This is a genomic window from Azospirillum ramasamyi, assembly GCF_003233655.1.
GTDB classification, from domain to species: Bacteria; Pseudomonadota; Alphaproteobacteria; order Azospirillales; family Azospirillaceae; genus Azospirillum; species Azospirillum ramasamyi.
The window spans coordinates 2,187,783-2,297,030 of the sequence record NZ_CP029829.1 but is presented as its reverse complement, the minus strand read 5'-3'; the positions used below and the strand labels follow the sequence as shown (position 1 = coordinate 2,297,030).

Sequence of the window (109,248 nt, the reverse complement as noted above, 5' to 3'; positions counted from 1 at the left end):
GCAGAAGATGGCGCTGATCATCGGCGTCAAGTTCCTGTCCTTCGCCCTGGCGGCCGCCTGCGTGCTGGCCGTCGTGAAGATCTTCATCGGAGCCTGACGACCATGGCGACCGCCTACAACATCATCGACCACACCTATGACGTCGTCGTCGTCGGCGCCGGCGGCGCCGGTCTGCGCGCCACCTTCGGCATGGCCGAAAAGGGCCTGAAGACCGCCTGCATCACCAAGGTGTTCCCGACCCGCTCCCACACCGTGGCGGCGCAGGGCGGCATCTCGGCCGCGCTCGGCAACATGGGCGAGGACGACTGGCGCTACCACATGTACGACACCGTGAAGGGGTCGGACTGGCTGGGCGACCAGGACGCCATCGAGTACATGTGCCGCGAGGCCATCCCGGCGATCATCGAGCTGGAGCACTACGGCGTTCCGTTCTCGCGCACGCCGGAAGGCAAGATCTACCAGCGCGCCTTCGGCGGCATGACCGCGCAGTACGGCAAGACCCAGGCCTACCGGACCTGCGCCGCCGCCGACCGCACCGGCCACGCCATCCTGCACACCCTCTACCAGCAGTCGCTGAAGCACGAGGCGGAGTTCTTCGTCGAATACTTCGCGCTCGACCTCATCATGGAGGACGGCGTCTGCAAGGGCGTGCTGGCCTGGAACCTGGACGACGGCACGCTGCACCGCTTCCGCGGCCAGCTGGTGGTGCTGGCGACCGGCGGCTACGGCCGCGCCTATTTCTCGGCGACCTCGGCCCACACCTGCACCGGCGACGGCGGCGGCATGATCCTGCGCGCCGGCCTGCCGCTGCAGGACATGGAGTTCGTGCAGTTCCACCCGACCGGCATCTACGGCTCCGGCTGCCTCATCACCGAGGGCGTGCGCGGCGAGGGCGGCTACCTGACCAACTCCAACGGCGAGCGCTTCATGGAGCGCTATGCCCCGTCGGCCAAGGATCTGGCGTCGCGCGACGTCGTGTCCCGCTCGATGACCATCGAGATCCGCGAAGGCCGCGGCGTGGGTGAGCACAAGGACCACATCCACCTGCACCTGGAGCACCTGCCGCCGGAGATCATCCACCAGCGCCTGCCCGGCATCGCCGAGACGGCCAAGATCTTCGCCGGCGTGGACGTGACGAAGGAGCCGATCCCGGTTCTGCCGACCGTCCACTACAACATGGGCGGCATCCCGACCAACGTTCACTGCGAGGTGCTGTCGCCGACGCCGGAGAACCCGGACCAGGTGGTGCCGGGCCTGATGGCGATCGGCGAGGCGGCCTGCGTGTCGGTCCACGGCGCCAACCGCCTGGGCTCCAACTCGCTGCTCGATCTGGTGGTGTTCGGCCGTGCGGCCGCCATCCGCGCCGCCGAGATCGTCGAGCCGGGCAAGGCCCCGTCGGTCAAGCCCGACAGCTGCGACAAGGCGCTGGAGCGGTTCGACCGCATCCGCAACGCCAAGGGCTCGATCAAGTCGGCCGACCTGCGGCTGGAGATGCAGCGGACGATGCAGAACAACTGCGCCGTCTTCCGCACCGGCGAGGTCCTGGACGAGGGCGTGAAGAAGATCGACGCGGTCTATGCCAAGAAGGGCGAGATCGCCATCTCCGACCGCTCGCTGGTCTGGAATTCCGATCTGGTCGAGGCGCTGGAGCTGGACAACCTGCTGGGCCAGGCGGTCGCCACCCTGCACTCCGCCCAGAACCGCCCGGAAAGCCGCGGCGCCCATGCCCGCGAAGACTACCCGAACCGCGACGACGAAGGCTGGATGAAGCACACCGTCATCTGGGTCGCGGACAACGGCGAGACGAAGATCGATTACCGCCCGGTCCACATGTACACCCTGACCGATGAGGTCGAGGTCTTCCCGCCCAAGGCCCGCGTGTACTAAGGCCCGCCGGATAAAGGAAATCAGCCATGGTTGAATTCAACCTGCCAGCCAACTCCAAGGTCGGCGTCGGCAAGACCATCAACGTCGCGAACGGCGCCAAGCGGGCCAAGACCTTCAAGATCTACCGCTGGAACCCGGACGACGGCCAGAACCCGCGCGTCGACTCCTATGTGGTCGACCTCGACAAGTTCGGCCCGATGATCCTCGACGCGATCATCTACATCAAGAACCAGGTCGACAGCACCCTGACCTTCCGCCGGTCCTGCCGCGAGGGCATCTGCGGGTCGTGCGCGATGAACATCGACGGCACGAACACGCTGGCCTGCCTGAAGGCGATCGACGAGGTTCCGGGCGACGTCAAGATCTACCCGCTGCCGCACATGCCGGTGGTGAAGGATCTGGTCCCCGACCTGAAGCACATCTATGCCCAGCTCGCCTCGATCAAGCCGTGGCTGCAGTCGCAGTCGCCGGCCCCGAGCCGCGAGCGGCTGCAGTCGCCGGAGGACCGCGCCAAGCTGGACGGCCTCTACGAGTGCATCCTGTGCTTCTGCTGCTCGACCTCCTGCCCCAGCTACTGGTGGAACGGCGACCGTTACCTCGGCCCGTCGATCCTGCTCCAGGCCTATCGCTGGATCGTCGACAGCCGCGACGAGATGACGGGCGAGCGCCTCGACAACCTCGAGGATCCGTTCCGTCTGTATCGCTGCCACACCATCATGAACTGCACCAAGGCGTGCCCGAAGGGTCTGAACCCCGCCAAGGCCATCGCCGAGATCAAGAAGCTGCTGGTCGTGCGCCGCTGATCGCGGACACGAGGCTTGCGACACCGGAAAAGGCGCCCCTTCGGGGGCGCCTTTTTCGTTCTGCGGGCTCATCTCATCGAACGCAAAGTCTGATGTGTCAGGCTTTGCGTTCGCCCTCAAACGGCGGGCGCGGCCGTCCGGCCGCTTGCCTTCGCAGGCACGGGCCTGCGGGGCCGCAGTCGCGGCCCTTATCGTCGAGCGTAAGCCAGAACTTGCGCCCGGCGGTATCATATCATCGAGCGTAAAGTCTGACACATCAGACTTTACGCTCGCCCTCAGACGGCGGGCGCGGCCGTCCGGCCGCTTGCCTTCGCAGGCATGGGCCTGCGGGGCCGCAGTCGCGGCCTTTACCTCCGAGCATAAGTCAGGACTTACGCTCGGCGGTATCAGACGAAATCCGGGTCGGTCGGGCGCGACGGCGGCAGGTCATTGTTGGGGGCCGGGCTGTCGGTGGTGCCGGGGCCGCCGGGGTTGGGCAGGTCGGGGTTGTGGGTGCCCGGCAGGTCGACGATGGGCACATCCTCGTGCGGGCCGGGGAAGGGGTTTGGCGGGGCGGCGGTGAGGCCGGGATCGGTGATCGGCATTGGGATGCTCCCCTCTGTTGGTCGGTCGCGGTTGCGCGCTTCCCTCTATCAACAATCGAATCCGCAATCCGCTCCGCCGTGCGTGACAATTGCGTGCGGACCGGTTGACCGGCGGCGGCGAGGGGGTATGCTCTTCGGGAGATCACCAACGACGACGACCACCAATGGGCGGCGCGAACAGGCGCCGCCCAGCGGGCGAACACATTTCTATCTTTGGGAAGGACCAATCATGGGCGGCATGGCAGGCCAGGCGTGGAGCTGGATCCAGGGCGAATGGGTGGAGGGCAATCCGCCGATCGTCGGACCCCTGTCCCACACGCTTTGGCTCTCTTCGACGGTCTTCGATGGCGCGCGCGCTTTCCAGGGCGTGGCCCCCGATCTGGATCTCCATTGCGCCCGCGCCATCCGCTCGGCCCAGGTTCTGGGTCTGGAGCCGATGGTCACCGCCGGCGAGATCGAGGAGCTGTGCTGGGACGGCATCCGCCGCTTCCCCAAAAACGCGGAGCTGTACATCCGCCCGATGTTCTACGCCGATGACGGCTTCGTCGCCCCCGCGCCGGAAAGCACGCGCTTCGTCCTGTCGATCTACGAGGACCCGCTGCCGCCGCCGACCGGATTTGCGGCCTGCATCTCCACCCGCCGCCGCCCGACCCCGACCATGGCCCCGACCGAGGCCAAGGCGGCCTGCCTCTATCCCAACGCCGGTCTGGCGCTGACCGAGGCGCGCAAGCGCGGCTTCCAGAACGCGATCATGCTGGACGCCATCGGCAATGTGGCGGAGTTCGCGACGTCCAACATCTTCATCGCCAAGGACGGCGTGGTGCGTACCCCGGTGCCGAACGGCTGCTTCCTGAACGGCATCACCCGCCAGCGCGTCATCGCCCTGCTGCGCAACGACGGTGTGACGGTGGAGGAATGCACCCTGACCCCGCGCGATGTGCTGGAGGCCGACGAGGTGTTCTCCACCGGCAACCACGCCAAATGCGTGCCGGTGACCAAGGTGGAGGACCGCAGCTTCGCGGCCGGTCCGATCTTCCAGCGGGCGCGGGCGCTCTATTGGGAATACGCATTCCGCTGATCGAGCAAAGCCACCGCCGCCCGGCGGTGATGGGCCAGCGTGGCGGCCAGACGGGTCAGCCACGCATCGGTCCGGCAAGCCGCCGCGGTCAACACACCGCGGCGCCGGGACGCTGCAAGGCGCGCCTCCGCCGCGAGATCAGTATGCAGACGGAGCATGGCGGCACGCTTCACGGCATTGGCGCGGGCGGTGCCGCCGAGCAGGGCGGTGCGCAGCTCGGGCGTCGGCGGTCGGGCGTCATGGGAGCGGTGAAGGCTGTCCAGGCGGGCGGCGCGTTCCATGGAATGGACGGTAACGCCTGCCGCGGTGGGTAGTAAAGGGAAATTTTCCTAGGACCGTTCGCCGGGCGGGTAGGTGTTTTGCCCACCGGCTTCTTGCCCCTCCCTAACCCTCCCCGCCCAGCGGGGGGAGGTTAGGTGGGGGCTGACGTCGCTCCACCCTCACTGGCTCGCCCAGATGATCCGCGCCATCCAGGCGACGTCCGACATCGGGATGCTGCGGTCGGGATGGGCGCGGTTGATCGACAGAAGCTCGATCTTGGTCGCCGTCTCGCGGATCAGCTGCTTGGCCATCACCTCGCCGCCCTTGGTGCGGACGACGACGCGGTCGTTGCGGCGGATTTGCGCGGCGGGCGACACGATGATGGTGTCGCCGTCGCGATAGACCGGCTCCATGCTGTCGCCGGAAATCTCCAGCGCATAGGCGTGCGGGTCGCCCAGGCTGGGGAACAGCAGCTCGTCCCAGCCGCTGCCGGCGGGGAAGCCGGCGTCGTCGAAATAGCCGGCGGAACCGGCCTGGGCATAGCCGATCACCGGAACCCGCTGCAGCGGGGCGGTGCCGGCGCCGTCGCCGACCAGCGACACGAACTCCGACAGCGACGCGCCGGTGGCGTCCAGCACCTTGGAGATGCTCTCCGTCGACGGCCAGCGCAGCTTGCCGTCGCTGGTCGTGCGCTTGCTCTTGTTGAAGGTCGTCGGGTCCAGTCCGGCGCGCCGCGCCAGCCCGGAGGCCGAGAGCCCGTGCTGCGCCGCGAGGCGGTCGATGGCCCGCCAGATGTCCGTATGTTTCAGCATGGGACGATAATCTCATAAACCGGCGACAGCGTCCCTAGGAACTTTTTCATAAACCTGTTGACCGCATGCGGCGGCGGGAACATAACGCAAACATATGGCGCGGCCACCACCCGGAGCCGGCGCCGCTCTCTTTCAAAATCCGAAGCCGCAAGGAGACCAGCATGCTGAGTCCGGCCGCCCCCGCTTTGCCCGCCATCAACCCGTCCGCCGCCCGCCTGTCGCACGTCGTCCCGCTGCGGGCCGAGCCTTACCGCGCCGATGGCGAGCCCTTCGCCGCGGCGGAGGAGGCATGGTTCTGGGCGGTGCAGGCGCAGGACGCCAAGGCGGCCGGCGCCCGGGTCGTCGCCGGGCGCGGTCTGGTCGAGCGCCCCTGCGAGCCGCAGGACGTGCTGCGGGTGATCGACCGGCTGTACCGGACGCGCAAGCTGCTGCGCGACCACCTGCATGTGCTGGTCCATTACGGCCGCCGCCAGAGCGCGCCGGAGCCCGACCGCTTCCGCGAACAGCGTGCCCATTCCCTGTGGCAGGAGGCCTTCGACGTCATCGCCCCGGCGCTGCGCGACAAGGGCATCGCCCGATGACGGCGCCCCCGACCGCCTGGGTGGTCTATCGCGGGGAGACGCCGCTGTGGTGGCTGCGGCTGCTGAAGCCGGGCTTCCGCCACTGCCTGGCCCTGCTGAACGACGGGCGGCGCTGGGTGGCGGTCGATCCGCTGGCCGGCTTCACCGACGTGGCGGTGCTGGACCTGCCGGCCGACTTCGACCTGCCGGGCTGGTACCGCGCCCAGGGATTGACGGTGGACCCCGCCCCGTTGCGCCGCCCGGCCGGCCCCGCCCCCTGGGGGCCCTTCACCTGCGTCGAGGCGGTCAAGCGCCTGATCGGCCTGCGCGCCCGCCGGGTGCTGACCCCCTGGCAACTGCACCGCCACCTGACCGGAGGAGACCGCGCATGCCCGCATCCGCAGCCGTGAAACCCGCCGCAAGCAGGACGAAGGAGCTGTCGGAACCGGAGGCCCTGCTGGAGCGCTACCGCGTCGCCCGCGAACGCCGGTCCGTGTGGGAAAGCCACTGGCAGGACTGCTACGACCATGCGCTGCCCAACGGCCAGCCCTTCCGCGGCGGTGGGACGGCGGGCGAACGGCGCGTCGACCGGCTGTTCGACGGCACCGCCCCCGATGCGGTGGAACAGCTGGCGGCCAGCCTGCTGTCGGAGCTGACGCCGCCCTGGTCGCGCTGGTTCGGCTTCCAGCCCGGCCCGGCGCTGGTGGGGGCGGAGCGCGACCGCATCGCCCCGCTGCTCGACCGGGCCGCCGGGATCGTCCAGGCCCATTTCGACCGCTCCAACTTCGCGGTGGAGGTGCATCAGGCCTTCCTCGATCTCGTCACCGTCGGCACCGCCAGCCTCCTGATGGAGGAGTCCGCGCCCGGCGCACCGTCCAGCCTGCGCTTCACCGCCGTGCCTCTGGCGGAAGCGGTGCTGGAGGAGGGGCCGGACGGCCGGCTCGACGCCACCTTCCGGCGCAGCGAGGCGACGCTGGCCCAAATCCTCCAGCGCTTTCCCGGCGCCGAACTCCCCGGCGAGCTGCGCCGCCGAGCGGCCGACGAACCCGACAGCCGCTTTCCCGTGGTCGAGGCGGTGCTGCCCGACGGCACGGCCTATCGCTGGGGGGTGGTGCTGGACAGCGGGCTGGCGGAGCCGTCCTGGCTGGCGCAGGGGCGCTTCGCCCAATCGCCCTTCGTCAATTTCCGCTGGCTGAAGGCGCCGGGCGAGACCTATGGCCGGTCGCCGGTGATGAAGGCGCTGCCCGACATCAAGACCGCCAACAAGGTGGTGGAGCTGGTGCTGAAGAACGCCTCCATCGCCGTCACCGGCATCTGGCAGGCGGAGGATGACGGGGTGCTGAATCCCGCCACCATCCGGCTGGTGCCCGGCACCATCATCCCGAAGGCGGTGGGGTCGGCCGGGCTGACGCCGCTGGCCAATCCCGGCCGCTTCGACGTGTCGCAGCTGGTGCTGGACGACCTGCGCGGGCGCATCCGCCACGCGCTGCTGGTCGACCGGCTGGGGCCGGTGGAATCGGCGCGCATGACCGCGACCGAGGTGCTGGAACGCTCGGTGGAGATGGCCCGGCTGCTCGGCGCCACCTATGGCCGGCTCCAGGCGGAGCTGATGACGCCGCTCCTGCTGCGGGCGGCGGCGATCCTGCGCCGGCGCGGCGAGATCCCCGACATCACCGTCGATGGCCGCCTGGTGGAGTTGCAGCATCGCTCCCCGCTCGCCCAGGCGCAGGCGCAGCGCGACGTCCAGGCGGCGCTGCGCTGGTTGGACAGCGTCAGGGCGCTGGGGCCGGAGGCCGAAACCGCCGTGGATGCGGCGGCGACCGCCCGCTGGCTGGGCGAGGCCTTCGGCGTGCCGGCCAAGCTGATGCGGGCGGAGCCTGTGGCGGCACCCGCTGCCCCGGTGTCGAATGGCCCGGTTTCCAGTGGTGTGATGCCCGGCGTCGCTCTGTCCAATGCCCGGTTGTCCAATGCCGAGCTGTCCAATGCCGAGCTGTCCAATGACTGAGCCGCCGATGGCCGAACGGGCCGGCTGGGATTGGCTGGAGGCGCCGTCCCCGGCGGATCCGAACCCCGCCGCGGCGGCCGAACGCGATCCGGCGCCCAGCTTTGCCCGCTGTTTCGCCGGTGGCGACGGCGCGCGGGTGCTGGCGGTGCTGCGGGCGATGACGCTCGACCGCGCGCTCGGACCCGACGCGCCGGAGGCGGCTCTGCGCCACCTCGAAGGACAGCGCCAGCTGGTCGCCACCATCCTGGCGCTGGTCGCGCGCGGACGGGCGGGATGACCGGCGGCATCTCCTTTCCCTTATCACCATCCTGCAGGAGTTGATGATGGCCGACACTCTGCTGACCGAGTCCGCCGCCCCCGCCCCCGCCCCCGCCCCCGCCCCCGCCACGGATCCGGCCCCGGCCCCGGCGCTGCCGATTCCCGAGAAGTTCCGCGATCCCAAGACCGGCGCGCTGCGCGTCGAGGCGCTGCTGAAGTCCTATCTGGAGCTGGAGCGCCGGCTTTCCCAATCCCAGGCCCAACCCCAGCCGGCCGACCCCGCTCCCTTCGATCCGGCCGGCATCGATCCGGCGCAGCTTCGCCGTCTGCTGGGTGCGCCGGAGTCGGCGGAGGGCTATTGCATCGCCTGCGACCATGGCCTGTTCCAGCCGGATCCAGAGATCAACGGCCGCCTGTTCGAGGCCGGCTATACCCCGGCGCAGGCCCAGCTTCTCTACGACCTCGCCGCCGAGCGGATGGTCCCGCTGATCCAGGGCGTCGCCGCCGAGTTCCAGGCGGAGCGGGAGGTCGAACGGCTGGTCGCCCGGTTCGGCGGCGAGGAGCGCTGGCGCGAGGTGTCGCGGCAACTGCTGGCCTGGGCCGGCAAGACCTTGCCGCCGGCTGCGGTCGAAGGGCTGGCGACCTCCTATGAAGGTGTCATGGCGCTCTATTCGATGATGACCGGCAGCGAGCCGTCCGCCCTGTCGATGGCGGGAACCCGCCCCGGCGGCGGGGACGGCGAGTCGGAGCTGCGCACCCTGATGCGCGACCCCCGCTATTGGCGCGACCGCGACCCGGCGGTGATCGCCCGTGTCACCGAAGGCTTCCAGCGGCTCTATCCCAGCCAGGGGTGAGCCGAGGATCGGAGCGGTAAGGCCCTGACCGTCAAGGCCGATCGCCTATTGCCCGGCCGTCTTGCCGCCTTCGCGGGGGCGGCCGGGCAAGTCCGGTTGAAACATCGTCGGCGATGCTCGGTAATAATGCTGCCCGTGGGGCAAAGCGTCGCAGCCTACAACCTTCGTAGAGATCGGACAGTTTTCTATTGCGCATACGAAGAAAAAATTACATTGCGTGATTGAAATGAAGCCGTCACTTTCCCCAAATGTCTAACCGTCCGTTAACCGAACGGACAAGAGATCGACGCCAGGCACGATGACGCTGCGCCGCAAGATTCGCTGGCTGACCTGGATCGGCGTGATCGGCTGCCTGATGGCGGCGATCCCCGCGCTCTATCTGCTGCGCCAGGGCATGATCGCGGAGCGGGAGCAGGTCGCGTCCGCGCTGGTGGAATCGGCGGGCGGGCTCATGCGCGACCTGGACCGCTCGGCGGCGTCGGGCGCCATCTCGGCGGAGGAGGCGCGCGCGCGGGCGCTGACGGCCCTGCGGGCGCTGGCCGCCAAGCCTTTCCATCTGACGATCTTCACCGACGGCGTCGTCCCGCCCGGCTGGCCGCCGATGGATCGCTCCGTGACGGCCGAAGGCCGGTTCGAACCCTGGGGATGGGCCATCGCCGCCGCCGGCGACGTCGGCGATCTCGACCGCGCCTTCCTGGTGGAGGCGTCGGGTTTCCTGCTGTTCCTGGCGGTGCTGCTGGTGCTGAGCTGGCCCGGATCGCGGTTCCTGTCGCAGCATGTCGTCGGGCCGCTGGAAGTGCTGTCCGACCGGATGCGCCTGCTGACGGAGGGGCGGACCGACATCGACATTCCCGGCTGCGAGCGCCGCGACGAGTTCGGCGCGATGGCCCGCGCGATGGAGTTCTTCCGCCGCGCCGCCATCGCCCTGATCGAGCGGGACGAGCGGCTGGCCGGCATCATGAACAATGTCAGCGAGGCGATCCTGCTGGTCGATTCCCGCGGCAGGATCGAGGAGCACAACCCCGCCGCCGCCGCCCTGTTCGGCGTTCCCGCCGCAGAGCTGCGCGGTCGTGCGCTGTCGAGCCTGTTCGCCGTCCCCGACCGCGCGCGGGTCGATTCCCTGCTGGCCGGCATTGCCGCCGAGGCGGAGGGGGCGGCGCCGGTGCGGGAGCAGGCGCTGGGGATCGAGCGGCCCGGAGGCGGCGACCGCATCGACGCCTCGCTCAGCGTTTCACCGCTGGTGGTGCGGGGGCGGCGCGGCTTCGTCTGCGCGCTGGCCGACGTGACCGCCCGGCTGCGCCACGAACGCGAGCTGATGCGGCTGGCCACCCGCGACCGGCTGACCGGCCTGCCCAACCGGGCGATGATCGAGACGCTGCTGGAGGAGGCGGTGGAACGCAGCCATCGCATCCGCCGGCCCTTCGCCGTGCTGTGCCTGGACCTGTCGCGTTTCAAGCTGATCACCGACACGCTGGGCCATCAGGCCGGCGATGCGCTGCTGCAGGAGGTGGCGCGGCGGATCGCCGCCGCCGTCCGCCCGGACGATCCGGTCGGCCGCATCGGCACCGACGATTTCGCCGTCATTCTCGAGGATATCCGCGGGGCCAAGGAGGCCGCGGACGTTGCCGCCCGCATCCTCGAATCGTTCGACGCCCCCGTCACCCTGCCGGGTTGCGAGCATTATGTCCGCCCGGCGGTGGGCATCGCCGTCTACCCCGACGATCTGGCGGGGATGGCGGGCTGCGGCGCGGCGGTGGAGCCGATGGACCCGCAGGCGTTGCTGCGCGCCGCCGAGACGGCGCTCTACGCCGCCAAGCGGATGGGCGGGCGCCGCCATGCCTTCTTCCGCCCCGAGCTGGCCGAGCAGGCGCGGCGCCAGCTGGCGCTGGACGGCGACCTGCGCGCGGCGCTGGCGCTGAAGCAGTTCCGCCTGCACTACCAGCCCAAGGTGTCGCTGATCGACTTCTCGCTGGAGGGGTTCGAGGCGCTGCTGCGGTGGGAAAAGCCGGGGCAGGGGGGGGAGAGGGAAATGATGATCCCGCCCGGCGAGTTCATTCCCGTGGCGGAGGAGACCGGCTTCATCGTTCCGCTCGGCGACTGGGTGCTGGACGAGGCCTGCCGGCAGATGCGCGAGTGGCTGGATGCGGGCATGAAGCCGGTGCCGGTCGCCGTCAACATCTCGCCCAAGCATCTGCGCAACCGCAGCGCCGAGGATTTCCGCCGCATCATCGACAGCCACGGCCTGCCGCCCGGCCTGATCGAGCTGGAGATCACCGAGGGCGCGGTGATGCAGGATCTCGACCATGCGCTGAGCGTGCTGGCGGCGCTGAAGGAGATGGGCATCCGGGTGGCGGTGGACGATTTCGGCACCGGCCATTCGTCGCTGAGCTATCTGAAGCGGCTGCCGATCACCACGCTGAAGATCGACCGGTCCTTCATCAACGGCGTGCCGAACGAGCGCGAGGACGCCGGCATCGTGTCCACCATCATCGCCATGGCCGACATGCTGGGCCTGCATGTGGTGGCCGAAGGGGTGGAGAAGACCGAGCAGGCCAATTTCCTGCGCCACCACAACTGCACCCAGGTCCAGGGCTGGCTGACCGGCCGCCCGGTGCCGGCGGACGCCGCCCGCGGCCTGCTGACCGAGCGGCTGCGCAAGACGGCGTAATCAGGGCGGCGTTTCGCCTTCGGGCGCCGTCTTCCGCCGCTGGCGCGGGACGGTCAGCTCGACCAGGGTCACCGGGCGGAAATTCCAGACATCGACGCCGACATCGATCTGCCGCGGCTGCGGCTTCAACTGGCCGTGGCTGTGGCCGTGCAGGTTCAGCGCCCTGCGGTGCATGCCGTTCCAGGTACGGAAGGCGTAATGGCACATCACCAGATCGACGCCGTCCAGCGTCAGTTCGGCGTAATGCTGCACGCTGGCCCAGCCGGGCAGCGCAAGCGTGGCCGGGCCGTCATTGTTGCCGGCGACCAGATGCTTGGCGCCGTTCAGCCGGCCGAGCAGCTCCGCCATGGCGTCCGGCCTCATGTGCAGGGCGAAGTCGCCGAGATGCCAGACCTCGTCGCCGGGGCCGACGGTGGCGTTCCAGTTGGCCTCCATCGCCGCGTCCATCGCGGCCGTGGAGTCGAAGGGGCGGCGGAAGCGCCCGCGGGCGCCGCCATGGCCGAAATGGGTGTCGGAGGTGAAATAGACGGTCATCGACCGCTCAACGCCGGCGCGGCACGGGCGGTTCCCGCAACGGGGGGCCGCCGGCCGCGCGCCGGCTTGAAGGTCTTGTACCAGCGGCTTTTGATCCTGAGCATCCAGGATCAAAAGCTTCGGCGGCATGGGCCGCCGCCATGCCGGTCGGCACGGATGCCAGCGGTCATCATCAATGACCGCCGGTCTCAGTGCTTGTGATCGCCCGCCGCCGGGTCGAGGAAGCGGTGCAGGTGGACGATGTAGTAGCGGGTGTGGGCGTCGTCGATGGTCTGGCCGGTGGCGCCGCGCCATGCCTTGTAGGCTTCCTCGTAGCTCGGGAAGATGCCGACGATGTGCAGCTTCGACGGATCGACGAACTGATCCGTGTCCGGCCGCACGAGTTCGCCGCCGAACACGAGGTGGAGGAGCTGTTTGTCGGGCATGGCCTTTGTCCTTGTAACCGGATGTGAAGGGGGAGTTACGGCTGTCTTTGCGCCGGCAGGCCGGCTGATGCGTCGCATTCTCATATCCGCCGGCCGGGCGGTGCTTCAAGCCTGTTGACAGCCCAATCGACCGATGCCACCACGGGACTGCGGCATTTCCAGGATCAGGACAAAGATTCCGGCCCTTTGCCGCAGATGACAGGCGCCGAAAATACGGCTGAACACAGCAAGGATCGAGCGATGGCAAGTGGTCATACCGCGACTCGGGAGAAACATGGGCGTGTGCTTCGGGTCTGGGACCTGCCGACACGGTTGTTTCATTGGGCGCTGGTCGCCGCGGTGGCTGTCGCGCTTCTGTCGGCCGAGCTTGGTATGCTTTCCGTTCATATGTTGGCGGGTGAAACAGTTCTGATTCTCGTGCTCTTCCGGCTGGCCTGGGGCGTGGTGGGCAGCCAGACCGCGCGCTTTGCCGATTTCGTGAAGGGGCCGGCCGCCATTCTGGATTATCTGAAGCGGTCGCGGGCGGGCGGGGAAGCCGCCTTCACCCTGGGCCACAACCCGCTGGGCGCGCTGATGGTGGTGGCGCTGCTGCTGATCCTGCTGGTCCAGGCGACGAGCGGCCTGTTCACCAGCGACGACATCCTCGTCGACGGGCCTCTGGTGCCGCTGGCCGCCGGCGCCACGGTGTCGACGTTGAGCTCGGTCCACCGCCTGCTGTCCGACGGCATCTACGTGCTGACCGGCCTGCATGTGGCGGCCGTGTTCTTCTACCTGCTGGTCAAGAAGGACAATCTGATCCGGCCGATGGTGACGGGCCGCAAGAGCCTGCCCGGCGATGTCGCGGCGGCGGAGCCGCGGCGGGCTCCGGCGGCGCTGGCGCTGGCGATCCTGGCCGCGTCGGCCGGTCTGGTCTTCATGGTGCTGCGGGCCGCCGGCTGACCCGGCCGTTCCGCCGGGCGCCTTTCCGGTGCGCTGACATATGTCATTGGTTGTGTGCGACAACTCGTCGTATGTGTCTGGACGCCTGGTTGTCTAGAATGACTCCAGATTGATCCGAGCCAAACGTCAACGAACCAAGCACGCAGGCCGACTTCCGGGATCGATTGACCTTTGCCTGGTTGAACCGAAGGTTGTGGAGGAATGTCGGCCCTGCGGGGGGACACCAGCCATGCACGCACAATCCGGACATCGCCCGGCCTCGGCGCTGAAAGGTCTGCTGATCGCGACCGCCGCCACCCTGGGCATCCTTGCCGCGACCGCCGGTACGTCACAGGCCGCCGATCCGCCCGCATCCGGCGACGCCCTGATGAACCGTGCGCGCGAACTGTTCAAGCCGCTGCCCGCCAACCTGCCGGCGATCCATGGCAACGCCGTCACGCGCGAGAAGATCGAACTCGGCAAGATGCTGTACTTCGATCCGCGCCTGTCGGCGAGCGGCATCTTCTCGTGCAACAGCTGCCATAACCTGGGGCTGGGCGGCGTCGACGGGCTGGAGACCTCGGTCGGCCACGGCTGGCAGAAGGGGCCGCGCAACGCGCCGACCGTTCTGAACGCCGTGCTGAACGTCGCCCAGTTCTGGGACGGCCGGGCCGAGGATCTGAAGGCCCAGGCCAAGGGTCCGATCCAGGCCGGCGTGGAGATGAACAGCACGCCCGACCGCGTGCTGGCGGTGCTGAACAGCATGCCCGCCTACAAGGCCAAGTTCGCCGACGCCTTCCCGAACGAGAAGGAACCGTTGACCTTCGACAACGTCGCCATGGCGATCGAAGCCTTCGAAGCGACGCTGACCACCCCGGCGGCTCCGTTCGACCAGTATCTGGAGGGCAAGGCCGATGCGCTGACCGACACGCAGAAGGCCGGGCTGGAGCTGTTCATCGACAAGGGCTGCGCCGGCTGCCACAACGGCGTCAACGTCGGCGGCCACGACTACTTCCCGTTCGGCGTCGTGACCCGGCCGGGCGCGGAGATCCTGCCGCCGGGCGACAAGGGCCGCTTCGCCGTCACCAAGACCGCCGACGACGAATATGTCTTCCGTTCGCCCACCCTGCGCAACGTCACGCTGACCGCCCCCTATTTCCATTCCGGCAAGGTGTGGGATCTGCGCCAGGCGGTGGCGGTGATGGGGTCGAGCCAGCTCGGCGCCACCCTGTCCGAGCAGGAGATCGACAAGATCACCGCCTTCCTGGAGACGCTGACCGGCCAGCAGCCGCGCGTCGAATACCCGCTGCTGCCGCCCAGCACGCCGACCACGCCGCAGCCCGTGTTCAAGTAAGGGTTCTGGCAGGGATCCGGTAAGAAAATGGCCCTTCCCCACACCGGTGGGGAAGGGCCTTTTTTCTCGTCAGGCGGACCGCCGTCGGAACTGCCGCTTATTCGGAGCGGTAGCGCTGGTGGCAGGCCTTGCAGGTGTCGGCCATGGCGCCGAACGCCTTGCCCGTCGCGGCCTTGTCGCCCGAAGCGGCGGCGACCTTCAGCGCCTTGGCTGCGTTCTGCGTGTCCTGCGCCTTGGCGGTGAAGTCAGGGAAATTCGCCCAGATGACTTCCTTGGCCGCGGTCCGGCCCTTGTCGGAACCCGGCGGGAACAGGCTGGGGATCTTTTCGGCGAAGGCGTCGATGCGGTCGGCCACCGGGCCGACGGCGGCCAGATCGCCCTTGCCGACCGCGTCCTTGATCTCGCCCATCGCCTTCTTGTAGTCCTCGAACCCGGCCTTGCGGATCTGGATCACGTCCTGGGCGAAAGCGGCGCCGCCGGTCAGCATCAGCGCGGCGGACGCCGCAAGCACGATACGGGAAAACACGATTCTATCCCTTCCTTGGATTCAGTCCCCCACGCCAGACCTTACACACCGCCACGCCCAAGCTGTCAAGTGAAGCGGCCGTGACGGAGTTACCCCGTCACGGCATTCATTTGTGCTGTAACAATCAATGCTGCGCATGGACGGTGCGGGATTTGGCGATGTCGCGGCCTGCATCCAAAGGGTGTTGGGAATACCCGCGGATCGGCGTTCCGCTTTGCACCGCCGTTGCGCCGGTACGGTGCGGCCACAGGGCGGAAAAACCGCCGAAGCCTGCGGTTTTCACCGCCCGACCGGCCTTGCAACCGTGATAGAGCGGAAGTAAGGTCCGGCCTCGCGCCTTCCACCCGGAGGGGCAGGCGTCGCACGACGTCTCCGTCACACCGTCACCATAGCCCTGAGGGGGCCCGCCGCCATGTCGATTATCGCGTCCCGTCTCTCGCGCATCAAGCCGTCGCCGACCATCGCCGTGACCAACAAAGCCCGTGAACTGAAGGCGGCCGGTCGCGACGTCATCGGCCTTGGCGCCGGCGAGCCGGACTTCGACACCCCCGACAACATCAAGGCCGCCGCCATCAAGGCGATCGAGTCCGGTGACACCAAGTATACCGCGGTGGACGGCACGCCGGCCCTGAAGAAGGCGATCTGCGCCAAGTTCGAGCGCGAGAACGGCCTGAAGTACACGCCCGAGCAGATCACCGTCGGCGTCGGCGGCAAGCAGGTGCTGTACAACGCCCTGATGGCGACGCTGAACCAGGGCGACGAGGTCATCATCCCGGCCCCCTACTGGGTCAGCTACCCGGACATGGTGGAACTGGCGGAAGGCACGCCGGTCTTCGTCTCCTGCCCGGCCGAGCAGGGCTTCAAGCTGCAGCCCGCCGACCTGGAGAAGGCGATCACGCCGAAGACCAAGTGGCTGATCCTGAACTCGCCGTCGAACCCGTCGGGCGCCGCCTACACCCGCGCCGAGATGAAGGCGCTGACCGACGTGCTGGTCAAGCACCCGCATGTCTGGGTCATGACCGACGACATGTACGAACACCTGCTGTATGACGGCCTGGAATTCGTCACCCCGGCCCAGGTCGAGCCGTCGCTGTACGACCGCACCCTGACCGTCAACGGCGTGTCGAAGTCCTACGCGATGACCGGCTGGCGCATCGGCTATGCCGGCGGCCCGAAGGAGCTGATCAAGGCCATCGGCGTCATCCAGAGCCAGTCGACCTCCAACCCGACCTCCATCGCCCAGGCCGCCGCCGTCGAGGCGCTGAACGGTCCGCAGGACTTCATCAAGGAGCGTGGCGAGGCCTTCCGCCAGCGCCGCGACCTGGTGGTGTCGATGCTGAACCAGGCCACCGGCATCAGCTGCCCGAAGCCGGAAGGCGCCTTCTACGTCTATCCGTCCTGCGCCGGCACCATCGGCAAGACGACGCCGGACGGCAAGGTGATCGAGACCGACGAGGATTTCGTCACCTACCTGCTGGAGTCGGAAGGCGTCGCCGTCGTCCAGGGTTCGGCCTTCGGCCTCGCCCCGCATTTCCGCATCTCCTACGCGACCTCGACGGAAGCGCTGGAAGAGGCGTGCAAGCGCATCCAGCGCGCCTGCGGCAACCTGCGCTGACCGCACCGCCGCGGTGACCGAGTAAGGATAAGGGCCGGCCCCGCAAGGGTGCCGGCCCTTTCCGTTTGGATCTTGAAGGGTTGCATTCGGGGTTGCCGGTTTACTTCCCGACCAGCACGTCCGACGCCTCGATGATCGCCGTAACGCTGTGGCCGCTGACCAGACCAAGTTCATCGACCGTCTCGCTGGTGACGGTGGAGGTGATGACGGTGCCCTTCAGTTGACTGCGCGCGCTGAGTTTCATCGGAGTCGATCCTGCAGTCGCTGGATGGAGTGTGCTGCAGGCCGCAGCCGGAAAAGAGTGGCGCGTTCAGCGGAATATCCAATAGGGAATAACAGTCGCGACACGTCACTGCCCGCCGGGCCGGGCCGGGCCGGGCGGGGCAGTGACGTGTCGGGGGCGGGCTACAGCGCCGCCAGCATGTCCTTGCGGATTTCCACCGCACGGTCGGCGGCCTTGCCGACCACCTCCTGCAGGCGTTCGAACTCGGCGCTGTAGCTGCCGACGCCGAAGGTCAGGGACCGCAGTTCCACGATCAGGTCCTGCATGTCGGCTTGCGGTATGCACGCCTTCACCTCGTCCCAGCCGGGCCAGCCCGGCCTTGCGTCGAAGCCCAGCAACTGGCCGCGCCGGCCGCTGACCAGCCGCTGCACCTTGGGCGTGAAGGCGCTGGGCACCGCGATGGTGACGGTCAGGATCGGTTCCAGCAGCACCGGTTCGCAGGCCGGCAGGGCTTCGGTCATCGCCTGCCGCGCCACCGTCTTGAAGGCCATGTCGGAACTGTCGACGGCGTGGAATTGGCCGCCGGTCAGCTTCACGGCGAAGTCGACCACCGGGAAACCGAGCGGTCCGCGCACCGCCGCCTCGCGCATGCCGGCCTCCACCGCCGGGATGTACTGGCGCGGCACGGCGCCGCCGACCACCGCATCCTCGAACTGGATGCCCGATCCGCGCGGCAGCGGCCGAATCTCCACATGAATGTCGGCGAACTGGCCGTGGCCACCGGTCTGGCGCTTGAAGCGGGCGTGGTGGCTGGTGCTCTTGCGGATCGACTCCTTGTAGGGAACCTGCGGCGGCTGGCCCTTCACCGCGACGTTGAAGCGGCTGCGCAGCCGGTCCATCGCCAGCTTCAGATGCACGTCGCCCTGGCCCCACAGCACCAGCTCCCCGGTTTCGGGCGACTGGTCGAGAGTCAGGGACGGATCCTCCTCCCGCAGCTTCTGCAGGGCGGCGGACAGCTTCACCTCGTCGTTGCGGTTCTCGGCGCGCAGGGCCAGCCCATGCACCGGCGGGGCGGCGGCCGGCCAGTCGGCGGGCGGGCCGAGATTGGCCTTCTCGGTCAGCCGGTCGCCGGTCGCCGCCTTTTCCAGCCGGCCGAGCGCCACGAGGTCGCCCGCCGTCGCCTGGGGCACCTTGGTCTGGTCGCGGCCGAACAGATGGAAGATGCCGGACACCCGCTCCCCGCCCAGCGTCATGCCGTCGGTGACGGTGCCGCGCCAGATGCGGGCGAGGCTGAGCTTGCCGGCATGGGAGCCCATCATCGTCCTGACCACCTGGGCCGCCACCGCCGTATCCGACGGAATATCGATGCGCCCGGCGGTGACGCCGACCTCCGGCCCGTCATGGCGCAGGGCCTTCAGCAGGCGGCGGATGCCGTTGTCGTTCTCCGCCGATCCGAAGAAGACGGGCACGATCAGGTCGTCGGCCAGCTCATGCGCCAGAGTCTCGTACAGATCCGCGCTGTCGGGGGCCATGTCCTCCAGCAGCTTTTCCAGCAGGGCGTCGTCGAAGTCGGCGGCCGATTCCAGCATCGCCTGCCGCGCCTCCTCCTCCCACTCACGCACGCTGTCGGGCAGGGCCACCAGATCGGACGGCTTGTGCGGGTTGAAGCGCCAGGCGCGTTCGCTGACCAGATCGACCAGCCCGGTGATCTGGCCGTTCTCGCGCAAGGGCACCTCGCGCAGGACCAGCTTGCGGGCCGAGACCTCCTGATAGGCGGCGACGACGTCGCGCACCCGCAAATCGCCCAGCGTGTCGATCTTGTTGATGAACAGCAGATGCGGGATGCGGTGGTCGTCCAGCACCTTGAACAGCGGGGCCAGCAGCACCGCCTTCTCCGGCGCCGCCTCCGCCACCACGATGGCGATGTCGGCGGCCATCAGCGCCGCCTGCGCCTCGCCCGCCAACTCCACCGAGCCGGGGCAGTCAAGGATCGACCAGCGTTCGCCCAGATAGTCGAAGGAGGCGACGTTCAGCTCGGTGCTCATCGACCGGGCCTTCGCCTCCGGCGAACTGTCGCCCACGGCGTTGCCGTCGCGCACGCTGCCCTTGCGGGTGACGGCCCCTGCCGCGAACAGCAGGCTTTCCAGCAGCGTCGTCTTGCCGGCGAGATAGGGGCCGACCAGCGCCGCGCAGCGCGCCGTCCGGATTTGCGTATGCGGCATTCACACCTCCCGTGGAAGCTTCGGGCCATTCCGGCCGTTCTAGGAGGGGCCGGGCTGCCGGGCCGCGCCGGGGATGGGGCGCTGGTGCCGGCCGCCGTGGCGGCCCGTTCGCGTGTGGCTCTAGACAGGCATATCCGGGTGGGGCGACGGGCGGCGGACGGGTGCGGGGATGGCGCATCGGGTCCGGAGCCGGCGGAACGCCCGCATCGGACTTTCGATGCTCCACCCGAACGGCGCGGCTGTCGATGGAAAAATAGGGCGACGGACCGTCACGCAGCCGCTCTTTGCGCCGGATCGGGTACATCAGAGCGGGCGGCGTTCGATGCGTCGATGGGTCGCATCGGTCGGTGGCGGCCATGCCAGCCCCGGCATCAATTGCCGCCGCGCCCGGTTAAAGCGTTCATGAACAAAAGAAATACGCTCTAAAGCTGTATCCGTAAGTGGATTTCCACAATATTGCTATGCTGCAACGCAGCGTGACCGCGACGAAATGGAGCGGACAAATGCATGAAACCTTCTGCTAGTAGCTTGACCCGAAAATGGCCGCGCGCAAACGCGACGACGGCCTGACAACAATCGACGGGCTGTCCGGCGTCCGCCGGCAGGCCTCAAGTCCTTGGGGAAAACGCATATGCGCCTGTGGTTTCGTTTGCTGGTGGCCGGCCTCATCGTCGCCGGAACCGCCGTTTCCGCCCCGCTGTCCACGCCTGCCGCCGCACAGGCGGCCCAGCCGACGCAGGAGGATGCGAAGGCCATCACCCTGAAGGCGGCGGACCTGATCGCCGCCCAGGGCCTGGAGGAGGCCAGCAAGGCCTTCAACGCCGACGGTCCGTTCAAGCACGGCGAGATCTACGTCAACGTCATCGACTTCGCCGGTGTGTGGAAGGTCTATCCGCCGCGTCCGGCCGGCGTCGGGCAGAGCGTCATCAACGTCAAGGACCCGGATGGCCGCTTCATCGTCCAGGACGTGCTTGCCGTCGCCAAGGAAAAGGGCGAGGGCTGGGTCGAGTACCGTTGGCTGAACCCCGCCAGCAACAGGATCGAGCCGAAGATCACCTATGTGAAGCGCGTGCCCGGCCAGGAACTGGTCGCCTATGTCGGTATCTACAAGTGACGGCCGCGGGTGATGGCCGCCGCGTGACGCGGTGACCGTTCGGCGACGCTGATGGGGGAATGGGGATGAGCGGCGGTGTCTTTGCGCGTCTGTCGGGCCTGTCGGTGGCGGGCCGGGTGTTCGCGGCGCCCCTGATGGGGATCGTCCTGACGGTGGCGGCTCTGGTTCTTGCCGACCGCGAGTCGGAGCAGGCGCTCGGTGCCGTGGACGGCATCCACAGCGAGGCGGCGGAACGGCTGGGCCGCATCGACCGGCTGGTCGCCATCGCCTATGTCATCCACAGCGACGTGTCGCGCCATCTGGCGCTGTCCGGCTCGGGCATCGAGGAGGCGAAGCTCCAGTCGATGCGCGACGCCATCGCCGCCAACCTGGCCAAGGCGCGCACCGCGATCGCGGAGCTGCGCGCCATGCCGCTGGCCGAGGCGGAGCGCGCGATGCTGGACGAGGTGTCGGCCCGGCTCGGCGCCTATGCCAAGGCGGTGGACGAGATGAACCAGATGGCGGCCATCGACCGCCTGATCGGCATCCCGATGATGGCCCACACCGACGTCCAGTTCGCCGCCCTGACCGCCAAGGTGGTGGAGACGCAGGCCGCCATCGGCCGGTCCACCGCCGCCGCCACCCAGGAGACCCGCGATGCCACCGCCGCGGCGCGGCGCCACTTCGCGCTGGTGATGGCCGGGCTGCTGCTGGCGATGATGGCGGCCGGGATGGTGCTCGCCCGTTCCATCACGAGGCCGTTGCAGCAACTCTCGCGCACCACCACGGACCTCGCCGCCGGGAAGCTGGAGGGCGTGGTCGAGGGCGGCTGGATGCGCAACGAGATCGGCGCCATGGCCCGCGCGCTGGAGGTGTTCCAGACCAACGCCCGCGAGGTGGAGCGGCTGACCGCCGACCAGCAGCGCCAGAAGGCGGAGGCCGAGGCGGAGAAGCACCGCGCCATCCATGAGCTGGCTGAGCTGTTCGAGGCCCGCGTGGCGGAGGTGGTCCAGCAGGTGGGGGCCGGCGCCCATCAGGTGCGCAGCAACGCCGCCGGCATGCTGGAGCGCGCCGACAGCGCCAACCGGCAGGCCGCCACCGTCGCCGCCGCCAGCGCCCAGGCGGGATCCAGCGTCCAGACCGCCGCCGCGGCGACGGAGGAGATGTCGGCCTCCATCGCCGAGATCGGCGCCCAGGTCCGCCGCTCCTTCGACATGGTGCGCGGCGCCGTGCGGGCGGTGGAGGAAACCAACGGCCATGTCGTCGGCCTGTCCGACGCCGCCCACCGCATCGGCGAGATCGTCGGCCTGATCAACTCCATCGCGGCGCAGACCAATCTTCTGGCGCTGAACGCCACCATCGAGGCGGCGCGGGCGGGGGAGGCCGGCAAGGGTTTCGCCGTGGTGGCGAGCGAGGTGAAGAACCTCGCCAACCAGACGGCGAAGGCCACCGAGGACATCGGCACCCAGATCGCCGCCATGCAGCAGGTGACCGGCGCCGCCGTCACCGCCATCCGGGGGGTGGGCGAGACGGTGGTCGGCATCGACGAGATCGTCGGCTCCATCGCCGGGGCCATGGAGCAGCAGGCCGCCGCCACCGGGGAAATCACCCGCAACGTCCAGGAGGCCGCCGCCGGCACCGCCGAGGTGTCCCGCACCATCGCGACCGTCTCCACCAGCGCCGGCGAAACCGGCACCGCCGCCGGCGAGGTGCTGCGCGCGGCGGAGCTGCTCGACGGGCAGGCGGTGACGCTGAGCCGCGAGGTCAAGAACTTCATCGGGCGGCTGCGGGCGGGATGAGGCGTCCCGGTCGCGCCGCTTCCCTTGGCGTTGGTCCGGCCTGCCGTCCGCGACGCTTGATCCCGAAATCCGGCCCCGGACTTCTGCCTCGAAGTTTGACTGCGAAGTTTAGCCGCATCAGGCTTGAAACCCTTGTCCCGCGCCCAAGCTGATGTGCCTGGACGGCGGAGCGGAGGCCTATGACGGCCGTGCCGATGCCGGGGTATGAGGCAGAACCCAACAAGAGGGATCAAGAACATGAAGATCGACATCGGGATCTCGGACGCAGACCGCAAATCCATCGCCGAAGGGCTGCACAAGGTTCTGGCGGATACCTTCGCGCTTTATATCAAGACCCATTCGTTCCACTGGAACGTTACCGGGCCGATGTTCAACACGCTCCACACCATGTTCATGACCCAGTACACGGAGCTGTGGAACGCGCTGGACGAAATCGCGGAGCGCATCCGCGCCCTGGGCTATCCGGCGCCGGGCAGCGTCTCGCAGATCGCGGAACTGGCCTCGATCAAGGAGGAGGTCGGCGTTCCGAAGGCGCAGGACATGATCCGCCAGCTGGTCGAGGGCCACGAGGCCGCCGCCCGCACCATCCGCAGCGTCTTCCCGCTGGCCGAGAAGGGCAGCGACGAGCCGACCGCCGATCTGCTGACCCAGCGCCTGCAGATCCACGACAAGACCGCCTGGATGCTGCGCAGCATGCTGGAGTAGCACCGGCTGTCCGAAACGCCGTTGCGGAAAGGGCCTCCCCGTCAGATGGACGGGGAGGCCCTTTCCGTTTGCGCTCGGGCCGTTTCCTGCCTTACGCGGCGTTCCTGGCCTGCTGGCGGACCGGCAGATTGGGGATGGTCAGGGTGAAGATGGTGCCGCCGTCGCGTTCGATCTTCAGCGTTGCGCCGGCCTGATGCGACAGGGCCTGCACCAGGTTCAGGCCCAGCCCGCTGCTGGACCCGCCGCGGCTGGGGCGCTTGTGCTGGCTCGGCATGCCGGCGGGAAGGCCGACGCCGTTGTCGCGCACGATCAGCCGCATCCCGTTCTCTTCCCGTTTCAGCATCACGCGCACGGTGCCGGGATGGCCGTGCGGGAAGGCATGCAGCAGGGCATTGGAAACCAGTTCGCTGGTGGCGATGGCCAGCGGCGTGGCGCGGTCGGCATCGACGATCCAGTCCTCGGTTTCCAGCTCCAGCCGGGCGGCGGTCGGGTTGTCGGAACGGACCAGACCGTCGCACATCTGGCGCAGCGCGTCGGCGAAGTTGATGTGGGCCGGCTCGGCGGAGCGGTGGAGCAGCTCGTGCAGCAGGCTCATGGTCTGGATGCGGCGCAGGCTCTCGTCGAAGCCGCGGCGGGCATTCTCGTCGATGCGGGCCGCCTGCAGGCGCAGCAGGCTGCAGATGACCTGAAGGTTGTTCTTCACCCGGTGCTGGACCTCCTTCAGCAGCACCTCCTTGTCGGTCACCGCGGCTTCCAGCTGGGCATTGGCGCGCTCCAGCTGGGCGGTGCGCTGGTGGACATGCTCCTCCAGCGTGTCGTAGGCGTGCTGAAGGGCGTCCTCCGCCTCGCGCTCGCGCCGGGCGCGCTGGATGGCGAGGGCGCCGATCACCGCCACGGTGGCGCAGGCCGCCGCGGCGAAGGCGGCGTAGATCCACAGCCGCTCGCTCCAGCGATGCAGAACGCTGCCGGTGGCGATGGTCACCACGGCCGACAGGCCGGTGTCGCCGATCGGGCGCGTCACGGTGATGTCGTCGGCATGGCTCGCGGTGTCGTCGTCGCCCTTCTGCCCGCCCATGGTGCCGCCGCCCTCCGGCTCGCGCAGGAGCGGCGTGCCGTCAGGCTTCAGGATGGAGATGCTGTGGCCGTAGCCGACGTCCAGGGCGCGGTAGACGTCGCGGAAGGCGCGGGCGTCCAGCCCGGCGACCGCCCAGCCGCGCGGCGGATTGCCGGGGAGCGGCTGCGCCAGAGTGACCACCGCCCGGCCGTCCATCCGGCTGTCGCCGATGGCCAAGCCGTCGGGCCACAAGGCCGGCGTGGTCGCGGCGGCCGTATCCGGCAGGCTCGACAGGCGCAGGGCGCCGGACGCGTCGCGGATCTCCAACCCCACCATGTGGGGGGCGCTGGCCGCCAGCAGGGCCATGCGCTCGCGCGTTTCCTGGTCGTCGGGCAGCGGCGCATCGGCCGGGCCGGCCAGGGTCGCCGTCTGGGTCAGCAGCAGGTCGCCGGTCTCGAACAGCCGGGCGGCATGCTCCGCCGCCAGCAGCCCGATGTTGCCGGCGACCCCGGTCGCCTGCTGCACCGCCTCGTTGCGGTCGCGCCAGGCGAAGACGGCCGACAGCCCGACCGTCAGCAGGACCGCCGCCGTGCAGGCGATCAGGACAAGCGCGGAACCGGGCAGCCGGTAGAGCGGGGAGGAGTGGGAACGCAGCGCGCGCAACGGCATCGTGTCGGAAACCATGTGGGGTGCGGCCATTCATGCTTGGCCGGAAACGGTAACACCGCCCGGCGGGTGACGGTTCCGCCGAACGCTACCCGTGTTGAAGCCGCAGCGGCCACCGCCTATTGTGGGGTGCCGATAAAGTCATCCCGCTTTGTCAGGTGTCGCGGCGGCTATCTGGAGGATGGTGTTATGCGGATCGACGGGACGGCCTATCGCATCATCCGGGCGGAGGGCGGAGGAACCGTGAGCGCGCCGACGCCGCCGCCGAGGCGGAAGCGGCGGCCATCGCCGACGAGGATGTGGAAGCCCACCACGCCATCGGCCTGCATGGCGCGGTATTGATCCGGGACGCGTCCGCGCAACCAGGGTGCCAGCCTGACCGCTCGGAAGCTGATGCGGCACTGCAAGGTCGATGAGTGCAGGGTCGGCCCCGACCGCAACACCGCGACAGGCGGCGTCTGCGCCGCGTCGCGCGATGGGCTGCGCGGGCTGTTTCCGGAACGGGGATAGGGCGGGGAAGCGTCAGCGGCGGTCGGAGAGCAGCCGCCGCCACAGCGGCCGCGGCGTGTCTTCCGCATTCTTGGCATCGAGCCATTCGTCCGCCAACTCGCGGACCTGCCAGTCGCCGAGAAAACGCTCACAATTGATGGCGGTGTAAAGGCGCACGCGCTCTTTCCCCAGCCGTTCGAAATAATCCAGCGTTCTTTGGCGGTCGATGTCTTCCATGGGCCCCAATGAAACGGAGATTGCGGACGGTCCATGCTGGAACGTTCGTCCGTACCCCGGATATTGGGAGAAGCCCCCTGCCCATGCAACTGTCTCTTCGTCGCGGTTCCATCCCCCGGAAGGGGTGGAGCGCGTCCCCCTATCGGGAGCCGGCGTCGAGGCGTCCGGTATGGACCACGACGTCGGACAGCGGAATGCCGGCCTGAGCGGCCGCCCGCACAAGAGACTCGCGGTTGGGCCAGTAGAGTCGGCCTCCGGCCTCCGTCAGCACACCCTGCCGCTTGATCACCCAAAGGCCGCTGAACGCCATCTCGATGATCCGGCCCATCGGACTGGAATGGGGGGAGGATTGATCCCTGTCGGGTAGGCAACCGCCGTTGTGGCGTCTGTCGTTGAACGTCATCTCTACTCTTTCACGTGCCGGCCTTATCTTCGCGTGGCTTCGATATCCCCGCGCAAGGAGCCGATCTCTGCCCCCTAGGTGGGATGCTTCAGGGAGAAAGCAATGTCCTAACCAAATCTCGGTGAAATTTCATTCAGAAAGTTTTAATTATTTATTGCCGGGCGGAAACATTTCAAATGGTCTTACCAAACAATTCAGTAACCATATTTTTAAAGTGGGATAATCGCCTGCTTCGATACGGTAAACTCCTGATATCCATTCCCCCGTCGTCTTCACGGCTCCTTTCTGCGCGAATAGGGTAATCCTCAACGAACGGGTGAGTTCATTACCCCGAAATGGTCACAGCACCACCCGGCGCCGCTCACCAAACATAAGCATGGCCGTAGAGAGAGCTCGAGAATGGCGCCCGACGGCCACGCCTGTGTTTAATAGGAAGAGAGCGATGAAGACGACCATGCGGACATTCACCACCGGGGCGACGGTGCTGCTGATCGGTGCGACCCTGCTCGGCGGCTGTTCGAACCTGAACCACCGCGAGAACCGCGCCCTGACGGGCGGAGCGATCGGCGCCGCCGGCGGTGCCGCCATCGGTGCGGTCACCGGCGGCAGCGCGGTCTATGGCGGATTGCTGGGCGGTGCCGCCGGCGCCGCGGTCGGCGCCCTGACCGCGGAGGAAGGAAAAAAGCACCGCCGCTGAGGCATCGCCGCCGAGCGGCCGAGGGGCGGCGCTCCCGTTCCCCTCTGCCGTTCCCCTCTGCCGCTCCCCCCTCCGCAACTCCCCTTCGCCGCTCACTCGTCCTCGTCGTCCTCGAACTGGTCGAGGCTCAGCGACCGGACCTCGGTGCTGGGGTTGGGGGCCGGCGGGGCGGCGGGCGGCATGCCGACAGGGCGGGGAGGGGCCGGCCGGGCGACGCCGCGGCCGGGCGGCATATGGGCGTTGGGGCCCTTCAACGGGCTGTTCAGCGTGCCGCGCGGGCCGATGCTGGGTTCGTCGCCGAAGTCGGGCAACGGCGGGATGCGGTCCATCACGCGGCGGATCAGGGCCGCGATGCGGTCGGTTTCGGCGCGCAGGGCCTGCCCGCGCTCCCCCTCATAGAGTGGATCGTCGAGGAACTTGCGGATTTCCAGCACGCCGCGCAGTTCCACCCCGCACATCTCATGGGTGCCGATGGGCAGGGCCTTCACCCGGGCGAAGCTGGAGAAGAAGCCGGCGCTGCCCTCCACGAACTGGACCACCATGCGGGCGTGCAGACGTTCCAGCGCGGTGGTCATCGGATCGATCAGATCCTCCATCTCCTCCGGCGCGGCGTCCAGCCGTTCCTGCGTCAGCGCCGCCAGCGCGAAGAAGTCGCGCACCCGCCGGCTGAATCGGCGGTAACGGCCCAGCCCGCCGACCGACACCCGCTCGCGCGCCGTCTGGGCCAGCTCCGCCGACTGCTTCAGCATGGCGTCGAGCCGCATCAGCAGCGTCGCGATCTCGCGCTGGCGCTGGGCCGCGCTGCGGCCGGGCGAGGGTGCCGGCGAGGCGGCCGGGCGGCGGGGTGGGTTGGAACGCATCATGCCGGTACGGGGTGGCTCCTCTGCTGTCCGCTCCCCGGCGCCGAGTCTTCGGCCGGGCCTTGCCGGATCTCCTTGCCGGATTTCAGCGCTGGGTGCGGACGGTCACCGACTTTTGCCCGCCGTTGCGCACCACCGTCAACTGCACCGGCGTGCCGACGCGCATAAGACCGATGCGGTTGCGGAAATCGGTGGCGCTGCGGATGGGACGGCCGTCCACCGCGACCACCACGTCGCCGCTGCGCAGCCCGCCGCTGTCGGCGGGCGATCCGCGTTCGATCTTGGCGATCAGCGCGCCCTCGTCGCCCTGCAGGTTCAGGCTTTCCGCCAGATCGGGCGTCAGATCCTGGATGGCGACGCCCAGCCGGCCGCGCCGCACCTCGCCATATTCGCGCAGCTGCTCCATCACCGAGCGGACGATGCTGACCGGCACGGCGAAGCCGATGCCGACCGATCCGCCGGCCGGGCCGATGATGGCGGTGTTGATGCCGATCAGCTCGCCCTGGAAATTGACCAGAGCGCCGCCGGAGTTGCCGGGGTTGATCGAGGCGTCGGTCTGGATGAAGTCCTCGTACCCCTCGATCTTCAGCCCGCTGCGGCCGAGCGCCGAGACGATGCCGGAGGTCACGGTCTGGCCCAGACCGAAAGGATTGCCGATGGCGACGACGAAGTCGCCGACCTTCGCGCGGTCCGAATCGCCGAGCGGCAGGGCGGTCAGGTTCTCCGCCTTGATCTGCAGCAGCGCGATGTCGGTGGCGGCGTCGCGGCCGATCAGCCGGGCGCGCAGGCGGCGGCGGTCCTTCAGCGTGACGGCGATCTCCTGCGCGTTCTCCACCACATGGCTGTTGGTGACGACATAGCCCCTGGCGGCGTCGACGATCACGCCGGACCCGGCGCTGACCTGCGGGCGGCCCTGCGGCATCTGGTCCGGCAGGTTGAAGAAGCGGCGGAAGAAGGGGTCGCGCAGCAGCGGGTTTTCCGCCTGGGGCGCCTGGCTCAGCACCGAGATGTTCACCACCGCCGGAGTCACCTGTTCCAGCATCGGGGCGATGGTGCCGCCGCCGACCGCGCCCAGCGGCAGCGCCGCCGCGGCGGGCGAAGCCCCCAACCCGGCAGCGGCCCCGGCCCGGCCCAGCGCCGAATCGGCCGGTGCGACCAGCGCGCCGCCGGCCAGCGCAGCCATCCCGACGGCAGCCGCAAACACCACCGGACGCACCACCGCTTTCATCGCTTCTTCCTTTCCTGGAGGGGAATTTCCATCGGAGACGGTCACCGACCGGGCTGATTTGGGACAAAAAGGAAGGCGGTTCAAGCCTGTCCGTCCCCTGGCGCTCAAGCTTCCGGGCGACGGCCGATTCCATCGGGAAGAATGATAGCCCGGCGGCGGCGGAAACTCCCGGTAAACAAATTCGGTGGTATAGGACAGGGCTGGCGTGCCCCCCGGCGAGAGGGGGATGGCGCGGTCGTTGGAAGGCGGGTTGAGCGCGATGAACGGCGGGTCACTGCTCGAACTGACCGAGCAAGAGTATCTGCAGATGGAGGAGGCCCTGTCGCAGACGGCGCGGGGCCGCGCCTTCCTGCGCATGCGCGACCGGCGCTGCCGCGTCGTCGCCTCCGACGATTTTCACCGGCTGGTCGACAAGCTGGAAACCCAGGTGGACCGGCTGAGCGGCGCCTCTCCCAGCGCCTTCGCCGCCCTGGCGCCGGGCGAGGATCCGCGCATCCAGCAGGAGTTGACCGCCATCACCCAGGTGGTGCGCGAGGCGCGCAGCGACATCGCCGCGCTGAAGGCCACCGACACCGGCTCCAACCGCATCGAGGCGGCGACCGGCGAACTGGACGAGATCGTCGCCGCCACCGAGCGCGCCACCACCGACATCCTGAACGCGACGGAGAAGATCCAGGAAATCACCATGTCGATGCCGCGCGACGACGCCGATCTGGCCGAACGGATCGACGCGGTCGAGGCGTGGTGCATCGAGATCATGACCGCCTGCTCCTTCCAGGACATCACCGGCCAGCGCACCACCAAGGTCGTCAACACGCTGCGCTACATCGAAGAGCGCGTGAACACGATGATCGAGATCTGGGGCGTCGAGCGGCTGGCGGTGGCCGAGCAGCACCACGCCCCGGGCGAGATCTCCTCCCACCGCAAGATGGGCGACACCCGTCCCGACGCGCATCTGCTGAACGGCCCGCAGCTGGGCGGCCCGGAGGTCAGCCAGGACGCCATCGACGCGCTGTTCGCCAGCGTGCCCGAGGTGGCGGAACGGGCGGAGCCGCTTCCGGCCGACGTGGAGCCTTCTCCGCCGCCCCCTCCGCCGCCACCCCCGCCGCCCGCCGATCCCGGCGGCGGCGATGGCGGCGGCCAGATCTCCCAGGCCGACATCGACGCCCTGTTCGCGTGACCGGACATGGCGCAAAACGGCAAATCCCGCATCCGCCTGACCCAGGACCAGCTCGACCGCGTGTGCGAGCGCCATGTCCGATTCGCCGAGGGGCGTCCGAACGGCGCCCGCGCCAACCTGCCCTTCTTCGATCTGTCGGGCCTGTCGCTGGCCGGCCGCAACCTGACCGGCGCCCATCTGGCCGGCGCCATCCTGCGCGACGCCGACCTGCGCGGTACGATCCTCGACCATGCCGACCTCTACGGCGCCGACCTGCGCGGAGCCGACATGAGCGACTCGCGGCTGTTCCGCACCGACATGCGCGGCGCCAACGTGCGCGGCGCCCGGCTGGACGGCGCCACCATGGTCGAGGTCGACCTGCGCGACGGCAGCATGGTCAACCGCAACAGCGCCGGCGAGCTGAAGGTGGTGGGCTTCGACCCCGGCCCGGCCGACATGGCGTCCGCCCGGCTGACCAACGCCGACATGGCGCGGGCCAAGCTGTCGGGCAGCTTCGCGCGGGCGGCCGACTTCACCAACACCCGGCTGGCCGGCGCCCGGCTTGACCGCACCGACCTGCGCGACGCCAATTTCTCCGGCGCCGACCTGCGCGGGGCGGATCTCAACGGTTCCGACCTGCGCGGCGCCATCCTCGATGGGGCCAACCTGGACGACGGCGGGCTGGAGCAGGCGATCCGCACCGACGAGCAGGCCCATGCCGCCCGGCAGGCGCCGCCCCAGGGGCCGGCGGCCGATCCGGAACCGGAGGCCGCCGCGGCGGTCGAACTGCCGGCCCTGCCGGCCGAGCAGCTGGACGGCATGCTGCGCCAGCACATGATCTGGCTGGGCACCAGCGGCAAGCAGGGATGCCAGCTCGACCTGACCGGGCTGAACCTGGAGGGGGCCGACCTGACGGGCAAGATCCTGACGCTGGCCAAGGGCACCGGCGCCCGGCTGCGCCATGCCCGGCTGAACGGCGCCCAACTGCAGGCCGCCCAGTTCGACGGCGCCGACCTGCGCTCGGCCGATCTGCGGTCCGCCGACCTGCGCGGGGTGAAGCTGGACCGCGCCATCCTGATCGACAGCCGGCTCGACGGCGCCAATCTGGGCATGCTGCTGGTCAGCGCCGGGGCCAAGGTGATGCGGGCCTCACTGGTGCGGGCCCGGCTGGCCGGCGCCTCGCTGGCCGAGACCAACCTGAAGGGCAGCGACCTGACTCTGGCCGACCTGACCGGCTGCGACCGCTCGTCGGCGGTGCTGGAGGGCGCCATCCTGGAGGGGACGCGGCTGGGCGGGGCCTGACCCGCCGGGGAATCGCCCGCCGGCGGATTGTTCCAGCCGGCGGGATTTCTTTCGGGAAGCCGTTGATTGCTTTCAAATTTCCGTCACGATCCCTGTCGGAGATTGCCGCCGCCGCCGTGGACGGTACTGCCCGCAAGAGACGGTTTCCTCCCTGGCCGGGCAGCGGGAGAACTGAAAAAGGGGTTGTGTCATAACGGTTTAGCGCCACGGGTGGGGCTTGACGCCTTGGCAGGCCGGTGGCACGCTGATGCTCAAGCGCGGCGCACTGCGACCATAAGCGCCCGCACCGAATGGGGGAACGTCAACGATCATGACCAAATCGGAACTGATCCAACGGCTGGCGGAACGGAATCCGCATCTCTATCAGCGCGACATCGAGAAGATCGTCGGCACCATCTTCGATGAGATCACGGAAGCACTGGCGCGCGGCGACCGGGTGGAACTGCGCGGCTTCGGCGCTTTCTCCATCAAGAAGCGGGACGCGCGCACGGGCCGCAATCCCCGGACCGGAGAATCGGTTGACGTCGGCGAGAAATGCATCCCGTTCTTCAAGACCGGTAAGCAGCTCCGGGAACGTCTGAACACGGACTGAGCGCCGGACCGGCCGTCTCTCCCCGCCGCATTTCTGAGGAACCTTCGCTTTGCGCCATATTTCCTGGATCGTCACCCTGCCGGTGGCCCTCGTCGCGATCCTGTTCGCGATCTCCAACCGCGGCGTGGTGACCCTGTCGCTGTGGCCGCTGCCCTTCACGCTCGACACCCCGGTCTTTCTGGCCGCGCTGGCGGCGCTGCTGCTGGGCTTCCTGGCCGGCGGCTTCATCGTCTGGAACAGCCAGCGCCGCTACCGCCGCCGCGCCCGGCGCGAGAGCAACCGCGTGCTGTATCTGGAGCGCGAACTGAAGGAGGCGCAGGCCCGCGCCGCCGCCGCCGAGAAGCGGCTGGCCGAGAGCATCCGTCCGGTCTCGGGTCCGCTGCCGGGCTCCAGCGGCGGACTGCCGGTCCCGGCCGCCGAGAACAACGCGCCGACGGTGCATTGAGGCCGGCGTAACCGGACGACGTTTTTTCCCCTCTCCCGGCCCCTCCCGTCGCGAGGGGCGGGTGCCGGTCGGCGGGAGGAGGTCCCATGCGCACGGTCAGCGCCGCCGAGCTTCGTTCCGTCTTGCACCACCGCATGCTGATCGAACGGCTGCGGCAGAGCTTCCGCGCCGGCGTGGAGGCCCCGCCGGCCCATCGCCACCGGGTGGAAACCTACGGGGCCAGCGACGCCACCCTGCTGCTGGCGCCGGCCTGGCAGGTGAACCAGTCGATCGGCTTGCGCATCGACACGGACTTTCCCGACAATTCCGGCGGCGACCTGCCGCAGATCCAGGGTGTCTATCTGCTGGCCGACGGCAAGACCGGGGTGCCGCAGGCGCTGCTGGAATCCTCCGCGGCACTCGCCCGGCGCAGCGGCGCCGCGGCCTCGGCGCTCGCCGCCTCCTATCTGGCGCGGCCGGATGCGGAGCGCCTGCTGGTGGTCGGCACCGGCTCCCTCGCGCTGGAACTGGTGGAAGCCCATGCCGCCGTGCGGACGATCCGCCATGTGCTGGTCTGGGGCCGCGACCTACAGAAGGCCAAGCGCCTCGCCGCCCGCTTCCATCGACCGAAGTTCCGGATCGAGGCGACCAGCGACCTGGAGGGCGCGGTGCGCGGCGCCGACATCGTCGCCTGCGCCACCGCGGCGCGCGAGCCGCTGATCCACGGCGACTGGCTGCGGCCGGGCCAGCATCTGGACCTGCTGGGCGGGGTGACGCCGGAGATGCGCGAAGCCGACGACGGCTGCATCCGCCGGTCCCGCGTCTTCGTCGATTGCCGTAACCGCACGCCGGTGGAGGCCGGCGACATCTCCCAGCCATTGGCCTCCGGCCTGCTGACCGCGGACGACATCGCCGGCGACCTGTTCGACCTCGGCCGCGGCGAGCGGGCGGGACGGCGTTTCTACGACCAGATCACCCTGTTCAAATCGGTGGGCACGGCGCTGGCCGATCTCTGCGCCGCACAGATGGCGGTGGAGATGGTGCTGCACAACGATTCCATCCGCTAAAACGGAGTGCCATCCGCTTTGGACCGCGACGGCGGCCCCGGCCGCCCATGCGGCCGAAGCCCGACCGGCGAATGAGGTCATAGGAATCCAAAGCGAATGCAAATTCGCTTTAAGCGCGCGGCGCGTTGCGCCCGATCCACGCTCCGTCCAGGCGGCTGGGCGCCATTTCGCGGATACCGTCACACGCCATACGCGAGTACCCCCTAAAAGTCAGTTGCATTTCGCTTGCGTTATCCAGGTTGTATCCGCGAGGATTGCCGCCATGGCACCCGTGGCGGGCGGGGTTCCGTGCAGTCCATGTTCGCGCTAACGCGTCACACTGCGGACCGGTCCGAACCCTGCAGCCGCAGCTGTCCCTAAACGAGTTCCCGCGAACGAACTCCGCCGAGCGGCTTCCGCCGAGCGGCTCTCCAAGGACGACCGACCGTGACCGTCTCAGCCTCTCCCCCCGTGAATGCGGGGCCCGGCCTGCGGGCGCCGACGAACCGGCTGCTGCTTGGCGCCGGCTTCATGCTGCTGTCGGCGCTGCTGTTCGGGATCGGCAATTCGGCCGTGCGCTGGGCCTCCACCGTCATGGACCCGCTGGAGGTCGTGTTCTTCCGCAACCTGTTCAGCCTGCTGTGGATGCTTCCCTGGGCGCTGACGGTGGGGGCGCCGGCCTGCCGGTCGGTGTTGGCGGAGCGGCGGCTGGGGCCCTATGTGACGCGGGCGCTCACCAGCCTGTGCGCGATGGCCGGCTGGTTCTACGCCATCGCCCATATCCCCTTGCCGACCGCGACATCGGTCAGCTTCGCCATCCCGCTGTTCGTCACGGCGGGTGCTGCGCTGCTCCTGGGCGAACGGGTGCGGCTGCGGCGCTGGGTGGCGGTGTTCGCCGGTTTCGCCGGAGTGCTGATCGTGCTGCGGCCGGGGGCCACGCCCGTCGATCTGGCTTTCCTGGCGCTGTTCGCTCATTGCCTCGCCGCCGCCGTCACCGTGCTGCAGATGCGGATGCTCAGCCGCAGGGACAGCGCGCCGGTCATCGTCACCTTCCTTGGCCTGCTGGTCACCCCGATGGCGCTGGTTCCGGCGCTGTTCGTCTGGACCTGGCCGAGCTGGAGCGTGCTGGGCGCGCTGGCGCTTCTGGGCGGGCTGCTGACTGCGGGCCAGTTGGCGATGACGAAGGCGCTGTCGCTTGCCGAATCCTCGGCGATGATGCCCTACGATTACGCCCGGTTGCCCTTCACCGCGCTCGTGGCGTGGTTCGCCTTCGGCCAGACCATGGATCTGTGGGGCTGGGTGGGGGCGCTGGTGATCGCCGGCTCCGCGCTCTACACCATGCATCGCGATGCGGCGGACGGGCGCAAGGCCGCGAGGGCGGCGGCCGGTTAGCCGGGCCGTTCCGTTTCGCCGCCGTCCGCCTCGGCGCGCAGCGTTTCCTTCGCGCGGTTCCAGTGCGCCGGGGTCAGGTTGGAGCGCACCGTCTGGATGGCGGCGGCCAGCACCGCCGCGTCGTCGGTGAAGCCGGCGATCAGCAGCCAGTCGGGCAGGGCATCCACCGGCAGCACGAAATAGGCCAGCGCCCCCAGAAGGATCGCCTTCGCCCGATAGGGCGTTGCCGGATCGATCGCGCAGAAATAGGCGGCCAGCAGGTCTTCCAGAAAGGGAATGCGGTGCAGGTTGGCGCGCAGCTTCGGCCAGAAGCGGCGGCGGACCAGCCGCTCGTCCCGCTCGACCCGCACGGGATCGGGAATCGCCAGCGCGGTGCCGGTACCGGTGGGAACGGATGCTGACATGGATGCTGAAACCCTCCGGGATCTGCCCCTTTAGAGAAACCGCCGGCATCGCGGCCGGCGCCGATCGTCACCCCATGGGCTCCGACCATACGGTGTGGTATGGTGAGGGGCCATCTGGTAACGCCATCTGGTAAACAACAAGTGCGATCACAGCCTGTTGGACACAAGGCCGGCGCCCTCCACGGACCGGCCGCAATTAAGGAGGAGATGCCATGAACATCCAGGGTCTGTCCGCCATCGTCACCGGCGGCGCCTCGGGCATGGGGGCGGCGACGGCTCGTCATCTGGCCGGTCTCGGCGCCAAGGTGACCGTGCTGGACGTCAACGAGGACGCGGTGCTGAAGACCGCGCATGAGATCGGCGGGCTGGGCCTGGTCTGCGACGTCACCGACGGCGCCTCCGCCGAGCGGGCGATCGATCAGGCGCGCTCCGCCCATGGGCCGGCCCGCATCGCGGTGAATTGCGCCGGCATCGCCCCGGCCCAGCGCATCGTCGGCCGCGACGGCCCGATGCCGCTGGAGAATTTCCGCTCGGTGATCGAGGTGAACCTGATCGGCAGCTTCAACATCCTGCGGCTGGCCGCGGCCGACATGGCGAAGCTGGACCCGCTGGACAGCGGCGAGCGCGGCGTGATCGTCAACACCGCCTCCGTCGCCGCCTATGAGGGCCAGATCGGGCAGGCCGCCTACGCCGCGTCGAAGGGCGGCATCGTCGCCCTGACCATCTGCGCGGCGCGCGACCTCGCCCGCCACGGCATCCGCGTGATGACGGTGGCCCCCGGCCTTATCGGCACGCCGATGCTGCTGAACATGCCGCAGGAGGTGCAGGACAGCCTCGCCGCCACCGTCCCCTTCCCCAAGCGCTTCGGCAAGCCGGAGGAGTACGCCCGCCTCGTCCAGCACATCCTGGAGAACGAGATGCTGAACGGCGACGTCATCCGCCTGGACGGCGCCATCCGCATGGCGCCGCAGTAAGGACCGGAGGCGCAATGAGTAGGAGCGGCCCCGCAGCGGCGCCGCTCCTTCCTTTTGAAGGTTCAGCTTTCGGTCATGGCGGCTTCGTCCGCACGCTCCGCTTCACCCAGCAGGTCGATCAGCAGCGTGGTGCAATGCTGGAGCCGTTGGTCTGCGGTCGCGGTCGCCATGTCGCGGCCGGTCTGCTCCTGCCAATTCTGCAGCATCAGCGCCAGATGTTTGCGCACGTGGTCTTCCCGATCCAGTCGCCGCGTCGCCATGTTGCCTCCCGTTTCCGCTTCTGCGGAAGCTGCCGTCACTCCGTTCGGTGTCCGCCGGGGCCGGCGGCCGACCTTTGTGTAGCCTCAAATTGGGTAGCTGTCGCCTTAGTCAACAGTCAGAGCCCGGGATGGTCACAGACGGACCTGCATCGTCCGCGCGGTCCTCAGTCGCGCAACCCGCCTATGAACCGTTGGAAAGCCGGCTCCGCCAAGCCCATGTCAGCGCCATCATCGAGGAGGCGACCATGAGCACCACGAGCAACGGCGTCAGCAGGACGGGATTGCCGACCCGCCGTTTCGGCACCACCGACATGGCGATCACCCGCGTCGGCTTCGGCGCCTGGGCGATCGGCGGGCCGGATTGGGCCGCCGGCTGGGGAGCGCAGGACGACAGCCAGTCGGTCACCGCCATCCGCCATGCGGTGGAGCGCGGCATCAACTGGATCGACACCGCCGCCGTCTACGGCCTTGGCCATTCCGAAGAGATCGTGCGGCGCGCCCTGGCCGAAATCCCGGAAGCCGAGCGCCCCTATGTCTTCACCAAATGCGGTCTGGTGTGGGACGAGTCCGACCGCAAGGCGATGCCGCGCCGGATCGGCAAGCCCGACAGCATCCGCCGCGAACTGGAAGCGTCGCTGAAGCGGCTGGGCGTCGAGCGCATCGACCTATACCAGATGCACTGGCCGGCCGAACATGAGGCGGTCGAGGAGTATTGGCAGACCCTGCTGGACCTGAAGAAGGAAGGCAAGGTCCGCGCCGTCGGCCTGTCCAACCACAACGCCGCCCAGTTGGAGGCGGCGGAGCGGCTGGGACATGTCGACACGCTGCAGCCGCCCTTCTCGGCGATCCGCCGCGACGTTGCCGCGTCGGAACTGCCCTGGTGCCTGTCGCACCGGACCGGCGTCATCGTCTACAGCCCGATGCAGGCCGGCCTGCTGACCGGCCGCTTCACGGTGGAGCGGGCGAAGGCCCTGCCGGCCGACGACTGGCGGTCAAGCAACGCCAACTTCACCGGCGAGGCGCTGGAGCGCAATCTGGCGCTGGCCCAGTCCTTCGCGCCGATCGCCGAGCGGCACGACACCTCCATCGCCGCCGTCGCGGTGGCCTGGGTGCTGTCCTGGCCGGCGATCACCGGGGCCATTGTCGGCGCCCGTACACCGGCCCAGGTTGATGGCTGGCTGGACGCCGCCACCCTGACGCTGACGCCGGAGGATCTCGACGAGATCGCGGACTCCATCGCCCGGACCGGGGCGGGCAGCGGACCGTCCCATCCCGATCGGGCCTGATATCGACGGGTTCGACCATAAGAGGAAAGGCAACCGCTTCATGACCGACGCAACGGTACGCGCCAAACTGCTGGGCCTGCCCGGCAGCCTGCGCAGCAACTCCAACTCGCTGGCCGTCCTGCGCGGACTGCAGGACGCCCTGCCGGCCGGCATCAGCATGGACATCCGCGACCTGCGCCTGCCGCTCTACGAACAGGACATCGACACCCCCGAGGCTCCGGCGGAGGTCCGGGCCTTCCGTCAGGCCATCGCCGATGCCGACGGCGTGGTCATCGTCACGCCGGAGTACAATTACGGCATGCCGGGCGTGCTGAAGAACGCGCTCGACTGGGCGTCGCGCCCTTACGGCAAGTCGGCCCTGAACGGCAAGCCGGTGCTGGTCATCTCCAACTCTCCCGCCTTCACCGGCGGGGTGCGCGCGCACCAGCAGGTGAACGACACGCTGCTGGCGATCCCGGCCAATCTGGTGGGCGGCGCCCAGGTGGTCATCGGCACCGTCGGCGAGAAGATCAGGGATGGCAAGCTGGCCGACGAGGCGGTGCTGAAATTCGCGCTGGGCGCCATCGGCAAGATGGTTGCGGCGGCAGGGAAGTGAAAAGAGAAGGGGCGCCACGGCCGTGGCGCCCCTTCTCCATCGTTTCAGAGGCTTCGCGAAGCGCGCTCAGCCGATCTTCTGCTTGGCCATCGAGCCCAGGCGCAGGCGGAGCGCGTTCAGCTTGATGAAGCCTTCGGCGTCCTTCTGGTTGTAGACGCTGTCCTGCTCGAAGGTCACATAGTCCATGCGGTACAGCGAGTTGGGCGACTTGCGGCCGACGACCGTGACGTTGCCCTTGAACAGCTTCAGGCGGACCGTGCCGTTGACCAGCGACTGGGTCTGGTCGATCAGCGACTGGATGGCCAGACGCTCCGGGCTCCACCAGTAGCCGCAATAGATCAGCTCGGCATAGCGCGGCATCAGCTCGTCCTTCAGGTGCGCGGCACCGCGGTCGAGGGTGATGCTCTCCATGGCGCGGTGCGCCACCAGCAGGATGCTGCCGCCCGGGGTTTCGTAGACGCCGCGCGACTTCATGCCGACATAGCGGTTCTCGACGAGGTCGAGGCGGCCGATGCCGTTTTCGCCGCCCAGGCGGTTCAGCTCGGTCAGCAGGGCCGCCGGCGACAGCGCCTTGCCGTCGATGGCGACCGCGTCACCGTTCTTGAACTCGACCTCGATGTAGGTCGGGGTGTCCGGCGCCTTTTCCGGGGCGACGGAGCGGGTGTACATGTCCTCGTCCGGCTCGACCCACGGATCCTCCAGCGCCTTGCCTTCGTAGGAGATGTGCAGGAGGTTGGCGTCGGTGGAGTAGGGGGCCTCGCCGCGCTTGTCCTTCGCGATCGGAATCTGGTGCTTCTCGGCGTAGTCCAGCAGCGTGGTGCGGCTGTTCAGGGTCCATTCGCGCCACGGCGCGATGACCGTGATGTCCGGGCGCAGGGCATAGTAGCCCAGCTCGAAGCGCACCTGGTCGTTGCCCTTGCCGGTGGCGCCATGGGCGACGGCATCGGCGCCGACCATGTTGGCGATCTCGATCTGGCGCTTGGCGATCAGCGGCCGGGCGATCGAGGTGCCGAGCAGGTAGGTGCCCTCGTACAGCGTGTTGGCGCGGAACATCGGGAAGACGAAGTCGCGAACGAATTCCTCGCGCAGATCGTCGATGAAGATGTTTTCCGGCTTGATGCCCAGAAGCTCGGCCTTCTTGCGGGCGGGCTCCAGCTCCTCGCCCTGGCCGAGATCGGCGGTGAAGGTCACCACCTCGCAGGAATAGGTTTCCTGCAGCCACTTCAGAATGACCGAGGTGTCGAGGCCGCCCGAATAGGCGAGCACCACTTTCTTGATCTGTTTGCCGGACGCGCCGCTCATTGGACTGCTCTTGCAGTAGAGAAAGGTAAGGCGGCGACCGTAAGGCCTTTCCCGCCCACCTTCAAGCCCCGCGGGCGCCGATCGGGCGCCGATCGGCCATGGGGAGCGCCTACTCGATCTTCTCGTCGGCGTAGGTGCCCCAGAAATCGGCGCGCTTCATCCAGCCGCGATAGCCTCTCAGCTCCACCTCGCACCAGTCGTCGCGGCACTTCCTCAGCGATCCGATGACGCCCGGCTCGGCCCGCGCCACCACCGCGCTGTCGCTGCGCGGCGCCTGGTGCACGGTGCGGGTCTGGCCGACGATCAGGACGCCGCGGCGGCCGGACAGCGCGCTCTGGTGCACCCAGCCTTCCGCCCCCTCCCAATCTCGGATGCGGCGCCAGGTGTCGAATTCCTGGATGATCTCCACCGGCATGTCCTTGCGGCGGAAGACCCATTCGATGGGATAGCTGCCGTTGGGGCCGGAGCGAAGGTTCACCTCGCCGACGCGCACCGTGACGAAGCGGGGAATCGGCAGGCCCGTCGCGCGGGTGGGATCCTTCCGGTTCTCCGTGCTTTTCTCCGCGGCCCAGGCCGTGCCGCCATGGGCCGTGCCGCCGCAGGCCGCGCCCAACCCGATCATCAGGGCCAGCATGGCGAGGGCGGAGCGGCGGACGAGCATGACGGCACCGGGGTTGGCGGAAGGGAGCAGCGGAATCGGGCCGCACTATAGAGACCACCCGTTCGATAGGGCAAGCGCCGCCACCCCCAGGAGGCTGCGGTCCAACCGCCGGACATCCCGTCGCGGGATGGGCTTTCGTGACGGACTTCTGGACAGTCCCACGGGCGCTTGGTATGGCAACCAGGAACCGGAGCAGCCCAGCAGGGACCGTGAGATGCGGGCGGACCGGGGCAAGGGAGGACCAGCACCGATGACCGACAAGAAGAAGCCGCTCGTTGTCGTCACCCGCAAGCTGCCGGACGTCATCGAGACGCGGATGATGGAGCTGTTCGACACCCGGCTCAACCCGGACGACATTCCGCTGACCCCCGCCCAGATGCAGGAGGCGATGGCCGTCGCCGAGGTTCTGGTGCCCACCGTCACCGACCGCATCGACCGCGCCCTGATCGAGTCCGCCGGCCCGCAGCTGCGGCTGATCGCCTCCTTCGGCACCGGCGTCGACCACATCGACCTGAAGGCGGCGCGCGAGCGCGGCATCATCGTCACCAACACCCCCGGCGTCCTGACCGACGACACCGCCGACATGACCATGGCGCTGCTGCTGGCGACCGCGCGGCGCGTGGCGGAAGGCGAGCGGCTGGTCCGCTCCGGCCAGTGGACCGGCTGGGGTCCGACCACCATGCTGGGCCACCGCATCAGCGGCAAGCGGCTGGGCATCCTGGGCATGGGCCGCATCGGCTCGGCCCTGGCGCGCCGCGCGCGCGCCTTCGGCATGTCGATCCACTACCACAACCGCCGCCGCGTCCATCCCGAACTGGAACAGGAGCTGGAGGCGACCTACTGGTCCAGCCTGGACCAGATGCTGGCGCGGATGGACGTGGTGTCGATCAACTGCCCGCACACGCCGGCCACCTACCATCTGCTGTCGGAGCGCCGGCTGAAGCTGCTGCGCCCGCATTGCTACATCGTCAACACGTCGCGCGGCGAGGTGATCGACGAGGTGGCGCTGACCCGCATGCTGTCGAAGGGCGAGATCGCCGGCGCCGGCCTGGACGTGTTCGAGCATGAGCCGGCCGTCAACCCGAAGCTACTGCGGCTGGACAACGTCGTCCTGCTGCCGCACATGGGTTCCGCCACCATCGAGGGCCGCATCGACATGGGCGAGAAGGTGGTGATCAACATCAAGACCTTCATCGACGGCCACACCCCGCCCGACCGCGTGCTGGAAGCGCTTCTGTAAAGCGCCCTTTCCCGGGGCGGGGCAGGGCTTCGGCGCGAAGCCCTGCCGCCTTCGGCTCGGCGGTGGTTCAGCGGTGGTTCAACGAGGGTTCGTCGGGCGGGAGGCGCGGCTGATCACGAAGTCGAGCTTTCCAGCGCCGGCGCCTCGATCAGTTCCGCTTCCAGCCTGGCCTTGGCGGCGGCGGCGAGTTCCTCGTCGGCCTGGATACGGTTCATGTCCTCCGGCGTGACGGCGCCGGCGGCGATCACCAGCTCGGCGAAGTCCGACAGGTAGACGCTGCCCTTTACCGTGCGCTGGACCAGCACGTTGCGCTTGTCCTCCTCGTCGCGCTTGCGCTTGACGAAGCCCAGCACCGACAGCCGGTCGAGCGCGCGGGTCACGGCGGGCTTGGAGATGTTCAGCAGGGATGCGAGGCCGCGCACGGTGTGCGGCGGATCGGTCAGATAGACCTGGAGCAGGATCGCCAACTGCCGCGCCGACAGGTCCGGCCCGTCCTGGCGGACGCTGGCGACCAGCGCCGTGCGCCACAACCCAAGCGCCTTCAGGTTCCGTGCCATGCCTCCCCCCGGAAAGCCGCGCCCCGCTCCGCAACCGGAGCACGCGCCCCGAAGTGTCGCCTACCCGAACGATGCAGGCAAGAGTTTCGCGTTCACCGGACGGGAGAAGCGGCGCGCCCGCCCGCCCGGCCCGCCTTACTTCCCCTCGCGCTTCAGCAGCAGCGGCTTGGCCATGCCGGTGACCAGCACGTTGCCGCCGCTCAGCGGGACCATGGTCAGGCTGTAGCCGGCCGACACGGGCGCGAGGCTGACCGCCTGCTTCGCCGCGTTGGGGGCGGCGGTCACGCCGGCCGCCTTGACCTCCTTCGGGTCGAAGGGGGCGTCCTCGCCCTGGCCGGCGACGTCATAGCTGCCGCATTCGCCGCCGACGCAGATGCTGGCGGCGTCGATGCTGGCCTTGCCGGCCGAGTCGCTGAAGGGCGTGTCCTCCGCACCGCCGGTCCAGCTCCAGGTGCCGCGCAGCCAATCGGGAAGGCGGGTGTCCTTCTGGAGTTCCAGGTTGTCGGTGATCAGCCCGATGCTGCCGCCCAGCCCCTGCGCGGCCACCGCCTCGGCGATGCGGCGGGCCTCGGCGGTGCCGATGGCGTAGCGGCCGGCGATCTGCGGCGTCCAGGCCGCCACCGCCCCGTCCACCGCGGCACGGAGACGCTCGCCCCAGCCGGGTGCGATCCAGCGCGGGTTGGTCCAGCCGGCGGCATCCCTGACCAGCGCCGCCAGTTCCGGCGCGTCGGCGAGGAACAGGCGCGGATCGACCGCCGACTTCATGCGGTCGATGCCCATCTGGCGGTAGGTGGCGAATCGGATGGTGCCGGTACGGCTGGACGCGGCCTCCAGCATCGGGGCCAGCAGGTCGTCCACCGCCTTCCAGGCGGGCGAGGCGAGCAGGGCGTTTTCGTCCGGGCAGGCGGGATGGGCGCCGAAATTGTCGCGGCTGCTGCCGTAGAGCGGCTCCATCGCCTTCCAGGCCGCCGCGCCGCGCCGCTCCATCACCGAGCAGGGCCACGCCATCTCGACATCGTCGCTGACCACCCGCAAGGCGGTCAGGAAGCCTTCGTCGGTGGCGAGGTCGACCCCCGACGCGGTCTCGCGCGCATAGGGATCCTCGAGGCCCTCGACGGCCTCGCGCAGCAGCGCTTCCGCCTTGGCCCGGTCGGGGGAGGGGCCGAAGCGCAGCGCATAGGCGGTCCACCCCTTGCCCAGCCCGCCGCGGATCTCGGCCAGCCGCTTCCCGGCGCCCACTGGGTCGGCGGCGATGCCGTCGACGATGGACGACACCGCGGCGACCGCCTTGGGCACCGACTCGGCCAACGCGGTGCGGCGGGCGTCGAGAACCGGAGCGAGGCAGGCGGCGACCGACGGGCCTGCCGTGGCGCACTGGTTGCGCTGGGTCAGCCATGCCTTCTGCTCCGCCCGCAGCCGCTCGCGGTCGGCGGTGCCTGACAGGGCCTGCAGCGTCCTGTAGGCATCGGCGATCCCGGTGTCGGCATCGGCCAGCTCGGGATCGGCGCAGATCGCCTTTTCCACCGGCGTGGAGGCCGCCTTGCAGTCGAAGGACGGCTGTGCCCATGCGGTACCGGCCGCGACCATGACCGAAAGGGCCAGCGCCGCCCCGGCGAGCGCCATCCGTCCATGCGGTGGCAGCGTCAGGCGGTTCGACGGTCCCGAAAGGTCCAGCTGGCCCATCATGTCTCCCTGGGGTTGTGGCCCGGGGAAGATACGGAATCCCGCGACATTTGTCCCCGGCGCCGTTCGGCCTAGTCGGGGCTTGTCCCGTCCTGGGGGTTGTTCCGTCTCAGGGCAGGAAGGCGACGGAGACGGCGGCGAAATGGCAGCTGGCGGCGGCCAGCACCAGCAGGTGCCAGACCGCGTTGTTGTAGGGCATCCGGTCCATCAGGTGAAAGACGACGCCGACGGTGTAAAGCAGCCCGCCGACGACCAGCAGCCACAGCGCAGGCGCCGACAGCACCGACCCCAGCGGCTCCAGCGCGGTGACGATCGCCCAGCCCAGCCCGAGATACAGCGCCAGCCCCAGCCGGTGGAATCGTCCGGGAAAGCGCAGCTTCAGCGCCGCCCCGAAGGCGGCACCGCCCCAGACGGCGCCGCCCAGCACGACGCCCTGGCCCAGCCCCAGCGTGAAGGGGGTGTAGGTGCCGGCGATCATCACGAAGATCATGGCATGATCGACCCGCCGCAGCAGGGCCTTGCCGACGCCCGGCGGGGCGAGGTTGTAGGCGGCCGAGGCGATGAGCATGCCGACCAGCCCCAGCCCATAGATCGCCAGGGCGGTGATCGTCCGGGCGGGCAATGTGCCGGACAGGATCGCGGTATTCAGCAGCCAGACGAATCCGGCGATCCCGGCCGTGACGCCGACGGCATGAACGGCGGCATCCGCCCGCCGCTCGCCGACGCTGTAGACGGGAAACCGGTCGGCATCCGACATCGGCACACCACCTCGATCGACGCGTGGAGGAAAGGCGGCCGCCGGAAAGGGGCCTTCCGTGTCGAAAATGGTGTGCCTGCCGCAGCCGGGCCACCCTCCGATGGTGGGATGTGGATGCGGGGTGTTGGGGCCAACCGCTTATGCGGGAAGTTGCGGCCGGTTTCCCGGCGTCTTCATTCAGCGGCGTAGGCGATGGCTTCCGGGGCGCGGGCTTCCGGTGCGCGGTGGCGCGGCATCGGCTCCGACAGGCTGGCGGCCTTGCGGAAGTAGCAGAGCGCATAGACGCGGACGCAGCCGGTGAGGTTGTCGCAGTCCTGGCGTTCGGCCTCGATCTTCGACACCAGCTCGCTCATCGTCATGTGCTCGCGGGCGCAGATTTCCTCAAGCGACTCCCACTCCACCGGCATCAGCTTCATGCTGGTCCGCTTGCCGTTCACCCTGATGTTGCGCATCTGCATGTGGGAGCCCTCCGTTGCTGGTGCATAAACAGGTATGCGAAACCGCTGCGACCTTGCTGTGAAGTTTTTCACAGGGGAGAAAAGGACGGTGGGGCTGGACACGTTAAAGGAGCAGCGGGCAACCGGACGGACGCCGGCCAGCTCCCTCGGACCGGAGGTTGCGATGACCCGACGTAACGCCTTGCATTCCATCATAGAAGAAGCTGCTGCAGCGCGTTCTGCCCTGTGCGAGAACGAACTGGTCATCCGGCTGGACAACATCCTGTCCATCGCGCGGGCGGCCTTGGAGGAGGGAGAGGAGGACGAAATGCCGCAGCCCGCCCAGAGTGTCGGCCGGACGTCCCGCCCATAAAAAAACCGCCGCTAACCCGATGGATTAGCGGCGAGTTGAACAGGGAGGCTTCACGTCTGGGAGACGCTGGGTCCGAAGACCCAACCCCGGAGGGGAGACCTCCGGGACGAAACATCGGGTGCTGCGTCGCAGCATCCAACGGTCAAAATTTGACCATTCCACTGCCAACTTTCCAGGCACAAATAAATAAATCTACCATGCAAGCCACGCATGGCTAGAAAAGATCCTTAGAAGGCTAATAAAAATGCCGAAATTGGCCGGGCTGCCCTCGAAAGATGGTGCGGCGCGGTCAATTTCGGCAACTCTCTTGCAAACTGTCGGAAAACGCCCCGGATCAGAACGGTGTTTCTGCCACTTTTTTAACCAGGAAGTCGCGGAAGACGGCGATGCGCTTGGAATGGCGCAGTTCTTCGGCATAAACGAAATAGGCGTCGACCTTCGGGCCGTCGACATCCGGCAGGACGCGGGTCACGTCCTTGGGGAAGCTGTCGACCAGGAAGTCGGGCAGCGCGCCGATGCCAAGCCCGCTCTCCACCGCGCGGTAGATGGCGTAGACGCTGTTGACCTGCAGGATCGGCTTCCGGTTCGGCGAGGGATCGCCAACCTCCATGATCCAGTTGACGTTGGGGATCGGCGCCCGCACGTCCGGCGGGTAGGTGATCAGGTCGTGGCTGTCCAGCTCGGCCGGCGTCTTGGGCGTCCCCTTCCTCTTCAGGTAGCCCTGGCTGGCATAGAGATGGAAGCGGATCGACATCAGGTGCCGCTGGATCAGGTCGGGCTGGCGCGGCGTGTTCATGCGGATGGCGATGTCCGCCTCCCGCATCGCCAGATCCAGCTCGTCGTCGTCGATCAGCAGCGTCAACTGGATGTCGGGGTAGATCGACATGAATTCGTTGATGCGCGGCGTCAGCCAGGTCGTTCCGAAGGCGACGGTCGTCGTCACCCGCAGCGGACCCTTGGGATGCTCCCGGCTTTCGGTCAGCATCGCCTCGGTCATCGACAGCTTGGCGAAGACGTCGCGGGCGGTGCGGTGAAGCAGCTCGCCCTGTTCGGTCAGGATCAGCCCGCGGGCGTGGCGGTGAAACAGCGGAACGCCCAGGCTTTCCTCAAGCGCGCTGATCTGGCGGCTGACCGCCGACTGGCTGAGGTTCAACGTCTCGCCGGCATGCGTGAAGCTGCCGGCTTCGGCCACCGCGTGGAAAACCCGCAGCTTGTCCCAATCCATCATGCTGTCCCGCCCCAGTGCGCAGCCGCCCGGAGCCTCCCATTATCTTGAAGACGGCGCATGGCCGCCATGCATGTTTATAGCGGGAACGCGCCCGGAACGCACGCGCTACCAAGCCTGATTCGCACGAAAATTAATCATGATCGCCGGAATTATTCTCATCCGAAGTCCCAGCTATTCGGAGATATCCGCAGAATGGATAGGGGTGTTGCCGATGCTCGGAAATCACCGCCGGACTGCTTGACCCAGTTTTGCTAATCCGCCCCGCCCGGCAGGGCGGCGTTAATCCGCAGCGTCGGTCAGCGCGGCGGCCTTGGCCGTTGCGTTGCGGGAAGCCCTGCCGGCCACGGCGCTCCTGCCGCCGCCGCCATGCCCGCTGATCTCGTCGCCGGCATCGGGGGGCAGGCGCCAGAAGGGCAGGCTGGAGACGCAGGCCATCAGCCCCACTGTCAGGAAGGCCGGAACGAAGGAGGCCGGGGTCAGGGCGCCGCCGCTCCACTGCACGGTCAGGTGCAGTGCCGTGGCGCCGACGGCGACGCCGAGGCTCAGCGAGAGCTGCTGCATCACGCTGGCCAGGGTGTTGGCCCGGCTGGTCATCGCCTGCGGCACCTCGGCATAGCTCAGCGTGTTCATGCCGGTGAACTGCAGCGAGCGGAAGAAGCCGCCCAGCAGCAGCGCGCCCAGGATCACCAGATGCGGCGTGTCGGGGCGGAAGGCGCCGTAGCCGGCCAGGATGACGCCGCTGACGATGGAGTTCAGCCCCAGCACCGGGCGGAAGCCGAAACGGCGCAGGATCGGACCGGCCAGCGCCTTCATCGTCAGCGCTCCGGCGGCTCCGGCGAAGGTCAGGGCGCCCGACTCGAAGGCGGTCAGGCCGAAGCCGATCTGCAGCATCACCGGCATCAGGAAGGGCACCGCGCCGATGCCGATGCGGAACAGCGTGCCGCCCAGAACCGAGGCGCGGTAGGTCGGCAGCCGGAACAGCGACGGATCCAGCACCGGCCGCGCCACCCGCCGGGCATGGCGCAGATAGGCCAGCGTCGCCAGCAGCGCCGCCCCCAGCAGCCCCGCCACCGCATAGGCCGGCAGCAGGTCGCGCCCGACATTCTCGAAGCCGAACATGAAGGCGGCCAGCGCGATGGAGCTCCACAGGAAACCGCGGGCGTCGAAGGGGTCGCGCTGCTCCTCCTTCAGGTTGGGGATCAGCGCCAGAACGAGCGCGATGCCGATCAGCCCGATCGGCACGTTGATGAAGAAGATCCAGCGCCAGGAGGCGTAGGTGGTGATCGCGCCGCCCACCAGCGGACCCAGCGCCGGGCCGATCAGCGCCGGCAGGGTCATCCGCGCCATCGCCGTCACCAGCTGGTCCTTGGGCACGGTGCGCAGCAGGATCAGCCGGCCGACCGGCACCATCATCGCCCCGCCGATGCCCTGGACGATGCGGGCGGCGACAAGTTCCGCCAGCCCGTTCGACAGGCCGCAGGCGACGGAGCCCAGCGTGAAGACGCCGATGGCGCTGGCGAAGACGGTGCGCGCGCCATAGCGGTCGGCCGCCCAGCCGCTGACCGGCAGGAACACCGCCAGCGCCAGCATGTAGGAGGTCATCGCCAGGCTGAGCCGCAGGGGATCCTCGCCCATCGACCGCGCGATCGCCGGCAGCGCGGTGGCGATCACCGTCGCGTCGAGATTCTCCATGAACAGGGCGCAGGCGATGATCAGCGGGGTGACGCGCGACATGAGGGACCGTCAGGCAGGGGGCGGAACCCTAGGAATGTGAGTCGTTCCGCCGCCATGACCATCGCGCGTGCTAAAGCCCTGCCATGCGTAACACCGCCGACTTACGCTCGGCGGTAAGGGCCGCGACTGCGGCCCCGCAGGCCCTTGCCTGCGAAGGCAGGCGGCCGGACTCAGCGCCCGGTGAACACCGGTTTCCGCTTCTCCAGGAAGGCGCGGTAGCCTTCGCGGAAGTCCTCGGTGCCGAAGCAGCGGTAGCACTCGGCGATCTCGGCCTCGGTCAGCGGCGCCGGGTCGGACAGGCGGCGGACATAGCGCTTGTGCAGGGTGGCGGCCAGCGGCGCGCCGGCGGCGATGCGCTGGACGGTGGCGGCGACCTCCGCCTCGAAGCCCTCGTCGGGGACGACCCGGTGGACGAGGTTCTTGTCCTTGGCCTCCGCCGCACCGAAGACGCGGCCCTCCAGCAGGATCTCCAGCGCCGCCGGGCCGCCGGCGACGTCGGCGACCAGCTTCAGCTCGGTCGGTCCCATGGAGATGCCCAGCCGGCTGACCGGCACGCCGAAGCGGCTGCTTTCCGAACAGACCCGGAGGTCGCAGGCCAGCGCCACCGCCAGGCCGATGCCGCAGCAGGGACCGTCGATGGCGGCCAGCACCGGATGGCGCAAGGCACGCAGCCCGTCCAACCCCTCGTCCATCAGGTCGCCGTAGCCCGCCCCCTGTTCGGGGCTGTTGCGCTCGCTCTCGAACTCCGAGATGTCGGCGCCGGGGGAGAAGGTGCGGGCGCCGGTGGAGCCGGGGCCGCCGCGCATCACCACGACGCGGATGCCGCCGTCGGCCTCCAGATCCCCCAGGTGGCCGATCAGCGCATGCCACATCGGCTTGTCGAAGGCGTTCAGCCTGTCCGGGTTGGACAGGGTCAGGGTCGCGACGGCTCCATCGCGGCCGAGGGTGATGGTGCCGGCCATGCCGCAATCTCCATCCGTTTCCGTATGGCCGCGTACCATAGCGCTCCGCCGAAGGGACGCAAGACGCCCGGTGGCGCAGTGCGGCATAGCCGGCCGAGACGCCGGCGAAAAAAGTGAGGGTGCCGTCGATTTTCCTCTTGCGGCGGAGGTCGCGTTTCCGTAGAAAACGGCTCCCGGACGACGGGAGCGCGGGCGTAGCTCAGGGGTAGAGCACAACCTTGCCAAGGTTGGGGTCGAGGGTTCGAATCCCTTCGCCCGCTCCAGTTCTCCGGTAAAGCGAAGATCAAAGGGCCGGGCGGCGACGCACCGGCCCTTCGCTTTTCCGGCTTTGGTTTTTTCGTCTCCATAGCCTGGAAACACCGGGCATCCCGTATCGACACTGGCCGTCCGGCGCGCTAGATCCTAATCCATGACCGACACTTCCCTCGCCGCCCGCGGCGTTGCGCTCGACCTGCTGCGCGACGTGCTGCGCAAGTCCGTTCCCTTCGACGACGCGTTCGACGCGCATCCCGAACTGGCGGCGCTGCAGCCGCGCGACCGCGGCTTCGTCCGCCTGCTGGTCGCCACCGTCCTGCGCCGCCTGGGCCAGATCGACGAGCTGATCCAGTCCAGCCTCGCCAAGCCGGGCCTGCCCAAGGCCGCCATCCACGACATGCTGCGGCTGGGCACGGCGCAGCTGGTGTTCCTGAACACCCCCGCCCATGCCGCGGTCGACACCGCGGTGGAACTGGCGGCGGCGCGCAACGCGGCTCCCTACAAGGGGCTGATCAACGCCGTGCTGCGCCGCATCGGGCGCGAGGGGGCGGAGATGGCGGCGCGGCAGGATGCCGGACGGCTGAACACGCCGGACTGGCTGTGGCTGTCCTGGCGTTCCGCCTACGGCACCGCCCGCACCCGCGGCATCGTCGAGGCGCATCTGCACGAGGCGCCGCTGGACATCACGGTGAAGTCCGACCCCGAGGGCTGGGCCGAGCGGCTGGGCGCCACCCTGCTGCCGACCGGGTCGCTGCGCCGCCCGCCCGGCGGGTCGGTGACCGAGCTTCCGGGCTTCGAGGACGGTGAATGGTGGATCCAGGATCTCGCCGCCTCGCTGCCGGCCAAGCTGTTCGGCGATCTTCGGGGCAAGCGGGTGTTCGATCTGTGCGCCGCCCCCGGCGGCAAGACGGCGCAGCTGTTGGTGCAGGGGGCGCAGGTCACCGCCATCGACCGCTCGGCCCGCCGGCTGGAGCGGGTCACCGAAAACCTGAAGCGTCTCAAGCTGCAGGCCGAGGTGCTGGCCGCCGACGCGACGACCTGGGAACCGGAGGAGCCGGCCGACGCCGTGCTGCTCGACGCGCCCTGCTCGGCGACGGGGGCGATCCGGCGCCATCCCGACATCCTGCGCGTCAAGACGCCCGACGACATCGCCAAGCTGGCCCGCGCCCAGTCGCGGCTGCTCGCCCGCTCGGTCGAGCTGGTCAAGCCCGGCGGCACGCTGATCTACTGCACCTGCTCGATCCAGCCGGAGGAGGGGGAGGCGCAGATCGCCCGCCTGCTGGAGCGGGACAGCCGGGTGGAGCGCTGGCCGGTCACCGCCGGGGAGCTCGGCGGGCTGGCGGAGCCGATCAACGAGGCCGGCGAGGTCCGCAGCCTTCCGGGGATGCTGGCCGATCTCGGCGGGATCGACGGCTTCTTCGTCGCACGGCTGCGCCGACGCGCGGACTGAGGCCGCGTCCGTTCCGCAGCGAAGGATAATTCCCAGGCCCGTCTTGCGGTGCGGCCGTCGAATTGATACGACACGAGCTATGCTTTCGTCCGTGCTCTCCCGCACCGCATCATCACCCTCCGCCGGCCGTCGACGCCGTTCGCGGTCCTGAAGGAGTCGGCGCTGATGAGCCACGGGAACGGACGGTTTCGCAGCGGCATGGCGCGTCTTGCCTATGGGAATCCCCTCTACGCCCTGATGCTGGGCGGCAAGGCGCCGGGGGCCCTGGCGGTGGTTCCGCCCGATCCCTGGCCGGGCGACAGCGGCAACGGCAACGCCATGCTGGCCGGCCGGATGGGATTCGCCGGGCAAACCGTGATGGTCGATCCCAACGGCGCGCCCAACTGGCGGCCCCAGGGCGCCACCCCCGGCTGGCTGCGCGCCGCCCATGGCTTCGAATGGCTGCGCGACCTGCGCGCGGTCGGCGGCGACACGGCGCGGCGCCGGGCGCGGGTGCTGGTGTGGTCGTGGCTGGACCAGAATGGCGGCTGGCATGCGCAGAGCTGGGCGCCCGACATTCTGGGCACGCGGCTGGCCAGCTGGATCGGGCTGCATGACTTCTTCTGCGCCTCGGCCGACGACGAGTTCCGCGCCCGCGTGTTCGAGAGCATGGCCCGCCAGCTCCGCCACCTGCTGCGGGTGGCCCCGGCCAAGCTGGATGGCGAGCGGCTGATCGGCGCGGTCAAGGGGCTGCTCTATGGCGGCTATTGCCTGCCCGACCAGGACAAGGCGGCGCGGGAGGCTCTGCGCCTGCTCGACAAGGAACTGCCGCGCCAGATCCTGCCCGACGGCGGCCATGTGGAGCGCAACCCGTCGATCCAGATGCGGGTGCTGCGCGACCTGATCGACATGCGCGCCGTCCTGCGCGTGGCGAAGGAGGAGGTGCCGGAAAGCCTCCAGCATGCCATCGACCGCATGACGCCGGCGCTCCGTTTCTTCCGCCATGTCGATGGTGGGCTCGCCCTGTTCAACGGCGGGCGGGAGGAGGATCCGGCGCTGATCGACACGGTGCTGGCCCAGGCCGACGCCCGCGGCCGTCCGCTGAAGAGCGCGCCGCACACCGGGTTCGAGCGGCTGCTCGCCGGGCGCACCCTGGTGCTGCTCGACACCGGCGCGCCGCCGCCGGTGGGGCTGGACCGCAGCGCCCATGCCGGAACCCTGTCGATGGAGGTCTCCGTCAACAAGGAGCGGCTGATCGTCAATTGCGGCAGCCACCCGTCCCAGCGCGGCCCCTGGCGCGCGGCGCTGGCCGGGTCTTCCGCCCATTCGACCATGGTGGTGGCCGACACCAACTCGTCGGAGGTTCTGGAGAAGGGCGGGCTGGGCCGCCGGCCGACGAATGTCAGCTGCGAGCGGCAGGAATCGGACGGCGCCATGCTGGTGGTCGCCAGCCACAACGGCTACAGCAAGGGCTTCGGCCTGCTGCACCGCCGCCGCGTCTATCTGGCCGACAATGGCGAGGATCTGCGCGGCGAGGACACGCTGGAACCGGTGATCGGCGCCACGCCGCAGCCGCAGCCCTATGCCATCCGCTTCCACCTGCACCCGAATGTCCAGGTGGTTCCCGCCCAGGGCAACGATCAGGTTCTTCTGCGCCTGCCCAGCGGCAACGCCTGGCGCATGCGGGTGACCGGCGCCGTGCTGGAGGTGGCGGAGAGCGTCTATCTCGGCAGCGGGGACGAGCCGCGCCGCACCCGGCAGATCATGATGCAGGGACAATGCGGCCCCGAAGGGCTGACGGTGAAATGGGCCTTGCGCCGCGAGCGCAAGGCGGCGTAAATCGCGCCCATCCGCGGTGGCCGGGCCTATACCCTTCGGGAGAGGCGTGGAAACACGGATGAACACGGGATTCGGAGCACGGACGACCACGGAACTCTTCACGCCGTGCTTATCCCTGTCCGTCCGGGCCGGCAGCGCCGGGGGCGGGCAGGGATAAGCACGGCTGAGCGGCATTTCCGTGGCCGTCCGTGCTTTTCTTCTTCCGTGCTTGTCCGGGTATCCCCGGTTGCCTGCGGCCAAACGCACCACCCGCAGCGATCAGGATGACGCCATGAGCCCGCCCAAAGCCAACCACGCCCCCGCCCCCGACAAGGTCCGCATCACCCGCGCCCTGATCTCCGTGTCCGACAAGGCCGGTCTGGTGGAGCTGGGCAAGGCGCTCGCCGCCCGCGGCGTCGAAATCCTGTCGACCGGCGGTTCGGCCCAGCGTCTGGCCGAGGCCGGCGTGCCGGTCAAGGAGGTCTCCGACCACACCGGCTTCCCGGAGATCATGGACGGCCGCGTCAAGACGCTGCATCCGCGCGTCCATGGCGGCATCCTGGCCCGCCGCGACATCCATGCCGACGCCATGGCCCAGCACGACATCCCCGGCATCGATCTGGTGGTGGTCAACCTCTATCCGTTCGAGGCGACGGTCGCCAAGGGCGCGGCCTATGACGATTGCGTCGAGAACATCGACATCGGCGGGCCGGCGATGATCCGCGCCGCCGCCAAGAACCACGATTTCGTCGCCATCGTCACCGAGCCGTCCGATTACGAGGCGGTGATGGACGAACTGGCGACCCATGACGGCTGCGTCACGCTGGCCCTGCGCCGCAAGCTGGCCCAGCGCGCCTATGCCCGCACCGCCGCCTATGACGCCGCCATCTCCACCTGGCTGGCCGGCCAGCTGGGCGAGACCTTCCCGCCGCGCACCACCCTGTCGGGCGTCCTGGCCCAGACCCTGCGCTATGGCGAGAACCCGCACCAGCAGGCGGCCTTCTACGTCACCGGCGAGAAGCGTCCGGGCGTCGCCACCGCCGTGCAGCTGCAGGGCAAGGAGCTGTCCTACAACAACCTGAACGACACCGACGCCGCCTTCGAACTGGTGGCGGAGTTCGAGCAGCCGGCCGTCGCCATCATCAAGCACGCCAACCCCTGCGGCGTGGCGCAAGGCTCCAACCTGCTGGAGGCCTACCGGTCGGCCCTGCTGTGCGATCCGGTCAGCGCCTTCGGCGGCATCATAGCCGTCAACCGCAGCCTGGACGCCGAAACGGCGGAGGAGATCTCCAAGCTGTTCGCCGAGGTGGTGATCGCCCCGGACGCCGACGAGGCCGCGCGCGCCCTGCTGGCGACCAAGAAGAACCTGCGCGTGCTGCTGACCAAGGACGTGCCGAACCCGGCCGAGCCCGGCATGATGATCAAGCAGCTGTCCGGCGGCTTCCTGCTGCAGAACCGCGACAGCGGCCGCGTCAACCCGGCCGAGCTGAAGGTCGTCACCAAGCGCGCGCCGACCGAACAGGAACTGGCCGACCTGCTCTTCGCCTTCCGCGTCGCCAAGCACGTCAAGTCGAACGCCATCGTCTATGCCAAGAACGGCGCCACGGTGGGCGTCGGCGCCGGCCAGATGAGCCGCGTCGATTCGGCCCGCATCGCCGCCATCAAGTCGGCCGAAGCCGCCAAGGCCGCCGGCCTCCCGGAGCCGCTGACCAAGGGCTCGGTCGTCGCGTCGGACGCCTTCTTCCCGTTCGCCGACGGCCTGCTGGCCGCGGCGGAAGCGGGTGTGACGGCGGTGATCCAGCCGGGCGGTTCGATCCGCGACAACGAGGTCATCGCCGCCGCGGACGAGAAGGGTCTGGCGATGGTGCTGACCGGAATGCGGCACTTCCGGCATTGACGTGTCGATGGGGTGGGGGCGCCGGTTGCCCCCTCCCTAACCCTCCCCCGCTCTCGGCCGGCCGAAGGCCCGTCCGATCACGGGAGAGGGAGCTGTCGCCGCTCCGTTGCCGAAACCTGGCAAGCGTCCTGCCACCTCTCCCGTGAAGCGGGGGAGGGATGGGGAGGGGGCCGTAAGCTTCACGCCTCCGCCAGCAGGTCGTCCGAGTCCTCGACCCGCTTCAGCATCGACTGGCGCAGTTTCAGCAGCGCCCGATGCTCCAGCTGGCGCACGCGCTCCTTGCTGACGCCCAGTTCGCGGCCCAACTCCTCCAGCGTGGCGCCTTCCTCGCGCAGGCGGCGTTCGCGGATGATGGTGCGTTCGCGCGGGCTCAGTTCGCCCAGCGCGTCCGCCAGCCACTGCGAGCGCGTGTTGGCGTCGCGCATGCCGATCACCACCTCCTCCGGCGAGGGGCGCTGGTCGGCCAGGAAGTCCTGCCAGTCGTCGTCGGAGCCGTCGGCCACCGGCGTGTTCAGCGACTGGTCGGAACCGGACAGCCGCATTTCCATCGCCTCGACCTCGGACACCTCGACCTTCAGTTCGCCGGCGATCCACTCGCGGCCTTCCCTGGTCAGGGGAGCGCCGCTGCCGTTCTGGGTGGCGCTGTCGATCTTGGCGCGCAGGCGGCGCAGGTTGAAGAACAGGGACTTCTGCGCGGCGGTGGTGCCGGTCCGCACGATCGACCAGTTGCGCAGGATGTAGTCCTGCATGGCCGAGCGGATCCACCAGGCGGCGTAGGTGGAGAAACGTACCTCGCGGTCGGGCTCGAAGCGGCTGGCCGCCTGCATCAGGCCGACATTGCCCTCCTGGACGAGATCGCCCATCGGCAGACCGTAATTACGGAATCGGGACGCGGTGGCTACCACCAGACGGGTGTATGCCCGCACCAGCTGATGCAGGGCGCGTTCATCGTTGCCCTCGCGCCATTTTCGGGCGAGTTCGAATTCATGGTCGCGCGACAGCAACGGTTCGCGCATGGATGCCTTGATGAAGCTCAGATTCGCACGCTGAGTCTCCGGATCGTCGATGTATGCCATCCGTCCCTTCCTTCCCGTCTGGGCGGCATCGTGTTCCTTCGCATATCCCCGTATTATCGGGTCTTCGCCGCTTTGCCGCCTGCCCCCGGTCTGATGCCGTCGGGTTAGACAACAAGCATGAGCGCGCCCTGTTGCGGATTCATACGCAGGTGTAGGGACAACGGATCACAGGGCATGGAGGATTTTTACCGGAGGCCTATTTCAAGGCGTTCCGGATGATGGCGGCAGCGGTAGGCGGGGAGGGGAGGAAGGTTCGGGCTGGACCTAAGGGTGGGATCACACCTGGAAAAGGTCCAGCATTTCCCCGAAAGAATCGAGGCAGGCGCAGACGAGGTGCCCACCACGGCCGCAGCCGCCGTCCAGCGTCACCGTCACCGGGCCGACATCCACGCTGGGGTCTTCGGGGGTCCAGAGAGGGTTGTAGCCGCGCACGAGGCGGCGGAAAGCGCCATAGGGCTGGTCCAGCCGGGCGAAGGCGGCGGTGCCCCACCAGAAGGCATCGCCCTGGCCGGTCAGCGGACGCCGCGGGTCGATGCCGGCGCTGACCAGAAGCATGCTGCCGCCCCGGCTGCCGGCGCTCCGGCTGTCGGCGCCGGGGGGACCGTCATCCGGCCCGTCGCCGGAAACCGGGCTGCCGACCGGCCCGCCGGTGTAGGCGGCACGGCGCAGGGCGTTGAACAGCGCCTCGTGGCCGGGATGGGCGGCCATCGACTGGCGCAGTTCGCGCGTCCAGCGTCCGAGCATCACGGCGCCGCCGCGCGCCGCCGCCATGCCCGCCTCCAGGTTGCCGCCATAGGCCGCCAGCGTCGGCGCAACGCCCTGGCGCAGCATCCAGTCCAGGACGGTGCGGGGATCGGGGGCGAAGTGGAGTTGCTGCAACTTCTGCCACATCTCCTCCTGCTGGCCGCGGAGGTAGACGATGTCCGACGCGACCATGCCCGGCATCGCCAGCAGCGCGATGCGGAAGGTCAGCAGCCGGTCGATGGTCTCCACCACCTGGTCGCCCAAGCCGATCATGTTGCCGAGATAGACCAGCCGGTCGCCGGGACGGAAGCGCTGGGCGATGGCGTGGTGGATCACGTCCAGCCGGTCGGGCTGGGCATGGATAGCGCCGATGGTCCAGACGCGGCGCGGACGGCCGAGCGACGCGAAGCGGCTGTCGTCCTCGACGGCGGCGACGATGGTCCCGGCAGGGCGGGCGGGATGACCAAGGCGCGGCGGCAGACCCAAACTCGATCCCCTTCGACGTCGTTCGCGAAGCCGGTGTCAGCGGTCCGTCCGGGGATGCCGGCAAGTGCCGGGGCCGGAGGGCGGCGGGGAGTTTAGGCGTGTCGTGCCGCCGAAACAAAGGTGAAAAAACGAGACGGGCGCGCGGCTTGAAGTGGCAGCCGCGCGCCCGTTCGTGTCACGGACGGATTTCTGGACCGAGTCCTGTCCGGCGTCAGGCCGCCTTGGACAGCACCGACTCCAGACGCTCCGTCGCCTTGGTTTCGTCGATCTTCTCGACGGCGGCCAGTTCGCGGGCCAGACGCTCCAGGGCGGCCTGATAGATCTGGCGCTCGCTGTAGGACTGGTCGGACTGGTCGGCGCCGCGGTACAGGTCGCGCACCACCTCGGCGATGGACACCGGATCGCCTGAGTTGATCTTGGCCTCATACTCCTGGGCGCGGCGGCTCCACATCGTGCGGCGGACGCGCGAACGGCCCTGCAGCGTCTCCAGCGCGACCTTGATGCGGTCCTTGGAGGACAGGCGGCGCAGGCCGGCGTTGCGGGCCTTGGTAACCGGAACCTTGAGCGTCATCCGCTCTTTCTCGAACGTGATCGCGTAGAGTTGAACCTCGAGTCCGGCGATGCTGTGGGTCTCGATCCCTTCGACCCGACCGACGCCATGAGCCGGATAAACGACGAAGTCACCGGCTTCGAAGTCAAGCTTGTTCGACATTTGGATTGGCTCTCACTTCTCGCGATCGCGCCATTTTGCCGCCCCGGTGGAAGGGACGAAAAAGGACCCCGGACAGTTATGGCGCCGTGGGGATGGTGCCCATCCACGACGATCACAAAAGCCACGGGTCCTTGAACAGAGGGAAAACCGGCAATGACGCGGAGGCCGGTCTCCGGGCGCGCATTATAGCGATGTTACGCTCGAGTTACAAAGGGAACGCGCAAGCATCCGGGTGGAAAATGTCCAAACCCGGCCATGGCCGCCCCGTCGATTTTGCATAGCAACTTCGGAGCGTGCAATCGGTTGATGCGGCCCGACTCGGAAGAGTCGCGGGTTTTCCCCCGGGGGAAGACCGGCAAGCCGGGCCGCATCCGCTGGTGTGTCTCAGCCGCCCGCCTTGGGGGAGAAGAACTTCTCGAACTTGCCGTCCACGCCCTTGAACTCGTCGGCGTCCGCCGGCGCGTCCTTCTTGCGGGTGATGTTCGGCCACTGGCCCGAATAGTCGCGGTTCAGCTCCAGCCACTTGGTCGCGCGGTCGTCGGTATCGGGGACGATCGCCTCGGCCGGGCATTCCGGCTCGCACACGCCGCAGTCGATGCACTCGTCGGGGTGGATGACCAGCATGTTCTCACCCTCGTAGAAGCAATCCACGGGGCAGACTTCGACGCAGTCGGTGTACTTGCACTTGATGCAGCCGTCGGTGACGACGTAGGGCATGATCTCTTCTCCGCTGTTCCGGCCTGCGGTGTCGGCCGCGCGTCGCTGTTCCGGTATCGCCCCCGATGGACACCTTGGGGGCGGATCGAAGCGGTTTCCAAATGGTCGCGCGCGTGGCACCGGGCCGGATGGCCAACCCGCGCCTGCCTAGCACGCCGCCGACAGGCCGTTCAACCCCGCGTGTGATGTGGGCGACCCTGCCGCACCGTCAATGGCGTCTTTCACGGCGGGCCGTCCGACACCGCCGCCAGGAAGGCGCGCAGGCTGCCCGTCTCGATGGAGTCGGTGCGGCGGATGAATTGGGTGGGCATGCGGGCCAGCGCGCCTGGCAGCGGCCGGGCCGCCAGCAGCTCCCGCCAGGGATCGCGCTCCACCACCGAGCGCGGCATCACCGTCACCCCCATGCCGGCGCCGACGCAGCCGAGGATGGCGTCCAGCGCGCCGAACTCCATGACGCGGTAGGGGACGCGCCCGGCCTCGCGCATCGCCATCTCGGCCCGGCCGCGATAGGCGCAGGCGCGGCCGAAGACGATCAGGGTGCGGCGGGCGCTGTCGGTGGTCAGGCCGGCGGCGGGCTCGGCCAGCACCAACTCCTCGTCGAAGATGCGCCGGGCGGTCAGGTCGGGATGCTCCACCGCGCCGCCGACGAAGGCGCCGTCCAGCCGCCCGGCCAGCACCTCGGCCAGCAGGGTCTCGGTCGGGCCGGGGGCGATGGTCAGCTCCACGTCGGGATTGTCGCGGTGGAAGCGGGCCAGGATCGGCGGCAGCCGCACCGCGGCGGTCGATTCCATGCTGCCCACCGCCAGCCGCCCGCCGTGTCCGGCGGCCTCCGCCACCGCGTCGCGGGCCTGGGCGACCAGCCGAAGCACCCGGTCGGCATAGCCGGCCAGCACCCGCCCGGCCGGCGTCGGCTCCATCCCGCGGCTGAGGCGCAGGAACAGGTCGACGCCCAAATCCTCTTCCAGCCGCTTGACCCGCGCGGTGACGTTGGACTGCACGCAGTTCAGCGCCTCGGCCGCCCGGCTGACGCTGCCGGTGTCAGCCACCGCCTTCACCACCCGCAAACCGGCGAGATCCATCGCGACGCCTCCTGCCTGCCATCGCCATGCCTCCGCAGCCCGATGTCGACGCATGGCACCCATCGCTGGGAGTGGAGCTTATCATCAGAACAATTCATTGGAAACGAGGGGCGGGCCACGGCCATGATAGGCAACCAAATCAATCGGCTGACCAAACGGTTCGCATTTTCGAACCTTTTCCCAAACGAGCCGGCCGAAAACCGAGGGGACGTGGATCATGGTTCGGGTTCTGGTCGGCGGCGTGATCGGGCTCGCCATCGCGATGGGGGTTGCGCGTTTCGCCTTCACCCCGATCCTGCCGGCGATGCAGGCGGCGACCGGGCTGGGGACCGACGGGGCGGGGCTGCTCGCCTCGCTGAACTATCTGGGCTATTTCGTCGGCGCGTTGGGGATGGGGCTGGTGCCGCACGGCGTCGCGCGCACCGCCGTGTTCCGGCTGTCGCTGCTGCTCAGCGTCGTCACCACCGCGGCGATGGGGCTCGACCTGGGCGACGCCGGGCAGGCGATGCCGGTCTGGCTGGTCCTGCGCTTCCTGTCGGGGGTGTCGAGCGCCGGCATCTTCATCCTGGGCGTCGCCATCGTGCTGGACACGCTGACGCGGCAGGGCGGGGAACGCTTCGCCGGCTGGCTCTACACCGGGGTCGGGCTCGGCATCGCCTCGTCGGGGCTGTTCGTGGCGCTGTTCGGCGGGCGGCTGGGCTGGGCGGGCGACTGGCTGGCGCTGGCGGCGATCTGCGCGGTGCTGGGGCTGCTGCCCGGCCTCTGGGTGCGCGATCCGGCGCAGCCGCCGCAAGCCGCCGCGGCCGGGACGGCGGGGAACGCCGCCGCAGCAGCGCGGGCGGGCGGGCTGTCGGCGCCGCTTCTGCTGCTGACTGTGGCCTATTTCCTGGAAGGCGGCGGCTACATCGTGTCGGCCACCTTCCTGGTGTCGATCCTGAAGACCGATCCCGGCACCGCCGCGGTGGGCGAGGCGGCCTGGATGGTGGCCGGGCTGGGGGCTGTCGGCGCGGGAGTGTTCTGGGCCGCGGTCGCCCGGCGGACCGGCAGCTGGTGGTCGCTGATCCTGGCGCATCTGACGCAGGCCGTCGCCATCCTGCTGCCGATGACCGGTTCGCCGACGGTCGCCGTCATCTCCGCCCTGCTGTTCGGCGGCACCTTCGTCGGCATCGTGTCGCAGGCATTCGCCCTGGGGCGGCAGCTGTCGGCCGGCGCATCGGCCAAGGTGGTGGGAGCGCTGACCGCCGCCTATGGGCTGGGCCAGATCATCGGGCCGCTGCCGGCCGGGCTGGTGGTGACGCACACCGGCAGCTTCAACGCCGCGCTGCTGGGGGCCGCCGCCGCCGTGCTGCTCGGGGCGCTGCTGCTGGCGCTCGGCATGGTGATCGCCGCCCGGCGGTCGGCGGCGGAACCGGCGCTGGCCACCCCCAATGCTTCGTAAGTATTCGTAAGGTTTGCCTGCGACAATCGGCGCCGCGCCCGCAGCAATGCCGCTGTTCTCCCGGATCGTCCGCTTTGGCTACAGTCTGGCGCACAACAACCAGACCCGGGGGAGTCCATGAAACGCAAGCTGGTTCCGGACGTCGTGAAGTCGCAGGAACTGATCCTGGTGCCGGAGGACACCTCCGTCGCCACCGTGTCGAAGATGATGGCCGACAAGAACATCGGCGCGGTGCTGGTGGTGAACCATGGCGCGCTGATCGGCATCGTCACCGAGCGCGACCTGAACAACAAGGTGCTGTCGAAGGATCTCGACCCGTCGGCGGTGGAGGTGGGGGCGGTGATGACCCGCAACCCGGACAGCCTGCCGCCCGACGCCGATGCGGTCGATGCGCTGAAGCTGATGCACGACAAGCATTACCGCCACCTGCCCATCACCCAGGGCAAGCGCGCGGTCGGCATCGTGTCGATCCGTGACCTGTTCAAGGTCGCCTACGAGCACATGATGGCCGAACGCGCCGAGGCGTGATGGATGAAGGGGGCGCCTCGCCAGGCGCGCGCGCCCCCTTCATCCTCGATGCGCCCTCACTGCTTCGCGGTCGCCTTGCGCTTGGCCAGCAGGTTCAGCGCCTCCACCAGGGTGGAGAAGGCGATGGCGAAGTACAGGTAGCCCTTGGGGATGTGGAAGCCCAGGCCGTCCGCCACCAGCGCCACGCCGACCAGCAGCAGGAAGGACAGCGCCAGCATCTTCACCGTGACGTGACGGTTGACGAAGTCGCCGACCGGGCCGGAGGCGAACAGCATCACAGCCATGGCGATGACGACGGCGGCGACCATCACCGGCAGATGGTCGGACATGCCGACGGCGGTGATGACGCTGTCGAGCGAGAAGACGATGTCCAGGAACATGATCTGGACGACCACCGAGGTGAAGGTGGCGTGCTTCGGCGCGCTGCCTTCCTCCTCATGGCCTTCGACGGTGTGGTGGATCTCCAGCGTGCCCTTGGCCAGCAGGAACAGGCCGCCCAGCACCAGGATCAGGTCGCGCCCCGACACGTCCCATCCGGCGACGGTGAACAGCGGCTGGGTCAGCTGCGCCACCCAGGCGATGGAGGCGAGCAGGGCCAGGCGCGTCAGCAGCGCCAGCGCCAGACCGACCTGACGGGCGCGCTGCTGCTGTTCGGCCGGCAGCTTCGACGCCATGATCGAGATGAAGATGATGTTGTCGATGCCCAGCACGATCTCCAACGCGGTCAACGTCAGAAGGCTGGCCCAGACATTCGGGTCTGCAAGCAGGTCGAGCATGGAGAAGCGGGGCTCCGGCGGTCGGTGGCGCTGTCAGGGGACCATGCGCCGGCACCGCGAGGCGCCAGCGTGACCGCGCGCAAGTTATATCGCTCCCCGTCCTCTGCAAGTGAGGCGAGCGATTTCACCGCAGGAATTCGGTTGTAGCCGCTCCGGCGGAGATGGGATGCCGGGGGGGCGATGCAAGAGGGCCGATGCAAGAGGGCCGATGCGGGGCCGATCAGGATCCGAAGGCCCGGTTCCCCCAGGCCGCAGCCTCCGTCCGGCTGGTCTCCTTCCGTCCGTTGTCGGTCCGTCCGGCCTCCAGCCGGGGTGTCCAGGCGCGGCGGCGCACCGCCATCTGCAGGCGGCAATCCTGAGAGCAGTAGCGCGGCGCCGGACCACGCGCGGACGTGCGGACGAACGGCCTGCCGCAGCAGGCGCAATAGAGGGTGGTCATGGTCGTTTCCTCCGAAACGGGCGGCCGTTTGCCGGCCTTGCCCCGCGCCGCGGGATTGAAAGTCCCCGCAGCCTTGCTGATGCTTTGGCTGTATTGTGTCCAGGGGTTGCAGGCCCTGCCACCGTTCAAAAGGCATAAGACGCGGCAGGGGGGAAGTATTGGCTTCGGGAAATCCGAGCAGAGGCAGCGGCTTAGATGATCCTGCGCGTCAATTCGCCGCGCCAGTTCGCCGCATCCTGTCTGTCTGCGGCGGCATCTGCATTCTTCTCTTTCAGCGATTTCCGGCAGCGATTTCCGGCGGAAGCCTGGCAGGCACATGTATTCCTTTCGACCGGCCGTCTGGAAAGATGGGATGCGATGACGCCGGAACGTCTCGCAATCCTCCCGGGAACCGGAAGCGGCGGCCATCGGCGTCTGAAGCCGCAGCGGCTGAAGATTGTCGGCAAGGATATCCGGCTATGGTATTTGCTGGGTGGACGAACTTTGCGCGTCGCGTGCGGAACCCGTGGGGGCGGTGACGGGTTCTCCCCTTGCGGGCCTTCGCGCGTCCGGCGCGGGACCGACTGATCGGGGGACTTGCGATGATCGACGCCACCCGCACACGCCGACGCGACTTTGCCGAAGATGTCCCGCCGGGCGGTTCCGGCAGCACCGTCCCCATCGATTTCCAGCGGCTGGAGCGGCTTCGCCGCCTGTCCCGGCTGATGGACAGCCGCTGGCGCATTCCCTTCACCCGCATCCCGATCGGGCTGGACGGCATTGCCAGCATCGTGCCGGTGGCGGGGGATACCGTGACCGCCGTGGTCTCGGCCTACATCATCCTGGAAGCGGCCCGCTTCGACCTGCCCAAGTCGCTGCTGGCCCGCATGGCCCTCAACGTCGCGCTGGACTGGGCCGCCGGGTCGGTTCCGGTGGTGGGGACGATCTTCGACGTCGCCTTCAAGGCCAACCGGATAAACGTGAACCTGCTGCACGAGCATCTGGAACAGCGTCTGGCCGCAGCCGGGACCAAATCCGGAACCACAGCCGGGGCGAGGCGCTGACGGCAGCGGTGCCTGCGCTCTTGACGTGGATCAAGGCGGGGTTGGGGTGGCTGCGGCACTCTGTCGCTCATGAATGCCATCACCGCCCTGGCCGTACAGCCGGCCCCCGCCAATCCACCCCATTCCCATGGTGTCGATGCCGCGCTGCTCGCCAAGTATGACGGGCTGCGGGTGCCGCGCTACACCAGCTACCCGACCGCGCCGCACTTCACGCCCGAGGTGAACGGCGACGTCTATGGCGGCTGGCTTGAGGCGATCGATCCCGCGTGCTCCGGGTCGCTCTACCTGCATGTGCCCTTCTGCCAGAAGATGTGCTGGTACTGCGGCTGCCACACCAAGATCGTGGCCCGCTATGATCCGATCGCGGAGTATCTCGGCCATATGCGGCGCGAGATCGCGATGGTGGCCGATCGCATTCCCGGCCGGCTGGCGGTGCGCCACATCCATTTCGGCGGCGGCACCCCGACCATGATGGCGCCCGGCGATTTCGAGGCGATGATCGCGCTGTTGCGCACCCGCTTCGACGTCGCCGCCGATGCCGAGCTGGCGGTGGAGATCGACCCCCGCACCCTGACGGCGGAGATGGCGGCGGCGCTGGGCCGCGCCGGGGTCAACCGCGCCTCGCTGGGCGTGCAGGATTTCGACGGGACGGTGCAGCAGGCGATCAACCGCGTCCAGCCGCGCGCCGTGACCGAACAGGCGCTGGCCTGGTTGAAGGAGGCCGGCATCGCCAGCGTCAACCTCGACCTGATGTACGGCCTGCCGCACCAGTCGGTGGAGAGCGTCACCCGCTCCGCCGAGATCGCGCTGGAGATGGCGCCCGACCGGCTGTCGGTCTTCGGCTACGCCCATGTGCCGTGGATGAAGACCCACCAGAAGAAGATCGACGAAGCCGTGCTGGCCGACTCGCTCGGCCGCTGGGAGCAGTTCGCCGCCATCGGCGACACGCTGGCCGCCGCCGGGTACAGCGCCATCGGTCTCGACCATTTCGCCCGCCCCGGCGACGAGCTGGCGGTGCAGCAGGAGGAAGGGCGGCTGGGCCGCAACTTCCAGGGCTACACCACCGATGACGCCGAGGTTCTGCTGGGTTTCGGCTCCTCCTCCATCGGCGCGCTGCCGCAGGGCTATGTGCAGAACGCCGTGCCCTTCGACCACTACGCCACCGCTATCGAGGAAGGCCGCCTGCCCACCGGCAAGGGCATCGCGCTGACCCGGGACGACAAGGTGCGGCGCGACCTGATCATGCGGCTGATGTGCGACCTGTCGGTCGACACAGCCGCCATCGCCCGCAGCCACGGCTTGGCCGAATCCGCCTTCGACGCCGAACTGGAAGGCATGGCCGATCTGGTCGCCGACGGTGTCGCGGTGGTGGAGGGCCGGCGTGTGCATGTGCCGGAGAGCGCCCGCCCGCTGATGCGCATCGTCGCCGCCCGCTTCGACACCCACCTGTCCAAGGGCGCTGGCCGGCACAGCCGGGCGGTCTGAGGGCCGGAAGCTCAGACGGGCGGTCTTCAAGAAGAAAAGGCGGCCGGCGCCACCCGCCGACCGCCTTTTCCCGTGCCGCGCATCCGAACCCACACGTCTGCGCGGCAATCCCGCCGATTTCCTGTCTCGAAACTCGCCCTGCGGCATGGCCGTCCGGCCAGTGTCGGAGATGTGCCGCTTGTCGGGATACGCATCGAGATACGCAGGCCGGGGGTGAACTCCTGCGCTCCGGTTTCGGGTCCGAGTTCGGCTCCGGGACCGGCTACCCCAAAAAGCTCATAGCGATCCTGGTTGCGCTGCGGTAGCGGAAAGGAGCGCGCCTCCTGTATGGTCGCGCTGAAGGCCCATGGCCTTTCCTGCCTTCACTCTGCCCCCTCCAAGGTGAGCGATGATCCGGCGTTTGCGTACCCTTCCGCTGATGGTGGCCCTGGTCACGCTGACGGTTTCCGGCTGCATGCCGTACCAGCGCGTTCCCAACCCCCCGACCGTGCGCAGCGCGCCCGACTCCGGAGCCGGGCTGGAGCCCATGTACGGGGAATGGCAGGTGGACAGATCGACTCCGGTCTATGCACGGCCCGCTGCCGGGTCGGGCGTCGTCGCCACGCTGGGCGCCGGGCAGGCGGTCAGCACGCTGGGCCGGGTGCGCAACAGCGACTGGGTGGCGGTGAAGGCCGGCGGCTCCACCGCCTATGTCCGGCTGCACCTGCTGAGCCTGAAGGGCAACACGCCGCGCGGCAGCCGCGGCACCTCCACCACCCTGGAAAAGCCCGTCGACAATGCCGGCCCGACCATCAAGGCGGCACCGCGCGGCAAGATCGGCGCCACACCCATCGCCAACTGACCCGGGCGATCGCATACCCGCCACATCCGGTCCCAGGATCCTGTCCCAGCACAAGACAGGAGTCGCAGACTCCCCCTCGACAAGGCTCCGTGATAGAACATATCAGGAACATATGCCTGATGAGCGGAGCCGAGTCATGTCCACCCTGCCGTCCCCCTCCGTGCCCGCGCACTCTGCGCCGCGCGACCGTGCCGGCGTGCTGGCCGATCTGCGCGCGCGCATCCGGCGGATCGAGGGGGTGGGCGGGGAGGACGGGCGGATCCTGCCATTCGGGGTGGAGTCGATCGACGCCCATCTGCCCGACGGCGGCCTGCCGCTGGGCTGCCTGCATGCGGTGACGGCGGAGGATCCGGGGGCGGGCACCGGCTTCGCCGCCACTCTGCTGGGCCGGCTGGCGACGCCCAAGGCTCCGGCATTGTGGATCCTGCGGGGACGCGACCTCTATGCGCCGGGGCTGGCGGCCCATGGGCTGACGCCGGACCGGCTGGTGGCGGTGCGGGCGGTGCGGGCGGCCGATGCGCTGTGGGCGATGGAGGAGGCGCTGCGCTGTTCCGCCCTGTCGGCGGTGCTGGGCGAGTTGGAGGGGCTGGACCTTACCGCCAGCCGGCGGCTGCAGCTGGCCGCCGAATCGTCGGGGGTGACCGGCTTCCTGCTGGACCTGAGCGCCGGAGCGCCGGGCGGCAGGAACAGGCGGTCGAGGGAGAGGGGGCCGGAGGGGCTCAGTGCCGCGGTGACGCGCTGGCGTCTGGATGCTGCGCCCAGCCGGGATGATGAGGAGGATAGGGCTCCGCGCCCGGCCGGAGGCCTGCCGGGATTGGGAGCGCCGCGCTGGTCCGTCGCGCTGGAACGCTGCCGTGGCGGCCGTCCGGGCCGCTGGACCCTGATCCGGGAGGAGGAGGGCTGGCGCGATGCCGGAGATTCCGACATCGGAGATACCAACGCTGGAGATCCCGGCATTGCAGACCCGCGGGCGGGAAATCTGTGGCGGATGTCCGACATCCGACACTCAAGCCGGGAAGGCGGCCTGTCGGTTCACCGCCCGGCTGGCGCCGGCCGGTGAGTGCCGTCAGGAGTGGCCGCTCAGTAGTCGGTCGCCCAATCGGGCTCGCGGCGGCTGGGCTGTTCTGAGCCGTCCGGCTCGGTCATCCAACGCGGATCGTCGGCGTCCAGCGGCGCGTAAAGCGGCAGCTGGCGGGCGAATTCCGCGCTGTCGGCATCGCGGCGCTGCTTCAGCAGGCGGTCGGCAAGGTGGGCGGGCAGCATGGCAGGTCTCCTTCTGAGCGCCGGATGGCACCGCGGATCAGCCTGACAAAGGCCGGTCCTGGCCCACCCGTCGTCCTGTTTGCCTGGATACTAACTACGCAAGTTCCAGGCCAGCTGTTAAGCGCGTCACACAAGGTCCATGACACACGACGAATCTCTACAAACGGTTTATACGAAGCCAGTTTGAACCCAGATGAACAGGTGTGACGCGGTGTGTGGTCGGGGGGATCTGTCGTAAGTGCCGTGGCGGCGGTCACCGTTCGGTCGGCGTTCGCCCCTTGGAGTGTGAGATGTGTTCCCTTCCGCGCCGTTCCAACCCATATTCGCGGCCAATCCTCTTCAAGGAATGCGTACCTCCCATGCACAGCGCCCCCGCCCCCGAATCTTGCCCCAACTGCCTAAAACCTGATCACCTGTGCATTTGCGAGGCAGTGCAGCCGATCGACAACGGCGTGTTCCTGCTGATCCTGCAGCACCCGCAGGAGAAGCGGGAGAATCTCGGCACCGCCCAGATCGCCCATCTGCAGTTCGCCAATTCGATGGTGAAGGTCGGGCTGAGCTGGCCGGGGCTGAAGCGCATTTTGGGGCGCGAGGTCGATCCCAAGCGCTGGGGCGTCCTGTATCTCGGCCCGGTGAAGGAGGGCGGCGCCCCCAGGGCCGAGGTGGCGGTGGTCGACAGGAACGGCGAGCCGCTCCGCGACAGCGCCGAGATCCTCGAGGATCTGGAGGGCGTCATCGTCCTGGACGGCACCTGGAGCCAGGCCAAGACCCTGTGGTGGCGCAATGCCTGGCTGCTGAAGTGCCGCCGCATCGTGCTGAACCCGCAGTTCCGCTCGCTCTACGGGCAGGCGCGCAAGGAGCCGCGGCGCGACAGCGTCTCCACCCTGGAAGCCGGCGCCTTCCTGCTGTCGCGGCTGGAGGGCGATCAGGCGATCCTCGACACCGCGCTGAAGCCCTTCTCCCTGCTGCTGAAGAAGCTGCGCCAGCCCCGTCCGCGCCCGGCCCGGCCCCCGCGCGGCGATGCCGGCAGCGATGCGGATGGCGGCGGCGGCGATAGCGGCGGGGAGGACTGATCTCTTTCGGCGAATCTTCTTCGATCGCTCGCGCCGCTGCAACGAACCGGCGGCTCGGCAGTTGATAAGGGATGAGAGGGCCGGATCCGGACCGGCCGTGGCATCCATCAGAGCGAAGGAAGGAGACGCGCTTTGCGAGGCATCCTGTTGTGGCTGGTCGGCATTCCGATCCCGATCATCATCCTGCTGTATCTGTTCAACATTCTCTGACCGGCCGTATCCGGGCGAATCGGCCCGCATACGAACGGTTGCCGGGTTGACGGGGGCGCGGCGCGGGGTGCCAAATGCGGCCTCCGGCCCCGCGCTTTCCCTCCTATCCGCAATCGAACGAGAGAATGATGGCCAGCGATTTCGTTCCCTTCGGCCTGACCGTCTGCGGTCTCAGCGAGCTTTGCAATTTCGGCGGTGGCAAGGTCAGCCATGTGCTGTCCATTCTCGATCCCGAGATGGCCGAGCCAAGCGATTTCGGCGATTACGGCGAGCATGAACGGCTGGAACTGCGCTTCCACGACATCATCGAGCCGACCCGCGGCCAGATCGCGCCGGAACGTTCCGACGTGGAGCGCATCCTGGACTTCGGCCGCGACCTTCTGTCCGATCCGGTGGACTGCCGCCATCTGCTGGTCCACTGCCATGCCGGCGTGTCGCGCTCCACCGCCGCCCTGACCATGATCCTGGCCCAGGCCCAGCCCGACCGCCCGGCCGCCGACGCGGTCGCCGCCGTGGTCGCCATCCGCGCCCAGACCTGGCCCAACCTGCGCATGATCGAATTCGCCGATGACATCCTCGGCCGCCGGGGCGAACTGGTCGCCGCCGTGCGCCAGCGGCACTTCACCCTGGGCAAGCAGCGCCCCGAACTGGTCCAGTTCATGATCGACAACGGCCGCATCCGCGAGGTCGAGGATCTGATCGACTGAGCAGTGCGTCGGGATCCTCTCGGCCGTCATTCCCACCTCCGCGGGGATGACGAGGGAAAAGAACCGCCTGAAAATTCACGACCCCTACCGCAGCGGCGAGGTCACCACGTCGACCGACGTCTCGGCCACCGTGCCGGCGATGTCAACGGCGGTGCCGGCGAGGCTGGCCGCACCGCTGGCCACGCCGGCGACGGCGCCGCAGCCGGCCAGCGAAGCGCCGAGCAGCAGCAGGGCGGCGAGGGGGAGAAGGCGGCGGCTGATGGGGCGGCGGGACATGGCGTCCTCCTGAAACGAGAGCCCAAAAAAGAAATCGGCGGGAATTGCAGCACGCAATCCCCACCGATTCGTTAATTCAGGCTTTTAGCGCAAAGGCCGAGTTGCCCCTGCCGCTCAGAACTCCTTCCAGTCGTCGTCGTCGCTGACGCTGTGCTTCAGCACCGGAACCGTCGCCGCCGTGCCGCGCGACGGGGCGTCGGTGCGGGCCGTAGGCTTGGCCGAAACATGGCCGTGGGCGGCGCGGGCGGCGGGCTTCGCCGCCGGCTTGGCGGCCGTGGCGCGGGCCGGGGACTGGTGCTGGGTCTGGGGCTGGGCCGGGGCGCGGCGGGTGGCCGGGGCGGAGTAGGTGCCGGTCATGGCATGGGACGCCGCGGCATAGCCGGAACCGGCGGCCTGCTCGAACTTGAAGAACCCGACCAGCGACTTCAGGTCGCCGGCCTGACTGCTCATCGACTGGGCGGCGGCGGTGGTCTCTTCCACCAGGGCGGCGTTCTTCTGCGTCATCTCGTCCATGTTGGCGACGGTCGAGTTGATCTCGTCCAGCGCCGTCGCCTGCTCGGCCGAGGCCGAGGCCATCTCGGCGATCAGGGTCGCCACCTGCTGCACGCCCGACACGATGCCCTGCAGCGCGTCGCCGGCCTTGCTGACCAGATCGACGCCGTCCTTGACCTGGGCGTCGCTGTCCAGGATCAGGCCCTTGATTTCCTTCGAGGCCTGGGCGGAGCGCTGGGCCAGCTGCCGCACCTCCTGCGCCACCACGGCGAAGCCGCGTCCGGCATCGCCGGCGCGCGCAGCCTCCACCGCCGCGTTCAGCGCCAGGAGATTGGTCTGGAAGGCGATCTCGTCGATCACGCCGATGATGTCGGTGATCTTGCGGCTGGATTCCTCGATCCGGCGCATCGCCTCGATGGCGGAGCCGGCGACGCCGCCGCCGGATTCGGCGGAGTTGCGGGCCTGGGTCGCCATCACGTTGGCGCGCTGGGCATTGTCGGCGTTGGAGCGCACGGTCGCCCCCAGCTCCTCCATGCTGGCCGCGGTCTCCTCCAGCGAGGAGGCCTGCTGCTCGGTCCGGTCGGCGAGGTCGGAGGAGCCGAGCGACACCTCGGCGGCGGCGGCGGCGATGGTCTCGGCCGCCTGGGTGATCTGCCCGACGATCTCGGCCAACCGGGTGGAGGTGGCGTTGACGTCGGTCTTCACCTGCTCGAAGGCGCCCTGGTAGTCGCGGGTGACGCGGCGGTTCAGGTCGCCCTGGGCCAATGCGCTCAGCACCTCGCCCAGGTCGGCGATGACCGCCTCCACCGTGTCGGTCAGGCGGTTGATGCCCTCCGACATGGTCCTGTAGAAGCCCTCCTTGCCGGCCAGGTCGATGCGGCGCTCCAGGTCGCCCTTCGACACGGCGTCGATCAGGCCGGCGATCTCCTCGCCGATGGCCTGCTCACGGGCGCGCTGGGCTTCCGCGGCGCGGCGCTCGGTTTCCAGCCGCTCGCGCTCGGCCTCGTCCATCCGCTTCTTCTCGATGGCGTTCTCCTTGAACACCAGGACCGCCTTGGCCATGTGGCCGATCTCGTCGCGGTTCTCCAGGGCCGGGACGTCGACGGCAAGGTTGCCGGCGGCCAGCTCGGTCATCGTGCCCGTCATCTGGACCACCGGGCGGACGATGGAGCGGGCGGTGATCAGGGCGATCAGGATGCCGAGCGCGATGGCGCCCACCGCCATGCCGATCAGCAGGGTGGTGGTGCTGTCCATGTCGGTCTGCGCGCCGGTCAGCACCGTCTTGCGCGTATCGGACTGCGAGGCGACGGACGCCCTGACCAGATCGGCGAATTCCTCCGCATCCTTCACCATGGTGACGAAGGCCAGCGTATGGGAATCCTGGACCGCGGCGACCACGCGCTTGAAGCTGTCCAGGTACCGGCCCGCGGTCTGCACCGCATCCTCGGCGATGCGTCTCTGCGCCGGATCGGTCAGGCGGGCGGCCAGGGCGGTGGCGGTCTTGATGAAGCCCTCCATGCGGGTGCGGACCTCCTCCTCGGCCTTCGCCGTCGGCTCCGTCAGGAAGCGCTGGGCGCTGAGGCGGGCGAGGATCAGGGCTTCCAGGGCCTGCCCGGCATAGGCGGCGGATTCGTATTCGCCGGAAGCGATGGCGGCGGCTGAGAACTGGCTCAACCCTTCCAGCGCCTTGACACCCAGCGGGACCAACTCGTCCGACACCAGGCGGTCGCGCTGTTCGCGCAGCCGCACCAGCTTGCCGAAATTGGCGCCGTAGCTGTCGATCTGCAGGATCATCCGGTCGAGGTTGGCGCGGAGGCCGGAATCCTGCGTGGTGTCGCGCGTGGTGCGCAGCGCCTCGGCCAGCGTCTTCTGCTGCGCCTGGATCGGTTCGATCAGGGCGCCGTTGCCGGAGAAGGAATAGTTGACCACGTTCCGGCGCATGTCGACGACCGCGCGGTCGATGTCGGAAATCCTGAGCGAGTTGTCCGAAATCGACGCGTAGCGGGTGAAGCCCGTCTCCATCGTCGACAGCGACCGGACGCCCAGCGCGGCCACCAGGACAAGGAGGACGAGGATCAGAAGGAAACCCACCTGGATGCGGGTACCCACCTTGAATCGGCCGGCGAAACTGGCGTTCTGCATGGTCAAATGCCTTGGTCTGCGGTGCGGGTCGAACGCGATATGCCCGGCAGAGTACAGGAAGATGGTTTCCAGTCCGTTGCCATCGCGACCGGAAATGCACTGAAAGCTGCCCAGGGCCGCGCCAAAAACGTGCCAAGGCGGTGACATGCCCCTTTGACGACGCTGTACGGATCCCTAGGTTAGGTCGCCTGATCCCAATCCGTTGCGACGGCTCTTCGGAACGGCGCCATCCCGCCACGATTTCCGAACAATCCCCGAGACCTGAACAGACCGATGCGCCGCAGTCTTCCGCCAAGCCCTCCGTCCGGCTCCGATTCCAGCGCCTTCTCCCGCCCCTCCGGCGATCTGCGCGCGGCGATCCGTTCGCTGGCCCCCTACATCTGGCCGAGCGATTCGGTGGAAACGCGGGTGCGGGTGGTGCTGGCGATGCTCCTGCTGGTGGGGGCGAAGGTCGCCAACGTCTATGTGCCGATCTTCTACAAGCATGCGGTGGACGCCCTGACGCCGGCCGGCGGGGCGGGGGCGGGGGCGGGGGCGGCCGTCACCATCCCGCTGGGGCTGATCGTCGCCTACGGCCTCGCCCGCGTGACCTCGCTGGTCTTCGCCGAACTGCGCGACGCCGTCTTCGCCAAGGTGGCGCAGCGCACCATCCGCAAGGTGGCGCTGTCGGTGTTCCGGCACCTGCACGCGCTGTCGCTGCGCTTCCACCTGGAGCGCCAGACCGGCGGCCTGACCCGCTCGCTGGAACGCGGCACCCGCGCCATCGAATCGCTGCTGCGCTACACCCTGTTCTCCATCGTGCCGACGCTGGTGGAGATCGCGCTGGTCTGCGCCATCCTGTGGAAGCTGTTCAGCATCTGGTTCGCGCTGGCGACCTTCGCCACGGTGATGGGCTACATCCTCTACACCTTCTTCGTGTCGGAATGGCGCATCAAGTTCCGCCGCATGATGAACGACACCGACAGTAAGGCCAACACCAAGGCGATCGACAGCCTGCTGAACTACGAGACGGTCAAGTATTTCGGCAACGAGGAGCATGAGGCCCGCCGCTACGACGGAGCGCTGCAGAGCTATGAGGCGGCGGCGGTGCGCAGCCAGCAGAGCCTGTCGCTGCTGAATGTCGGCCAGTCGGCGATCATTTCGCTGGGTCTGGCGGTGGTGATGGGCATGGCCGCCAAGGGCATCGTCGACGGCAGCATGTCGCTGGGCGACTTCGTTCTGGTGAACACCTATCTTCTGCAGCTCTACCAGCCGCTGAACTTCTTCGGCGTCGTCTATCGCGAGATCAAGCAGTCGCTGATCGACATCGAGGCGATGGTGACCCTGCTGGCGGTCGACCGCGAGGTGGCCGACGCCCCCCACGCCAAGCCGCTGGAGGTGGACGGGGCGGAGTTGCGCTTCGAGAATGTGGAGTTCGGCTACGACCCGCGCCGGACGATCCTGAAGGATGTCAGCTTCACCGTGCCGGCGGGAAAGACGGTCGCCATCGTCGGTCCGTCGGGCGCCGGCAAATCCACCATCAGCCGGCTGCTGTTCCGCTTCTACGACGTCAACGGCGGCCGGGTGACGATCGACGGGCAGGACATCCGCGACGTCACCCAGGCCTCGCTGCGGGCGTCCATCGGCATCGTCCCGCAGGACACCGTGCTGTTCAACGACACCGTCTTCTACAACATCGCCTATGGCCGCCCCGGCGCCAGCCCGGCGGAGGTGGAGCGGGCGGCGCGGCTGGCCCACATCCACGACTTCATCATGGCGTTGCCCGACGGCTACCAGACCACGGTGGGCGAACGCGGGCTGAAGCTGTCCGGCGGCGAGAAGCAGCGCGTCGCCATCGCCCGCACCATCCTGAAGGATCCGGCGATCCTGCTGTTCGACGAGGCGACGAGCGCGCTGGACACCCACACCGAGCGGGAAATCCAGGCCAATCTGCGCGAGGTCAGCCGCGGCCGCACCACGCTGGTCATCGCCCACCGGCTGTCCACCGTGATCGACGCCGACGAGATCCTGGTGCTGGAGGCCGGCCGGGTGATCGAGCGAGGCCGCCATGCCGACCTGCTGGCCGCGCGCGGCGCCTATGCCGCCCTGTGGGCGCGGCAGCAGGAATCCAGCCAGGGTCCGACGCCGCTGCCCGGCGTGCTGGCGCCGACCTGACCGGAACGGGGAACGAGAAGACATGGGACCGGCAAGGCAGGCGCTGCGCGCCGCGACGCGGGAAAGCCACGACCGGCTGGATAAGGCGGCGGTGCTGCAGCCGCTGGTCCGGCCGGACATCACGGCCGGCCAGTATGCCCGCGCGCTGGCCGTGCTCCACGGCTTCAACGCGCCGGTCGAACGGGCGCTGGGGGAGGCGGCTTCGGCGCGCATGGCGCTGCTGCGCGAGGATCTGCGGGTGCTCGGCGCCGATCCCGACGCGCTGCCGGAGATGACCGGCCTGCCGCCGCTGGACAGTTCGCCGGCCCGGCTGGCGGCGCGCTACGTCCTGGACGGCTCGGCCCATGGCGGGCGGGCGATGCTGCCGGGGATCACCCGGGCGCTGGGGTTCGATGCCCGGCGCGGGGCGCGCTTCCTGGCCTCCGACGGGCTCGACATGGCCGGGGCCTGGAAGGCGCTGATGGTCCGGCTGGAGGAGGAGCTTGCCGATCCCGCGGCGCTGGCCGCCGCCTGCGCCGCCGCCGCCGGCCTGTTCGCGGCGCTGGAGCGGTGGACGGCGGAGCATGGGGAGTGAAACCGGCGCGCGGTGCCGTCCCTTGCCATGGTCTGCTGCGTTTCATATGAAACGCCCGAGACCACGGCATTCTGTTCGGCGATCGGAGCCGCGCTTCAAATCGATTCCGATTTCACGCGATCCGATCTAGGGTGCCGGACCATCCGCATCAGGGTTTCTGGAGACCGCCTGCCCATGACCGCGCCAGCCTCGCGCATCTATTGCTCCGTCGACACCACCGAGATCGACGCCGCCCGCCGCATCGCCGGGCAGGTGGCCGGGACCGTCGGCGGCATCAAGCTGGGGCTGGAGTTCTTCATCGCCCAGGGGCCGGCAGGCATCCGCGCCGTGGTGGGGGAGGACGGGCCGCCGCTGTTCCTCGACCTGAAGCTGCACGACATCCCCAACACGGTGGCCGGCGGCGTGCGTGCCGCGCTGCCGCTGAAGCCGGCCTTCATGACCATCCACAGCGCCGGCGGTCCGGCGATGATGCGCGCGGCGGCGGATGCGGCGGCGAGCGCCGGCGCCGACCGGCCGAAGATCCTGGCCGTCACCGTGCTGACCAGCCTGGACGAGGGCGACCTGGGCGCCGTCGGGCAGTCGGTGCCGGTGGCCGAGCAGGTGGTGCGCCTGGCGAAGCTCGCCAAGGCGTCGGGGGTGGACGGCGTCGTCTGCTCCCCGGCCGAGGTGGCGCTGGTCCGCGCGGCCTGCGGTCCCGACTTCATCCTGATGGTGCCCGGCATCCGTCCGGCCTGGGCCGCCACCAACGACCAGAAGCGCATCATGACGCCGGCCGAGGCGCTGGCTGCCGGCGCCGACCATCTGGTCATCGGCCGCCCGATCACCGCCGATCCCGATCCGGCCGCCGCCGCCCGCCGCATCGTCGCGGAGATCCATGATCATTTTGGGGAGACCGCATGACCGTCGCCGCCAAGATCTGTGGCCTGACCGAGCCCGAGAGCCTGCGCGCCGCCGTTGCCGGCGGGGCGCGCTATGTCGGTTTCGTCTTCTATCCGCGCAGCCCGCGCGCCATCGCCCCGCCGATGGCGGCGGAACTGGCCCGGCTGCTGCCGACCGGCATCCGCTCGGTCGGGCTGTTCGTCGATCCCGACGACGAGTTCCTGGAGCATGTGACCGGGCAGGTTCCGCTCGACCTGATCCAGCTGCACGGCGGCGAGACGCCGCGCCGCATCGCCGAGATCAAGGGCCGCTACGCGCTGCCGGTGATGAAGGCGATCCGCGTCGGCGGGCCGGAAGACCTGACCGCGGCGCTGGAGGCGGCGGAGGTGGCGGACCGGCTGCTGTTCGACGCCAAGCCGCCGGCCAAGGTGTCGGCGCTGCCCGGCGGCAACGGCATCGCCTTCGACTGGACGATCCTGGCCGGCCGCAGCTGGCCGCGCCCCTGGATGCTGTCGGGCGGCCTGACCGCCGGGAATGTGGAGGAGGCGGTGCGCGTCACCGGCGCCACCGAGGTCGATGTGTCGTCGGGCGTGGAGGACCGCCCCGGCCACAAGGATCCGGCGCTGGTCCGTGCCTTTTTGTCGACGGTCGCCGGCCTTTGAAGCGAATTTGCATTCGCTTTGGATTCATATGACCTCATCCGCCGGTCGGGCTTCGGCCGCACGAGCGGCCGGGACCGCCGTCGCGGTCCAAAGCGGATTGAATCCGCTTTAGAGGCGATTCTGCCCGAAAGCGATCTGTTTTAGGCGAATGCTTCGGCTTATCTTGATCGCATGGCGGGACTCCGCGCCGTCGGGTAGGATACGCCCATGAGCGATTCGACCACTTCGTCCACAACCGAGGCGCTCGGCGCAGTGCTCGACGAGCATCTGCGCTGGATCGGCCAGTGGCAGCGCGCCGTTTTCTACCGCGAGGGCCGCGGCGGGGAGCGGGCGTCGGCCCCGGCGTCCTTCCAGGCCTGGTGCGAGGCCGCCAGCCGCGACGACCTTCTGCAGCAGCCGGCCGTGCAGAAGCTGGCCAACCTGCACGAGCAGATGCATCGCCAGGCCCGGCTGATCCTGCTGAAGGCGGCCGCCGGCGAACTGCCGACCGAGGCCGAATATGAAGGGGTGATCGGCCGTTTCGAGGAGTTCATGCTGCATCTGCGCCGGATGGAGCGCGCCTTTGCCGCCGCGGCCTCCGGCCTGGACCCGCTGACCGGCCTGCGCACCCGCCGCGGCATGAGCGAGGCGCTGGAGCGCGAGCACAACCGCTACCGCCGCACCGGCCAGCCCTTCTGCGTCGCGCTGTGCGACATCGACAAGTTCAAGGGCATCAACGACAGCTACGGCCACGACATCGGCGACCGGGTGCTGGCCGCCACCGCCGCCGTCATCAGCCGCGGCGTCCGCAGCTTCGACGAGGCCTTCCGCATGGGCGGGGAGGAGTTCCTGGTCTGCCTGAAGGAAACCAGGCTGGACGAGGGCTATGCGGTGATCGAGCGGCTGCGCGTCGATCTGATGCGCTCGCCGGTGATGCTGCCCGACGGCCGGCTGATCCCCGTCACCGCGTCCTTCGGGCTGGTGGAGGCGGTGGCCGACCTGACCGTCGACGATCTGGTTGTCTGCGCCGACCGCGCGCTCTATCAGGCCAAGAACACCGGCCGCAACCGCGTGGTCCGCTACGGCATCGACCGGCCGGAGCAGAAGGCGATTCCGGCCAAGGCGGGGCGGGGGTAGCAGGCCTGTGGCGCCTCTACGGTCAGTCCACTTGGCCCCGGCCCCCCTGGCGCGGTAGGATCGGGCAAACCTCACCGTCAGCCGCAATCCGGATTCCATGCGCACTCAGCCCGAATTCCCCAATCTGTTCATCCTCGACCATCCGCTGATCCAGCACAAGCTGACCCATATGCGGAACAAGGAACGGTCGACCGGCGGGTTCCGCACCCTGCTGCGCGAGATCTCGCTGCTGATGGGCTATGAACTGACGCGCGACATCCCGCTGACCACCGAGCGGATCGAGACGCCGCTGCAGCCGATGGACGCGCCGGTGCTCCTGGGCAAGAAGCTGGCCGTCGTGCCGGTGCTGCGCGCCGGGCTCGGCATGTCGGCCGGCCTGCTGGAACTGGTGCCCTCGGCGCGCGAGGGTCATATCGGCCTCTACCGCGACCATGAGACCAAGCAGCCGCACGAATATCTGGTGAAGCTGCCGCCGGCCGAAGGTCGGCTGTTCATCGTCGTCGATCCGATGCTGGCGACCGGCAACTCCGCCGCCCACGCCTGCGACGTGCTGAACCGCCATGGCGTGGACGACCACAACATCCGCTTCATGGCGCTGGTCGCGGCCCCCGAAGGCGTGCGCCGCTTCCACGAGTCGCACCCGGACGTGAAGGTCTTCACCGCCGCCCTCGACAGCCATCTGGACGAAAACGCCTACATCGTCCCTGGTCTCGGCGATGCAGGCGACCGCATGTTCGGCACCAAGTAAGGATAACCCCGTCCGTAACCGCCGGGCCGGCTGCCTTGGGGGCAGGTCCGGCGGTTGCGCGCGATGGGGGATTATTGCGCTGCTTTCTCGCGCAAATCGCCCTGTCGCGGCAGGGAAATCGTTTCACGCCGGTATGGGCGATCCTGCAAGTGTTTCCAGTGACCGTCGGGTCAAGGCAGGCATGCGCACGTATTCCCGGACTGCGCCCATGGTCATTGTGGAAATACTGCCCATATTTTCGCTGTCGATCTCAAGTCATGGCGGATTTCCGGCCTGATGGCGGGAAGCGGCCATGCGCCGTCCACAGGGCATGGGACAATCCCGCCTGTGCGATGGTCCTATGTGACGGCGGCTTGATTTCGATCAATGCCGGGTGGCGTATCGGTAAGGATCATGCCATCCTCTCGATGCGCCGAACGAATGGCCTAGCCCTTATGTTCCGAGCGGTGCAGCCGACCGTGTGGACGAACGCGAACGGAAACGCGCGATGGATTATGAAACTTTCTTCCGCAACCAGATTGCGACCCTGAAGCAGGACGGCCGCTACCGGGTGTTCGCCAACCTGGAGCGCCACGCGGGCAACTTCCCGACGGCGACCTTCCGCGATTCCAACGGGCTCGAGCGTCCGGTCACGGTCTGGTGCTCCAACGACTATCTCGGCATGGGCCAGCATCCCAGCGTGCTGAAGGCGATGCATGACGCGCTGGACCAGGTCGGCGCCGGTGCCGGCGGCACGCGCAACATCTCCGGCACCAACATCTACCATGTGCTGCTGGAACGCGAACTCGCCGACCTGCATCAGAAGGAAGCGGCGCTTCTCTTCACCTCGGGCTATGTGTCGAACGACGCGACGCTGACCACGCTGGGCAAGATCCTGCCCAATTGCGTGATCCTGTCGGACGCGCTGAACCACAACTCGATGATCACCGGCATCCGCAACTCGGGCGCCGAGAAGCACATCTTCCGCCACAACGACCCCAAGCATCTGGACGAACTGCTGTCCGGCATCGCTCCCGGCCGTCCGAAGGTTGTGGCGTTCGAAAGCGTCTATTCGATGGATGGCGACATCGCCCCCATCCATGACCTGTGCGACGTCGCCGACAAGCACGGCGCCATGACCTATCTGGACGAGGTGCACGCCGTCGGCATGTACGGCGCCCGCGGCGCCGGCGTGGCCGAACGCGACGGGGCCATGGACCGGCTGACCATCATCGAGGGCACGCTGGGCAAGGCCTTCGGCGTGCAGGGTGGCTACATCACCGGCTCCACCGCGCTGATCGACTGCGTCCGCAGCTTCGCCGCCGGCTTCATCTTCTCCACCTCGCTGTCGCCGGTTCTGGCGGCGGGCGCTCTCGCCTCCATCCGCCATCTGAAGAGCAGCGACACCGAACGGACGAAGCATCAGGAGCGCGCCGCCACGCTGAAGCGGATGTTCGCCGATGCCGGCCTGCCGGTGATGCCGTCGGTCAGCCACATCGTTCCGCTGATGGTCGGCGACGCCCACCGCTGCAAGCGCGCCTCCGACGAGCTGCTGGAGCGGCACAACATCTACGTCCAGCCGATCAACTACCCCACCGTTCCGCGCGGGACGGAGCGGCTGCGTTTCACCCCGACCCCGCTGCACACCGACGCGCAGATGGGCATGCTGGTGGATGCGCTGCTGGACGTGTGGAGCCGGCTGGATCTGCGGCTCGCCGCCTGAGGCGAGGGGCCCCCGGCAAAGCCCCCTTCGGCACTAAGGACGTTTTGTCCTCTGGACATATGGTTCGGCTATCCCTAAGTTGGGAATAGTGTTGCGACCGGTTCGCAGTTTCTTCGCTGCGGGCCGGCCGTTACCGTGCCGTCCACTTCGTCTTTTCCGGGGCATCGCCCAGGGGGTTCGCCATGTACCGTGACAACTCGCTGATGCCGAAGGAGGCCGTGCGCCTCGTCGTCCTGGGCACGCTGATCCAGGGCGGTCCGCTGCGCTACGCCGATCTGGCCGGCGCCGTCCGCCATTTCCTCGACCGCATCATGGGGCCGTCACTGGACCTGATGGGCACCTCGCTGGAGATGCTGCGCTACGAGGGGCTGATCGAGGCGCTGGACGGCAGCGGCATGGAAGACAACGCCCTGCTGGGTCCGACCGAAACCGGCCGGGCGGAGTTCGAGACGCTGATGCGCGCCAATGTCCGCGCGCCGTCGGCCGATGGGCTGAACAAGCTGGTCATCGCGCTGAAGCTGCGTTTCCTGCACCTGCTGGACGTCGAGTCGCAGCGCGACCAGATCGACAATCTCGTGGCGCTCTGCGAAACCGAACTGGTGCGGCTGGGTGACCTGAAGCGGGCGGATATCGGCGGCGAGGGGCATTTCGCCTCCTGGCTGGACCTGGACATCGCCCAGGCCGAAGACCGGCTGGCCTGGTTCCAGGGGCTGCTGGCGCGGCTCTGACACCGCCAGGACCTGATGGATTCCTTTATCATCGAGCGTAAAGCCTGACCTATCAGGCTTTACGCTCGCCCTCAAACGGCGGGCGCGGCCGTCCGGCCGCTTGCCTTCGCAGGCATCGGCCGGCGGGGCCGCGACTGCGTCCTGCACATCAGGGCGCGGCGCGTCTGTTTCGGCGCGCGGTTTTCATGTACGTTCGGGGTACCACTTTACCTCATCCGGAAACCGCCCCCATGGCCTCGCACCTGTCGACCGACGACCTCGAAGACCGCTTGCGCATGGAGTTCGTGGACGACGCGCGCGATCGGCTGGAATTGATGAACGCGACGCTGGCGGATCGCGTGAAGGGTCAGCGCAACGATGCCGAGACCATCGGCGTCCTGCGGTTGGGGGCTCACAATTTCAAGGGCATGGGCACCAGCTTCGGCTATCCCACCGTCAGCCTCGTCGCCCACCGGCTGGAGGATTATCTCAGCGGCCTGAAGCGGCTGGACGAGAAGCAGCTGACCGACGCGCAGATCTTCATCGACCGCATCTCCGAGCTGGTCGACCGCGCCGAACAGCCTCTGCTGGCCGAGACCAACCGGATCATCCGCGCGCTGCCGGTGCGCTATGAATTCCAGGTCACCGATGTCGAGGTCCGCAACATCGAGATCATGCTGGTCACGCCTTCCAAGGTCGTCGCCAAGAAGCTGGGGACGGAACTGGCGGCCTGCGGTTTCCGCACCATGACGGTGACCGACCCGATCGAGTCGATCAGCCTTGCCGTCCGCGTGCCCCCGGACATGGTCATCGCGTCGATGGTGATGGACGGCCTGTCCGGACTCGACCTGATCCGGGGCCTGCGCGCCATGAGCGTGACCCATCATGTGCCGATGGCGCTGCTGACCTCGCTGAACCTCGACCACCCGTCGCTGAAGGAGATTCCGCAGGGCGTCTCCGTCATCCGCGTCGGCGAGCATTTCGGCGACGATTTCGCCGCGGTGGTGGCCAGGCACAATCTCGGCTGACCGGGCGCCCCCTCGTCTGAACGTCATCGTCATATAGCCGCGCTTGCGCCGGCGGGAATCCCCATGATAGGCGTCGGACCGGTCCAACAGGCTGGAGCAGCGCCAGAATGACGGAGGTTCTTCGCCGGTACGGCCCGGTCCTGACCGGGGTGATCCTGCTGGCGGTGGCGCTGTGGCTGGCGCTGCTGGTGGTGCTGCCGCAGCTGATGATGATCGGCTTCTCCTTCCGGCCGTCGCTGCCGCCGTCCAAGATCGGCGGACCGGAGGACGTGTACACGGTCAGGAATTACCTGACCCTGTGGACCAACCAGATCCATCTGGCGATCTTCCTGAAGACGATCTGGGCCAGCGCCCTGGTCACGCTGACCACGCTGGCCGTCTGCTATCCGGTGGCCTTCTATCTGGCCCAGGTGGCGCCAAAGCGGCGGCTGCCGCTGCTGATCCTGATGCTGATCGTGCCCTTCTGGATCAACGAGCTGCTGCGCACCTTCTCCTGGTACATCATCCTGGCCTTCAACGGGCCGCTGAACGCGATTCTGCTGGGGCTGGGGATCATCGACGAGCCGCGGCGCTTCCTCGGCGGCGACGGCGGGGTGATCGTCGGCATGGTGTATGTCTACATCCTGTTCATGGTCTTCCCGCTCTACAACGCCATCGAATCGCTGGACCGCAACCAGATCGAGGCGGCGCGGGATCTGGGCGCCGGCTGGCTGCGCATCCACCGCCGCATCGTGCTGCCCCATGCGAAGCCCGGCATCGCCGTCGGCTGCATCATGACCTTCATGCTGGCGGCCGGCAGCTATGCCGTCCCGGCCCTGCTGGGCGGGCCGAACAGCCGCTGGTTCACCGAGATCATCTACAACTGGTTCTTCGAGGGCGGAAACTGGAACCAGGGCGCGGCCTATGCCTTCATCCTGCTGGTGCTGTGCATCGGCTTCATCCTGGGCGCGATGCGGCTGTTCCGCGTCGGCCTGGCCGATATTGCGAAATGAGCCATCGCGACATGAGTCCGCAACCATGACCGCCGCCCGCTTCCGCCGCCTGCTGACCGGCGCCTATCTGGTTCTGTTCTTCGGCTATCTGTTCCTGCCGCTGGGCATCATGGCGGCGGCGACCTTCAACAGCAGCCGCTTTCCCACCGTGACGCCGTGGATGGGCTTCACGCTGAACTGGTTCCAGGTGCTGTGGGACGACCAGCGCATGTGGGCCGCGCTGGGCACCAGCCTGATGGTGGGGGCGGGGGTGATCGCACTGGCCGTGCCGCTGGGGCTGGCGGCGGCGCTGCTGCTCGACCGGCTGCACAGCCGGGCCAAGACCTTCCTCTACGCGCTGATGGTGTCGCCGCTGCTGACGCCGGGGGTGATCGTCGGCATCTCGACGCTGGTGTTCTGGCGGGAATGGTTCGGGGTCAGCGGCGGGCTGTTGCTGACCGTGGTCGCGCAGTCGAGCTTCATCGCCGCCTATGCCATGCTGCTGTTCTCGGCAAGGCTGGAGCGGTTCGACCCGGTGCTGGAGGAGGCTGCACTCGACCTCGGCGCCACGCATGGGCAGGTGTTCCGGCGCATCACGCTGCCGTACCTGATGCCGGCGATCCTGTCGGCGTCGCTGCTGGCCTTTTTGCAGAGCTTCGAGAACTACAACACCACGCTGTTCGTGCGCGGGCTGGACACCACCCTGACCGTCTACATCGCGACCAAGGTGCGCACCGGCCTGACCCCGGCGGTCAACGCGCTGTCGCTGGTGCTGATCGCGCTGACCATCCTGGGGGCCGTCGTCTACGAGATCCTGCGCCGGCGCGAGGCGCGCCGGCAGGCAGGGTCCGCAGCCGCCTTGGAGTCGGCCTGAACTCAGTCCTCTTCCGCGTCGTCGGCGTCCGCCTCGATCTGGGCGGCGAGGTCGCGCAGCATGTCGATCACGTCTTCGTGGCTGGTCTCGTCCACGGCGGCGTTCACCGCGGCTTCGATCATGGCGACGGCGATGTAGGGGCCGAGCGGGCCACCTTCCTTGATCGCCTCATCCAAATGCTTCTCGGCGATCGACAGCGCCTTTTCGAACAGCGCCTCGGCCGTCTGGTTGGTGGTGTCCTTGCTCATAGTCCGGTCCGTTGCGGAGGGTTGGTCCGACTCCAATAACACGCCCAATCGGCGGATGGCGCGGGAATTCGCGGGCCGCGCCCCAAATTAGAGCCCGTAAACCGGAGGCCGGGCTTGCACCGTCCCCTGACCATACGCCACAGTCCGGAAATGGATTGACCTATACGGCAAGGGAACAGCATGACCGGCACGCCCGACCTGACGAGCCCCGACAGCTATCGCTTCTGGTGGGAGGAGCGCGTGCGCTTCAACGACCTGGACGCCTTGGGCCATGTCAACAACAACGCCATCGGCGTTTATTTCGAACAGGCGCGCATCGCCCTGCTGCACGGGGCCGGCGGCTTCCGCGAGGAAGACCCCTGGACCGTCGTCCTGGCCCGCAGCCTGATCGAATACAAGGCGGAGCTGCTCTATCCCAACACGGTGCGGGTCGGCGCGCGGAGCCTGCGGCTTGGCACCAGCTCCATCACGCTGGGCTGCGGCATTTTCCTGGGCGATCAGTGCATCGCCACGCAGGAGGCGGTGGCGGTGATCGTCGACAAGGCGGCCCATCGTCCGACGCCTATCCCTGAATCGTTGCGCGCCAAGCTGCTGGAGGCGTAAAGGGGGGCGAAGATTCCCCTCACTGGACCTCCCGTCATGACGCGCCCCGCAAAGCGCCCCTTCGCCAAGGGACGCCCGCCCGCCCGCAAGACCAGCCATGCTCCCGCCGAAACGCGGGAACGGGAGGTCGCCATCACCGATGTCGGCGCCCGCGGCGACGGGTTGGCGTATGCCGACGGATTGCGCCTGTTCGTGCCCTATGCGGTGGCCGGCGACCGCGTGCGCGTACGCTTCGGCGAAGGCGATGGAAAGGGGGAAGGCGTACGGGCCGAACTTCTTGAAATCCTTGAACCCGGTCCCGGACGTCAGGTGGCGCCCTGCCGCCATTTCGGCCGCTGCGGCGGTTGTACGCTCCAACACATGGACGATGCGGCGTACGCGGCCTGGAACAGCGGGATGGTGCGCGGTGCGCTGGAACGGGTCGGGTTGGCCGAGGTGACGCTGGAGCCACTGGCGCGTACGCCGGCCGGTGCCCGCCGCCGCGCCCGCTTCGCGGCGCTGAAGCGGGGCAAGCGTGTCTGGTTCGGTTTCAATGAACGCCAGAGCCACCGGCTGGTCGATCTGGAGGAGTGCCCGATCCTGGCGCCCCGCCTGTTCGCGCTGGTGGAGCCCCTGCGCACAATGCTGGCCGACCTGCTGCCGGACGGCGGGGATGCCGACGTGGTGCTGACCGACCTGGAGGGCGGGGCCGATCTGCTGCTGGTCGGGCCGCGCAGCCTGGACCGTGCCGCCCGCGAGGCGCTGGTCGCCTTCGAGCCGGATCGCATCGCCCGCATCGCCTGGCAGCCGACCGACCGCGCGGCCCCGGAGCCGGTGGCGAACCGCCGTCCGGCCTTCATTCGTTTCGCGGGCGTTCCGATCCAGCCGCCGCCCGGCGCCTTCCTGCAGGCCAGTGCCGAAGGCGAGGCCGCTCTGGTCGCCGCGGTGCGCGCGGGGGTGGGGCCGGCGGCCCGCATCGCCGACCTGTTCGCCGGCATCGGCACCTTTTCCATTCCGCTTGCGCAACAAGCCGCGGTCCATGCGGTGGAGGGCGACGAGGCGGCGGTGGCGGCGCTCGGCCGCTCGGTGCAGGGGCTGCGGCTGACGGTGGAGCGGCGCGACCTGTTCGAGAACCCGCTGGGCGTGAAGGAACTGAACCGCTACGACGCGGTGGTGTTCGACCCGCCGCGCGCCGGTGCCGCCGCCCAGGCGGCGCAACTCGCCGGCAGCAAGGTGCCGCGGGTGGTGGGGGTGTCCTGCAACCCGGCCAGCTTCGCCCGCGACGCGCGGGTGCTGGTGGATGGCGGCTATCGTCTGGTGAAGGTCCGGCCGGTCGACCAGTTCCTGTGGTCGGCCCATGTCGAGGTGGTGGGCCTGTTCGAGCGGTGAGGGCGTAATGCCCCCTCCCTGACTCTTTCCCAAATACGTCGGGAGGGGGGCGGGGAGGGAGTGCTTGATTCCCGCCCCCCTGACGCTCAATCCAACTGCAGAACGATCGCCTTGAGATAGGCGGACTCCGGCAGATGAGGGTGGACCGGATGGTCCGGGCCGGCGCCGGCGCTGCGCAGGATGCGGCCGGTGCGGCCGGCGTCGTGCAGGCCGCGGGCGACCTGCTCGGCGAAGGTCGGCGGATCGACGTTGTGGCTGCACGAACCGCACAGCAGAAAGCCGCCGGGCGCCGTGATCTTCGCGGCCAGACGCGCCATCTTGCGGTAGGCGCGGCAGCCCACCGCCAGATCCTTCTTCGACTTCACGAAGGCCGGCGGATCGGCCACCACCACCTGGAAGGTCTCCCCGGCGGCGCTCAGCCGCTCCATCTCCTGGAAGGCATCGGCCTTGCGCGCCTCGAAACGGTCGGCGACGCCGTTCGCCTCGGCGGCGCGGGCGGCGTTCTCCAGGGCCAGGGCGGAGCGGTCGACCGCGACCACATGGGTGGCGCCGGCCACCGCGCACTGGATGCCGAAGCCGCCGTTGTAGCTGTAGAAGTCGATGGCCCGGCCGCCGCGGGCAAGCGAGGCGATGAAGGCGCGGTTGTCACGCTGATCGTAGAACCAGCCGGTCTTCTGACCGTCCAGCGGGTTGGCGAAGAAGGTCACGCCGTTCTCTTCCAGCCGGATCGGGCCGTCGATCTCGCCCTTCGCCAGCCGGGTCTCCTCCGTCAGGCCTTCCAGCGCGCGCTGGCTGCCGTCGTTGCGCAGGATGACCGCGCGCGGCGCAATCACCTCGTCGATGGCGGCCAGGATGTCGTCGATCCGGTTGTCCATGAACACGGAGTTGGCCTGAACCGTCACCACGTCGTCGAAACGGTCGACGATCAGGCCGGGCAGGCCGTCGGCCTCGGCATGGACCACGCGGTAGAAGGGACGGGAGAACAGCCGCTCGCGCAGTTCGACCGCACGGCGCAGCCGGCCGGCGATGAAGGCGTGATCCACCGCGGTCGCCGGATCGCTCGACAGCAGCCGGGCGGCGATCAGCGTGTGCGGATTGAAGGTGTAGATGCCCAACGGCGTCCCGCCGGGGTCCAGAAGCCGCACCGGGCTGCCGGGCGGGACCGCCTTGGCGATGGTGTCCATCTGGACTTCGTTGGAATAGACCCAGGGATGCCCCTGCATGACGCGCCGCTGGCGGCCGGCCTGCAGGTGGATCGGCGGGTATTTCTTGACGGGTTTGGTGCCGGTGTCGCTCATGGGGCCGCATCCTAACGGCAAATCGCCGCCACGCAACGGCTCCCTTGATGCCGCTCCCCCGATAGGGTCGGGCGTCGCCGGACGCTACTCCACCCTGCACGGCCCATCGGCCGGAGCCGGAGCCGGAGCCGGGGCAGGGGCCGGGGCCGGGGCGTTGCCGTTGACCACGGCCAGATCCTTGCAGTAGCGGATCGTCTCCTCCCGGTGGCCTTCGGTGCGGAAACAATCGGGGATCGGGTTGCTCCGGGCGTCTAGCGGGATGGTGCGCTCCGGCAGGGTGGTGTGGATGGCGCCGCAGCCGAGCCGCCGGGCCAGCGCCTCCATCGCCCGCAGCTGGGTCTCGGCGATGCCGGCGACGTCGAACAGGTCCAGCACCACGAAGTTGTCGACGCACAGCACCCGGCCGTGGCGCAGGTGCGGCTCCACCGCGTAGGAGAACAGCCCGTGCATGTAGCCCTGGGCGTTCTGCACGGTGATGATGCCGGCATCCGCGGGCAGGCCGGAGCGTCCGGCTCCACCACCCCCGGATGCGTTTCCCAGGACCGCTGCGGCAAATGCGCGCCATTGCTCCACCCCCAGGCCCGGCGCGATTGCACAGACCAGCGGGTAGGCCTGGTCGATCTGGCGCCGACCAAGGGGTTTCGCGATGAAACTATCGTCCATTTCAGTCCGGCCGATTGCAAGGACACTGAACGATGGCAGGGCGGGGCCGCCAGGGTCGTTGACGTAGATCAATGTTGCAGAAGCCCCCCCTACACATAGTGGGGCCCATTGGAGACAGGCGCGCGCGGCGTCCCTCTTGGCATTTCCGAGTGCAACCTGTCCCGCTCCTTAACAGTACGTACCCAGTGGTGGTGCAACCCAGAAGGCGCGGCCCCACGGCCGCCCGGGGCAAACGGGAGAGATTGTATGACATCAGCGACTCTGACTTCAGGGGCCACCCTGGGCAGCCAGCGGGTGTCGGAAGACGTGCGTTACTATGAGGACGCCATCCGACTCTTCGTGATCGCTGCAGTGTTCTGGGGCGTGGTCGGTTTCCTGGCCGGCACCTTCATCGCTCTGCAGCTGGCCTTCCCGGCGCTGAATCTCGGGCTGGAGTGGACAAGCTTCGGGCGCCTGCGCCCCGTCCACACCTCGGCCGTGATTTTCGCGTTCGGCGGCAATGTGCTGTTCGCCACCTCGCTCTATTCGGTCCAACGGACTTGCCGTCAGCATCTCTTCGGGGGCGAAGGGCTGGCCAAGTTCATCTTCTGGAACTACAACGTCTTCATCGTGCTCGCGGCGCTGAGCTATGTCCTGGGCTACACCCAGGGCAAGGAGTACGCGGAGCCCGAGTGGATCCTCGACCTGTACCTGACGGTCGTCTGGGTGCTCTATGCGGTCCAGTTCATCGGCACGGTGATGACGCGGCGCGAGTCGCACATCTATGTGGCGAACTGGTTCTTCATGGCGTTCATCCTGACCGTCGCCATCCTGCACATCGGCAACAACATCAACGTCCCGGTGTCGCTGTTCGGCATGAAGTCCTACAGCTTCGTGTCGGGCGTGCAGAGCGCGATGGTGCAGTGGTGGTACGGCCACAACGCGGTCGGCTTCTTCCTGACCGCCGGCTTCCTGGGCATCATGTACTACTTCGTGCCCAAGCGCGCCGAGCGGCCGGTCTATTCCTACCGCCTGTCGATCGTCCACTTCTGGACCCTGATCTTCCTCTACATCTGGGCCGGCCCGCACCACCTGCACTACACCTCCCTGCCGGACTGGGCGCAGACGCTGGGCATGACCTTCTCGGTCATGCTGTGGATGCCGTCCTGGGGCGGCATGATCAACGGCATCATGACCCTGTCGGGCGCCTGGGATAAGCTGCGCACCGATCCGGTCCTGCGTTTCCTGGTCACCTCGGTCGCCTTCTACGGCATGTCGACCTTCGAAGGCCCGCTGATGTCGGTGAAGCCGGTCAACGCCCTGTCGCACTACACCGACTGGACCGTCGGCCACGTGCACTCCGGCGCTCTCGGCTGGGTCGCCTTCGTCTCCTTCGGCGCGATCTACTACCTCGTGCCGGTGCTGTGGAAGCGCTCGCAGCTCTACAGCATGCGTCTGGTCAGCTACCACTTCTGGACCGCCACGATCGGCATCGTGCTCTACATCACCGCCATGTGGGTGTCGGGCATCATGCAGGGCCTGATGTGGCGCGCCTACGACAACCTGGGCTTCCTGCAGTACTCCTTCGTGGAGACCGTCGCGGCGATGCACCCGTTCTACGTGATCCGCGCGATGGGCGGCGTTCTGTTCGTCATCGGCGCTCTCATCATGGTCTACAACCTGTGGCGCACGGCGAAGGGCGATGTCCGCATCGAGAAGCCCTATGTCACCACCCCGCACAAGGCGGCGGTCGGCGCGGCCTGACGCTAGGGAAGGATGCGAGAAATGGCTCAGGAAAAAAAGGGCTTCAGCCACGATCTGATCGAGCGGAACACGCTTCTTCTGATCGTGCTCGTGCTGATCACCGTGTCGATCGGCGGTCTGGTCCAGATCGTTCCGCTCTTCACCATCGAATCGACCATCGAGAAGGTGGAGGGGGTCCGTCCCTACTCCCCGCTCGAACTGGCCGGGCAGAACATCTACTACCGTGAAGGCTGCTACAACTGCCACAGCCAGCAGATCCGTCCGTTCCGTGACGAGGTCGAGCGTTATGGCCACTACTCGCTGGCTGCGGAGTCGATGTACGACCATCCGTTCCAGTGGGGCTCCAAGCGCACGGGTCCGGACCTGGCCCGCGTCGGCGGCAAGTACTCCAACGACTGGCAGGTCGCCCATCTGGTCGATCCGCGCGCGGTCGTGCCGGAGTCCATCATGCCGGGCTATGCCTGGATGAAGGACCGTCCGCTGAACTACGGCGACATCGCCGACCACCTGAAGGCGCTGAAGATCGTCGGCGTTCCCTACACCGACGAGCACATCGCCAACGCCAAGGCCGACCTGGAAGCTCAGAAGAACCCGGATGCCGACACCTCCGGTCTGATGAAGCGCTATCCGAAGGCCGTGGTCGCGAACTTCACCGGCAACAAGACCGTCACCGAAATGGACGCTCTCGTCGCCTACCTGCAAGTGCTGGGCACCATGGTGGACTTCACCAAGTACCAGTCCAAGCAGCTGCAGCAGTAATCGGGGGAGGAATCCATGGATTTGGATTCGATCACGGTGATGCTTCGGTCCTTCTGGACTGTGTGGTTGACGCTGCTGCTGACGGGCATCCTGGTTTACGCCATGTGGCCCGGCAACCGCCGCAGCTTCGACGACGCCGCTCAGATCCCGCTCAAGGATGATGGTCAGGAGCTTTAGACCATGGCACAGAATTACAAGGACGAGCTGTCCGGCGTCGAGACCACCGGCCACGAGTGGGATGGACTGCGCGAGCTGAACAACCCGCTGCCCAAGTGGTGGCTGTACCTCTTCTATGTCTGCATCGCCTGGTCGCTGGTGTACTACGTGTTCTACCCGGCCTGGCCGCTGGGCAAGACCTACACGAAGGGCATCCTCGGCTATTCGCAGCGTGAAGAGCTCGACCTCAAGATGGCGGAGGCGAAGGCCGGTCAGGCCAAGTACCTGACCGCCATCGCGGCAATGTCGGTCGACGAAATCCAGAAGGACAAGGACCTGCTGGGCTTCGCCATGGCCGGCGGCCGCTCCTACTTCAACGAGAACTGCGCCGCCTGCCACGGCGCCGGCGGCCAGGGTGCCAAGGGCTTCCCGACGCTGGCCGACGACGTGTGGCTGTGGGGCGGCTCCTCGGCCGACATCTACAAGACCATCCAGCACGGTATCCGTGCGGAAGACGGCGACACCCGTGGCGTGCCGAACATCGGCATGACCGCCTTCGGCAAGGACGGCATCCTCAACCGCGACCAGATCGATCAGGTGACGGACTATGTGCTGTCGCTGAACGGCAAGCCTGCCGATGCGGGCAAGGTCGCCAAGGGCAAGACCGTCTATGACGAGAACTGCGCCGCCTGCCATGGCGACGCGGCCCAGGGTTCGGTCGCCGCCGGTCTCGACGGCGTCGGCGCTCCTCCGCTGAAGCAGGCCAACTGGCTCTACGGCGGCGACAAGGCTGCGCTGACGGACTCGGTGTACAACGGCCGCGCCGGCATGATGCCGGCCTGGTCCAAGCGCCTGGACGACGCGACGATCAAGTCGCTGGCGGTCTACGTCCACAACCTGGGCGGCGGCAAGTAAGCCGGTCCCGATCCGGGAACATGTTCGGAACCGACCGGGAGGGCGTCGGGGAGTTCGCTCCCCGGCGCCCTTTTCCTATGGAAAACGGCCCGCCGGCTGGTGGTTCCGTGAACTTCCTGTCATTTGATCCAGCGCAATGTACCTGCGGCAATCGGTCGCCATAGTGCCCCGACCGCCGATCAGTAGCCGCCGACCAGTCGAAGGGCAGCCAGCGACCATGACCATCAGCACGACCAACGGAAACCGCCCCACCGCTCCGAAGCGTGTCAAGCCGCCGCGGCAGAAGGGATGGTACATCCCCTGGATCTTCGTCGGCCTCTTCATGATCGTTCTGACGGTGAACGCGATCATGGTCCATTTCGCCGTGTCGAGCTGGACCGGTGTGCAGACCGAGAACCACTTCATCAAGGGCATCAGCTACAACCGGGATCTCGCCGGAGCCCGCGCCCAGGCCGAGCGCGGCTGGCAGGTGCAGGCGGAGTTCACCACCACCGAACCGCGCAAGGCTCTGATCGCCATCACCGCCCTCGACAAGGAAGGCCGCGTCCTGAAGGACGCCGAGGTCACCGTGTCGATGATCCGCCCGACCACCGTCGGCCACGACAAGACGCTGACCCTGCCCTATCTGGGCGAGGGCCGTTACGGCGCCCCGGTGGAGCTGGACCTGGAAGGCCAGTGGGACATGCGCTTCGTCATCAATCACGCCACCGGCGACTATCAGGACCAGAAGCGCGTCTGGCTGCATTGAGGTCCGGTTGCACTGAGATCTGGCGCAGCGAGCATTGAAGGGGCCGATCGGCAGCGGTTGCCGGGCCGGGATCATCGGGGTGATGTGAGATGAGCGTCTGCCTCCATTGCGGACAGGACCTGGGCGGGCAAGCGACCGTCGTCGACTCTGCCGCCAACTCCGCCACCACCGCCACCGACGGGGCCGGCCCCTTCTGCTGCACCGGCTGCGCCGCCGCCTACGATCTCGTCCGCGGCCTGGGGCTGGAGCGCTATTACGAACGCCGCAGCGTCGATCCCACCGCGCGGCCGCTGCGTCCCGACGACGCCCCGGCGGTGGATTACGAACCGCATGCGCGCGAGGACTCCGACGGCGGCCGCAGCCTGCACCTGATGGTCGACGGCATGCAGTGCGCGGCCTGCGTCTGGCTGATCGAATCGGCGCTCGGCCGCCAGCCGGGCATCACCCACGCCCGCATGAACATGACCACGCGCCGGCTGACGGTGCGCTGGGATCCCACGGTCACCGACGCCAACACGGTGGTCGGCACCGTCGCGCGGCTGGGCTACCGCGCCGTGCCCTTCGATCCCGACCGGCTGGGCGGCGCCCAGGCCAAGAGCGAGAAGGAGCTTCTGCGCGCCATGGCCGTCGCGGGCTTCGCCATGGGCAACGTCATGCTGCTGTCGGTGTCGGTCTGGGCCGGCCACAGCCAGGGCATGGGCACCGCCACCCGCGACCTGATGCACTGGATTTCGGCGCTGATCTGCATGCCGGCCATCGCCTATGCGCTGCGTCCCTTCGCGCGCTCGGCGTGGTCGGCCCTGCGCAACGGCCGCACCAACATGGACGTTCCGATCACGATCGGCGTCCTGCTCGCCACCAGCATGAGCCTGTTCGAGACCATCCACAGCGGCGACCACGCCTACTTCGACGGCGGCGTGATGCTGCTGTTCTTCCTGCTGGTCGGCCGCTATCTCGACCAGCGGGCGCGCGGCCGGGCGCGTTCGGCGGCGGAACAGCTGCTGGGACTGCGCGCCAACGCCGTCACCATCCTGCGCGAGGACGGCACCAGCGCCGTCGTTCCGCCGGAACAGGTCACCAGCGGAACCACCATCCTGGTCGCGGCGGGCGAACGCATCCCGGTGGACGGGCGGGTGTCCGACGGCGTTTCCGACCTCGACACCGGCCTGATCACCGGCGAGACGGTGCCGGGCACCGCGCGGCCGGGCGACCAGGTCTTCGCCGGCACCCTGAACCTGACCGCGCCGCTGCGCCTGACCGTGACCGCGGTGGGGGAGGGCACGCTGCTGGCCGAGATCGTCCGGCTGATGGAGGTGGCCGAGCAGGGCCGCGCCAAATATGTCGCCATCGCCGACCGGGTGTCGCGCCATTACGCCCCCGTGGTCCATGTGGCCGCATTGGGCACCTTCATCGGCTGGATGCTGCTGGGCGAGGCGATATGGCAGGACGCGCTGATGAACGCCATCGCCGTGCTGATCATCACCTGCCCCTGCGCGCTGGCGCTGGCGGTGCCGGTGGTGCAGGTGATCGCCAGCGGCCGCCTGATGCGTCAGGGCACCCTGTTGAAGAGCCCGACCGCGCTGGAACGGCTGGCCGCCGTCGACACGGTGGTGTTCGACAAGACCGGTACCCTGACCGAAGGACGCCCGGTGCCGCAGCTGGACGGCCTGCCGGCGGAGGATCTGGCGCTGGCGGCCTCGCTGGCCGCGGCCAGCCGCCATCCGCTGGCCCGCGCGCTCGCCGCCGCCGCGCCGTCGGTGCCGGTCGCCGCGGGCGTGCGCGAGATCGCCGGCGCCGGCCTGTCGCTGCAGACCCCGGATGGAGAGGTGCGGCTCGGCAGCCGCCGTTTCACCGGCGCACCGCTGGAGGCGGAGGATGCCGCCGGGCCGGAACTGTGGCTGGCGCGTCCCGGCGAGGAGCCGCGGCGGATCGTGTTCCTCGACGCTCCGCGGCCGGACGCCGCCTCCGTGGTGGAGGCGCTGAAGGCGCGCGGGCTGGAGGTGCGGCTGCTGTCGGGCGACCGCCGCGGTGCGGTGGCGGCGGTGGCGGAGCGGCTGGGCATCGCCGACTGGCGGGCCGAGCAGACGCCTGCCGACAAGACCGCCGTGCTGGCCGAGCTGGCCGCTCAGGGACGCACGGTTCTGATGGTGGGCGACGGGCTGAACGACGCCCCGGCGCTGGCCGCGGCGGCGGTGTCGATGTCGCCCTCCACCGCGGTGGACGTCAGCCAGACCACGGCCGACGTGGTGTTCCAGGGCCGGCTGCTGCGCCCGATCGTCGAGACGGTGGAGGTCGCGCGCCGCTCCGGCCGACTGGTCCGGCAGAATTTCGGCATCGCGCTGGTGTATAATCTCTTCGCCGTGCCGCTCGCGATGGCCGGGATGCTGACGCCGCTGCTGGCGGCGCTCGCCATGTCGTCGTCGTCGCTGATCGTCATTCTCAACGCGCTGCGGCTGGCCCGCGGCGCCGTCGTCAAGGATGTTCCCGTTCAGGATATGACCGGTCGGGACCAGTCGGGTAAGGATTCGGGTGATGGACGAGCTTCTCTATCTGATCGCGATCGCGCTCTGCCTGGGCGGCCTGGGGCTGGCGGCCTTTCTGTGGGCGCTGAAGTCCGGTCAGTTTGACGATCTCGACGGCGCGGCGCACCGCGTCCTGTTCGACGACGACCTGCCCGCGGGCCCCCAATCCGGGACCGAGCCGGCCGCCCCGAAGGCCGTCGGCAGGCAATAATACCAAAGCCCGTATGGGCTAGGAAAAGGTTGTATGCGTGCGAGGTTGCGATTCTCTGCGATTGCCACCAATATGAGCCCATGCTGAATGACAGGCTGGGCTCCTCCATGCCACCTTTTGATACGGTCCGCGCTCGAGAAAAGGGCGCCTCGACGGAAATGAATCCCTGCGGGGCCTGTCCCGTGCGCAGCCTGACGGTGTGCGCCGCGCTGGAGCCGGAGGAATTGCGCCGTCTTGCCGACATTCTGCAGAATGTGCGCATCGACGCCGGCCATACGCTGTTCGCCGAAGGCGACGCGGCCGATGCGCTCTACAACGTCACCTCCGGTACGGTGAAGCTGTACAAGCTGCTGCCCGACGGCCGCCGCCAGATCACCGGATTCCTGGTGACCGGCGACTTCCTGGGGCTGGCCGTCAACGACAGCTATGCCTACACCGCGGAGACCGTCACCAGCGCCTCGCTCTGCCGCTTCCCGCGCAAGAAGATCGACGCGCTGCTGGAGGAATTCCCCAAGATGCAGCGGCGCCTGTTCTCCATGGCGTCGAACGAGCTGGCCGCCGCGCAGGACCAGATGCTCCTGCTGGGCCGCAAGACGGCGAAGGAGAAGATCTGCTCCTTCCTGCTGATGCTGTCCCAGCGCGCCGCCCGCCGCGGCCACAAGGAAAACCCGGTCTTCGTGCCGATGAGCCGTGCCGACATCGCCGACTATCTGGGCCTGACCACCGAGACGGTCAGCCGCACCTTCACCCAACTGAAGACCGTGGGCATCATCTCGCTGCAGGAAGGCAACAAGGTCCAGATCGCGGACATCGACGCGATGTACGATCTGGCCGAAGGAACCTGACGCCGGCCGGATCGCCTCGGCGCGGATCGCCGAGGCGATCCGGCCCCGTCGTTACCGCTGCCCTCACTCCCGCCGCAACGGCCGCAGCTCGAACTGCAGCCAAACCAGCGTCGAGACCACCAGGATCGCGCCGGCCTGATGGGCGGCGGCGACGGGGAGCCACACCACGGTCAGCAGCGTGACGATGCCGAGCACGATCTGCACCAGGATCATGGCGGCCGACGCCAATGCCGCGCGGCCGGCGCGGCCGGGCAGGCGGGCGTTCAGGACGCGGGCGGCCAGCACCAGGACGACCGCGCCCGACAGGATCGCCAGAGTGCGGTGGATGAGCTGGATCGCCGCGGTGTTCTCGAAGGCATTGAGCCACCACGGGGTCAGCGTGTTCACCTCGGGCGGGATCCAATGGCCGGCCATCAGCGGGAAGGTGTTGTAGGCGAGGCCGGCATCCGATCCGGCGACGAAGGCGCCCCAGACGATGGTGAGGGCGACCAGCCCCAGCGCCCAGCCGGTGTGGCGGCGCAAGCCGGCCGCTTCCGGGCGCCATCCCGCCAGCGGCAGCGGGTCGAGCAGCCCCAGCGCGGTGCGCAGCAGCAGGGCGTAGATCAGGATCGCGGTGCCGAGATGCAGGGCCAGCCGGTAAGGGCTGACATTCGGCGAATCGACCAGCCCGCTCTTCACCATGAACCAGCCGATGCCGCCCTGAAGCCCGCCCAGCAGGAACAGGCCGGCCAGCTTCGGCCACAGCTCGGGCGAGATGCGGCCCTGCATCCAGAAGCGCAGGAAGGGGATGAGGAAGACGAAGCCGATCAGCTGGCCCCAAAGCCGGTGGAACCACTCCCACCAGAAGATCGACTGGAAACCCGCCAGATCCATGTGGCTGTTGTAGATGCGGAACTCCGGCGTCGCCTTGTAGAGGTCGAAGACCCGGTTCCACTCCGCCTCCGACAATGGCGGCAGGATGCCGATCAGAGGTTTCCATTCCACCATCGACAGGCCCGATTCGGTGAGCCGGGTGATGGCGCCGATCACGGCCATGGCCAGCACCATGGCGGCGCAGACCAGAAGCCAGACGGCGATCGGCCGATTCGGGTTCGGATGGGCGGAGGAGGCGAGGCTGTCGGTCGTGTAGGCGGTCACTGCGGTATTCCGGAGCACGGCGGTGGGATGTCCGCCAATGTGGGGCGAACATCCCGCTCCGTCAAACGCCTCTTGCCTCGGTTGGGTTGAGCGGTGCCCGTTCAGACGGTGCCGTCGACCGTGGCGATGTCGCCCTGGGCCTGGGCGGTCTGGCTCTGGAACAGCGCCGCCTCCGCCGCACGGCGGGCGACCAGGCCCGGCAGTTTGGTCGGCTTGCCGTTCACCGTGGCGTAGACCCAGCGGCCGAACTGACCTGCGGCCCCGGCATAGTCGCCGGCGTTCAGCAGCTTCAGCAGGGTCGAGCTTTGCAGGCTGCCGGCCCCCAGATTGAAGACGAAGGAGGACAGGGCGCCGCGCTGGTCGTCGTTGAGAGGAACCTTCACCAGCGCGTCGACCCGGCCGGCGGCCTCCGCCAGGTCGGAGGCGAGGAAGCTGTCGGCCTGCTCGGTGGTGATGGTTTCTCCCATCTTCACGCCGGCCGTGTGGCCGTAGCCGATGGTGGGAACGCCCGCCGGGCAGAGATAGGCCTTGAGATACAGACCCTCAAAATGCTTCACGAGGTCGACCGCGGCTTGGCAGACCGGTTTGGTGGTCATGATTGGCAACTCCCGCTTCGCGCGCCGGGCGGACCGCATCCGCCCTCGATGGGGGCGATCCTAGGCAAGATACGCGCGATGCGGGAAGGATGGATTTAAAATTGTCGTAAATGCTTGGGGTTGGGCGCGAGGCGAGACGTTCAAGGCGCCAGGGTATGGGCCGCGCCGAACAGCACGAACAGGGCGAAGAGAAGCGCGAAGAGTCCGGCGATGGTCGTGCATTCCAGCAGCGCCTCCACCAGCCTGCCTTCGCGATCCTGCCGGGCCGGGGGCTTGCAAGTCCCCTGTCCGATGGCCGGACGGGTGTCGGTGCAGGTCGCCAACCCGTCCGCTGCATTCTCCGCCGCCCTGTCCGCCGCTTTCTCCGCCACCATGCCGGACGTGCAGCCGACGGCATTACGGTCGCCCCAGCCTTCGTTCCAGGATTCTGTCCTGCGCTCCGCCGCCATCGCACCCTCCGCACTCTCCGCCGCCGGTATTTGCTAAAATTTTAGCGATCCGGTCGGGCGGGCGCTGTGACGGTTGTCACAGGGTCGCGGAATGCATGATGCCGGGCAGCGCTGCCGATGCCTGGAGGGCGAGGCAAAGCGCGCGAAGGGTCGTCAATGAATATGAAAATCCGCGGCGGCGTGGCGCAGATCGCCGGGAGTGATCAGGGTCTGGGTCGCCAGCCTCACCGAATGCAGCTTGCCGTCGAGGTTGCGTTGCCAGAAATCGAGGAAGCGCCGCAGGACGGGATATTCCGGCGCCTGATCCAGATCCTGCCACAGATAGGACTGCAGAAGGCCGGGATGGTCCGGCATGTGATAGAGGATCTCGGCCGTGGTCAGGCGGTAATCACGGAGCTGGAGGATGAGATTGGCCATGCGCGGTCTCCCATGCGGTTGGCGGTTCGATCGGGACTGTGCGGTGTCCGGTTCCTCTCATGCGGTCCCGGCGGCGGTGAGCCGGCTCCGGGACGGTGGGGCCTTCCATGACCCTTTGAAGAAATCCTGCCCGGCGACGATCCGCCCCGCAAGGGAGAAAGTTGTTTTTAATCAGCGTGTTAGCAGCATAAAGAGGCGAGTGCTGCCGGCATTTGCATCAAATTCCGAAACGAGCCTCTTGAATCCACAAACCGCTTGGATTAGCTGTCTGGCACTCGCCGGGATGGAGTGCTAACAGCCACGCCCGCGCCAATCAACGTCAGTCAGAACCAAGCCTTGATCCAAGGAGGCATTCCATGAAGTTCCGCCCGCTGCACGACCGCGTCGTCGTCAAGCGTCTGGAGTCCGACACCAAGACCAAGGGTGGGATCATCATCCCCGACACGGCGAAGGAAAAGCCGCAGGAAGGTGAAGTCATCGCCGTGGGCCCGGGCGCCCGCGACGAGTCGGGCAAGGTCGTGGCGCTGGACGTCAAGGCCGGCGACCGCATCCTGTTCGGCAAGTGGTCGGGCACGGAAGTGAAGATCGAAGGCGAGGATTTCCTGATCATGAAGGAATCCGACATCATGGGCGTCATCGAGGCCTAAGTCCTCCGCCCGTATCCTTCGAAATTTACGAATTAAGGGAATTGAGACATGGCTGCCAAAGACGTCAAGTTCGGCCCCACCGCGCGCGAAAAGCTGCTGCGTGGCGTTGACATCCTCGCCGACGCCGTGAAGGTCACGCTGGGCCCGAAGGGCCGCAACGTCGTGATCGAGAAGTCCTTCGGCGCTCCGCGCATCACCAAGGACGGCGTGTCGGTCGCCAAGGAAATCGAACTGTCGGACAAGTTCGAGAACATGGGCGCCCAGATGGTCCGCGAGGTCGCCTCGAAGACCAACGATCTGGCCGGTGACGGCACCACCACCGCCACCGTCCTGGCCCAGGCCATCGTCCGCGAAGGCGTGACGAAGGTCGCCGCCGGCCTGAACCCGATGGACCTGAAGCGCGGCATCGACCTCGCCGTCGCCACCGTCGTCGCCGACATCCAGGCCCGCGCCAAGAAGGTCACGACCAACGACGAGATCGCCCAGGTCGGCACCATCTCCGCCAACGGCGAAGCCGAGATCGGCACGATGATCGCCCAGGCGATGGAGAGGGTCGGCAACGAGGGCGTCATCACGGTGGAAGAGGCCAAGAGCCTGGACACCGAGCTGGACGTCGTCGAGGGCATGCAGTTCGACCGCGGCTACCTGTCGCCGTACTTCGTGACCAACGCCGACAAGATGGTCGCGGATCTCGAGAACCCGTACATCCTGCTGCACGAGAAGAAGCTGTCGGGCCTGCAGCCGCTGCTGCCGGTTCTGGAAGCCGTCGTCCAGTCCTCGCGTCCGCTGCTGATCATCGCCGAGGACATCGAGGGCGAGGCGCTGGCCACCCTGGTGGTCAACAAGCTGCGCGGTGGCCTGAAGATCGCCGCCGTCAAGGCTCCGGGCTTCGGTGACCGCCGCAAGGCGATGCTGGAAGACATGGCCATCCTCACCGGCGGCCAGGTCATCTCGGAAGATCTCGGCATCAAGCTCGAGAACGTCACCCTCGACATGCTGGGCACCGCCAAGAAGGTCGTGATCTCCAAGGAGACCACCACGATCGTCGACGGCGCCGGCGAGAAGGCCGACATCGAAGCCCGTTGCGGCCAGATCCGCGCCCAGGTCGAGGAGACCACCTCGGACTACGACCGCGAGAAGCTGCAGGAGCGTCTGGCCAAGCTGGCTGGCGGCGTCGCCGTCATCCGCGTCGGCGGTGCGACCGAGGTCGAGGTGAAGGAGCGCAAGGATCGCGTTGACGACGCGATGCACGCCACCCGCGCCGCGGTGGAAGAGGGTGTGGTCGCCGGCGGCGGCACCGCCCTGCTGTACGCCTCCAAGGCCCTGGACAAGCTGTCCCCGGCCAACGACGAGCAGCGCGTCGGCATCGACATCATCCGCCGCGCCCTCCAGGCTCCGGTCCGTCAGATCGCCTACAACGCCGGCACCGACGGTTCGATCGTCGTCGGCAAGCTGCTCGATCAGGCCGACACCAACTTCGGCTACGACGCCCAGAAGGGTGAGTTCACCGATCTGGTCGCCGCCGGCATCATCGACCCGGTGAAGGTGGTCCGCACCGCCCTGCAGGATGCGGCCTCGATCGCCGGCCTGCTGATCACCACCGAGGCGATGATCGCCGAGAAGCCGGAGAAGAAGGCTGCTCCGGGCGGCATGCCGGGTGGCATGGGCGGCATGGACGACATGGGCTTCTAATCAGCCCAACGTTCGACCGTTCCACGGTTCGGAAAGGGGCGCCTCCGCAAGGGGGCGTCCCTTTTCTTTTGGGGCCGGGGATGCCCCGGGGGTGTGCCGGAGATGCTTTGGCCGGCTGCAGCAACCCTCCGCCATCCCGAAAAGTCAAGGCGAAGTCCGCCTTGCTTTGGCGCGGGCGCCTCCCAATAATCCGCCCCTCTCGCCGGGCGCCCCAAAGCGGGGCGCCGGCCTCTGACTTCCGTATTTTTTAAACGAGGGCCTGTTCCATGCGCTCCTTCGAGGGCCAGCATTCCGACAACGTCGCCATCAAGCGCACCCGCGAGCAGAAGCAGCGCCAGCTGATTCAGCTCAAGGAGCAGCTGGCGACGCTGAAAGCCCACGCGGCCCCCGCCATCCGTGAAGCGCTGGTCAAGCGCATCGCCGAACTCGACGCCGAACTGCGCCAGCCTGCCAAGCCTCCCCGCGAGGGCCGTGAGGGCCGCGAGGACTCGCCGCGTCCCCCCCGCCGGGAAACGCGCCCCAGCGTCTTCCGCGCCGAGGACAGTGCTGACCGCAGCGCCGCGGTGTCCGCATCCAGTGTCTTCGCCTCGCCCCGCCGCCGCAGCTGAGGACCGACAGCGCCATGTCCGCCGACCGCACCGCCACCTCCATAGGAAGCCGTTTCGCCGACCAGGCCTGGCTGCTGATGATGCTGCCGCCCCTGTTCTGGGCCGGCAACGCGGTCCTGGGGCGTGCGGTCGCCGGGGAAGTGCCGCCCATCGGGCTGGCCTTCTGGCGCTGGTGCCTGGGCGTGCTGATCGTGCTGCCCTTCGCCTGGCCGCATCTGCGCCACGACATCACGCTGATCCTGGCGCGGTGGAAGAGCGTGCTGCTGCTGGGCACGCTGGGCATCGGCACCTACAACACCCTCCAATACATCGCGCTGAACACGACGACCGCGCTGAACTGCGTGATGCTGCAGTCGTCGATGCCCGTGATGATCGTCCTGATGAGCCTCGTCCTGTTCCGCGACCGGATCGGGGCGATGCAGGGGCTGGGCATCGTCGTCTCGCTGCTCGGTGCGATGACGCTGATCTCCCATGGCGATCCGGCGACGCTGTTGGGGCTGGAACTGAACGCGGGCGATGTGTGGATGCTGGCGGCGGTGGTGATCTATGCCGCCTACACCACGCTGCTGCGCCGCCGGCCGGCGATCCATGGCCTCAGCTTCGTCGTCGTCACCTTCGCCATCGGTGCCGTGGAGCTGCTGCCCTTCTACGTCTGGGAAAGCCTGAGCGGGAATCCGGTGCAGGCGAACGGCTTCACGCTGCTGGCCATCGGCTATACCGTGCTGTTCCCGTCCATCGCCGCCTATCTCTGCTTCAACCGGGCGGTTGAACTGCTCGGCCCCAACACGGCGGGCCTCGCCATCCATCTGGTGCCCGTCTTCGGCAGCCTGCTGGCCATCCTGTTCCTGGGCGAGCAGCCGCATCTCTATCACGGGATCGGCATCGCCCTGATCGCCGCCGGCATCGTCCTGGCGACCCGCCGCCGCACCTGACGGGCTTCCGGATAATATCATCGGGCGCAAGTTCCGACTTGCGCCCGATGATTCGGTTCTTGGGGTTGTCTTGATCTTGGCGAAGATGCTCTTGAAGCTCGCCGATTGGTTTTGCGGTATGGGGCGGGATAATACCCCGACCGGGTGAATCGAGCGCATCTTCGCGCGCATACTATCCCCGATATCCTTTTAGCCACCCCCGCTATCCCTCACGCCAGCGGCGGTCAATAAGGGATGACCGCTAAAATGCGGGTCATGGCGGCGGTTCGCAGATCGATCGACCGCCAGGAGGAGCCGGCGCTGTCCGCCGGTCCGCTGTGGTGGAGTTCCCCAGATGCCCTTGCAAATGCCTGTGCCGGTTTCCCTGAATACCGCCTGCCTCATTCACGTCGTCGACGGCGACCTGCTGTCGCGCAGCACGCTCTCGCGGGCTTTGGGTGCCGTCGGCATCGCCTGCCGCGTCCACAGCACCGGCGCCGACGCGCTGTCCGTGCTGGGCACCGCGTCCTCCTGCATCGTCGTGCGCAACGACCTGCCTGACATGACCGCCATCGAATTCATGGCCGAGGCCTCGCTGCAAGGCCATGATCTGCCGGTTCTGGTCGTCACCGAACAGGGCGACGTCGACGCCGCCGTGGCCGCGATGAAGGCCGGGGCGTCCGACTGCATCGCCCATCCCTTCGCCGTCCCCGCCTTCCTGGACCGGCTGCGCTCCTGCCTGGCATCCGGCAACCCCCATGCCGAACGGCGCGACCGCAGCCGCGACGCCGCCCGCCGGCTCGCCCTGCTGAGCCGCCGCGAATCGGAGGTGCTGGAACTGATCGTCGACGGCAAGCAGAGCAAGACCATCGCCTGGGAATTGGGCATCAGCATCAAGACGGTGGAGGTCCACCGCGCCCGCATCATGGAGAAGACCGGCAGCCGGTCCATCGTCGGGCTGGGCCGCCTGTGGGAAGCGGCGGAGATGTTGCGCGGCCGCGGTGACCTGCCGCGTGCGCTGCCCATCCGCCAGCCGGTGATGATGGAAGCGATCGCATCCTGACGATCCGCCCGGTTGCGGCTTTCCGGGCGGAGGGACGTCGCTGGGACCAAAGTTTCGAAAATCGGCGCCAATCCGGTCCTTCTGATTGGGAACGGAGGGCGGAGGGTTGTAAACTTCTGGAAAAGAGCAAACAGAACGCCGACAGGAGCGGTTCGATGTTCCCCGACCATGGTCACCGTCGCATTTCCGTGGCGTCGTCCGACGATATCGCCACGGTGCGGAGGATCGCGGCGGAGCGGGCCGACGGCGTGCTGGCCGCCGAAGAGGCGGCCCGGTTGGACCGCCTTGTGACGGCGCTGTGCGGCTATGCGCTGAACCGTCCCGATGGGACGCTGCTGATCGCGCGCATGCGGTCCGGCGCCGGCGTCGAGTGCCTGGCGTATGACCGCGATCCCGCAACGGCCGAACCGCCGCCGGACTCACCGCCGGATTCGGCCCAGGGACTTGACGCCGATCTGGAGGCGGCGCGGCGGATGGCCGACCGTTTCCACATCCATGCCACGCCGGGCGTCGGGTCGGCGCTGCTGGTCCGCGTGCTGCGCCCCGGTGCCGACGATTCGCCGCCCGCCGACGCCATGGTGGGGGCCGGAGCGGTGATGGTCGAGCGACAGGGTGACGGAACCGTCCGGCGCGCGCCCTTCATCGACCATTGGTTCGTCCGCTACTCCCCCGCCCGCGGGGCGGACGGTCCGTGCGGGATCGCGCTGATGATCGACGGCGAGACCGGGCCGGATGATCAGGTGGCGCCGGCCGGGCCGTTCACCAGGATGACGCCCGAGGTGATCGCGCAGGTCGGGACGGTGGTCGCCGCGACGGTGCCCGATCTGCCCGCCCCCGTGGTGGTCAACGCCATCCGGCGCGACCTGAGGATCCGGCCCGAGCTGGGGCTGTCCCACGATCCGGTCCTGAAGCAGATCGGCCGCTCCGCCCTGGCGATTCTGCGGTTCGACGGCAAGGCGGTCGATTACACGGCGCTCGGCACCCTGGCCGGCGCGGTGGTGCGCCCGCAGGAGATGGTGGCGCTCGGCGCCCGCTGGGCGATGGTGGGGTTCAATCCGCTGGCGCCGGCGTCGGTCCATCTGCTGTGGGGGCCGGGCGATCATGTGGTTCTCTACACCAGCGGATGCGCCCGGCTGCCGGGCCTGTTCATCCACCGCGACCTGCACAAGGTCGATCCCACCCTGGCGGCACTCGTCCTGCTGCGCGACGGTGCCGTGCGCGACGACGACCATACCATCCTGGTCCTGCGGAACCGTATCGACCGCGTTGCCGCCTCCGCCCGCTGAGTGACCGTCAGCGGTTCCAACCGTGTGGGCCGCCGGGGCGTTCCCACGCGCGCGGGTCGCCGTTGTGGTCGCGGCCCCTTTGGTTGTCCCCGCCTCGCGAGTTGTCCCAGTTCCTGCGGTTGTCCCATCCCCTCGGGTTGTCCGAATTCCTCCGGTTGTCCCAGGCCTTCCGATTGTCCAGGTTCCTGCGGTTTTCCCAGCCCCGGCCACGCCAGCGGCGGTCGTCGTCCCATGAGCGATGGCGGTAGCCGGGCTGCACGACGACCGGCGGCGGAACCGCGTATACGGGCGGACGCGGCGCCACCACGGTCCCGCCATAGGCCGGGTAATAGGGATCGTACCCACCACCCGTGGCGATGCAGCCCGACAGCGCGGCGGCGCTCGCGGCCAGCAGCAGGGCGGTCAGGATCTTGGGGCGGACGATGCTCATGGCCTTGCTTTCCGTAATGCAGAGACCGGCCCCGGCGACGAGAGCGGTCATCGATACAAACACTTCCGCCCGCCCGGCTATTCCATACCCCTTCGGCGTCAATCCGTTCGCCCAACATTCTGAAGGGGCGTTCTGAAGGGCGTACCGATGGACGATCCATCGCGTATCAGGATGGATGAAACAAGAACTATGAATTTAACTTATCCTGTGGACGCGGCCATCCTGCGCTTCGACTTCTTCTCCATCCTTGAAGGCGAGGCCATCATGAAAGCCATCGGTTACCGCAAGAGCCTGCCCGTCACCGACGCCGACGCGCTGATCGACGTCGAGGTCGACCGTCCGACCGCCACCGGCCGCGACCTGCTGGTCCGGGTCCAGGCGGTTTCCGTCAATCCCGTCGACACCAAGCTGCGCCGCAACGCCGCTCCCGCAGATGGCGAGCTGCGCATCCTGGGCTTCGACGCCGCCGGGATCGTCGAGGCGGTCGGGCCGGATGTCACCTTGTTCCGTCCGGGCGACGCCGTGTTCTATGCCGGCTCCATCGACCGTCCCGGCACCAACGCGGAGTTCCATCTGGTCGACGAGCGCATCGTCGGCGCCAAGCCGGCCAGCCTGAGCGTCGCCGAGGCCGCCGCCCTGCCGCTGACCTCCATCACCGCCTGGGAGATGCTGTTCCACCGGCTGGGTCTGTCGCGGGACGGAGACGAGGGCAATGGCGGCGAGGGCAAATCGCTGCTGATCGTCGGCGGGGCCGGCGGTGTCGGCTCCATCGCCATCCAGCTTGCCCGCCGGCTGAGCAGGGTCCGGGTGCTGGCCACCGCGTCCCGTCGGGAGACCGCCGACTGGGTGCGCGAGCTGGGCGCCCATGACGTGATCGACCACAGCCGGCCGATGGCCGAGCAGGTGAAGGCGCTGGGGCTGGCCGGTGTCGATTATGTCTTCTCCACCAACGCCACCGACCGTCATTTCCAGGATCTGGTGGAACTGGTGGCGCCGCAGGGCCGCATCGGCCTGATCGACGACCCCGAGCCCATCGACGTCCGCCTGCTGAAGCGCAAGAGCGTCTCGCTCCATTGGGAGCTGATGTTCACCCGCCCGCTGTTCCAGACCGACGACATGATCGCCCAGCATGACCTGCTGACCGAGGTGTCGCGGCTGGTGGATGCCGGAACCCTGCGCACCACCCTGACGGAAACGTTGGGCCGCATCGACGCCGCCACCCTGCGCAAGGCCCATGCCCTGATCGAGTCGGGGAAGGCCCGCGGCAAGCTGGTGCTGGAAGGCTTCTGACCGGCCGCCGTCACCCGGCCGGCCCCTTCAGCCCGCCAGGGCGAGCGGCGGGCGGGCCGGGTGCAGGGCGGACAGGCTGTCCAGGATGAAGCCGACCAGCGGTTCGGCGAGGCGGCGGTTGCGCGGCGTCTCGCCGAAGATCGCCATCTCGACGTTGCCGAGTTCGGGCAGGCCGTCCTCCACGCCCAGCCGGCGCACGCCCTCCGGTATGGAGGACTCGCTCAGCACGGCCACGCCCAGCCCGGCGCGGACGGCGGCCTGGACCCCCATGACGCTGCCGCTGGTGTAGACCACCCGCCAGGGCCGTCCCGCCTCGCCCAGCGCCGCCAGCCCACGGTTGCGGAAGACGCAGGGTGCCGGCAGGGCGCAGAAGGGCAGCGGGCCCTCGGCCGGAATCTCCAGTCCGGGGGCAGCGACCCAGCGCATCGGCTCGGTCCAGATGCCCCGCCCCCGGCCGTCGCCCGCATCGCGGCGGGAAATGACGAGGTCCAGCTCACCCGCATCCAGGGCCGGGACCAGCTCGCCACACAGGCCCACCCGCACGTCGATGTGCAGGCGCGGGTGCAGCTTGGCGAAGCGGCGCAGGACATGGGGCAGATGGTCGGACAGGAAATATTCGGCCACGCCCAGCCGCAACTCCCCCTCCGCCGCCGGTTCGGCGAAGCGGCGCACCGTCTCGTCGTTCAGGTCCAGCAGGCGGCGGGCATAGCCCATCAGCAACTCGCCGTCATGGGTCAGCGCCAGCGACCGGCTGGTGCGCTCGAACACCCGGCGGCCGAGCGTGTCCTCCAGCTTCTTGATCCTGACGCTGATCGCCGACTGGGTCCGGCCCAGCCGCTCGGCCGCCGCGGTGAAGCCGCCGGCCTCCGCCACGGTGACGAAGGCGCGCAGCGCGTCGATCTCCAGGTCGGGCAGGGACATGGCAGAGGCATTCCAGATGGTGATCGCTGATCTTCAGTCTATCGCTTTCGTTCATGGATGGCGAGCGGCGGTGTCGGGCGGATCATTGGGACAAGCGTTGGCCGGGCCGTTGAAGCCGGGCCGAGGCGTTCTCATTGTCAGCCCTCCGGGCCTTGCCGCCTGGATGTTTGATGATCCTGTGGAGAGAGACGTCCGATGACCCGCTTTTCCGCGCCGGCCGGCAGTTTGGCCCTCGCACTTGCCGCTGCGGCGCTGCTCGCCGGCTGCCAGTTGCCGGGCTCCGTGCTGCCGCCGCAACAGACCGCCACCCTTCCGCCGCCTGCAGCGCCCAAGCCGCCGCCCGAAGCCCGCGGCATCTGGATCGTCGGCAGCCCGGCCCTGCGCGGTACCATCGACGAGGCGGCTGCCAAGTATGACGGCGGCCCCGACACCAAGCCGCGCCTGGACGCCCGTGGCACCGCCACCGGCTTCCGCGCCTTCTGCGGCGGGGTCGGGCTGGACCATCCCGACATGGTGGCCTCCGACCGCCCGATCAGTGCCGCCGAGTACAAGCGCTGCCGCACCGCCGGCATCACGCTGACCGAATATGATTTCGGGCCGAAGCGCTTCGTCTACGTCAAGGACTCGCACATGATGGCAGTCCCCGGCGTCAACGACTTCGTCACCAGCTGGGGCCAGAGCGGCAAGCCGGTGAGCGCGCCGACGGCCGGGAGCTGAGCGGCGAGGAGGCGAGGGAGGATTAGCCCGCCGCGAACAGTCCGCCCTCGTCTGACGCATCGGCGGCATCGTCGGCGTTGGGGTCGCCCAGCGCGGTTTCCCAGCCCAGCGCCGGCAGGCTGATGGCGCGGGTGTTGCCCAGGCCGCTGCGGCTGGTGATGAAGCCGCGCTGTTCCATGTAGGTCAGCAGGCGGCGGCCGCGTCCCTTGGACCGGCTGCCGCAGGCGCGCGCCACGTCGGCGTCGGATGGGCAGGGGGCGTGGTCGAGGGCGGCGCGGGCGAGCAGCAGGAAGACCGGCTGGATGTCTTCCGCCAGGGTGGCGGCGACCTCCGTGGCGCGCTGCCAGGCGGGGTCGTCGCCGCTGCCGGCCCCGGCGCGGGCGGTGGCCAGACGGCGGCGGAAGGCGGGCAGGGCCAGCCGGTCGCCATCCACGCCGCGGCCCCGGCAGCGCACCAGGAAATCCTGGTACAGAACCGCCAGCGAGCGGTAGGGCGCCTCCGGGTCGGCCAGGACTTCGGCCAGCACCTCGTCATACTGGGCTTCACGCTCGGCCGCCTGTTCCGGCGTTTCCTCCGGCTCCGGCGGCAGCAGGGCGGGCTGTTCGGCGGCGCCGTCGTCGAGTGACGGCGGCGGCGCGGCGGGGCGGCCGCGCGCCAGCTGCGCCATCAGGTCGGCGCTGGCCGAGGTGGAGGGGCGGCGCACGTAGCGCGGCGGCTCCGGCTCGGTCGTGGTGAAGATCAGGTCGCGGGCGTCCTCCACCGGGGTGGTCGGCGGCGGCATCAGCTTCGGGCTGCCGGTGCGGCCCTGGGTCTCCACCGCGCCGATGCGCAGCGGCAGCGGCCGGCGCGACAGGGCGGGGCCGAGCGCGATGAAATGCCCGCGCTCCAGGTCGCGGAACATCTCCGCCTGCCGGCGCTCCATGCCCAGCAGGTCGGCGGCGCGCGCCATGTCGATGTCGAGGAAGGTGCGGCCCATCAGGAAGTTCGACGCCTCGGCGGCGACGTTCTTCGCCAGCTTCGCCAAGCGCTGGGTGGCGATCACCCCGGCCAGCCCGCGCTTGCGCCCGCGGCACATCAGGTTGGTCATGGCGCCGAGCGAAACCTTGCGCGCCTCGTCCGACACCTCGCCGGCGGCAGACGGGGCGAACAGCTGCGCCTCGTCCACCACCACCAGCATCGGATACCAGAAGTCGCGGTCGGCATCGAACAGCCCGCCCAGGAAGGCGGCGGCGTGGCGCATCTGCATTTCCGCGTCCAGCCCTTCCAGGTTCAGGACGACGGAGACGCGGTGCTGGCGCACGCGGGCGGCGACGGATTGCAGGGCGGCCTCGCTGTGCTCGTCGGCCTCCACCACCACATGGCCGAAGCGCTCGGCCAGGGTGACGAAATCGCCCTCCGGGTCGATCACCGCCTGCTGCACCCATTGGGCGCTCTGTTCGATCAGCCGGCGCAGCAGGTGCGACTTGCCCGACCCGGAA

114 protein-coding genes, 1 tRNA gene and 1 pseudogene (2 of these 116 running past the window's edge) are annotated in these 109,248 nt (G+C 68.5%); 71 read left to right on the top strand and 45 right to left on the bottom strand.

Annotated elements, in window-relative coordinates:
* The 3 genes in view from sdhD to DM194_RS10790 are tightly spaced (at most 26 nt apart) and all read left to right on the top strand, a layout consistent with a single transcriptional unit that may run on beyond the window.
* On the top strand, positions 1-97 hold the 3' portion of the coding sequence (sdhD, locus tag DM194_RS10800; RefSeq protein WP_111067317.1) for a succinate dehydrogenase, hydrophobic membrane anchor protein. 299 nt of this gene lie to the left of the window's left edge; only the last 97 of its 396 coding nucleotides appear in the window; its start codon lies beyond the left edge, outside the window; it ends in the stop codon at positions 95-97.
* A 5-nt stretch (positions 98-102) separates the two neighbouring features.
* Entirely contained in the window at positions 103-1,887 is a 1,785-nt protein-coding gene (sdhA, locus tag DM194_RS10795) for a succinate dehydrogenase flavoprotein subunit (RefSeq protein ID WP_111067316.1), read from the top strand.
* A 26-nt stretch (positions 1,888-1,913) separates the two neighbouring features.
* Complete coding sequence (locus DM194_RS10790; protein ID WP_111067315.1) at positions 1,914-2,690, top strand: succinate dehydrogenase iron-sulfur subunit; 777 nt, start codon at positions 1,914-1,916, stop codon at positions 2,688-2,690.
* 386 nt (positions 2,691-3,076) lie between these two features.
* Here DM194_RS10790 and DM194_RS10785 read toward each other — a convergent pair whose 3' ends face one another.
* Positions 3,077-3,274: a hypothetical protein gene (locus tag DM194_RS10785; protein ID WP_111067314.1), complete on the bottom strand. Its 198-nt coding sequence runs from the start codon at positions 3,272-3,274 to the stop codon at positions 3,077-3,079.
* A 229-nt stretch (positions 3,275-3,503) separates the two neighbouring features.
* Between DM194_RS10785 and DM194_RS10780 the strand changes: the two genes are divergently transcribed.
* Positions 3,504-4,352: a branched-chain amino acid aminotransferase gene (locus tag DM194_RS10780; RefSeq protein ID WP_111067313.1), complete on the top strand. Its 849-nt coding sequence runs from the start codon at positions 3,504-3,506 to the stop codon at positions 4,350-4,352.
* On the opposite strand, the gene DM194_RS10775 is transcribed toward DM194_RS10780, so the two are convergent.
* Together DM194_RS10775 and DM194_RS10770 are read right to left on the bottom strand one after the other, a co-directional pair.
* Positions 4,328-4,633, bottom strand: coding sequence for a hypothetical protein (locus DM194_RS10775; protein WP_111067312.1), 306 nt, complete (start codon positions 4,631-4,633; stop codon positions 4,328-4,330). The two genes, DM194_RS10780 and DM194_RS10775, sit on opposite strands and share 25 nt — an antisense overlap.
* Before the next feature lie 159 nt (positions 4,634-4,792).
* Positions 4,793-5,425 (bottom strand): S24 family peptidase, encoded by a 633-nt coding sequence (locus tag DM194_RS10770; RefSeq protein ID WP_111067311.1) that lies wholly within the window; start codon positions 5,423-5,425, stop codon positions 4,793-4,795.
* A gap of 161 nt (positions 5,426-5,586) precedes the next feature.
* On the opposite strand from DM194_RS10770, the gene DM194_RS10765 reads away from it, so the two are divergent.
* The 6 genes from DM194_RS10765 (at position 5,587) to DM194_RS10740 (ending at position 11,770) form a co-directional block, all read left to right on the top strand.
* Entirely contained in the window at positions 5,587-6,006 is a 420-nt protein-coding gene (locus DM194_RS10765; protein ID WP_111067310.1) for a hypothetical protein, read from the top strand.
* Positions 6,003-6,395 carry a hypothetical protein gene (locus DM194_RS10760; protein WP_111067309.1) on the top strand — a complete coding sequence of 131 codons (393 nt, stop codon included), beginning with the start codon at positions 6,003-6,005 and terminating at the stop codon, positions 6,393-6,395. Before DM194_RS10765 ends, DM194_RS10760 begins: the two co-directional genes overlap by 4 nt.
* The gene (locus tag DM194_RS10755; RefSeq protein WP_246024191.1) at positions 6,374-7,990 is read left to right on the top strand and encodes a portal protein; all 1,617 of its coding nucleotides are present in this window, start codon (positions 6,374-6,376) and stop codon (positions 7,988-7,990) included. The genes DM194_RS10760 and DM194_RS10755 overlap by 22 nt, the downstream gene beginning before the upstream one ends.
* Entirely contained in the window at positions 7,983-8,267 is a 285-nt protein-coding gene (locus DM194_RS10750) for a Bbp19 family protein (protein WP_111067308.1), read from the top strand. The genes DM194_RS10755 and DM194_RS10750 overlap by 8 nt, the downstream gene beginning before the upstream one ends.
* A 43-nt stretch (positions 8,268-8,310) precedes the next feature.
* Positions 8,311-9,102: a capsid assembly protein gene (locus DM194_RS10745; protein ID WP_342792439.1), complete on the top strand. Its 792-nt coding sequence runs from the start codon at positions 8,311-8,313 to the stop codon at positions 9,100-9,102.
* 298 nt (positions 9,103-9,400) lie between these two features.
* A complete protein-coding gene (locus DM194_RS10740; protein WP_111067307.1) occupies positions 9,401-11,770 on the top strand; it encodes a putative bifunctional diguanylate cyclase/phosphodiesterase in 2,370 nt (789 codons plus the stop codon).
* Here DM194_RS10740 and DM194_RS10735 read toward each other — a convergent pair whose 3' ends face one another.
* Positions 11,771-12,304, bottom strand: a complete 534-nt coding sequence (locus DM194_RS10735) for a metallophosphoesterase family protein (protein WP_111067306.1) — start codon at positions 12,302-12,304, stop codon at positions 11,771-11,773.
* A gap of 188 nt (positions 12,305-12,492) precedes the next feature.
* On the bottom strand, positions 12,493-12,729 hold the full coding sequence (locus tag DM194_RS10730) for a DUF4170 domain-containing protein (protein ID WP_111067305.1): 237 nt from the start codon (positions 12,727-12,729) through the stop codon (positions 12,493-12,495).
* A 282-nt stretch (positions 12,730-13,011) separates the two neighbouring features.
* Here DM194_RS10730 and DM194_RS10725 point away from each other — a divergent pair, with 282 nt between their 5' ends.
* Together DM194_RS10725 and DM194_RS10720 are read left to right on the top strand one after the other, a co-directional pair.
* Positions 13,012-13,668 (top strand): cytochrome b/b6 domain-containing protein, encoded by a 657-nt coding sequence (locus DM194_RS10725; RefSeq protein ID WP_246024190.1) that lies wholly within the window; start codon positions 13,012-13,014, stop codon positions 13,666-13,668.
* A 229-nt stretch (positions 13,669-13,897) separates the two neighbouring features.
* Positions 13,898-15,001, top strand: a complete 1,104-nt coding sequence (locus tag DM194_RS10720) for a cytochrome-c peroxidase (RefSeq protein ID WP_111067303.1) — start codon at positions 13,898-13,900, stop codon at positions 14,999-15,001.
* A 97-nt stretch (positions 15,002-15,098) separates the two neighbouring features.
* On the opposite strand, the gene DM194_RS10715 is transcribed toward DM194_RS10720, so the two are convergent.
* Positions 15,099-15,527: a c-type cytochrome gene (locus tag DM194_RS10715; protein ID WP_111067302.1), complete on the bottom strand. Its 429-nt coding sequence runs from the start codon at positions 15,525-15,527 to the stop codon at positions 15,099-15,101.
* A 412-nt stretch (positions 15,528-15,939) separates the two neighbouring features.
* On the opposite strand from DM194_RS10715, the gene DM194_RS10710 reads away from it, so the two are divergent.
* Positions 15,940-17,142: an aspartate transaminase gene (locus DM194_RS10710; RefSeq protein ID WP_111067301.1), complete on the top strand. Its 1,203-nt coding sequence runs from the start codon at positions 15,940-15,942 to the stop codon at positions 17,140-17,142.
* Between the two features lie 100 nt (positions 17,143-17,242).
* Here the strand turns inward: DM194_RS10710 and DM194_RS10705 are convergent, their stop codons facing one another.
* Positions 17,243-17,386 carry a TOBE domain-containing protein gene (locus DM194_RS10705; RefSeq protein ID WP_111067300.1) on the bottom strand — a complete coding sequence of 48 codons (144 nt, stop codon included), beginning with the start codon at positions 17,384-17,386 and terminating at the stop codon, positions 17,243-17,245.
* Between the two features lie 161 nt (positions 17,387-17,547).
* A complete protein-coding gene (locus tag DM194_RS10700; RefSeq protein ID WP_111067299.1) occupies positions 17,548-19,587 on the bottom strand; it encodes an elongation factor G in 2,040 nt (679 codons plus the stop codon).
* 631 nt (positions 19,588-20,218) lie between these two features.
* On the opposite strand from DM194_RS10700, the gene DM194_RS10695 reads away from it, so the two are divergent.
* The 3 genes from DM194_RS10695 to DM194_RS10685 all read left to right on the top strand — a co-directional run bounded on the left by DM194_RS10695 (position 20,219) and on the right by DM194_RS10685 (position 23,184).
* Positions 20,219-20,701, top strand: coding sequence for a cache domain-containing protein (locus tag DM194_RS10695; protein WP_111067298.1), 483 nt, complete (start codon positions 20,219-20,221; stop codon positions 20,699-20,701).
* 65 nt (positions 20,702-20,766) lie between these two features.
* The gene (locus DM194_RS10690; RefSeq protein WP_111067297.1) at positions 20,767-22,479 is read left to right on the top strand and encodes a methyl-accepting chemotaxis protein; all 1,713 of its coding nucleotides are present in this window, start codon (positions 20,767-20,769) and stop codon (positions 22,477-22,479) included.
* Positions 22,480-22,716: 237 nt separating this feature from the next.
* Positions 22,717-23,184: a Dps family protein gene (locus DM194_RS10685; protein WP_111067296.1), complete on the top strand. Its 468-nt coding sequence runs from the start codon at positions 22,717-22,719 to the stop codon at positions 23,182-23,184.
* Between the two features lie 91 nt (positions 23,185-23,275).
* Here DM194_RS10685 and DM194_RS10680 read toward each other — a convergent pair whose 3' ends face one another.
* Positions 23,276-24,937, bottom strand: coding sequence for a sensor histidine kinase (locus DM194_RS10680; protein WP_246024189.1), 1,662 nt, complete (start codon positions 24,935-24,937; stop codon positions 23,276-23,278).
* 176 nt (positions 24,938-25,113) lie between these two features.
* Entirely contained in the window at positions 25,114-25,266 is a 153-nt protein-coding gene (locus DM194_RS28085; protein ID WP_162629999.1) for a hypothetical protein, read from the bottom strand.
* On the opposite strand from DM194_RS28085, the pseudogene DM194_RS29120 reads away from it, so the two are divergent.
* Positions 25,253-25,366, top strand: a pseudogene (locus DM194_RS29120) (S-methyl-5-thioribose-1-phosphate isomerase); the annotation flags it as partial. The gene DM194_RS28085 and the pseudogene DM194_RS29120 overlap by 14 nt on opposite strands.
* A gap of 60 nt (positions 25,367-25,426) precedes the next feature.
* On the opposite strand, the gene DM194_RS10670 reads toward DM194_RS29120, so the two are convergent.
* Together DM194_RS10670 and DM194_RS10665 are read right to left on the bottom strand one after the other, a co-directional pair.
* Positions 25,427-25,630: a hypothetical protein gene (locus DM194_RS10670; RefSeq protein ID WP_111067294.1), complete on the bottom strand. Its 204-nt coding sequence runs from the start codon at positions 25,628-25,630 to the stop codon at positions 25,427-25,429.
* Positions 25,631-25,769: 139 nt separating this feature from the next.
* Positions 25,770-26,033 carry a hypothetical protein gene (locus DM194_RS10665; RefSeq protein WP_162629998.1) on the bottom strand — a complete coding sequence of 88 codons (264 nt, stop codon included), beginning with the start codon at positions 26,031-26,033 and terminating at the stop codon, positions 25,770-25,772.
* A 442-nt stretch (positions 26,034-26,475) separates the two neighbouring features.
* Here DM194_RS10665 and DM194_RS10660 point away from each other — a divergent pair, with 442 nt between their 5' ends.
* Entirely contained in the window at positions 26,476-26,730 is a 255-nt protein-coding gene (locus DM194_RS10660; RefSeq protein WP_211110588.1) for a hypothetical protein, read from the top strand.
* A gap of 92 nt (positions 26,731-26,822) precedes the next feature.
* On the opposite strand, the gene DM194_RS10655 is transcribed toward DM194_RS10660, so the two are convergent.
* Both DM194_RS10655 and DM194_RS10650 read right to left on the bottom strand, forming a co-directional pair.
* Positions 26,823-27,593, bottom strand: a complete 771-nt coding sequence (locus DM194_RS10655; RefSeq protein ID WP_111067292.1) for a hypothetical protein — start codon at positions 27,591-27,593, stop codon at positions 26,823-26,825.
* Between the two features lie 82 nt (positions 27,594-27,675).
* Entirely contained in the window at positions 27,676-28,818 is a 1,143-nt protein-coding gene (locus DM194_RS10650; RefSeq protein WP_111067291.1) for a Do family serine endopeptidase, read from the bottom strand.
* Positions 28,819-29,044: 226 nt separating this feature from the next.
* On the opposite strand from DM194_RS10650, the gene DM194_RS10645 reads away from it, so the two are divergent.
* The 6 genes from DM194_RS10645 to DM194_RS10620 all read left to right on the top strand — a co-directional run bounded on the left by DM194_RS10645 (position 29,045) and on the right by DM194_RS10620 (position 34,733).
* On the top strand, positions 29,045-29,998 hold the full coding sequence (locus DM194_RS10645) for a hypothetical protein (RefSeq protein WP_246024188.1): 954 nt from the start codon (positions 29,045-29,047) through the stop codon (positions 29,996-29,998).
* A 6-nt stretch (positions 29,999-30,004) separates the two neighbouring features.
* On the top strand, positions 30,005-31,279 hold the full coding sequence (locus DM194_RS10640) for a pentapeptide repeat-containing protein (RefSeq protein WP_111067289.1): 1,275 nt from the start codon (positions 30,005-30,007) through the stop codon (positions 31,277-31,279).
* 310 nt (positions 31,280-31,589) lie between these two features.
* Positions 31,590-31,871 (top strand): integration host factor subunit beta, encoded by a 282-nt coding sequence (gene ihfB, locus DM194_RS10635; RefSeq protein WP_012972825.1) that lies wholly within the window; start codon positions 31,590-31,592, stop codon positions 31,869-31,871.
* A gap of 49 nt (positions 31,872-31,920) precedes the next feature.
* Complete coding sequence (locus DM194_RS10630) at positions 31,921-32,316, top strand: lipopolysaccharide assembly protein LapA domain-containing protein (protein ID WP_111067288.1); 396 nt, start codon at positions 31,921-31,923, stop codon at positions 32,314-32,316.
* An 86-nt stretch (positions 32,317-32,402) separates the two neighbouring features.
* Positions 32,403-33,362, top strand: a complete 960-nt coding sequence (lhpI, locus tag DM194_RS10625; RefSeq protein ID WP_111067287.1) for a bifunctional Delta(1)-pyrroline-2-carboxylate/Delta(1)-piperideine-2-carboxylate reductase — start codon at positions 32,403-32,405, stop codon at positions 33,360-33,362.
* A gap of 426 nt (positions 33,363-33,788) precedes the next feature.
* Positions 33,789-34,733 (top strand): DMT family transporter, encoded by a 945-nt coding sequence (locus tag DM194_RS10620; protein ID WP_246024187.1) that lies wholly within the window; start codon positions 33,789-33,791, stop codon positions 34,731-34,733.
* On the opposite strand, the gene DM194_RS10615 is transcribed toward DM194_RS10620, so the two are convergent.
* Complete coding sequence (locus DM194_RS10615) at positions 34,730-35,137, bottom strand: YkvA family protein (RefSeq protein WP_111067285.1); 408 nt, start codon at positions 35,135-35,137, stop codon at positions 34,730-34,732. The genes DM194_RS10620 and DM194_RS10615 overlap by 4 nt on opposite strands.
* A 212-nt stretch (positions 35,138-35,349) precedes the next feature.
* Between DM194_RS10615 and DM194_RS10610 the strand changes: the two genes are divergently transcribed.
* Positions 35,350-36,111 (top strand): SDR family NAD(P)-dependent oxidoreductase, encoded by a 762-nt coding sequence (locus DM194_RS10610; protein ID WP_109076116.1) that lies wholly within the window; start codon positions 35,350-35,352, stop codon positions 36,109-36,111.
* A gap of 62 nt (positions 36,112-36,173) precedes the next feature.
* On the opposite strand, the gene DM194_RS10605 is transcribed toward DM194_RS10610, so the two are convergent.
* The gene (locus DM194_RS10605; RefSeq protein WP_162629997.1) at positions 36,174-36,338 is read right to left on the bottom strand and encodes a hypothetical protein; all 165 of its coding nucleotides are present in this window, start codon (positions 36,336-36,338) and stop codon (positions 36,174-36,176) included.
* A gap of 278 nt (positions 36,339-36,616) precedes the next feature.
* Between DM194_RS10605 and DM194_RS10600 the strand changes: the two genes are divergently transcribed.
* Together DM194_RS10600 and DM194_RS10595 are read left to right on the top strand one after the other, a co-directional pair.
* Positions 36,617-37,657, top strand: coding sequence for an aldo/keto reductase (locus DM194_RS10600; RefSeq protein ID WP_111067916.1), 1,041 nt, complete (start codon positions 36,617-36,619; stop codon positions 37,655-37,657).
* A gap of 40 nt (positions 37,658-37,697) precedes the next feature.
* Entirely contained in the window at positions 37,698-38,252 is a 555-nt protein-coding gene (locus DM194_RS10595; protein WP_111067283.1) for an NADPH-dependent FMN reductase, read from the top strand.
* Between the two features lie 66 nt (positions 38,253-38,318).
* On the opposite strand, the gene DM194_RS10590 is transcribed toward DM194_RS10595, so the two are convergent.
* Positions 38,319-39,554, bottom strand: a complete 1,236-nt coding sequence (locus tag DM194_RS10590) for an argininosuccinate synthase (RefSeq protein ID WP_111067282.1) — start codon at positions 39,552-39,554, stop codon at positions 38,319-38,321.
* A gap of 109 nt (positions 39,555-39,663) precedes the next feature.
* Entirely contained in the window at positions 39,664-40,215 is a 552-nt protein-coding gene (locus DM194_RS10585; protein ID WP_246024186.1) for an SH3 domain-containing protein, read from the bottom strand.
* Positions 40,216-40,465: 250 nt separating this feature from the next.
* On the opposite strand from DM194_RS10585, the gene DM194_RS10580 reads away from it, so the two are divergent.
* Entirely contained in the window at positions 40,466-41,455 is a 990-nt protein-coding gene (locus DM194_RS10580; RefSeq protein WP_111067281.1) for a 2-hydroxyacid dehydrogenase, read from the top strand.
* Positions 41,456-41,568: 113 nt separating this feature from the next.
* On the opposite strand, the gene DM194_RS10575 is transcribed toward DM194_RS10580, so the two are convergent.
* From DM194_RS10575 to DM194_RS10560, 4 genes are all read right to left on the bottom strand, one after another.
* The gene (locus DM194_RS10575; protein WP_111067280.1) at positions 41,569-42,012 is read right to left on the bottom strand and encodes a MarR family transcriptional regulator; all 444 of its coding nucleotides are present in this window, start codon (positions 42,010-42,012) and stop codon (positions 41,569-41,571) included.
* A gap of 135 nt (positions 42,013-42,147) precedes the next feature.
* A complete protein-coding gene (locus DM194_RS10570; RefSeq protein ID WP_246024185.1) occupies positions 42,148-43,698 on the bottom strand; it encodes a lysozyme inhibitor LprI family protein in 1,551 nt (516 codons plus the stop codon).
* Positions 43,699-43,804: 106 nt separating this feature from the next.
* Positions 43,805-44,452, bottom strand: a complete 648-nt coding sequence (gene trhA, locus DM194_RS10565; protein WP_162629996.1) for a PAQR family membrane homeostasis protein TrhA — start codon at positions 44,450-44,452, stop codon at positions 43,805-43,807.
* Between the two features lie 173 nt (positions 44,453-44,625).
* A complete protein-coding gene (locus DM194_RS10560; protein WP_111067278.1) occupies positions 44,626-44,910 on the bottom strand; it encodes a ribbon-helix-helix domain-containing protein in 285 nt (94 codons plus the stop codon).
* A gap of 163 nt (positions 44,911-45,073) precedes the next feature.
* On the opposite strand from DM194_RS10560, the gene DM194_RS28080 reads away from it, so the two are divergent.
* Positions 45,074-45,262, top strand: coding sequence for a hypothetical protein (locus DM194_RS28080; RefSeq protein ID WP_162629995.1), 189 nt, complete (start codon positions 45,074-45,076; stop codon positions 45,260-45,262).
* A 334-nt stretch (positions 45,263-45,596) separates the two neighbouring features.
* On the opposite strand, the gene DM194_RS10550 is transcribed toward DM194_RS28080, so the two are convergent.
* The 3 genes from DM194_RS10550 to DM194_RS10540 form a co-directional block, all read right to left on the bottom strand.
* Positions 45,597-46,487, bottom strand: a complete 891-nt coding sequence (locus DM194_RS10550; protein ID WP_176581416.1) for a LysR family transcriptional regulator — start codon at positions 46,485-46,487, stop codon at positions 45,597-45,599.
* Positions 46,488-46,769: 282 nt separating this feature from the next.
* A complete protein-coding gene (locus DM194_RS10545; RefSeq protein ID WP_111067275.1) occupies positions 46,770-48,224 on the bottom strand; it encodes a DHA2 family efflux MFS transporter permease subunit in 1,455 nt (484 codons plus the stop codon).
* Positions 48,225-48,394: 170 nt separating this feature from the next.
* Positions 48,395-49,186, bottom strand: a complete 792-nt coding sequence (locus tag DM194_RS10540) for an enoyl-CoA hydratase/isomerase family protein (protein ID WP_111067274.1) — start codon at positions 49,184-49,186, stop codon at positions 48,395-48,397.
* Between the two features lie 188 nt (positions 49,187-49,374).
* Between DM194_RS10540 and DM194_RS10535 the strand changes: the two genes are divergently transcribed.
* The 4 genes from DM194_RS10535 (at position 49,375) to purH (ending at position 54,585) form a co-directional block, all read left to right on the top strand.
* Positions 49,375-49,449, top strand: a tRNA-Gly gene (locus DM194_RS10535).
* Between the two features lie 146 nt (positions 49,450-49,595).
* On the top strand, positions 49,596-50,891 hold the full coding sequence (rsmB, locus tag DM194_RS10530) for a 16S rRNA (cytosine(967)-C(5))-methyltransferase RsmB (RefSeq protein WP_111067273.1): 1,296 nt from the start codon (positions 49,596-49,598) through the stop codon (positions 50,889-50,891).
* A 165-nt stretch (positions 50,892-51,056) separates the two neighbouring features.
* Positions 51,057-52,709 carry a heparinase II/III family protein gene (locus DM194_RS10525; protein WP_111067272.1) on the top strand — a complete coding sequence of 551 codons (1,653 nt, stop codon included), beginning with the start codon at positions 51,057-51,059 and terminating at the stop codon, positions 52,707-52,709.
* Between the two features lie 271 nt (positions 52,710-52,980).
* Positions 52,981-54,585: a bifunctional phosphoribosylaminoimidazolecarboxamide formyltransferase/IMP cyclohydrolase gene (gene purH, locus DM194_RS10520; protein ID WP_111067271.1), complete on the top strand. Its 1,605-nt coding sequence runs from the start codon at positions 52,981-52,983 to the stop codon at positions 54,583-54,585.
* A gap of 179 nt (positions 54,586-54,764) precedes the next feature.
* Here purH and DM194_RS10515 read toward each other — a convergent pair whose 3' ends face one another.
* The 5 genes from DM194_RS10515 to DM194_RS10495 all read right to left on the bottom strand — a co-directional run bounded on the left by DM194_RS10515 (position 54,765) and on the right by DM194_RS10495 (position 59,399).
* Entirely contained in the window at positions 54,765-55,661 is an 897-nt protein-coding gene (locus DM194_RS10515; protein WP_111067270.1) for an RNA polymerase factor sigma-32, read from the bottom strand.
* Positions 55,662-55,937: 276 nt separating this feature from the next.
* On the bottom strand, positions 55,938-56,891 hold the full coding sequence (locus DM194_RS10510; RefSeq protein WP_111067269.1) for a hypothetical protein: 954 nt from the start codon (positions 56,889-56,891) through the stop codon (positions 55,938-55,940).
* A gap of 211 nt (positions 56,892-57,102) precedes the next feature.
* Positions 57,103-57,603: a CarD family transcriptional regulator gene (locus DM194_RS10505; RefSeq protein ID WP_014248912.1), complete on the bottom strand. Its 501-nt coding sequence runs from the start codon at positions 57,601-57,603 to the stop codon at positions 57,103-57,105.
* A 384-nt stretch (positions 57,604-57,987) separates the two neighbouring features.
* On the bottom strand, positions 57,988-58,320 hold the full coding sequence (gene fdxA / locus DM194_RS10500) for a ferredoxin FdxA (RefSeq protein ID WP_042693590.1): 333 nt from the start codon (positions 58,318-58,320) through the stop codon (positions 57,988-57,990).
* Positions 58,321-58,541: 221 nt separating this feature from the next.
* A complete protein-coding gene (locus DM194_RS10495) occupies positions 58,542-59,399 on the bottom strand; it encodes a LysR substrate-binding domain-containing protein (RefSeq protein ID WP_162629994.1) in 858 nt (285 codons plus the stop codon).
* Between the two features lie 217 nt (positions 59,400-59,616).
* On the opposite strand from DM194_RS10495, the gene DM194_RS10490 reads away from it, so the two are divergent.
* Complete coding sequence (locus DM194_RS10490; protein ID WP_111067267.1) at positions 59,617-60,837, top strand: YbfB/YjiJ family MFS transporter; 1,221 nt, start codon at positions 59,617-59,619, stop codon at positions 60,835-60,837.
* A gap of 117 nt (positions 60,838-60,954) precedes the next feature.
* The gene (locus DM194_RS10485) at positions 60,955-61,365 is read left to right on the top strand and encodes a CBS domain-containing protein (protein ID WP_111067266.1); all 411 of its coding nucleotides are present in this window, start codon (positions 60,955-60,957) and stop codon (positions 61,363-61,365) included.
* Positions 61,366-61,421: 56 nt separating this feature from the next.
* Here DM194_RS10485 and DM194_RS10480 read toward each other — a convergent pair whose 3' ends face one another.
* Together DM194_RS10480 and DM194_RS10475 are read right to left on the bottom strand one after the other, a co-directional pair.
* Positions 61,422-62,141: a TerC family protein gene (locus tag DM194_RS10480; RefSeq protein ID WP_111067265.1), complete on the bottom strand. Its 720-nt coding sequence runs from the start codon at positions 62,139-62,141 to the stop codon at positions 61,422-61,424.
* A gap of 220 nt (positions 62,142-62,361) precedes the next feature.
* Positions 62,362-62,580: a hypothetical protein gene (locus DM194_RS10475; protein WP_111067264.1), complete on the bottom strand. Its 219-nt coding sequence runs from the start codon at positions 62,578-62,580 to the stop codon at positions 62,362-62,364.
* 195 nt (positions 62,581-62,775) lie between these two features.
* Between DM194_RS10475 and DM194_RS28075 the strand changes: the two genes are divergently transcribed.
* The 5 genes from DM194_RS28075 to DM194_RS10455 all read left to right on the top strand — a co-directional run bounded on the left by DM194_RS28075 (position 62,776) and on the right by DM194_RS10455 (position 67,009).
* Positions 62,776-63,147: a hypothetical protein gene (locus DM194_RS28075; RefSeq protein ID WP_162629993.1), complete on the top strand. Its 372-nt coding sequence runs from the start codon at positions 62,776-62,778 to the stop codon at positions 63,145-63,147.
* A gap of 14 nt (positions 63,148-63,161) precedes the next feature.
* Complete coding sequence (locus tag DM194_RS10470) at positions 63,162-63,623, top strand: DUF4112 domain-containing protein (RefSeq protein WP_111067263.1); 462 nt, start codon at positions 63,162-63,164, stop codon at positions 63,621-63,623.
* 69 nt (positions 63,624-63,692) lie between these two features.
* Positions 63,693-65,108, top strand: coding sequence for an oxygen-independent coproporphyrinogen III oxidase (gene hemN / locus DM194_RS10465; protein WP_111067262.1), 1,416 nt, complete (start codon positions 63,693-63,695; stop codon positions 65,106-65,108).
* A 400-nt stretch (positions 65,109-65,508) separates the two neighbouring features.
* Entirely contained in the window at positions 65,509-65,949 is a 441-nt protein-coding gene (locus tag DM194_RS10460) for an SH3 domain-containing protein (protein ID WP_246024184.1), read from the top strand.
* Between the two features lie 136 nt (positions 65,950-66,085).
* Entirely contained in the window at positions 66,086-67,009 is a 924-nt protein-coding gene (locus DM194_RS10455; protein WP_111067260.1) for an ImuA family protein, read from the top strand.
* 20 nt (positions 67,010-67,029) lie between these two features.
* Here the strand turns inward: DM194_RS10455 and DM194_RS10450 are convergent, their stop codons facing one another.
* Positions 67,030-67,212 carry a hypothetical protein gene (locus DM194_RS10450; protein WP_111067259.1) on the bottom strand — a complete coding sequence of 61 codons (183 nt, stop codon included), beginning with the start codon at positions 67,210-67,212 and terminating at the stop codon, positions 67,030-67,032.
* Between the two features lie 431 nt (positions 67,213-67,643).
* Here DM194_RS10450 and DM194_RS10445 point away from each other — a divergent pair, with 431 nt between their 5' ends.
* Positions 67,644-68,285 carry a DTW domain-containing protein gene (locus tag DM194_RS10445; protein WP_246024183.1) on the top strand — a complete coding sequence of 214 codons (642 nt, stop codon included), beginning with the start codon at positions 67,644-67,646 and terminating at the stop codon, positions 68,283-68,285.
* A 335-nt stretch (positions 68,286-68,620) separates the two neighbouring features.
* Positions 68,621-69,202, top strand: a complete 582-nt coding sequence (locus tag DM194_RS10440; RefSeq protein WP_246024182.1) for a tyrosine phosphatase family protein — start codon at positions 68,621-68,623, stop codon at positions 69,200-69,202.
* A gap of 84 nt (positions 69,203-69,286) precedes the next feature.
* Here DM194_RS10440 and DM194_RS10435 read toward each other — a convergent pair whose 3' ends face one another.
* Complete coding sequence (locus DM194_RS10435) at positions 69,287-69,478, bottom strand: hypothetical protein (RefSeq protein ID WP_111067257.1); 192 nt, start codon at positions 69,476-69,478, stop codon at positions 69,287-69,289.
* Positions 69,479-69,592: 114 nt separating this feature from the next.
* A complete protein-coding gene (locus tag DM194_RS10430) occupies positions 69,593-72,112 on the bottom strand; it encodes a methyl-accepting chemotaxis protein (protein WP_111067908.1) in 2,520 nt (839 codons plus the stop codon).
* 273 nt (positions 72,113-72,385) lie between these two features.
* On the opposite strand from DM194_RS10430, the gene DM194_RS10425 reads away from it, so the two are divergent.
* The 11 genes from DM194_RS10425 to DM194_RS10375 all read left to right on the top strand — a co-directional run bounded on the left by DM194_RS10425 (position 72,386) and on the right by DM194_RS10375 (position 83,527).
* Positions 72,386-74,266, top strand: a complete 1,881-nt coding sequence (locus DM194_RS10425; protein ID WP_111067256.1) for an ABCB family ABC transporter ATP-binding protein/permease — start codon at positions 72,386-72,388, stop codon at positions 74,264-74,266.
* Positions 74,267-74,288: 22 nt separating this feature from the next.
* Positions 74,289-74,840 (top strand): biliverdin-producing heme oxygenase, encoded by a 552-nt coding sequence (locus DM194_RS10420; RefSeq protein WP_111067255.1) that lies wholly within the window; start codon positions 74,289-74,291, stop codon positions 74,838-74,840.
* A gap of 174 nt (positions 74,841-75,014) precedes the next feature.
* Positions 75,015-75,740 carry an orotidine-5'-phosphate decarboxylase gene (gene pyrF, locus DM194_RS10415; protein WP_111067254.1) on the top strand — a complete coding sequence of 242 codons (726 nt, stop codon included), beginning with the start codon at positions 75,015-75,017 and terminating at the stop codon, positions 75,738-75,740.
* On the top strand, positions 75,737-76,381 hold the full coding sequence (locus tag DM194_RS10410) for a phosphoribosylanthranilate isomerase (RefSeq protein ID WP_111067253.1): 645 nt from the start codon (positions 75,737-75,739) through the stop codon (positions 76,379-76,381). Before pyrF ends, DM194_RS10410 begins: the two co-directional genes overlap by 4 nt.
* A gap of 207 nt (positions 76,382-76,588) precedes the next feature.
* Entirely contained in the window at positions 76,589-77,497 is a 909-nt protein-coding gene (locus DM194_RS10405) for a diguanylate cyclase (protein ID WP_111067252.1), read from the top strand.
* 97 nt (positions 77,498-77,594) lie between these two features.
* Positions 77,595-78,245 carry a uracil phosphoribosyltransferase gene (gene upp / locus DM194_RS10400; RefSeq protein ID WP_111067251.1) on the top strand — a complete coding sequence of 217 codons (651 nt, stop codon included), beginning with the start codon at positions 77,595-77,597 and terminating at the stop codon, positions 78,243-78,245.
* A 487-nt stretch (positions 78,246-78,732) separates the two neighbouring features.
* Positions 78,733-79,947: a 5-aminolevulinate synthase gene (gene hemA, locus DM194_RS10395; RefSeq protein ID WP_111067250.1), complete on the top strand. Its 1,215-nt coding sequence runs from the start codon at positions 78,733-78,735 to the stop codon at positions 79,945-79,947.
* Between the two features lie 182 nt (positions 79,948-80,129).
* Positions 80,130-80,675 carry a hypothetical protein gene (locus tag DM194_RS10390; protein ID WP_111067249.1) on the top strand — a complete coding sequence of 182 codons (546 nt, stop codon included), beginning with the start codon at positions 80,130-80,132 and terminating at the stop codon, positions 80,673-80,675.
* A 230-nt stretch (positions 80,676-80,905) separates the two neighbouring features.
* A complete protein-coding gene (locus DM194_RS10385) occupies positions 80,906-81,682 on the top strand; it encodes an Hpt domain-containing protein (protein ID WP_111067248.1) in 777 nt (258 codons plus the stop codon).
* 107 nt (positions 81,683-81,789) lie between these two features.
* Positions 81,790-82,674, top strand: a complete 885-nt coding sequence (locus tag DM194_RS10380) for an ABC transporter permease (RefSeq protein ID WP_111067247.1) — start codon at positions 81,790-81,792, stop codon at positions 82,672-82,674.
* Positions 82,675-82,699: 25 nt separating this feature from the next.
* Positions 82,700-83,527 (top strand): ABC transporter permease, encoded by an 828-nt coding sequence (locus DM194_RS10375; protein WP_111067246.1) that lies wholly within the window; start codon positions 82,700-82,702, stop codon positions 83,525-83,527.
* 2 nt (positions 83,528-83,529) lie between these two features.
* On the opposite strand, the gene DM194_RS10370 is transcribed toward DM194_RS10375, so the two are convergent.
* A complete protein-coding gene (locus DM194_RS10370) occupies positions 83,530-83,775 on the bottom strand; it encodes a hypothetical protein (RefSeq protein WP_111067245.1) in 246 nt (81 codons plus the stop codon).
* A gap of 180 nt (positions 83,776-83,955) precedes the next feature.
* Here DM194_RS10370 and DM194_RS10365 point away from each other — a divergent pair, with 180 nt between their 5' ends.
* Together DM194_RS10365 and DM194_RS10360 are read left to right on the top strand one after the other, a co-directional pair.
* Positions 83,956-84,378: an acyl-CoA thioesterase gene (locus DM194_RS10365; protein WP_111067244.1), complete on the top strand. Its 423-nt coding sequence runs from the start codon at positions 83,956-83,958 to the stop codon at positions 84,376-84,378.
* 36 nt (positions 84,379-84,414) lie between these two features.
* Positions 84,415-85,746: a class I SAM-dependent RNA methyltransferase gene (locus tag DM194_RS10360; protein ID WP_111067243.1), complete on the top strand. Its 1,332-nt coding sequence runs from the start codon at positions 84,415-84,417 to the stop codon at positions 85,744-85,746.
* 86 nt (positions 85,747-85,832) lie between these two features.
* On the opposite strand, the gene DM194_RS10355 is transcribed toward DM194_RS10360, so the two are convergent.
* Together DM194_RS10355 and DM194_RS10350 are read right to left on the bottom strand one after the other, a co-directional pair.
* On the bottom strand, positions 85,833-87,044 hold the full coding sequence (locus DM194_RS10355) for a class I SAM-dependent rRNA methyltransferase (protein WP_111067242.1): 1,212 nt from the start codon (positions 87,042-87,044) through the stop codon (positions 85,833-85,835).
* Between the two features lie 84 nt (positions 87,045-87,128).
* The gene (locus DM194_RS10350) at positions 87,129-87,707 is read right to left on the bottom strand and encodes a hypothetical protein (RefSeq protein WP_111067241.1); all 579 of its coding nucleotides are present in this window, start codon (positions 87,705-87,707) and stop codon (positions 87,129-87,131) included.
* Positions 87,708-87,953: 246 nt separating this feature from the next.
* On the opposite strand from DM194_RS10350, the gene ccoN reads away from it, so the two are divergent.
* The 8 genes from ccoN (at position 87,954) to DM194_RS10310 (ending at position 95,606) form a co-directional block, all read left to right on the top strand.
* The gene (ccoN, locus tag DM194_RS10345) at positions 87,954-89,450 is read left to right on the top strand and encodes a cytochrome-c oxidase, cbb3-type subunit I (protein ID WP_111067240.1); all 1,497 of its coding nucleotides are present in this window, start codon (positions 87,954-87,956) and stop codon (positions 89,448-89,450) included.
* Between the two features lie 21 nt (positions 89,451-89,471).
* The gene (ccoO, locus tag DM194_RS10340; RefSeq protein WP_111067239.1) at positions 89,472-90,209 is read left to right on the top strand and encodes a cytochrome-c oxidase, cbb3-type subunit II; all 738 of its coding nucleotides are present in this window, start codon (positions 89,472-89,474) and stop codon (positions 90,207-90,209) included.
* 15 nt (positions 90,210-90,224) lie between these two features.
* Complete coding sequence (locus tag DM194_RS10335) at positions 90,225-90,386, top strand: cbb3-type cytochrome c oxidase subunit 3 (RefSeq protein ID WP_111067238.1); 162 nt, start codon at positions 90,225-90,227, stop codon at positions 90,384-90,386.
* Between the two features lie 3 nt (positions 90,387-90,389).
* Entirely contained in the window at positions 90,390-91,280 is an 891-nt protein-coding gene (gene ccoP / locus DM194_RS10330; RefSeq protein ID WP_111067237.1) for a cytochrome-c oxidase, cbb3-type subunit III, read from the top strand.
* A 217-nt stretch (positions 91,281-91,497) separates the two neighbouring features.
* Positions 91,498-92,028 carry a FixH family protein gene (locus DM194_RS10325; RefSeq protein WP_111067236.1) on the top strand — a complete coding sequence of 177 codons (531 nt, stop codon included), beginning with the start codon at positions 91,498-91,500 and terminating at the stop codon, positions 92,026-92,028.
* Between the two features lie 89 nt (positions 92,029-92,117).
* Entirely contained in the window at positions 92,118-94,655 is a 2,538-nt protein-coding gene (locus DM194_RS10320; protein WP_111067235.1) for a heavy metal translocating P-type ATPase, read from the top strand.
* Positions 94,561-94,761 carry a cbb3-type cytochrome oxidase assembly protein CcoS gene (gene ccoS, locus DM194_RS28660; RefSeq protein ID WP_111067234.1) on the top strand — a complete coding sequence of 67 codons (201 nt, stop codon included), beginning with the start codon at positions 94,561-94,563 and terminating at the stop codon, positions 94,759-94,761. Before DM194_RS10320 ends, ccoS begins: the two co-directional genes overlap by 95 nt.
* Before the next feature lie 158 nt (positions 94,762-94,919).
* Entirely contained in the window at positions 94,920-95,606 is a 687-nt protein-coding gene (locus DM194_RS10310; protein ID WP_111067233.1) for a Crp/Fnr family transcriptional regulator, read from the top strand.
* A 63-nt stretch (positions 95,607-95,669) separates the two neighbouring features.
* Here DM194_RS10310 and DM194_RS10305 read toward each other — a convergent pair whose 3' ends face one another.
* From DM194_RS10305 to DM194_RS10290, 4 genes are all read right to left on the bottom strand, one after another.
* Complete coding sequence (locus DM194_RS10305) at positions 95,670-96,743, bottom strand: COX15/CtaA family protein (protein ID WP_111067232.1); 1,074 nt, start codon at positions 96,741-96,743, stop codon at positions 95,670-95,672.
* A 101-nt stretch (positions 96,744-96,844) separates the two neighbouring features.
* Positions 96,845-97,339 (bottom strand): lysozyme, encoded by a 495-nt coding sequence (locus DM194_RS10300; protein WP_111067231.1) that lies wholly within the window; start codon positions 97,337-97,339, stop codon positions 96,845-96,847.
* 140 nt (positions 97,340-97,479) lie between these two features.
* Positions 97,480-97,788 (bottom strand): hypothetical protein, encoded by a 309-nt coding sequence (locus tag DM194_RS10295; RefSeq protein WP_111067230.1) that lies wholly within the window; start codon positions 97,786-97,788, stop codon positions 97,480-97,482.
* Between the two features lie 153 nt (positions 97,789-97,941).
* Positions 97,942-98,205, bottom strand: a complete 264-nt coding sequence (locus DM194_RS10290; RefSeq protein WP_111067229.1) for an usg protein — start codon at positions 98,203-98,205, stop codon at positions 97,942-97,944.
* 356 nt (positions 98,206-98,561) lie between these two features.
* Between DM194_RS10290 and groES the strand changes: the two genes are divergently transcribed.
* From groES to DM194_RS10260, 6 genes are all read left to right on the top strand, one after another.
* Positions 98,562-98,852: a co-chaperone GroES gene (groES, locus tag DM194_RS10285; protein WP_012972971.1), complete on the top strand. Its 291-nt coding sequence runs from the start codon at positions 98,562-98,564 to the stop codon at positions 98,850-98,852.
* A 48-nt stretch (positions 98,853-98,900) separates the two neighbouring features.
* Positions 98,901-100,544, top strand: a complete 1,644-nt coding sequence (gene groL, locus DM194_RS10280; protein ID WP_111067228.1) for a chaperonin GroEL — start codon at positions 98,901-98,903, stop codon at positions 100,542-100,544.
* Between the two features lie 266 nt (positions 100,545-100,810).
* Positions 100,811-101,152: a hypothetical protein gene (locus DM194_RS10275; RefSeq protein WP_111067227.1), complete on the top strand. Its 342-nt coding sequence runs from the start codon at positions 100,811-100,813 to the stop codon at positions 101,150-101,152.
* A gap of 14 nt (positions 101,153-101,166) precedes the next feature.
* Positions 101,167-102,084 (top strand): DMT family transporter, encoded by a 918-nt coding sequence (locus tag DM194_RS10270; protein ID WP_111067226.1) that lies wholly within the window; start codon positions 101,167-101,169, stop codon positions 102,082-102,084.
* A 334-nt stretch (positions 102,085-102,418) separates the two neighbouring features.
* A complete protein-coding gene (locus DM194_RS10265) occupies positions 102,419-103,126 on the top strand; it encodes a response regulator transcription factor (RefSeq protein ID WP_111067225.1) in 708 nt (235 codons plus the stop codon).
* Positions 103,127-103,281: 155 nt separating this feature from the next.
* Positions 103,282-104,412 (top strand): ATP-binding protein, encoded by a 1,131-nt coding sequence (locus tag DM194_RS10260; RefSeq protein ID WP_111067224.1) that lies wholly within the window; start codon positions 103,282-103,284, stop codon positions 104,410-104,412.
* Positions 104,413-104,419: 7 nt separating this feature from the next.
* Here DM194_RS10260 and DM194_RS10255 read toward each other — a convergent pair whose 3' ends face one another.
* Positions 104,420-104,893, bottom strand: coding sequence for a hypothetical protein (locus DM194_RS10255; RefSeq protein WP_162629992.1), 474 nt, complete (start codon positions 104,891-104,893; stop codon positions 104,420-104,422).
* 213 nt (positions 104,894-105,106) lie between these two features.
* Between DM194_RS10255 and DM194_RS10250 the strand changes: the two genes are divergently transcribed.
* Positions 105,107-106,132, top strand: a complete 1,026-nt coding sequence (locus tag DM194_RS10250) for a zinc-binding alcohol dehydrogenase family protein (protein ID WP_111067906.1) — start codon at positions 105,107-105,109, stop codon at positions 106,130-106,132.
* Between the two features lie 27 nt (positions 106,133-106,159).
* Here DM194_RS10250 and DM194_RS10245 read toward each other — a convergent pair whose 3' ends face one another.
* Entirely contained in the window at positions 106,160-107,053 is an 894-nt protein-coding gene (locus DM194_RS10245; RefSeq protein ID WP_111067222.1) for a LysR substrate-binding domain-containing protein, read from the bottom strand.
* Between the two features lie 195 nt (positions 107,054-107,248).
* On the opposite strand from DM194_RS10245, the gene DM194_RS10240 reads away from it, so the two are divergent.
* A complete protein-coding gene (locus DM194_RS10240; protein WP_111067221.1) occupies positions 107,249-107,770 on the top strand; it encodes a substrate-binding domain-containing protein in 522 nt (173 codons plus the stop codon).
* Positions 107,771-107,792: 22 nt separating this feature from the next.
* Here the strand turns inward: DM194_RS10240 and DM194_RS10235 are convergent, their stop codons facing one another.
* Positions 107,793-109,248, bottom strand: the 3' portion of a protein-coding gene (locus DM194_RS10235) for an ATP-binding protein (RefSeq protein WP_111067220.1). The gene runs 98 nt beyond the window's last position; only the last 1,456 of its 1,554 coding nucleotides appear in the window; the start codon falls outside the window, past its right edge — the gene reads right to left on this strand; its stop codon occupies positions 107,793-107,795.

Coding starts and splice junctions, on each gene's coding strand:
- sdhA (WP_111067316.1), top strand. CDS start 103: ATGGCGACCGCCTACAACATCATCGACCACACCTATGACGTCGTCGTC.
- DM194_RS10790 (WP_111067315.1), top strand. CDS start 1,914: ATGGTTGAATTCAACCTGCCAGCCAACTCCAAGGTCGGCGTCGGCAAG.
- DM194_RS10785 (WP_111067314.1), bottom strand. CDS start 3,274: ATGCCGATCACCGATCCCGGCCTCACCGCCGCCCCGCCAAACCCCTTC.
- DM194_RS10780 (WP_111067313.1), top strand. CDS start 3,504: ATGGGCGGCATGGCAGGCCAGGCGTGGAGCTGGATCCAGGGCGAATGG.
- DM194_RS10775 (WP_111067312.1), bottom strand. CDS start 4,633: ATGGAACGCGCCGCCCGCCTGGACAGCCTTCACCGCTCCCATGACGCC.
- DM194_RS10770 (WP_111067311.1), bottom strand. CDS start 5,425: ATGCTGAAACATACGGACATCTGGCGGGCCATCGACCGCCTCGCGGCG.
- DM194_RS10765 (WP_111067310.1), top strand. CDS start 5,587: ATGCTGAGTCCGGCCGCCCCCGCTTTGCCCGCCATCAACCCGTCCGCC.
- DM194_RS10760 (WP_111067309.1), top strand. CDS start 6,003: ATGACGGCGCCCCCGACCGCCTGGGTGGTCTATCGCGGGGAGACGCCG.
- DM194_RS10755 (WP_246024191.1), top strand. CDS start 6,374: ATGCCCGCATCCGCAGCCGTGAAACCCGCCGCAAGCAGGACGAAGGAG.
- DM194_RS10750 (WP_111067308.1), top strand. CDS start 7,983: ATGACTGAGCCGCCGATGGCCGAACGGGCCGGCTGGGATTGGCTGGAG.
- DM194_RS10745 (WP_342792439.1), top strand. CDS start 8,311: ATGATGGCCGACACTCTGCTGACCGAGTCCGCCGCCCCCGCCCCCGCC.
- DM194_RS10740 (WP_111067307.1), top strand. CDS start 9,401: ATGACGCTGCGCCGCAAGATTCGCTGGCTGACCTGGATCGGCGTGATC.
- DM194_RS10735 (WP_111067306.1), bottom strand. CDS start 12,304: ATGACCGTCTATTTCACCTCCGACACCCATTTCGGCCATGGCGGCGCC.
- DM194_RS10730 (WP_111067305.1), bottom strand. CDS start 12,729: ATGCCCGACAAACAGCTCCTCCACCTCGTGTTCGGCGGCGAACTCGTG.
- DM194_RS10720 (WP_111067303.1), top strand. CDS start 13,898: ATGCACGCACAATCCGGACATCGCCCGGCCTCGGCGCTGAAAGGTCTG.
- DM194_RS10710 (WP_111067301.1), top strand. CDS start 15,940: ATGTCGATTATCGCGTCCCGTCTCTCGCGCATCAAGCCGTCGCCGACC.
- DM194_RS10705 (WP_111067300.1), bottom strand. CDS start 17,386: ATGAAACTCAGCGCGCGCAGTCAACTGAAGGGCACCGTCATCACCTCC.
- DM194_RS10700 (WP_111067299.1), bottom strand. CDS start 19,587: ATGCCGCATACGCAAATCCGGACGGCGCGCTGCGCGGCGCTGGTCGGC.
- DM194_RS10695 (WP_111067298.1), top strand. CDS start 20,219: ATGCGCCTGTGGTTTCGTTTGCTGGTGGCCGGCCTCATCGTCGCCGGA.
- DM194_RS10690 (WP_111067297.1), top strand. CDS start 20,767: ATGAGCGGCGGTGTCTTTGCGCGTCTGTCGGGCCTGTCGGTGGCGGGC.
- DM194_RS10685 (WP_111067296.1), top strand. CDS start 22,717: ATGAAGATCGACATCGGGATCTCGGACGCAGACCGCAAATCCATCGCC.
- DM194_RS10680 (WP_246024189.1), bottom strand. CDS start 24,937: ATGGCCGCACCCCACATGGTTTCCGACACGATGCCGTTGCGCGCGCTG.
- DM194_RS10670 (WP_111067294.1), bottom strand. CDS start 25,630: ATGGAAGACATCGACCGCCAAAGAACGCTGGATTATTTCGAACGGCTG.
- DM194_RS10665 (WP_162629998.1), bottom strand. CDS start 26,033: ATGACGTTCAACGACAGACGCCACAACGGCGGTTGCCTACCCGACAGG.
- DM194_RS10660 (WP_211110588.1), top strand. CDS start 26,476: ATGAAGACGACCATGCGGACATTCACCACCGGGGCGACGGTGCTGCTG.
- DM194_RS10655 (WP_111067292.1), bottom strand. CDS start 27,593: ATGATGCGTTCCAACCCACCCCGCCGCCCGGCCGCCTCGCCGGCACCC.
- DM194_RS10650 (WP_111067291.1), bottom strand. CDS start 28,818: ATGAAAGCGGTGGTGCGTCCGGTGGTGTTTGCGGCTGCCGTCGGGATG.
- DM194_RS10645 (WP_246024188.1), top strand. CDS start 29,045: ATGGCGCGGTCGTTGGAAGGCGGGTTGAGCGCGATGAACGGCGGGTCA.
- DM194_RS10640 (WP_111067289.1), top strand. CDS start 30,005: ATGGCGCAAAACGGCAAATCCCGCATCCGCCTGACCCAGGACCAGCTC.
- ihfB (WP_012972825.1), top strand. CDS start 31,590: ATGACCAAATCGGAACTGATCCAACGGCTGGCGGAACGGAATCCGCAT.
- lhpI (WP_111067287.1), top strand. CDS start 32,403: ATGCGCACGGTCAGCGCCGCCGAGCTTCGTTCCGTCTTGCACCACCGC.
- DM194_RS10615 (WP_111067285.1), bottom strand. CDS start 35,137: ATGTCAGCATCCGTTCCCACCGGTACCGGCACCGCGCTGGCGATTCCC.
- DM194_RS10610 (WP_109076116.1), top strand. CDS start 35,350: ATGAACATCCAGGGTCTGTCCGCCATCGTCACCGGCGGCGCCTCGGGC.
- DM194_RS10600 (WP_111067916.1), top strand. CDS start 36,617: ATGAGCACCACGAGCAACGGCGTCAGCAGGACGGGATTGCCGACCCGC.
- DM194_RS10595 (WP_111067283.1), top strand. CDS start 37,698: ATGACCGACGCAACGGTACGCGCCAAACTGCTGGGCCTGCCCGGCAGC.
- DM194_RS10590 (WP_111067282.1), bottom strand. CDS start 39,554: ATGAGCGGCGCGTCCGGCAAACAGATCAAGAAAGTGGTGCTCGCCTAT.
- DM194_RS10585 (WP_246024186.1), bottom strand. CDS start 40,215: ATGCTCGTCCGCCGCTCCGCCCTCGCCATGCTGGCCCTGATGATCGGG.
- DM194_RS10580 (WP_111067281.1), top strand. CDS start 40,466: ATGACCGACAAGAAGAAGCCGCTCGTTGTCGTCACCCGCAAGCTGCCG.
- DM194_RS10575 (WP_111067280.1), bottom strand. CDS start 42,012: ATGGCACGGAACCTGAAGGCGCTTGGGTTGTGGCGCACGGCGCTGGTC.
- DM194_RS10570 (WP_246024185.1), bottom strand. CDS start 43,698: ATGATGGGCCAGCTGGACCTTTCGGGACCGTCGAACCGCCTGACGCTG.
- trhA (WP_162629996.1), bottom strand. CDS start 44,452: ATGTCGGATGCCGACCGGTTTCCCGTCTACAGCGTCGGCGAGCGGCGG.
- DM194_RS10560 (WP_111067278.1), bottom strand. CDS start 44,910: ATGCAGATGCGCAACATCAGGGTGAACGGCAAGCGGACCAGCATGAAG.
- DM194_RS28080 (WP_162629995.1), top strand. CDS start 45,074: ATGACCCGACGTAACGCCTTGCATTCCATCATAGAAGAAGCTGCTGCA.
- DM194_RS10550 (WP_176581416.1), bottom strand. CDS start 46,487: ATGGATTGGGACAAGCTGCGGGTTTTCCACGCGGTGGCCGAAGCCGGC.
- DM194_RS10545 (WP_111067275.1), bottom strand. CDS start 48,224: ATGTCGCGCGTCACCCCGCTGATCATCGCCTGCGCCCTGTTCATGGAG.
- DM194_RS10540 (WP_111067274.1), bottom strand. CDS start 49,186: ATGGCCGGCACCATCACCCTCGGCCGCGATGGAGCCGTCGCGACCCTG.
- rsmB (WP_111067273.1), top strand. CDS start 49,596: ATGACCGACACTTCCCTCGCCGCCCGCGGCGTTGCGCTCGACCTGCTG.
- DM194_RS10525 (WP_111067272.1), top strand. CDS start 51,057: ATGAGCCACGGGAACGGACGGTTTCGCAGCGGCATGGCGCGTCTTGCC.
- purH (WP_111067271.1), top strand. CDS start 52,981: ATGAGCCCGCCCAAAGCCAACCACGCCCCCGCCCCCGACAAGGTCCGC.
- DM194_RS10515 (WP_111067270.1), bottom strand. CDS start 55,661: ATGGCATACATCGACGATCCGGAGACTCAGCGTGCGAATCTGAGCTTC.
- DM194_RS10505 (WP_014248912.1), bottom strand. CDS start 57,603: ATGTCGAACAAGCTTGACTTCGAAGCCGGTGACTTCGTCGTTTATCCG.
- fdxA (WP_042693590.1), bottom strand. CDS start 58,320: ATGCCCTACGTCGTCACCGACGGCTGCATCAAGTGCAAGTACACCGAC.
- DM194_RS10495 (WP_162629994.1), bottom strand. CDS start 59,399: ATGGATCTCGCCGGTTTGCGGGTGGTGAAGGCGGTGGCTGACACCGGC.
- DM194_RS10490 (WP_111067267.1), top strand. CDS start 59,617: ATGGTTCGGGTTCTGGTCGGCGGCGTGATCGGGCTCGCCATCGCGATG.
- DM194_RS10485 (WP_111067266.1), top strand. CDS start 60,955: ATGAAACGCAAGCTGGTTCCGGACGTCGTGAAGTCGCAGGAACTGATC.
- DM194_RS10480 (WP_111067265.1), bottom strand. CDS start 62,141: ATGCTCGACCTGCTTGCAGACCCGAATGTCTGGGCCAGCCTTCTGACG.
- DM194_RS10475 (WP_111067264.1), bottom strand. CDS start 62,580: ATGACCACCCTCTATTGCGCCTGCTGCGGCAGGCCGTTCGTCCGCACG.
- DM194_RS28075 (WP_162629993.1), top strand. CDS start 62,776: ATGATCCTGCGCGTCAATTCGCCGCGCCAGTTCGCCGCATCCTGTCTG.
- DM194_RS10470 (WP_111067263.1), top strand. CDS start 63,162: ATGATCGACGCCACCCGCACACGCCGACGCGACTTTGCCGAAGATGTC.
- hemN (WP_111067262.1), top strand. CDS start 63,693: ATGAATGCCATCACCGCCCTGGCCGTACAGCCGGCCCCCGCCAATCCA.
- DM194_RS10455 (WP_111067260.1), top strand. CDS start 66,086: ATGTCCACCCTGCCGTCCCCCTCCGTGCCCGCGCACTCTGCGCCGCGC.
- DM194_RS10450 (WP_111067259.1), bottom strand. CDS start 67,212: ATGCTGCCCGCCCACCTTGCCGACCGCCTGCTGAAGCAGCGCCGCGAT.
- DM194_RS10440 (WP_246024182.1), top strand. CDS start 68,621: ATGATGGCCAGCGATTTCGTTCCCTTCGGCCTGACCGTCTGCGGTCTC.
- DM194_RS10435 (WP_111067257.1), bottom strand. CDS start 69,478: ATGTCCCGCCGCCCCATCAGCCGCCGCCTTCTCCCCCTCGCCGCCCTG.
- DM194_RS10430 (WP_111067908.1), bottom strand. CDS start 72,112: ATGCAGAACGCCAGTTTCGCCGGCCGATTCAAGGTGGGTACCCGCATC.
- DM194_RS10425 (WP_111067256.1), top strand. CDS start 72,386: ATGCGCCGCAGTCTTCCGCCAAGCCCTCCGTCCGGCTCCGATTCCAGC.
- DM194_RS10420 (WP_111067255.1), top strand. CDS start 74,289: ATGGGACCGGCAAGGCAGGCGCTGCGCGCCGCGACGCGGGAAAGCCAC.
- pyrF (WP_111067254.1), top strand. CDS start 75,015: ATGACCGCGCCAGCCTCGCGCATCTATTGCTCCGTCGACACCACCGAG.
- DM194_RS10410 (WP_111067253.1), top strand. CDS start 75,737: ATGACCGTCGCCGCCAAGATCTGTGGCCTGACCGAGCCCGAGAGCCTG.
- DM194_RS10405 (WP_111067252.1), top strand. CDS start 76,589: ATGAGCGATTCGACCACTTCGTCCACAACCGAGGCGCTCGGCGCAGTG.
- upp (WP_111067251.1), top strand. CDS start 77,595: ATGCGCACTCAGCCCGAATTCCCCAATCTGTTCATCCTCGACCATCCG.
- hemA (WP_111067250.1), top strand. CDS start 78,733: ATGGATTATGAAACTTTCTTCCGCAACCAGATTGCGACCCTGAAGCAG.
- DM194_RS10390 (WP_111067249.1), top strand. CDS start 80,130: ATGTACCGTGACAACTCGCTGATGCCGAAGGAGGCCGTGCGCCTCGTC.
- DM194_RS10385 (WP_111067248.1), top strand. CDS start 80,906: ATGGCCTCGCACCTGTCGACCGACGACCTCGAAGACCGCTTGCGCATG.
- DM194_RS10380 (WP_111067247.1), top strand. CDS start 81,790: ATGACGGAGGTTCTTCGCCGGTACGGCCCGGTCCTGACCGGGGTGATC.
- DM194_RS10375 (WP_111067246.1), top strand. CDS start 82,700: ATGACCGCCGCCCGCTTCCGCCGCCTGCTGACCGGCGCCTATCTGGTT.
- DM194_RS10370 (WP_111067245.1), bottom strand. CDS start 83,775: ATGAGCAAGGACACCACCAACCAGACGGCCGAGGCGCTGTTCGAAAAG.
- DM194_RS10365 (WP_111067244.1), top strand. CDS start 83,956: ATGACCGGCACGCCCGACCTGACGAGCCCCGACAGCTATCGCTTCTGG.
- DM194_RS10360 (WP_111067243.1), top strand. CDS start 84,415: ATGACGCGCCCCGCAAAGCGCCCCTTCGCCAAGGGACGCCCGCCCGCC.
- DM194_RS10355 (WP_111067242.1), bottom strand. CDS start 87,044: ATGAGCGACACCGGCACCAAACCCGTCAAGAAATACCCGCCGATCCAC.
- DM194_RS10350 (WP_111067241.1), bottom strand. CDS start 87,707: ATGGACGATAGTTTCATCGCGAAACCCCTTGGTCGGCGCCAGATCGAC.
- ccoN (WP_111067240.1), top strand. CDS start 87,954: ATGACATCAGCGACTCTGACTTCAGGGGCCACCCTGGGCAGCCAGCGG.
- ccoO (WP_111067239.1), top strand. CDS start 89,472: ATGGCTCAGGAAAAAAAGGGCTTCAGCCACGATCTGATCGAGCGGAAC.
- DM194_RS10335 (WP_111067238.1), top strand. CDS start 90,225: ATGGATTTGGATTCGATCACGGTGATGCTTCGGTCCTTCTGGACTGTG.
- ccoP (WP_111067237.1), top strand. CDS start 90,390: ATGGCACAGAATTACAAGGACGAGCTGTCCGGCGTCGAGACCACCGGC.
- DM194_RS10325 (WP_111067236.1), top strand. CDS start 91,498: ATGACCATCAGCACGACCAACGGAAACCGCCCCACCGCTCCGAAGCGT.
- DM194_RS10320 (WP_111067235.1), top strand. CDS start 92,118: ATGAGCGTCTGCCTCCATTGCGGACAGGACCTGGGCGGGCAAGCGACC.
- ccoS (WP_111067234.1), top strand. CDS start 94,561: ATGGACGAGCTTCTCTATCTGATCGCGATCGCGCTCTGCCTGGGCGGC.
- DM194_RS10310 (WP_111067233.1), top strand. CDS start 94,920: ATGAATCCCTGCGGGGCCTGTCCCGTGCGCAGCCTGACGGTGTGCGCC.
- DM194_RS10300 (WP_111067231.1), bottom strand. CDS start 97,339: ATGACCACCAAACCGGTCTGCCAAGCCGCGGTCGACCTCGTGAAGCAT.
- DM194_RS10295 (WP_111067230.1), bottom strand. CDS start 97,788: ATGGCGGCGGAGCGCAGGACAGAATCCTGGAACGAAGGCTGGGGCGAC.
- DM194_RS10290 (WP_111067229.1), bottom strand. CDS start 98,205: ATGGCCAATCTCATCCTCCAGCTCCGTGATTACCGCCTGACCACGGCC.
- groES (WP_012972971.1), top strand. CDS start 98,562: ATGAAGTTCCGCCCGCTGCACGACCGCGTCGTCGTCAAGCGTCTGGAG.
- groL (WP_111067228.1), top strand. CDS start 98,901: ATGGCTGCCAAAGACGTCAAGTTCGGCCCCACCGCGCGCGAAAAGCTG.
- DM194_RS10275 (WP_111067227.1), top strand. CDS start 100,811: ATGCGCTCCTTCGAGGGCCAGCATTCCGACAACGTCGCCATCAAGCGC.
- DM194_RS10270 (WP_111067226.1), top strand. CDS start 101,167: ATGTCCGCCGACCGCACCGCCACCTCCATAGGAAGCCGTTTCGCCGAC.
- DM194_RS10265 (WP_111067225.1), top strand. CDS start 102,419: ATGCCCTTGCAAATGCCTGTGCCGGTTTCCCTGAATACCGCCTGCCTC.
- DM194_RS10260 (WP_111067224.1), top strand. CDS start 103,282: ATGTTCCCCGACCATGGTCACCGTCGCATTTCCGTGGCGTCGTCCGAC.
- DM194_RS10255 (WP_162629992.1), bottom strand. CDS start 104,893: ATGACCGCTCTCGTCGCCGGGGCCGGTCTCTGCATTACGGAAAGCAAG.
- DM194_RS10250 (WP_111067906.1), top strand. CDS start 105,107: ATGAAAGCCATCGGTTACCGCAAGAGCCTGCCCGTCACCGACGCCGAC.
- DM194_RS10245 (WP_111067222.1), bottom strand. CDS start 107,053: ATGTCCCTGCCCGACCTGGAGATCGACGCGCTGCGCGCCTTCGTCACC.
- DM194_RS10240 (WP_111067221.1), top strand. CDS start 107,249: ATGACCCGCTTTTCCGCGCCGGCCGGCAGTTTGGCCCTCGCACTTGCC.